This is a genomic window from Rhizobium sp. SYY.PMSO (assembly GCF_046840415.1).
Lineage (GTDB): Bacteria > Pseudomonadota > Alphaproteobacteria > Rhizobiales > Rhizobiaceae > Rhizobium.
In genome coordinates, this window is the sequence record NZ_CP177349.1 from 1,638,623 (window position 1) to 1,751,029 (window position 112,407).

The following is a 112,407-nucleotide window of genomic DNA, read 5'->3' on the forward strand; positions in this document are numbered from 1 at the left end:
CGCAAGGTTCGCTTTCCCCGGTACGCACTACCTGATCCAGGGAAGCAGCGGTATGTCCCCCGCCACGCGTCGATTGATAAACCGACATCGTTACCGGAGGGTTATTAAGTGCTTAAATTAGAGTGAATCCGAAAATTTTTTGAAAATTTTCCTCTTTGCGTTGAGAAATCGCAAACGACGCAAATGAAACAAAAAACGTCTTTCAGGGACGCGGGATTTCGGCCGCATGTGACTTCGCCGGTATCCAAAAGCTCGATCGAAGCCGCGGCTTGCCCATTTTGCAGCCGTGAATAGCAGAAAATAGGCTAATTCAGGCGCTTATATCGGCTTCTCCAAGAGGCACGATAACTCCAGCCGGCCGCCGGGCTGTTGATTTCTTCATTCAAATCCTTAGGCTGCCCGTCGTCGATGCAGAGAACATCCGGCCGGGACAAGATTCCGCGGTCGCAAAAAGACCAAGTGCACGACAGCAGCAAAGGGGACCGTACCGGCGTCGTCAGCGGCGTTAAACGGTTGTGGTTGGACCACGCTGACTGGGATCGGCAAACATCGAAAACATTGGGAGTCGATTTCCACAACGTAACGAAAAATTGGGAGACGATATCAAATGAAGAAGCTTCTCGCTTCAGCCATCTTCGCCTTCGGCGCCTATGCATTGGCTGGCTCGGCGCATGCTGCGGATTGCGGCAACGTATCGATTGCTGAAATGAACTGGGCATCCGCAGGCGTGGCCGCCCAGGTCGACAAGATCATTCTGCAGAATGGCTACGGCTGCAACGTTACCCTGGTGACGGGCGACACGCAGCCGACATTCACCTCCATGGACGAAAAGGGCGAGCCGGACGTCGCGCCGGAACTCTGGGTCAACGCCGTGCGCACCGCGCTCGACAAGGCCGTATCCGAAGGCCGTCTGATCGAGGCCGCGCCGCTTCTGAGCGACGGCGGCGTCGAAGGCTGGTGGATTCCGAAATACCTCGCCGACGCCCATCCCGACATCAAGACCGTTCAGGACGCGCTGAAGCATCCAGAGCTCTTCCCGGCCCCCGAGGATCCGTCCAAGGGCGCTGTCTATGACTGCCCGGCGGGCTGGAACTGCCAGATCTCCACGACCAACCTGTACAAGGCCCTCGGCGCAGACAAGCTCGGCTTCACGCTGGTCGATACCGGTTCCGCCGCCGGCCTCGACGGTTCCATCGCCAACGCCTTCGAAAAGAAGATCGGCTGGCTCGGCTACTACTGGGCGCCGACCGCCATCCTCGGCAAATACGACATGGTTCGCCTGAGCTTCGACGTGCCCCACGACAAGAAGGAATGGGACGCCTGCACCGCGATTCAGGATTGCGCCAACCCGAAGGTGAACTCCTATCCGGTTTCGGACGTCTATACCGTCGTGACCAAGGCCTTCGCCGACAAGGCCGGCATCGCCATGGACTATATGAAGACCCGCAAGTGGGATAACGCGACCGTCGGCAAGGTTCTCGCCTGGATGACCGACAATCAGGGCACCAACGAGGACGGCGCCAAGTACTTCCTCAAGACCTACCCCGACATGTGGACCAAGTGGGTTTCTCCGGACGTTGCCACCAAGGTCAAGGCTTCGCTCTAATCCATGCTGCGGAATCGGCGGCGGGCCTGTGCCCGCCGCCGATTTCACATTCGCAAGCCGCAAGGGAGATGACGCTCATACCGACAGGGCGACGCGGCGCAAGGTCGCAACGAGTGCAGATCGGCGAGCGCGGATGTAGTAAGAATTCAGGGGCAGCCTGAAGAACCGGTCGCAGTGCTGCTAGACCATCCGAGTGTGAAGGCCACACGCCCGGACCAGGACAGAACCGGACTAAGAAGGGGAAATACATGGCTATCCAGTGTACGATCCTGCCGAATGTGCTCTGCAACTTTCCGGCAATAGATGAATCGCTCATACGCCTTGCGCGCAAGAATATCGACGACGGCTTCAGGGCGTCGGTGCGCGCCTACGGCAACCTCATCGACGCCATCGTGCAGCCTCTGCAATGGTTTCTGAACTACCTGGAATGGATTTTCACCAATACGCCCTGGTTCATCATACTGATAGCCATGATGCTCGTCGTCTATGCCGCCAGCCGCAACCTGAAGATTGTCGCCGGCACCGCGATCTCCATGCTTCTCATCGGCGTCTTCGGCCTCTGGACCGACACGATGGTAACGCTCGCCATGGTGACGGTCTGTACGCTCATCGCCATTATCATCGGCCTGCCGATCGGCATATTCATGGCGCGCTCCGACCGTATGCAGTCGATCGTCAATCCGATTCTCGATGTGATGCAGACGATGCCGAGCTTCGTCTATCTTATTCCCGTCGTCGTGATTTTCGGCATCGGGAAGGTTCCCGGCCTGATCGCCGTCGTCATCTACGCCGTCCCTCCGATGATCCGCCTGACAAATCTCGGCATCCGCCTGGTGGACAAGGAAGTGCTCGAAGCCGCCGATGCCTTCGGGTCGTCGCATCGGCAGAAGCTGTTCAACGTGCAGATTCCCCTTGCTCTGCCCACCATCATGGCCGGCATCAACCAGACGATCATGATGTCGCTCGCCATGGTCGTCGTCGCCTCCATGGTCGGCGTCGGCGGACTGGGCAAGAACACCCTGCAGGCGATCAACAACCAGTTCTTTACCGTCGGTTTCCTCAACGGTTTCGCGCTGGTCGCCATCGCCATCATTTTCGACCGGACGAGCCAGGCCTATGGCAGACGGCTCCAGAAGCACTCGGAGGTCATTCATGGCTAGTCACGCGATCCAGATAAAGAACCTCTACAAGATTTTTGGCCGCCGCGGACGCGACTATGTCGAGCAGGTCAAAAACGGCATGGGTAAGGCCGAGCTCAATGAAACGCACGGGCATGTACTCGGTCTGCAGGACATCAGCATCGACATGCCGGCCGGTGCCATCACCGTCGTCATGGGCCTCTCCGGCTCCGGCAAGTCGACGCTCATCCGCCACATCAACCGGCTGATCGAACCGACCGTCGGCGAAGTCCTCTACGACGGTGTCGACGTCTGCAAGATGAGCGAAAACGACCTGCGCGAATTCCGCCGCCACAAGACGGCGATGGTGTTCCAGAAATTCGCCCTGCTGCCGCACCGCACGGTGATAGAGAACACGATTTACGGGCTGGATATCCAGGGCGTGCCCCGCGCCGAAAGCGAGAAGAAAGGTCAATACTGGATCGAGCGCGTCGGCCTCAAAGGCTTCGAAAGACACTATCCGAACCAGCTTTCGGGCGGCATGCAGCAGCGCGTCGGGCTTGCCCGCGCACTCACCAACGACGCCGACATCCTGTTGATGGACGAAGCCTATTCGGCACTCGATCCGCTGATCCGCGTGGATATGCAGACCGTATTGCTCGATCTGCAGAAGGAACTGAAGAAGACGGTCGTCTTCATCACCCACGATCTCGACGAGGCGCTGCGTCTCGGCGACAAGATCGCGATCCTGCGCGACGGCAAGGTCGTGCAGCAGGGAACCGGCCAGCAGATCGTGCTTCAGCCGGCCGACGATTATATCACCGCCTTCGTCAAGGAGGTGAATCGCGGCCGCGTCATCCAGGCACAGACGATCATGAAGCCGTTTGCAGGAGAGCCGGCCGGTGCGCGCGTGCCCGGCGACATGACCCTGGAAGCCGCCGCCAAGCAGATAACCGATGCGGGTCAGACCGGTGCCATCGTCACCGATGCGGCCGGCAAGCCGATCGGCATCATAGACCTGCAAAGCATCATTGCCGCCATGGTCACGCCGACGACGCACGAGACCGCACAGATGGCTGCCGCCTGAATGCGGCCTCTTCCAAAGAGAAAGCGCCCTTCACAAGGGCGCTTTTTTATATCAAGAATAAACCTCCACCTACGGTGGAGGACTGGACGAGTTTTACACGGTAGTTGAGAGACCTCCTGCTTGAACCTCTGGTGTGGCCCAGACTTCAAACAAGGAGGTTATATGGACGAGCAATCGCTCTCGCATGCGACGTGGGACTGCAAATATCACGTTGTTTTTGGCAGCAAATACCGAACGAAAAGACTCTACGGGGATGTGCGTCGAGAGTTGGGTGAACTCTTACGTCGTCTGGCTCAGCAAAAGGGCTGCCAGATCGAAGAGGGTCATTTGATGCCCGATCATGTCCACATGTTGATATCGATCCCGCCGAAATACTCGGTCGCGCATATAGTTGGATTTTTGAAGGGCAAGACGGCTCTTTACATTGCCAACAAGTACGCGCGTAAGCGCCGCTACAAAGGGTATCACTTTTGGGCACGTGGGTATTTCGTGTCGACGACGGGCTATAACGAGCAGGTCGTCAGACAATATATCCGGAACCAAGAAAAGGCCGACAAAGCTTCCGACTTTGCCGACCTCTTTAATCGTAGCTACTAAGCGCTAACAAAACCACTTCTAGTGGTTCAAGCGCAGCGTTTCAAACCTCCACCTTTGGTGGAGGTCATGACTTCGTGATCGCTGCGGCACTGCGGCATCTTAGGGAGAACGACGTCGCCATTGTGCGCACATAAGGAAATGTTTATATCTGCATTTGACATCCGATTATCCGAGGACACGCCATGACCGCAGCCGCCAATCCCTTGACCAAACTCCTTGCCGAAAAGGGCGTGTTGCTTGCCGACGGAGCAACGGGCACCAATCTCTTCGCCATGGGCCTGGAAGCCGGCGAAGCGCCCGAGCTATGGAACGAACAACATCCGGAGCGGATCACGAAGCTGCATCAGGATTTCGTCGATGCCGGCGCCGACATCATCCTTACCAACACCTTCGGCGGCACGCGTCACCGCCTGAAGCTGCATCACGCGCAGGATCGCGTGCACAGCCTCAACAAGACGGCGGCTGAGATTGCCCGTGCCGTGGCCGACAAGGCCGAACGCAAGGTCATCGTCGCCGGTTCCGTGGGACCGACGGGGGAACTTTTGATGCCGCTCGGCGCCTTGACCTATGAAGACGCCGTTGCAGCCTTCGTCGAGCAGATCGAGGGCCTGCAGGCCGGCGGCGCCGACGTCGCCTGGATCGAAACCATGTCGTCGCCGGAGGAAATCCGCGCCGCCGCCGAAGCCGCCGCCAAGGTTGGCCTGCCCTACACCTATACCGGTTCGTTCGATACGGCCGGCAAGACCATGATGGGCCTGCATCCGAAAGACATCCACGCCGTCGCCACGGATATCGGCGACGGTCCGCTCGCCGTCGGCGCCAACTGCGGCGTCGGCGCCTCCGATATCCTGTCGAGCTTGCTCGATATGACCGAGGCGGATTCAGCCGCGACCATCATCGTCAAGGGCAATTGCGGCATTCCCGAATATCGCGGCGCCGAAATCCATTACTCGGGTACGCCGCCGCTGATGGCCGACTATGCCCGCCTTGCCCGCGACGCGGGCGCCAGGATCATCGGCGGCTGCTGCGGCACCTCTTGCGGCCATCTCGCCGCCATGCGGCAGGCGCTCGATAGCTACACGCCCGGCCCTCGCCCGACATTGGAGACGATCATCGAAAGGATCGGCCCGCTGCGTAACAAGACCGCCAACGAAGGCCCTGCCGCGCCCGCGCGCGAACGCCGCAGACGGTCCTGAGGAAACAGAAAAAAGCCCGGTCATCCGGGCTTTTCTCCGTATGTCGAACGTCTTCGCGGGGACCCGTCCGGCATCGCCCTTCGGCCGATGCCGGAGCACCGCCTATTTTTCGCCGCCGATGGAGCGGCCTTCGGTGAAATGCGGAACGATACGGCTGTCGAATGCCTTCAAGGCTGCGCCGATGGCCTGATGCATGTCGAGATAGCGATAGGTGCCGAGCCGCCCGCCGAAATGGACATTGGTCTCCGCCTCCGCCCGCTCGCGATACCGCAGGAAGACATCCTTGTCCTGCCGCGTGTCGATCGGATAATAGGGCTCGTCAGCACGCTTGGCCGAGCGTGAATATTCCCGCACCACGACGGTCTTTTCATTCTGATAGCCGCGCTCGGGATTGAAGTGGCGAAATTCCAGAATGCGTGTGTAGGGGACCGTTTCGTCGGCGTAGTTCATGACCGCCGTGCCCTGGAAATCGCCGGTGTTCAAGGTCTCTTTTTCGAAGTCGATGGTGCGCCATCCGAGCTCGCCTTCGGAGTAATCGAAATAGCGATCGATCGGACCGGTATAGACGATCGGCAGACCGGCCGGCAGCGAGGATTTCAACGAGAAGAAATCGACGCCGAGCGCGATCTGTATCCTGGGATGCTTCAGCATCCTCTCGAAAATCGCCGTATAGCCGTCGACCGGCAGGCCTTCATACCTGTCGTTGAAGTAGCGATTGTCGAAGTTGTAGCGCACGGGCAGGCGCGTGATGATGTGCTCGGGCAGATCGCGCGGGTCCGTCTGCCACTGCTTGGCGGTATAGCCGCGGATGAAGGCCTCGTACAAAGGCCGGCCGATCAGGGAAATCGCCTTCTCTTCGAGATTTGCCGGAAGACGGCCCGCCATTTCCGCTGCCTGCTCCGCAATCAGCGCCTTCGCGTCAGCCGGAGAAAGGCGACGGTTGAAGAATTGCGAGATCGTGCCGAGATTGATCGGCATCGAATAAACCTGATCGCGGTAGGTCGAATAGACGCGGTGCCTGTAGTCGGTGAACGCCGTAAACCTGTTCAGATAGGCCCAGACCGCTTCATTCGGCGTGTGGAAAAGATGCGCGCCGTAGCGATGAACCTCGATGCCGGTCTCGCCGTCGAACTCGCTATAGGCATTGCCGCCGATATGGTTGCGCCGGTCGATCAGAAGCACATTCTTCTGCAACTCGTTCGCCACCCGCTCCGCAATCGTCGCGCCATAGAACCCCGCGCCGACGATCAACAGGTCTGCCTTCGAAAAGTCGATCATGCTTTCAAACTTTCAGTACCGGAAAATCTCGGCGATGGTTTCAGTCGAATGCGGAAATCAATATTGGCAATACGTTGAAAAAACCGAGTGCAGGCTGGACCACCCCCGGAGACATGGATGGCAAGATCGAGCCCCTGCGCCCGTGGGTTCACCAGACGCCGGCATATTTCAGCGGAGTGTATTGATACGCCCTGAATAGGGCCGCCTGCTCTTCGAGGGCGGCGTTGACGTTATAGGTCGCACCCAACGGACGCGTATGGGCGATAGAGACGGCGTCAATGATCCCCATGCGCCCGATGGGTCTTCCTAGGAAAGACGGCCACAGATGATCGAGGCCGTAACCGGATTCGACGTCCCGCATGGAGTCGATACAGATCTGCAGTCCGCGCCGCGAGAAAATCGGGCACATGATTTCGACGAAGCCCTCGAAGCGTACCACACTGTGCGGTCGCTGAACCGTCAGAGGATGGTTCGGATAACACCCGGGGCCCTTCTTCAGCGACGGCTGCGCCAGGTCGAGATCGTACTTGTGCGACAGATGGAACATCCGGTTGACATCCTCGCCGCTGCACAGGAGATCGTCGTCAGGCAACCAGATGCGCTCGTAGTTCCAGAGCGGGCTGTTCTGGTGGAAAAGATCATAGATGATCTTGAATTTCTTGCGCTTGGGCAGATGTGCCAAATATTCATACGGACTGCCGGAGACTTCGGGCTCCTCTACGCCGTAGTAACCGATGCAGAGGTCCCAATTGCGCATCCCGTCATCGATCCCATCGAACCAACGCGGATGTAGTGATTTTGCATTGGCGGGCACGACGACGAGGTTCGGGCGCTGAGACTCGCGGAAAGGCTCCACCAGAAACGATGCCTTCCGCTCGACACCAGCCGGCGTCGAAAACAGAGGGTGCGCCGGATGGTTGGTAGCCAGCAAAACATATGTGGAATCTACGCCACCGATGATTCCACGTCCGGCGAGTGTTGTCACCTTCCCCGCTTCGACACCGGCAAGATTGAAGACAACCGTCGGCAACCCATCGTGGTCGACAAAACACAGCCGCCCATCAATGATCTGCCAGAGATCGATCGACGGATCAAAATAATTGCCGATCAGACCGCCCGGAGCCAGCACCATGAAGCGGGAGAGAATACCCTGCTTGAAATCGCCAAAACTCCAAAACGTACCGGTCAGCGTGTCCCCCGTTAAAGGCGGTGCTTCGCTCAGCCCCTCCAAAAGGTCAACGGGCAGACCACGCCGTTCCACCGACATGATATTCATTCGTCAAGCTCCTGTTACCGACGATTTCATCCTGTGTCACAATCAATCCACCCGGCGGACCTGATGCTCCTCGCCGCGCAGATTGAGTATATTCAAGACCCTTCCGTCCTGGATGGGTTTGACGACATCGACCATGCCCGACTCAAGCCAGCCGACGGCAGCACTGTTATCCGGCATCGGGAACCAAGCCGCGACTGTTGCTCCGGCAACATTGACGGTGAAATCCCTGCGGAAATCCACCTTCTGTCCGTTATTCGTCTCCCACACGCCCACAACCGGTCCGAAAGACGGAAAATGATTCGAGGCGCGCGGCAGGTTTGTAATGACGCATACGATTTGATCCAGTTTGCCGCGGCGCGGAATGATCGCTGCAATCTCGTAGGACGGGTCCAGCGATCTGAAGAGGCCTAACCACTGGCCGGGATGCAGAACGGCGCAATGACTGTGGCCGTCGTCATAGCAGGCGATAACATGATAATTTATCGGCGCGCTCTCATGCAGCTTCTTCAAAAGGCCCGGCAGGGCATGCGGTTCGAAATGCTCGAGCACGTCGGCCGAGCAGCATATGTCGCCTCTCGGAATATCGTCCGCGAGGACATTCGTCCCCTGGAATGTCACATTTTCCGGCAGCTGGCCGAGCAGCGGCGAGCGGGCCCAATCCAAGCCTATGACATTCCTGACTTTACCGGCGATAGCGCGCAAGAACTGCCCGTTGCCGCAACCGACTTCGACAATCGTGCCGGGACGAGCCGTCTCGATAATGGCGGCATGATCGACCAGCCAGTTGTTGTTCTGATAGCCCGCGTCGCCATCATGGAGGCGCTGATAGTCGGCAGCGGTGACATTTCGTTTGGCAACGCTTTTATCGAGACCGGACGCATATTCGGATCGCAATAGCTGCGCATCGACGATTGGCGCGGCCGCCGGATTGGAGTTGAACGCAGACGCCAGCTCCGCGTATTTGCTGTAGGCGGCACGCGTCATGTCGGTCATGATAAGTTGACCAACGCTGGCCGTGACGCCGCCGGCATGAAGCAGCAGTGCCACCTGCGCCGCAGCATTCGAATAGAGCGAATTCGAATTCGCGGCTTCTGTGCTTGGGGCGGGCACCGCGACGGCAGGCGCCTCGCGTTGCAATTGCGCCGTACTCGCATAGGCACGCAGATCAGCATCGCGCTTTGTGGCAAAAATCTGCGGAGCAGCGATTTTCGCGTCCGACAGGGCGCGCGCAATACAGCGATCGACGGTCTCGCGATTGTAGATCGAGAAGCAGCACTGGCTGAGATAATAGAAGAGGAAGCGTGCGCCGCGTCCGTCGTCCTCCGGCAAATTCGGAGCAAAGGCGCGACCGATGTCCTCCAGGCTGCCGCAGGGATATGCCCCGAGTTCATATTCGCTCGTGGCAAAAGTGAATACGGGCTTGCCGTACATCATGGCTTCGAGGCCGACGCCGGAATTCGCGACGACCACCGCTCGGCATCTCGAGAGATGCTCGTGGATTGAGGCGTCCGATATCAACACATTCTTGTTGGCATGACGAAGGCGCTCCAGCTCCGCGCCGATGATGTCGCTTTTGCATAGCGGATGACGCTTGACAACGAGCAACTGGCCGGTGCGCTCTGCCAGCGCTGCGCAATAGCGCAGGACCTCGATCACATCGAACCGATAGAATTGCGAGACCGGGTCGTCCAAAAGCTGAAGCGGCAGATATACGAAGGGCCGACCTGCATCGAACGGCTGGTTCGATTGCGTGTATTTTGACGAGTTGCTCGCCCTCAGCATGTGACGGAGCTGCCCGACCTCCTTAAGTGCCAGGGCTGTTTCGACCGCGTCAATGGCGGCGGCATGCTGCTCGGGAAAGCGCCCGAGCGAGCTCCAGCCCGAGAAGCCATTTTGATCAAACGAATACCAACCAACGATTGGCGTCTCCTTGACACGCCAGATGTTGGGGCCATCCCCCACCGAATGATAGGAAATGCAAATGCCGTTGGCAGGCGCCTTGCGCGGCGCCTGATAAGAGCCGAACGGCACGATCGAAAGATTGGCTGTCAGGCTGCGCCGACCCAGTCCCGCACACAGTTCGGCAAACATGCGGGAATGTCGATCACCATCGGCAGCAACGGTAAACCAGAACTCCGGCACTTCGAGATCCACCACGACCTGACTATCGGCAACCGGAGATATGGCCGCCTCGGATTTCTGGGCAGCCCGCTTTTCCAGAACGTTGGCATACCACTTGGCTTCGGTCTGCATATGGGAATCTCCATCATCGTCGAATGACGGAGACAATTTCAGCAAGGCCTTGCGCCAAGCTGTCGTACCGATCGAGATTGGCCGGCGGGTCGAGAGCCCTTTGACAACTCAACTGTCCAGCCCCGCGAAAGCAATCCCGCTTATCCATCCATCAAAGCCAGCGCTCAGAATCGCGCCGATGCGATGTGGAGAAATCGATGTCTTCTGCTCAAGTCCCTGTCCTTTCGATCTGCGTTCCGACCTATAACCGTCAGTTCATGCTCGAGCGGAACGTCAACTTCCATCTGGAGGAATTTCGGCGGTTGAATCTCCCTTTCGAGATCGTCATCGTCGACGATTGTTCGACCGATGAAACGGCGGACTATATCCAGTCGATCTCGCATCATCCGGAAATCAGCGCCTATCGTAGGGCGCGCAACTCCGGTTTCATCAGCAATTACGCCTTTGCCATGCAGAGAGCCCGCGGCCAATATGCGGTCTTTCTAGGCGACGACGATCTTCTGATTCCGGAAAAGGTGGTGGAGTATCTCCGCATCATGATGGACGACAAGGGCATCGGCATGATCCAGGCGCCCTGGCTTCTGGTCGATGGCCGGCCGGGCGGCGGCGATATGCAGCCCTTCTATCACCTCTCCTATCCGACGCGGCACTCCAAGGGCGATTTCCGCTCGATGCTCGAATTCATTCTCGAGAAACACGTTTTCCCCGAATTCATGATCATCCGGCGCGACGTCCTGACGAAGTCGATATCCAGCCCCACACCCTTCATCTTCTGGGCATTCCTTTACACGACGCGCGCACTGGACAAGGCCGACGTGCTGTTCATGCCGGAGCCCTTCGCCCGCGTGACTGCCGTTTCCGACGATCCACGCCTGCAACAGGGCAACAAGGAATGCATGTTCCAATGGGACAGCTACCGGGGCGGCCTCGAATATCTCGCCTCGCAGGCGCTCCGCGACAACCGGTATCCTCCGGACTATCGCGGATCGCTGATGCCGCGTATCACCGAGTTCATGCTGCAGCGTCAGGCCGTGGCCATGCGCTTGCATGTCAATGCCCAGAACTGGGTCGAAGCCTATATCATGTATCATCGCATGGCGGCCTACCTGCCGACGCCGCTGCCTCCGGATTCCTACGATCAGATCCGCAAGCTGGCGGGTATCGCGACCGCCGCAACGGAAGCGATCGCCTTCAATGGCGAGCCCGTCATTCTCCAGCCGATCATCGACGACGACACGATCAATCTTCTCTCCCCGTCGATCCGGCAACATCTTTCGAGGGAAACGCCCGAGACCGGCGGCCATGGCAGCAAGCCGAGGGCATATCTCCGCTTCACCGAGGATTTTCCGCCCAATCCAGGCCCCAAAGACGGCCTGTTCAACATTTTCACCTATATTGACCAGTTCGTCTGAGATCTGAGGGAGAGCTGAAACGCCATAAATGGGCTTCGCCGCACAAAAGCACGGCGGAGCCTTTCCCGTTTCAGGCTGTTCAGCCGGGCAGCATTTCCGTCACAGCAATGATCGGACCGAGCGGAAACAGGCCATCTCGCCTTTGCCATTCGGGAATGTCGAGACTGGAGATGCTGCCGTCCAGAAACAGGGCGTTCGCACAGCCGAGATCGTCGCGGAAAAGCGTCGCGAAATCGTGGAAGCGCACGGCGCCATCGGAAATGGCAAAGACGACCTTGCCGTCGCGGGCAACGCCGACGCCGTTTCGTATCTTCAAGCTGGTGCTGTCCGCCAGAAACGACGGATGAAGCTTTCCGTTGACGACAAGCATGGGGCCGGACTGGGTTGCGTAGAAAGGCTTGATACCGGAAGCGGCGAATGCCCTGCTTTCCATGATCCCGGCCTTGCCCGATCCGAGATAGAACACCCCGTTCGGCAACAGGTGGAAATTACCCCAGCCCTTGTTGGTGTTGATCGTCTTCAACTCGCGTCCGTTTTCGATGAAGAGGCCGACGGGGGACAGGTCGTCGAGATACATGCCGCCGTTCATGGCAAAGCGGACATAGATGCGATCCCGGCGCAAATCGTTTTCCAGCGCCCGGAACGAGCCATAGGGCTTGCCGCTGCGGTCGTTCTGGAAAATCTGGATATCGTCGGCAGCGGGATCGAAGGTGCACACCGTATAGCCGTCGCCCATATGCCGGACCTTGCGGCAGGCTTCGCCGGCCGATGCGCTAGCGGCACAGGCAAGAACGGCAAGGATGACCATCAATCGAATCAAACGCATAGCTCCGCATGAATAGCACAGGCGTTCAGAACGCATCGCAATACGGCAAAACAAGGAGCGTCCGGGGACTAAAGCTGGAGTGCCGCCATATGGAATGCAAGTTGCGCGGCGGGATAGCGATATTCCGCCGCGACCGGACAGGCATTGCGCGCAAGACAACCGCGCGTCGTGCATCCCGCCCGCCCTTCCTCGGTGCGCAAATGCGAGCGACAGCCCTCAACATCGAAAGCCGCCGCCGTGACGGCATCGACGGGACACGCCACAAGACAGGGCTTCTCCACGCATCGATCGCATGGGTTCGCGGAAAACTCCGGCATCTCGGTTTTCTCCAGCGGCTCGGCGAAGCCCAATGCGCCGCGATAACCATGCCACAGGCCATATTCCGGATGGATCAATATGCCGAGCGGCGACGCCTTCAATCCCTCGGCCTGCATGGCCCAGCGCTGGAACGGCTGCCAGGGGGGATCGGAAGGGAAATAGGCCGTAGCCCCCAAATCCGCCGCGACAGGCCGGATGATCGCCTTCGACCAATCGTCGAGGGGATCTTGGCGCCGACTGTTGTCCGGCATATCTCGCCATCGCGAAAACGCCGGCCAGATCGAGCCGCCGATGTTGCCAAGCAGGACAACGCTTCGGGCGGTCGTGCCGTCCATGAGGCGAGGTCCCGCACCTTCGCTGAAGGACAGGCTGCCACGAACGAAAACTCCGTGGACGCCGAGCGCCGCACGGAGCTGTTCGAATATCGCAGCGCCGCGGTTCACCGTGGCCCCTTATATGGATAGTGCGGCCGCCAGACCTCCTTCTGGATCAGGTCGGCAACGCGCGTCGCACCGCCTTGCTCCCTGGCGGCCTCGGGCTCTCTTCAGGTAAAGGCGTCCGGCATGGAATCCTTGCGCTTCTGGATATAGGCAAGCAACGCCTCGTCGATCGCCGGATCGAGCGGCGGCGCTTCGTAGTGATCGAGCCAGGAGCGGCAAAGCGCGTTGGCGCGTTCCTCGACCCGTTTCTGGCCCTCGATCTCCCACTGCTCGAAGGAGTTGTTGTCGGCAAGCGCCGAGCGATAGAAGGCGGACTGGAAGTTGGCCTGCGTATGGCTGCAGCCGAGATAATGGCTTCCGGGTCCGACCTCGCGGATGGCATCCAGCGCCTGGCCGTTATCGGAGAGATCGATGCCCTCGGCCATCTTCTGCATCATGCCGAGCTGATCCTGGTCGATCATGAACTTCTCATAGGAGGAGACGAGACCGCCTTCCAGCCACCCGGCCGCATGAAGCACGAAGTTCGTGCCGGCCAGCAGCGTCATGTTCAAGGTGTTGGCGGATTCATGGGCAGCCTGCGCATCCGGCACCTTCGACGCGCAAAGCGACCCGCCGGTACGGAATGGCAGACCGAGACGGCGGGCAAGCTGTGCAGCACCATAGGAAACGAGCGACGGTTCGGGCGTGCCGAAGGTCGGCGCACCCGATTGCATCGAGATCGATGCGGCAAAGGTGCCGAACAGGACCGGCGAGCCCTTGCGAATCAACTGCGTGAAGGAAGCGCCGGCCAGCACCTCGGCCAGAATCTGCGTCAGCGTGCCGGCAACCGTCACCGGGCTCATCGCCCCGGAAAGGATGAAGGGAGAAACGACCGACGCCTGATTGTGCTTCGCATAGACCTTCAGCGCGCCGAGCATGGTCTCGTCGAACACCATCGGCGAATTGGCGTTGATGAGGTTCAGCGTCACGCAATTGTTCTCGACGAAATCGTCGCCGAACACGATTTTCGCCATCGCGATGGTGTCCTCGGCGCGCTCCGGTGCCGTGACCGACCCCATGAACGGCTTGTCGGAATATTTGATATGGCTGTAGATCATGTCGAGATGACGCTTGTTCACCGGAATGTCCACAGGCTCGCAAACCGTGCCGCCCGAAGAATGCATCGATGGCGCCATATAGGCGAGCTTCACGAAATTACGGAAATCCTCGATCGTCGCATAGCGGCGATTGCCCTCGAGGTCGCGCACGAAGGGCGGTCCGTAGACCGGCGCGAAGATCGTCGCCTTGCCGCCGACATGGGCGTTGCGGACGCTGTTGCGCGCGTGCCAGGTAAATTCCTTCGGCGCCGTCTTCAGAAGCTCGCGGCAAAGCCCCTTCGGGAAATGGACGCGCTGGCCGCGCACGTCGGCGCCGGCTTCCTTCCACAGGGCAAGCGCTTCCGCATCGTCGCGGAACTCGATACCGATTTCCTCGAGCACCGTGTCGGCATTGCGCTCGATGAGTTGCAGGCCTTCTTCGTCGAGCACTTCATAGACGCCGATCTTCCGCACGATATAGGGAAGCGAAGGGCCAGGGCCGCCGCCGCTGCGGGAAGCGCGCCGAGCGGCGGCGCCCCTGCCCTCGCTGCGCGAACGCCGTCCACCGCCCTCGTTGCCTGCAGCCGGTTGCTCAATCATATCGTCCATGATGTTTCCTCACTCCTGCGCATGGATGCGTCTTTCGTGACACTATGCTACCCGATTCCGCCGTGCGGACGTTCCTTAATGCGCCAGCAACTAGCATAGGACAGACATCGAACGACATTATCGGCTCCTCGTCGTCCGTCGCGATTGATCCGTGCGACGTCGCATTCGAAAAGAGTTTTAGCAAGCTTCAGGTCTATCGATAATAGCGACAGTGTTTTATACAAGCCCATGATGCATCGCACGAAAACGGGATGGAGCGGATGTCTGACGACGAAATCATTCTCTCGGAACTTTCTGATGAAGAACTCGTGCAACAGATGCACGACGATCTTTACGACGGCTTGAAGGAGGAGATCGAGGAAGCGACGCAGATCCTTCTCGATCGCGGCTGGACCCCTTATGACGTGCTGACGCAGGCGCTCGTCGAAGGCATGCGCATCGTCGGCATCGACTTCCGCGACGGCATTCTCTTCGTTCCGGAAGTTCTGCTCTCGGCCAATGCGATGAAGGCCGGCATGGCGATTCTGCGTCCGCTGCTGGCCCAGACCGGCGCCCCGAAGCTCGGCAAGATGGTGATCGGCACCGTCAAGGGCGACATTCACGACATCGGCAAGAATCTCGTCGGCATGATGATGGAAGGCGCCGGCTTCGACGTCATCGATCTCGGCATCAACAACCCGGTCGAAAACTACCTCGATGCCATCGAACGCGAGCAGCCTGATATTCTCGGCATGTCGGCCTTGCTGACCACGACGATGCCCTACATGAAGGTCGTCATCGATACGCTGAAGGAAAAGGGCCTGCGCGACGATTACGTCGTTCTGGTCGGCGGTGCGCCGCTGAACGAAGAGTTCGGCAAGGCCGTGGGTGCCGACGCCTATTGTCGCGATGCTGCCGTAGCGGTTGAAACCGCCAAGGAATTCATGAAGCGCAAGCACAATAGCCTGGCTGCGGGAGCCTGATTGCGGCAATCCCGGAACCGGAGGCAGTTCATGGGTTGCCTCCGGCCCGTTGGCATCCCAAATCAGTTGTTGGCCGCCCTCTTGACGGTGTGACCGGCATCCTCGGTCGCGTTGACCGCATTTGCAGTATCTCTGCCCATGCCGCGAATTGTATTGGCGCATGAAGCAAGGACCATGAGAACTGCGCAGGCGGCTGCAATTTTGGTGAGTGTCGGTGCGGTCATGGTTGGGAACCCCCTCCAGGTGAATATGGATCAACAAAAAGCGGAGACAAATTCTCCGCTGGATAAACGCGCGACAAAGCAAAAAGTTCATGTGATCGCGTGCGGCGCAATCGCGCGCGAGATACTGGCGATCACCAGAATAAATAGCCTCGACCACATCGATCTTCACTGTCTTCCGGCAATCTACCATTCCTACCCGCAAAAGATCGCTCCGGCTCTGGAGCAGGCGATTGCATCGGCACGTTCGCGCGGCTTCGAGAAGATCTTCATCGGCTATGCCGATTGCGGCACAGGGGGCGCTATCGACAAGATCTGCGAACGCGAGGGAATAGAGCGCCTTTCCGGCCCGCACTGTTATTCCTTCTTCACGGGCAACGAGGCCTTCGCGGCGCGCGACGATGACGTCACCTCGTTTTTCCTCACCGATTTTCTGGCCCGTCAGTTCGAATCCTTCGTCGTCGTCCCGCTCGGCCTGGACCGGCATCCGGAACTGCGCGACATGTATTTCGGCAACTATCGCAAGGTAGTCTACCTGTCGCAGGAGGAGGACCCGGTGCTGCAGGCCAAGGCAAGGGAAGCCGCCGAATATCTCGGCCTGGACTATGAATATCGCTTTACCGGTTATGGCGATCTGGCGCGTGAATTGCCGATCGCCTGATTGCGACAACCATGTCGCTTGCAAGCCAATTTTATCTTTACCGCGATCGGCATGCCGGACGCCTCACAGACATTCAGCTACAGTTCGGACCCGGCGGTTTCAAAGGAGAATGCCCGTCAGCGATACTTGTGGACGAGGTTTTCATGTGACGTCGCTTTTCGGCATATGGCGCGTCGTGGCGAGCGCAGTCCGATGATCGGCCGACGTGCATTCTTGTGTGAAGAGGAGATTTTGTGCATGGCGGATCGCATTGTCGTCTACTGGCGGGATATCCCGGCCCAGGTGATTATAAAAAAGGGCAGGCAGACGGCAAAACGCGAGCTTTCGCTGCGCTTTACCGAGGCAATCGACATGTGCGCCATGCGCACGGGCGCGGCCGAAACCGACGACTATCTTGCCGAATGGCGCAAGGCGAATCCTGTGCCGGTATCCGACGATCTTGAAACCGAAGCGGACAAGGCGGCGGCCGAACTCGAGGCTGCATACGATCGCGAACGGCTGGTGGCGCTCGTGAAGGCCGGAGGCCGCGACAATGGCTGACGCCGTTCAAAAGCCCGGCAACGCTGCCGCGGCGGCAAAGGCTGCCAGCGGCGCCTATACGCCGGCGGGCGTCTCGCCCAACCGCCGCGCCCGGCGCAAATATACGGTCCGCCTCTGGGCCGTCCGTCACTCCCGCTTCTTCGAATGGTTCTATCGTCGCTTCGCCGACGCCTTTCTTTTGCTTCATCCGCTCTGGAAGGCATTCGGCTATGATCGCGTGGAGCGCCCGATCACCTTCATCGAACGCAATGTGAAGGGCTTCCTGTTCGATTGCCGTATGTGCGGCCAGTGCGCGCTGTCGTCGACAGGCATGTCCTGCCCGATGAACTGTCCCAAGCAGTTGCGCAATGGCCCCTGCGGCGGCGTGCGAGCCAATGGCAATTGCGAGGTCGAGCCCGACATGCCTTGCGTCTGGGTACAGGCCTGGAACGGCTCGAGAAACATGACCCATGGCGATGCGATCCTGAAGGTGCAGAAACCGGTAAACCAGTCGTTGCGTGAAACCTCTTCCTGGCTTCGCGTCACGGCGGAGGCGGCAGCAGCCCGCGAAGCGGCGAAAAAGGAAGCCTGACGGATGGCGCAGATCGACGAAAACCCGCTCGGCGTGCACCTGCCGCTCGATCCCCTGCCTGGCCATTACTCGCTCGGACGGCTGGAGCGCGTGCTTCGTCGCGGCGAATTCGCCGTCACCGCCGAGCTCAACCCTCCCGACAGCGCCAATCCGGAAGACGTCTACGAACGCGCCGCCATCTTCGAAGGCTGGGTGGACGGGATCAATGCCGTCGATGCCTCCGGCGCCAATTGCCATATGTCTTCCGTCGGGATCTGCGCCCTGCTGACACGCATGGGCTATGCGCCCATCATGCAGATCGCCTGCCGCGACAAGAACCGCATCGCAATCCAGGGCGACGTGCTGGGCGCTGCCGCCATGGGCGTGTGCAACATCATGTGCCTGACCGGCGACGGCGTGCAGGCCGGCGACCAGCCCGGCGCCAAGCCGGTCTTCGATCTCGATTGCATGTCGTTGCTGGAAACCGTGCGCATCATGCGCGACAACGCCAAATTCCTCTCCGGCCGCAAGCTGACGTCGCCGCCGAAAGTCTTTCTCGGCGCGGCCATCAACCCCTTCGCGCCGCCTTACGACTTCCGCCCCTATCGGCTGGCGAAGAAGATCGAGGCCGGGGCGCAATTCGTCCAGAGCCAGTATTGCTACGACGTGCCGATGTTCCGCGAATACATGAAGAAGGTGCGCGACCTCGGGTTGAACGAGAAATGCTTCATCCTCGTCGGCGTCGGGCCCCTCGCCTCGGCAAAGACCGCCCGCTGGATGCGCTCCAACGTGCCCGGCGTCCACATTCCCGATGCCGTCATCAAGCGCATCGAGGGCGCGCAGGACCAGAAGAAGGAAGGCAAGCAGCTCTGCATCGACATCATCAACGAGGTGAAGGAGATCGAGGGCGTTTCCGGCGTTCACGTCATGGCCTATCGCCAGGAGGAATATGTCGCCGAAATGGTGCATGACTCCGGTGTGCTGAAGGGCCGTCGGCCCTGGAAGCGCGAGGCGGGCCACACCGACGCCCTCGTCGCCGAACGGCTGCACCAGATCAGCGAAGGCAAGGAAGAGAACCAGCAGGCGATGGCGGAGCTTGCTGCCCATCATACGCCGCAGCAGGCACATTGAATTCACAGACCGCCGCCGAACGGCGGAGGAACCGACCGGCTTGTAACCCAATTCATCGCACGATAGACCAGCTATCGCGCCAACTGACCAGAGGACCAGATATGACGCGTACCATCGTTGCCTCAGCCACTCGCGAGATCGTCATCGGTTTCGACCAGCCGTTTTGCGTGATCGGCGAACGCATCAACCCGACGGGACGCAAGAAGCTCGCCGCCGAGATGATCGAAGGCAATTTCGACACCGTCATCAAGGACGCGCTCGAACAGGTCGCGGCCGGCGCCACCATGCTGGACGTCAATGCGGGCGTGACCTCGGTCAACCCTAACGAGACGGAGCCGGGCCTGCTCGTGCAGACGCTGGAGATCGTGCAGGGTCTGGTCGACGTGCCGCTTTCGATCGACAGCTCGGTCACGGCGGCCATCGAAGCGGCGCTGAAAGTCGCCAAGGGCCGGCCGCTGGTCAATTCGGTCACGGGCGAAGAGGAAAAGCTCGAAGCGATCCTGCCGCTCGTCAAGAAATACGATGTGCCCGTCGTCGCGATCTCGAACGATGAAACCGGCATCTCCATGGATCCGGACGTCCGCTTCGCCGTCGCCAAGAAGATCGTCCAGCGCGCCATGGACCACGGCATCAAGCCCGAGGATATCGTCGTCGATCCGCTCGTCATGCCGATCGGCGCGCTGGGCGACGCCGGCCGTCAGGTCTTCGCGCTGCTGCATCGCCTGCGCAACGAACTGAAGGTCAACACCACCTGCGGCCTTTCCAATATTTCCTTCGGCCTGCCGCACCGTCACGGCATCAATGCCGGCTTCATTCCGATGGTCATCGGCGCCGGCATGACTTCCGCCATCATGAACCCCTGCCGCCCGCAGGAAATGGAAGCCGTGCGCGCGGCCAACGTGCTGAACGGCACGGATGCCAATTGCACCAACTGGATCATGACCTATCGTGACTTCAAGCCGGCGGAAGGCGGCGCCACGGCGCAGCCGACGCCTGCCCCCGTTGCAGGTGGCGGACGCCGCGGCGGTCGCGCGGCCCGCGCCGGCGCAGGCGCTACGAGGGAATAGCCATGGCATCCGGTCGCGGCCTTTCCAACGATCTTGCTACGCTGTGGCTGCAATCGCCCGTCGTGATCGCGATGCGAATGCAGCAAATGTGGATGGATGCGCTGGCCGGCAGCGTGAATGCGGCTGAAATGAACCGCATGGTCTCGGAAAAGATGATGGCTGCGGCCGAAAGCGCCGTCGCCGTCAACGCCGCCATGATGCAGCAGGGCATTGCGATGCTGACGGCCGGCGCCCCCACAAGCAAGGAGCAGCGCCGCATTGCCGATGCGGTCGCTCACGCCGCGATAAAACCTTATAGCAGGCGCGTTCGCTCGAACGCGCGCCGCCTTACCAAGTAGAAAGGCTGATCCGTGGCCCAAGCCGGCGACAGCGCGAATCCCCTCGTCCTCTTCATGCCCTCCGGCAAGCGCGGCCGTTTTCCGGTGGGAACGCCTGTGCTGGAAGCCGCCCGGCAGCTCGGCGTCTACGTCGAAAGCGTCTGCGGCGGCCGCGCGACCTGCGGACGCTGTCAGGTTTCCGTGCAGGAAGGTAATTTCGCCAAGCACAAGATCGTCTCGGCCAACGACCATCTTTCGCCGATCGGCCCGAAGGAGCGGCGCTATGCCGAGGTGCGCGACCTGCCCGAGGGCCGCCGCCTCTCCTGCTCCGCGCTGATCCAGGGCGATCTCGTCATCGACGTGCCGCAGGATACCGTCATCAATGCGCAAGTGGTGCGAAAGGCGGCCGACGAACGCGTCATCGCCCGCGATCCCGCCGTGCACATGTGTTATGTCGAGGTCGAAGAGCCGGATATGCACAAGCCGCTGGGGGATCTGGATCGCTTGAAGGCGGCAATCGCGGCGGATTGGAAATACGACAATCTCGAAGTGGATTTTCACCTCATTCCGCAGGTGCAGTCAATTCTGCGCAAGGGCGAATGGAAGGTGACGGCGGCGATCCATCGCGATCAGGACAACGAGCGCCCTCGCCTGATCGCGCTCTATCCCGGCCTGAAGAACGAAGCCTATGGCATTGCCTGCGATATCGGCTCGACAACCATCGCCATGCATCTTTCGTCGCTGCTGTCGGGCAGAACCGTCGCATCCGCCGGCGCCTCGAACCCGCAGATCCGCTTCGGCGAGGATCTGATGAGCCGCGTCTCCTATGTGATGATGAACCCCGATGGCCGCGAGGCCATGACCAATGCGGTTCGCGAAGCCTTGAACGGCTTGATCGACAAGGTCTGCGCCGATGGCGGCGTGTCGCGCGACGATATTCTGAACGCCGTCTTCGTCGGCAACCCGATCATGCACCACCTCTTTCTCGGCATCGACCCGACCGAGCTTGGCGGCGCGCCCTTCGCGCTCGCCGTCTCGGGTGCCGTGCATCTGAAATCGGCTGAGATCGGACTGCCGATGAATGCCGGGACACGCATCTACATGCTGCCATGCATCGCCGGCCACGTCGGCGCCGATGCCGCCGCCGCCACGCTCGCCGAGGGACCGCATCGCCAGGACGAGATGATGCTGCTGGTCGACATCGGCACCAATGCCGAGATCGTGCTCGGCAATCGCCATCGCGTTGTCGCCGCCTCCTCGCCGACCGGGCCTGCTTTCGAGGGCGCCGAGATTTCCAGCGGCCAGCGCGCGGCCCCGGGTGCGATCGAGCGGGTGCGGATCGATCCCATGACGCTGGAGCCGCGCTATCGCGTGATCGGCATCGAGCCATGGTCGGATGAGCCGGGCTTCGAGGACGCCGCAGCCAAGATCGGCGTGACCGGCATCTGCGGCTCCGCCATCATCGAGGTCGTGGCGGAAATGTTCCTGACCGGCATCATCTCCGAAGATGGCGTGGTCGACGGTGCAATGGCGGCGCGCTCGCCGCGCATCCTGCAGAATGGCCGCACCTATTCCTACCTGCTGCGCGATGGCGAGCCGCGCATCACGGTTACGCAAAACGATATCCGCGCCATCCAGCTGGCCAAGGCCGCACTCTACGCCGGCGTCAAGCTGCTGATGGACAAGCAGGGTATCGATCATGTCGACCGCATCGGCCTTGCCGGCGCCTTCGGTACTTTCATCGATCCGAAATACGCGATGGTGCTGGGGCTTATCCCCGACTGCTCGCTCGACAAGGTGAAGGCCGTCGGCAATGCTGCCGGAACCGGCGCGCGCATGGCGCTGCTCAATCGCGGCCATCGCCGCGAGATCGAGGAAACCGTCAGGAAAATCGAGAAGATAGAGACGGCGCTTGAATCAAAGTTTCAGGAGCATTTCGTCTACGCCATGGCCTTGCCCAACAAGGTGGACAGCTTCCCGGAACTCTCCAAGGTCGTGACTCTGCCGGAGCGCAAGCAGGTTTCCGATGATGGCGGAGAAGGCGGCGGCCGCAGGCGTCGCCGCAGCCGCGAGTGAGATGCAAACGGCCGCCGTTCACGCGGCCATCTTGCGTCCGATCTCGATGAAGGCCTGACGAATGCTGTCGGCCACCGCCTTCATCGGCCCCGTCATCTGCGATGCCGTCAGCAGGCGGATATCGAATGGCGTCAGTTCCGGCAGACCTTCATTCGGACCGAGGATTTCCATATCCTCTGTGACGTAGGACCGCGGAAACGGCGCAATGGCGAGATCCGAAACCACGGCGGCGCGCTGCGCCATCGTATGAGCGCTGAGATAAGAGACGCGGTAGGGGCGCTTATGCCGCTCCAGTTGCGCCATCGCCTCGGAACGCCAGATACAGCCCTCTTCCCAGATGGAAATAGGCAGGGGATCGCGGCGATAGGCCGTGCCGCACTTGGCGCCAGCCCAGACGAGACGCTCCGTATAGATGACCTCCCCTTCCGTCGGGAAGGGTCGCGTCGCACAGTTGATCAGCGCAAGATCAAGCCGCTGTTCCTCGATGCGCTTCTTGAGCTGGATGCTCATATCGACGACGACATCCACCATGATGCCCGGATAGCTCTCCGAAAAATTCTTCAGGATCGTCGGCAACAATCGCTCGCCGATATCATCGGGAGCGCCGAGCCGGACCACACCGCTCAGCTCGGGCATGATGAAGCGCGACACCGCCTCGTTGGAGAGCGCCAGAATGTTGCGGGCATAGGAAAGCAGCATCTCGCCGTGCTGTGTCAGGCTCACGGAGCGCGCATCGCGCAGAAACAGCATCACGCCGAGCTGCTCTTCCAGCTTCTTGATCTGCATCGAAACGGCCGATGGCGTGCGAAAGACGGCATCCGCGGCGGTGGAGAAATTTCCCGTCTCGGCAATCGCGACGAAGGTGCGCAGAACTTCATTGTCAAGCAACGGTATGGGCCGGCGAAACGGAGCGGTCATATCGGCTACCTTTCAATTTTTCTGATCTTAAGCACCATATCATTTCATTTGTCTGAATGTCAACGAAGCATCATATTAGCCGTAATGGAAACTCGTCCAGACAGCCGTAAGGAGTAAAAATCATGGCTGGCACCGCACTCAGGGAAGCCTCTCGTCTTTTCACCCTCTTGCACGTCCGGAAGATTCAACGAATGGCCCAGCATACGCTGGATGAGATCGCGGCGCATTTTCCCGCGCATCTGATCGATGACGTCAATGCGCGCGGCCTTCCGCCGGATCGCACTTTGACCACCGCCGAGCGAAAGCCGGGCAAGGTGCTTTCGTTCAAGAATACTAATGGCAGCTATAAGATCTATTCGTTTGATTGATGAGTGCGCCGGATCCATATCTGCGCTCGTAGACGTGACATTTTGAGCGGTTGACACAGAAAGGAACATGGAAATGACAACGATCAGTTATAGACATAGCGGCAGGTTGCCGAATGCGCTGCCGTCCGGCAATGCTTACGTGCCCTTCTTCTCGCGCATTGCCCGCCACTGGCATCAATGGCGTTCGCTTCGCGAACTTGAGTCGCTTTCCGACGACGTTCGCAAGGATCTGGGGTGGCCGGCCGCAAATGAAGGCAAAAATTCGCAGGCCATGCGATGATCGTGGCAGACCTTGAACGCGGAAGGCGACGCTCAACCCCAACGAGTGTCGCCTTTTGAACATTCTGCTTCCAGACGCGCATTTCGATTTAATCTTGAGAACTGCCCCCATATATATTTAGCTGCTCAAGCATATTGCCTGCCTCCCCTCTACCTCCCCTTCCAGAGCCGCATTTTTCAGAGCAGGCGCAAATATCTCTTTGCGGCCGCGATTATCCATGCCAATGTCGCTAATAGACCATCGAGCCGCCGTATTTGACGCAAGGAATACGCAACGGCCCCGGAGCATGGGATTTTCACATTATGAGCAAGACCCCGATCAAGACGCGTTCCCTGGTTTTCTTCCTTGTTCCGCATTTCACCATGCTGCCGTTTTCCGCCGCGATCGAGACGCTGCGGATAGCCAATCGCATGCTGGGCTATCCCGCCTATACATGGCGGCTCGCCTCCACGGACGGTCAGAAAGTCTATTCTTCCAGCGGCATCGGACTGGAGGTGAATTCCTCCCTCGCCGATGAGCGCCGCTATCTCGGCGGCGAGAACCGCCCGAACATGGTGCTGGTCTGTTCCGGCATCTATGTCGAGGAGTTCCACAACAAATCGGTCAATGCCTGGCTGCGCGAGACGTATAATCGCGGCGTCGCGGTCGGCAGCCTCTGTACGGGCGCCCATGTGCTTGCCCAGGCCGGCCTGTTGAACGGCAAGCGCTGCGCGATCCATTGGGAGAACCTGCCGGGTTTCTCGGAGACCTTCCCGCAGGCGGAGGTCTATGCCGATCTCTACGAGGTCGACAGCAATATCTACACCTGCGCCGGCGGAACGGCCTCGCTCGACATGATGCTGAACCTGATCGGCCAGGATTTTGGCGAAAACCTCGTCAATCGCGTCTGCGAGCAGCAGCTGACCGATCGTGTCCGCAGCCCGCATGATCGCCAGCGCCTGCCGCTGCGGGCCCGCCTGGGCGTGCAGAACGCCAAGGTCCTCTCGATCATCGAATTGATGGAAAGCAACCTTGCCGAACCGCTGTCGCTTCTGGAAATCGCCGACGACGCCGGTCTGTCGCGCCGTCAGATCGAACGACTTTTCCGGCAGGAGATGGGCCGCTCGCCGGCCCGCTACTACCTCGAAATCCGGCTGGATCGCGCCCGTCACCTGCTCGTGCAATCCTCCATGCCGGTCGTGGAAGTGGCGGTCGCCTGCGGCTTCGTATCCGCGTCGCATTTCTCCAAGTGTTATCGCGAATTGTACAACCGATCGCCACAGCAGGAGCGCGCCGAGCGCAAGCTCACGATGTCGACGAACCGAACCGGCATCGTCGTCTGAGACGGGAAACAAAGGCAATCAGATCGAGGAAGGCGGCCTATTCGGCCGCCTCTTCCGTCATCTTGACGTCGGAAAAGACCTGATTGCGGCCATTGTGCTTGGCCATGTAGAGGAACTGGTCGGCAGCGTTGAGATAATTGTCGAAGGATTCATATCCGCCGATTTCGGCCACGCCGATGGAAACCGTTACCGACAGCTCCTCGTCGTCGGCATGAACCTTCAGATCCGCCAGACTGAGGCGAACCTCGTCGCACAGCATGGTTGCGGCGCGCGAATCCATTTCCGTGAAAAGAATGGCGAACTCCTCGCCTCCGAGGCGGGAAAGCAGATTGTCGGTGCCATCCAGAAGCTCATGAAGCCTGCCGGCAACGGCTTTCAGCACCTGATCGCCGATCTCATGCCCATAAGTGTCGTTCAGATTCTTGAAATGGTCGATATCGAGAATCGCAACCGAGCTCGGACGCCGGCGGCGCAGACACTCGTTCACCAGCCGCGGGCCGTGATCGTAGAAATAGCGCCTGTTATAGAGACCCGTCAGATAGTCGCTCGCCGCCGCCGCACGCAACTGCTTCAGTTGCGACAATGTCTCGACATTCAATGCGATACGGCACTGCAGTTCTTCCGGAACGAAGGGGCGATAGATGAAGTCGCTGGCGCCCGCCTTCAGAAAGGTCGCAGACAGCAAACGATCGTTGGAAGATGAAATGCCGATGATCCGCATCCGGTCCGAGCCGAAGCGATGACGAATGCGGCGTGTCAGCTCATGGCCGTTCATGTCCGGCATGTTATAGTCGGTAACGACCACCTCGATATCGTCGAACGCTTCGAGCATCGCCAAAGCTTCGACACCCGTGCCGGCTTCTGCAACCTTGAACTGCTGGGCGTGAAGCAGATCCGTCAGCATCTGCCGGGCTGACGGCACATCATCCACAACCAGAACGCGCGTCGATCGGTTAGCGATGGCACGCCTAACGGACGAAACAAGATTGTCGAGCGCAAACTCGCCATCCTTGAGCACATAGTCGACGACGCTGCGCTCCATGATGCGGTTGCGCGTCGTCATATCGAACGATGCCGTAAAAACGATCGTCGGAATGCCGTGGGCGACGGCGACGTCGAGCGCCTCTCCATGAGCGGCGTCGGGGAGGTTGAGGTCGATCACCGCCATGGTGAAGCTGAGACTTGCATCGGCCAGCGCCATGTTCAGCATCTTCAGCGAGGAGCAGTGGATGACGGCAAGCCCGAGCTCGGTTTCGAACCGGTGCGACAGCACGGCCGAAAACATGCGTGAATCCTCGACCAGAAGTATCTTCTGGCTGCCGTTGCGATGGCCAACGCCACCGCTAAGGGATCCCGCATGCAGTACCATTTCCCTTCAATTCCTCCCGCATCCCCGGATGCATGAATATTCAGTCAATCGCAGGCCTGCCTAAACCGCCTTTCCCGCCATCCTGAACAGGATTCGTGAAAAAATTGGAACCATAGATTGCGGAGATTTACATAAAAATGATTTTTCCTCACATTTCCCGACATCGACCTTAGCCAACTGCGCAGGAACTAGGCGACGTCTCTGACCTGACGCGCCGCCCGGATCTGTAGCAGGGTATCGAGATTTTGATTCACGCGGCAGTAGAATTCCTCGTCGATGAACGGCCGCAGGATGAAATCGTTGCCGCCCGCCTTGAGAAAGCGGGCCGAGAGCAGCCGGTTGCTGGATGAGGATACGCCGATGATGCGCAGCTCGTGCGAGCCGGTTGTGGAGCGAATGCGCCGCGTCAGCTCGAAGCCGTCCATGTCGGGCATATTGTAATCCGTGACCATGAGGCCGATATCCGGATTGGCTTTCAGGATTTCGAGCGCCTTGGCGCCGCTCTCCGCGACGCTGACACGGAAATTATAACGCTTCAGCCGGCTCGACAGCAGGGCGCGCGCCGTCGCGCTGTCGTCGACGATCAGGACGTGATGACGGTGATTGGTCAGGAACCGGCAGATCGACTCCGCCAGCATGTCGACCGCAAACACGTTGTCCTTGAGAATATAATCCACCACGTCCTTGGCGATCAGTTCGTCGCGCATGCCTTCCAGAAAGGTGCCGGTAAAAGCGATCGTGGGGATGCTGAGGTCAAGCAGATAGGCCAGGGCCTCTCCTTTTTCAGCTCCGGGCAGATTCATGTTCGAGATCGCCAGCTTGATCGGCTCAGGCGACTTGTCGTATGCGAGTTGCAATTCCTCGAAAGTGCGGCAAATCTCGACATCGATGTCCAGAAGCTCCTTCAGCCTCGCGCCGATCATCGACGTAAAGAGATTGGAATCCTCGACGAGCAGAATGCGCGGCCCGGCGAGCGACGCACCGGAATATTGCATTCCGGAAACACCCAGAAATGGCATAATGAAAACCTGTTTTGAAAAATCATCCCCTCGATAATCTTTCTAGAACAAAGGCTTTGCGTATTTGTTAAGCCGACTGGTTTCCCGGAGATGAAGAGATGGCCGCGCGCTGGCAGGCGTGCTTTCGCGCCGCATGCCTCCCGTTCGCGATGGTCACACAAGCGCCTTCGCCGGCACCCGGATCATTGCGCCGTCGTCCTGCCGCGGCGTCGGCCAGTGGCTTTCGCCTCGGATGCATCTTCTGCGGTCGGCAAAGCAGGAGGTTCCTGCCTGTCGTCTTCCGCCGGCGCCTGCGGGCCGTCGGCGGAATCCGTCAACTCATCGGCCGCAAGATCCGCATGCCTGCCCGATCTGCCGTCGCGAACGATATGCAGTTCCTGATGCGGATAGGGAATAGAAATCCCCTCCTCCTTGAACCGCTTCAGAATTTCGATGCGCAGATTGTTGCGGATCTCCATGCCGTCGGAAAGATCGGACAGGTAGAAACGCATTTCGAAGTCGAGCGACGAGGGACCGAAGCGCAGGAATTCCACATGCGGCTCGGGATTCCTGAGAACCTTGGGAACCGCGCGCACAAGCTCCAGCAGGATGTCCATGACCTTGCGCGGATCGGCGTCATAGCTGACCGATACCGGGATTTCCGAGCGGGCGAGCCTGTTGCGATGCGTCCAGTTACCGACGGAAGCGTTGATGAGTTCCGAGTTCGGTACGATGATCGATTGCTTGCGGAAGGTCTCGATTTCGGTTGCGCGCACGGAAATGCGTTTGACGATCCCTTCCGACGTGCCCGACACGATCCAGTCGCCGACCTTGAACGGCCGCTCGACCAGAAGGATCAGGCCGGAGACGAAGTTCGACACGATGTTCTGCAGGCCGAAACCGATACCGACCGACAGGGCGCTGGCGACCAAAGCCAGGCTCGACAGGTCGATGCCGGCAGCCGAGATGGAGATGATCGCCGCGACCGCGATGCCGAGATAGCCGATACCCGTCTTCACCGAGTTGCGGACGCCCAGATCCACCTGCCCGCGCGCCATGACGTTGCTGTCGAGCCAGCGCTGGAACCAGCGCGTGACCAGATAGCCTCCGGCAAAGAGCAGAATGCCGACGCAGATGCCGAGCAGCGAGATCGAAATGTTGCCGATCTTGATTTCGGTGAACAGCCGGTAGGCGAAGACTTCCAGATCCTGGATATGGAAGCCCCAGGAAAGCAGGATCAGGGGAATACCCGTCAGCAGGGCGACCGCGTAGGTCGCAAGCCCGGCGATCAGGCCGGCCTGGTCGAGCGCCACTTCGCCGAACGCCAGGCGGCTTTCCAGAAAGCGGCCGATGATCGTTTCGGCAAAGACGCCCTGCTTGGAGACGGCCTTGCCGAGCTGGAAGCCGAGATACATGGTCGCGATGACGGCGCTGGTCACGATCATCTGCGTGGCCATGAAGCGGGCCAGCCCGACATAGCCGATGAACGAGATGAAGATCACCAATATGCCGAGAACGCGCAGGATGATGGCCATGCCATGAGGCCATCGCCGCCCGGGCGCGTCCGGATCGCCATTCTTGGCAAGCATCGGCGAGCCGAAGGAGGCCGCAATGAGAATGAGGCCGATCAGCAGTGCGGCAAGAAAGCTCTTCGCCACGGTGACGACGACGGGCGAACCCATGGATTCGCTGATGCGGTCGAAGACGTAGTCCAGCCCGTTGACCACCGCCATGGCCTGCAGGCACCAGGTCAGAGAATGCGCGCCCTTGTTCGACAACTTGACGAGGCGCCAATGCGGACGGAACGGCGCGAAGACGGCGTTGCTCAGGCGCCCGACGAAATAGACGAGGCCGATAAAGCCGAAGAGCGCCGCCAATATCGGCGCGATATCCGGCCTCAGCACATTGAAATTCGAAAGGAAGAAGAAGGAGGTGACGAGAAACGCCGCCAGCGACAGCGTGCGGATCAACGTCGACCAGAAGGCGACGGAGAGCCGGCTGATATAGGGCGGGTTCTCGATCGTTTCGTCCTGCACGTAATACCGGCGGAACAGCCGATACCCGCCGGCCAGGAACAGTAGCGCCGCGCCGATCGACAGGCAGACCGCCGCAAGGAACGACGCAAGCTTTGCCTTCAGCACGAAGCCGATCCAGCTCGTTACGGCACCGCTGAACTTGATGCCCTCCTCGACGAGAGCCGCCCCCGCATCGCCAAATGTCGTAGCGGAGATATCCGTCCGCTTGAATAGCGTCTCGGCAAACAGCTTCCGCCGCATCTCCATCAACTGCATCGACAGCCGATTGCTCTCGCCCGTCAGATTGTCGGCATCAAGGATTACGGCGCTGATCTGGGAGCGTTCGGCGTTGAGCCTGTCTCGTTCCTGCGTGACGATCGGAGCTTCGGGCGGCTGGCCCTCCTTGGGGGCAGCGCCGAGCTGTGCCAGTCGCGTGTCGATCTCGGCCGTGCGGGGCTGCAGGCGTGTCGAAATTGCCGTAACGGAGCGATTGAAATCATCGACCTTGCCGGACAGCGCCACCAGCGTTTCGTCATCCATTCCAGGCTGCTTTGCCTCGTCCTGGAGCGATGCGTAGGCTTTTTTCGCCTTGGCAAGATCGGCAACCGCGGCATCCAGAAGTCCGTTGGCAAGCGGCGCCGGCTGTTGTTGATCCGTTTGCTGCGATGGCTGTGCCGACTGCTGATCCTGCGCAACGGCATACCCTTCGGCCAGCGGAGCGGCGGCCATGATGGCGCTCAGTCCCAGCAGCAAAAGGGGCAGCAGAAAAAGACGGAATTTCAGCGGGCGCAAGCAGAGCTCCTCGTCGCACATAAGTCGCAGGCAGTGGATGACCGAAATCACCGCAGAGAATGGAGAACCGGATCGTCCTGTAATGTGATTGCGAATTTCATAGTCTTTACGCGTACGCCTTGTAAGACAAAGAAAGGCGACAGAAAGGCATTTTACGCCTTATCCGGTCCCTTAACCCCGCCGAAGCCGGATGACGCCCGCCTCCTCCTTAAGACGAGGTATCGGGCCGATCATCGCCTGCCCGGAAATAGGCCGGAGAAAGGTCTTGGCAATGGGTCAATCCACACCCCGCCCCTTTCGCAGGATCAGGATGAAGGCCACGCCTCCGACAAGCCCGGTGACGATACCGATCGGCATATCCTCCGGCGCCATGATCATCCGGGCGACGATATCGGCCCAGATCAAGGTCAGCGCGCCGAACGTCGCACTCAACGGCACGACGCGAACATTGTCGCCGCCGACGATCAGCCGCACGAAATGCGGCACCATGAGCCCGACGAAACCGATGGCACCCGAGAACGCGACCATCACGCCGGTCAGAAGCGCGGTGACGACGAAGAGCAGCAGGCGAAACTGCGTGACGGCTATGCCGAGCGTGACCGCCGTTTCATCGCCCATGGCGAGCGCATTCAGCTCCCGCGTCTTCGGAAGCAGCAAGGCAAGGCAAAACAGCAATATGCCGGCCGGATAGACGAGGTGCTGCCATTGCGCCAGCCCCAGCCCGCCAAGCATCCAGAAGACGACGGTATTGGCGGCCCTCGGGTCTCCCAGGAAGATCAGAAGGTTGCCGAGCGCCGTGAACACGAAGGCCACGGCCACTCCCGACAGGACCAGCCGATCGGCCGAGCGGGAGCGCGTCAGGCGCGTCGTCAGCCCCACGGCGGCGGTCGCGACCAGAGCGCCGGCAAAGGCAAACAGCGGCACCGTCAGCAGGCCCAGGATCAGGCCGGTATGCAGCAGCGCCAGAATGGCGCCGAACGCCGCCCCCGAGGAGACGCCGAGAAGATGCGGGTCAGCCAGCGGATTGCGCGTCAACGCCTGAAGCACGGCACCGGTCACCGCAAGCCCCGCCCCCACGAGCGCCGCCAGCACGACCCGCGGGAAACGCACATCCCAGACAATGCTTTCCTGACCGCCGGACCATGTGACCGGAAAAGTGCCGGCGTGCAGCTTGTTGCCGACGATCGACCAGACGGTGGAAAACGGAATGGATGCCGAGCCGAGCGACACCCCGGCGGTGATCGACAGGATGAAGCCTATGGCAAGCAAGGGAATGAGGATGGAGAGGTTGAGGCGCATGCTCGAATCTTGAGAAGGAGATCCGCCCAATGATGGATTGGACGGATCGGCATTATCGATAATCACATCGCGTTCGGGTGGAGAGCCTTCGCCAGGGCGGCGATGGCCTCGATGTTGCGCGGGCCCGGGGTCGCCTCCACATAGGGCAACACGACGAAACGATCGTTCTTCACGGCATCGATATTCTTGAAGGCCGGGTTGCCCTTAAGGAAAGCGATCTTCTGCGCGGCGGTCACCTGGCCATAATCGACGATGACGATGACTTCCGGGTTTTTCTCGATGACCGGCTCCCAGGAGACTTCCGTCCAGCTCTTCTCGACATCGTCCATGACGTTTACGCCGCCGGCGGCCTCGATCATGGCCGTCGGGATGCCATAGCGGCCCGATGTGAATGGCTTCTCCTCACCGGAATCATAGACGAAAACGCGCGTCGGCTTGTCGATGTGACCGATCTTCGCCTGAATCTCGCCGAGTTGCTTGCGGTAGCCGGCAACCAGCGCCTGCGCTCTGTCCTCGACGCGGAAGATCCTGCCGAGATTAAGGAGATCGACGAACATGTCGTCCATAGTCGGTTTGTTCTTCTGCATGACGAAGATGCAGGATTCCGTCAGCTCGTAAACCTTGATGCCGAGGGGCGCCAGGGTCTCCGGCGTCACCTCGCCCCCGACCTTCATGCCGTAATTCCAGCCGGCGAAATAGAAATCCGCATTGGCGCCGAGCAGCACCTCCTTGCTCGGATATTTCGGAGACAGTTCCGGCAGTTCCCTGACACCCTCGCGCAGCTTCTCGTCCAGCGTCTTCCAGCCGGAAACGCCGGTGTAGCCGACCATGCGATCCTGAAGTTTCAGCGCCAGCATCATTTCGGTCAGATTGACGTCGTTCGAGACGGCGCGCTCGGGCGCCTTGTCGAAAGTCACGTCGCGATTGCAGCTGCGAATGGTGACGGGCTCGGCAAGGGCCGCGCCCGCAAGCAGGCTTCCAGCGAGCAAGGCCACGGCAGAGAAGGATATGCGGGAAAACATGAAGGGCTCCAATGATCGGATTATCGAAGGGAAAAGGAAAAACGTTGCGGACCGCTGTCGGCCGGATGAAGGCGGGCGCCGACACGGAATGCGTTCGATACGTGCTCCACCGTCAGGACCTCGGCCGGCTCGCCATGCCCCGTGAGCCGGCCGCAATCGAGAACGGCGACATGGGTCGCAAAGTCTGCGGCAAGGTTGATGTCGTGCAGCGTCGTGATGATCGTCGGCCCCACCCCCTTCAGAAGCTCGAGAATCTCGAGCTGGTGCCGGATATCGAGGTGGTTTGTCGGCTCATCGAGAACGATGAGTTCGGGCTCCTGCGCCAATGCGCGGGCAATCAGCGCCCGCTGCTTTTCGCCGCCCGACAGCGACGCGAACTGACGAAGCGCCAGAGGCTCCAGCTCCAGGCGTGCGAGAGCCCTGGTCGTGACGTCGTGATCCCGGTCGCTCCAGCGCGCCATGCCTTTGCGATGCGGAATGCGCCCCATCAGCACGACATCGCGCACGCTGAAGGGAAAATCTCCCGGCGTCTCCTGCGGGACGACGGCAATCCGTTGCGCCGCTTCTTTCGGACCGATGGACCAGAGATCGACGCCATCGAGCCTCACCACGCCCCGCTGCGGCTTGACGCCGCGATAGAGGCAACGCAACAGCGTCGATTTGCCCGCCCCGTTCGGACCGATAATGGCCAGCCGGGCGCCGGCTTCGACGGACAGATTGATGCCGCTGATGATCGGCATGCCCTTCTGTGGGCCCCAGGTGACGCCGTCGGCGTCCAATCGCGCGCTTCGTTCGGACATGATCGGCTCCTATTGCAGCGCGACCGATCGGCGTTCCGCCGAAACAATGGCCGCCGGGATGCGCGCCAGGGTCTTGCCGCTGAGCGCTCGCGGCCGCTCGCTTTCGCGCGTCAGCCCATCGGGGCGATCCCGATACAGCCGCGCGAAGGAAACGAGCGCGCCGATATCGGCAGCGTCCTCTATGTCGCCGAAGAGGTACGTCGCCTTTGCCGTCGCCTGAAAAGCGACCGTGCAGGGCCGTTCGCAGCCTGCCATGCAGACACTGCCTTCAAGGCTGAAATCGTCGGAAAGCATCGCACCCGCCTGAGAAATGGCGGCTTGCAGATGCCTCAGGAGATCGAGACCGGGCCGGCACGGCTTGCCGACATGACGGCAGTTCGTGCACACGGTAATCCGGTGCGTCGCCTCTTTTTCCTTGTCCATGAAATGCCTCCCGGAGAATTCGCCGGAGGCAAAGTCAAGATAGGGCCAACGGACGCAACGGCGTCCCCGCCCAACCACTGATTTTCCATCGGATCACCCCGTCCGTTGCGGTTGATATCGTCGATGGCAGGTCTCCTGGCTCGCGGGTCACAACCCGTTCGCGCCTTCCCGGCATAAAGCCAGTGGCATGCTGCGAACGCGCTCTCCGCTTACAGTTGCGGGGGCAGCCACGGTTTTGGCCCCTGATGGGTAATCCGCACCGTGTTCCCTTTTCAGCCGCCAGCAGGATCGATCCGAAGGCGGCACCATCAAGGCTATTCATCTCATAGAAAGCGGAATCGGGCAACGGCGATGTCATGGGCGCTTTCGCTTGTCCTTGGGTTCGACATTGGGAGTGGCAATTTGTTACGTTATTACATAACTATTGGCAAGCCGCTATTTTCCCGCCGTTCGATAGCACCTCCAATGGAAACGATGAATGATCTCTGCCCTTATCACCTCAAGGAGAAAGGCGGAGCTGCTAGACTGCCTTGCATTGCGGATGGAAGCGCTCCGCGACGCTTTCCGCTGCCGCATAGGCCTGCGTCACGATTTCCGGCACCAGATCGATGTCGGGAAGACTGCCCAGCCCCAGGGGGCCGATGGCGAAGAGCCCTTCCGTCGTGCGCCCATTCACCTCGAGCGCGCCCGTCGCCTCGACGGCAAGACCGAGACCCAGTTCATCCGGCACAGCGAGACCGGTGTCGATCAGGCTCCGCAGCAATGGAGCATTCAGATCGGGCGCCTGGCATCGACAGTCGATGACATCGTCGGCATAGAGCTGTTCCGTCTCTTGCCGGCCTGCAGGCTTCAGGATCAGCCCGGTCGGCGTGCGCCGGATGAAATGACCGCGCCGCAGCAGGGTATTGCCCTCGGCCAGTTCCTGCTTCAGGCGAACATGCAGCGCCTCGGGCAGCCGGTTGCGGTGGCTGTCATAGAGCGCCCTGAGATGCCGGTTGAACTGCTGCTTCTGGCTGGCCGGCAAGGAACGCCACAGCGACCGCGCATGCTTGCGCAAGCCGTTCATGACGGATTGCCAGCTCTGGCCGTTTGTTTCCGCCTCGCCGCAAGCCTTGCGGACAAAGCGAACGATTTCGCTGAGCTTGCCGGGCATCTCATCGGCGGGGAAGACGGGATCGGCATTGTTCCGCGTGTGGCTCTGAGGCAGGAAGCCGCGCCGCGAGACTATGGTGATCTGCCCCGTATAGCCGCTTTCCCGCATCTGCAGCAGCCGATCGACGACGCGCAGTCCGCTGCCGAGCAGGATCGTATGCGGACGCGATACGAGACGGCGCGCGCGCACGGTGGTCGGGACATTCGCGAGATCGCCGGCCTGGGATTCCTGATCGGTGACGCCGTAGCCGGTCGCCAGCACCACCATGTCGAACGGCGCATTGGCGGCGCCATCGCTTTCCACCACGAAGCGACCGCCGCGCACACGGCGAATCCCGAAAACCATCTCGCTACTGACTTGCACCGCAACGTCGCGCCGCGACGAAAACGCTTCAGAAAAGCGCTGATAGACGTAGTCGCTGAAAATGCTCTTCGGCACGAAGATCTGCAGGAAGCCGGGGATGGCGGCGGGAACGGCGCTCCGGAAAGGAGCATTGCCGCAAAGCCATTGATTGAAATCGTCCGGATCGCCGGCCGAAACCGAAAGGTCGCGAACGCGGCTGTTGAGGATCTCGCTGCTATGCCCGGAAGCCAGCGCCTGACCGCCGCTGACGCTGGAATTGGGATCGAAAAGCTGCAGATGGAAGGGAAACCGCACTGCTTTCATTAGGGCGATCGCCATCATCATGCCGGAAAAGCCACGCCCGACCACGGCGATGCGCGGCATCGCGTAAGGCTGCGCCGCATTTGTCCTGGCGGAAAAGAATCCCTGAACCGTCATATCAACTCCTGGGGCGAGAGGTGGTCGATCATACCTTTCTTGGGGCTACACGTTTACAGGCCCAGAAACACGAACTCCGATTTCGGATGCCGGCAGCCGATACACGAGGGCTGACAGAACGCACGGAAACCGCTTCGGTTCTCAACTCGACGCATTCCTTCAATCGGGAATTCCCTCCGCTGAAAGAAAGATGCGATACGCAGATCCAACTCCGATCCAATGCCGGATGCCTGCAATCGGCCGCCACGGAACTGCTTCGCAAAAGCTATCGGGCGGCGGGATGTTGCCATTGTCTACTTATTTAGTCGTATATGAAAGCGCGAAAATGCGCCTCTAGCAAGTGCTTTCTTATCGGAGCGAAACAAGGTCGAAGATGCTGCGGCGAAGAGATGTCGCGGAGGCTCTGCTTTTCCGCGTGGCGCATCTTCGATCCGCGTCAGGGAAACAGAAGTTCAACGACCCCGAAAGGCGGCATCCCGAGCCGCTTTCGGCGGCGTTACAACCGGTAAACGACCAAAGGCAGGTCTTCTGCCCGGCCACGGCGTCTCGGCTGCGCGCTTACAATTTTTGCATTCTCCACCTATTATGCTGAAAGAAGCGCGGATCGAATAAGCAGGGACAATCGACCTGGAGCTGGCCGAGGAGTGGTGAATGGGAACTGTTTCACAGTTGCACGAACACGTCAGGCAGCCCGCGCATCCTATTCAAAGCGAAGAGGAAGCGCTCGATATCGCACGTTCGCTCGCAACCGGTTTCGCACAGCAGGCAAGCGATCGCGACATCAACCGCATCTTGCCCTACGATGAGGTCGAGGCCCTGTCCCAATCGGGCCTGCTCGGAATTTCCGTACCTTCGGAGCATGGCGGCATCGATATTTCAAACTGCGTTCTTGCCGAGGTCATTGCCATTCTGGCGGAGGCGGACCCTTCCCTCGCGCAGATACTGCAGACGCATTTTCATGTGCTGGAGGCGGTGCGGATCGGCGGAGGCGAGGATCAGCGAGCCTTCCTTTTTGACCGGGCCATCATAGGCGACCGATTCTGTGGCGTCTTTTCCGAACCCGGCATCGGCGGAACCGATCAAAATGCGCTGCATCTGACATCGAACGGGCGCGGCTTTCGCCTCAGCGGCCGAAGCTCGCCTTCCGCCAGCATTCTGTTTTCGGACTGGATTGCCCTGTTCGTTCCGGACGACCGCAAGAAACTCGTGGCAGCCGTCGTGCCCAGGAATACCGAAGGCATCCAGATCATCGACGATTGGGATGGCTTTGGCCAGAGAACGTCTGGAGACGGCACGACCATTCTGCACGATGTCTACCTCAATGCCGATGCCGTGCTCCTGCATCGCGACAAGCTGGCCCAGCCAACGGTGATCGATTGCGTGAACCAGCTTACCCATGCCGGCATCAGCCTCGGCATCGCCCGGTCCGCGCTGGCGGCGGCCATGGCGTTCGTAAAGTCGCAGCCATCGGCTGACGGTGGTTTCGAGCGGGCCGCGGACGACCCGCTGACCGTCACGAGGATCGGCGGGATTGCCATCCGGATCGAAGCGGCGACAGCCATCGTGGAGCGCGCCGGCAGCAGGATCGACGCCGCCCAGATCAATCTCACCGAGGATCACGTCGTCGATGCCGCACTGTCTGTCGCGGCAGCCGTGACGGTTACGGCCGATATCGCGATGGAAGCAGCCAATGCGCTGTTTGATCTTGCCGGCATGATGTCGGCCCGTATCGGGCTCAACCTCGATCGCCATTGGCGCAATGCCCGAATTCACACGCTGCGTGATTCCGCGCGGCGCACACACACCATCGTCGGCAATTACCATCTCAACGGCGTAAAGCCGCCGAAGAGCTCGCTGCTCTGACCGGCGGCTGAAGCGGGGAAGCGATCAGCCGATCTGCGAAGCGCGGCGGTCTTCCCGTTCCGGAAGACCGATGTCGGAACCGCCGGCAACGAACTGTTCCAACGACATGTTGTCGAGAATCTCGGCAATCGCGTCGCGCACCTCCGTCATGGAACGCCGTACCTGACAGCGCTCCGGATCGGAACAGTCGTCGCAGGCTTCGTAGGCCGTGCGGCTGGCACAGCGAATCGGCGCCAGCGGGCCGTCCAGGGTACGAATGACATGGCCGATGCGGATTTCCGATGCCGGACGCGAGAGCGAATAACCGCCACCCGGTCCCTTCTTCGAGCGCAGGACGCCAGCATTTCGCAATTCGAGCAGGATGGTATCGAGAAACTTCTTCGGAATATTGTTGCGCAACGCGATATCGTTGATGAACGCTGTCTCGCCAGGGCCGAGGCGGGCGAGATCCACCAGCGCCTTCAGTCCGTATTTTCCTTTTTTCGTAAGCATCGCCGTCCGCTTTACTGCAAAGTCGATTATTGAAAACCCGGCATGGCTCAAAGGAGAGCCAACCGGCCGGTCTCGCCAGCATGGATTGCCGAAGTAATCCCGCAACCCGTTGCGAACAAGACAGTAACTCACAAATTGTATAGTTTATATGAGTAAATTTAGGCAATTGTATCGTCTAAGCAACGAATTTGCGGCTTTTCTTGGATTCAGGCGGCGCTACTATCCAAACATGCTTTCCCTTCGTCCCCTTTGCGGTCGGCAATCGCGCCGGCCACCTGTTCGGCGACAAGCACCGCATGCTCGACCACCTCGGGCAACCCCATGAGTTCGCCAAAGGTGCCGCGGGCCAACGGCCCGGAAATGAACAGGGACGGCACAACCGTTCCATCGGCGGCAAGCGCACGCGATCGCATATCGCAGGCAAACCCCAGGCTCGCCGCGTCCATGGCGAGATATCCGGCCTTCGACAGCTCATCGATCCAGGCTTGAGACTGCAGAATGCCGCGATGCCCCGGACCGGTGGTAACGACGACCGCATCGAATTGCTTGCCGACACGCCGTTGCGACCGGCTGAGCCGCAATGTGCAATCAATGAAGCCACCTGCGGCGGTTACGGCCGCAACCGAAGCCGCCAGTACCTCAAGCCTGCCATTGGCGATCGCCCGCTCGCTGGACGCCTCCACCTGCGGCGCCACCCGAAAGCGATGCACATCCCAGAAGGGCCGCAAATGCCTGACGAGACGGCGCCGCTCGCCGATGGGCAATGCCTGCCACAAATGCAGCCCTTGCGCCCTCACCTGATCGATGACGGCATGCCAGCTGCGCCCCTCTTGCTCCCCTCTGCGGATCGCGGCCCGAACGCGACACAGCAGATCGAGCGCCGTCTTCGACGGCCGGCCGGCGAAATCGCCGAACGGTTCCTGCTTCACCGCCGCATGGCCGCGCGAACGCAAGCCGCGTCTGGATATTGCGGTAATCGGTCCCCGATGACCGCGCAGTTCGAGCGAGGCTATGACATCGGCTGAGGTCAAGCCGTTGCCGACGATCAAGACGCGATCGTTCGTGCGGATGGCGGTGAGCGCATCCGGCCGTGTCGGGTCCGGAACGAAGCGCGGATGATCGGCAAGCGCATCCTGCAGCGCTTGCGGCGGCAAGGGCGACGGATGGCTGGTGGCGATGACGAGAATGTCCGCATTCACACGCTGTCCCGCCGCATCCACGATCATCCAGCGGCGACCCGCCCTCAGGATGCGCTCGACGCGCTGCCTGACGTGAACCAGCCGTCCATCCTCAACGAACGGACGGATCATGCTGTTGACGTAGCTGCCGAAAACGGAGCGTCGCGGAAAAAGGCCGCCATTGCCGGCTACCGCCGCCTCGTCATCGGCGAGCGCATCCCTTTCCTGCAGCCAACGCTGAAAATGTTCGATATCATCCGGCAACAGGCTCATCTTCGCCGCCGGCACATTGATGCGATGAGCGGGATCTTGCGTATCGTAGGCAAGCCCCGCCCCCAGACGCTCCCGCGGTTCGAATATGAAGATCTGACCGGGCGATAACGGCAGCCGTTGCAGCAGATGGAAGGCGACCGCAGCTCCGGAAACGCCGCCGCCAACAATAGCGATCACCGGCAGATCGGCCGCCGGACGGTCAGAGCCAATGGTCAATAGCAACTCCCTCCAGATCGATCGCCGCGCCAATCCTGTGTCCGTCGAGCAATCATAATTCGCGCAAGAGAGATAACGATATACTCTATAAAATTTATTGACAACACGCTTGCCGGGCATACCGCTGCCCACGGCAGCGCCGGCGGTCAACACGATGCTGATATGCTTTTGCAAACAAGTGGTTATTGTGCCTTGCACAACATTGTTTTTGCACCGCAGGATGTAAAAAACTTGGCATATGCCGCAGGGAGGAACATACTAGCGGTTGTTCTGGTTCGTGTTCTCTGGGAGGAGAAACATCATGGAACTGCTTCATCTGCTTACCGCTTTCGACTATGCGCTGATGCTGCTTCTGGCTGCCATCTTCGTGTTCAGCGTCATGGAAGGCGGGCATAAGAGGCACTGAATTCGTGCCACCGAAGGTAGTCGTGATGTCCGTCAGGTGACTGCACGATCTGCCGATACACATGAGTCGTTGTCACGAGAGCTCTTGCCTGGCGATTATCGCCTTCTCCGGAGAGGAGATGCGTGGAAGCCCGAGCATTGTTCGCGCCACTCGTCCGGGCAAGCCCGAAAAACCGAGCGGACGCGATGGCTTGACGACGAACCTCGCGGTCACGGCAGTTCTCCACACGATACCGCTTCCTACATCGGCCCGCCTGCCCCTGTCATTAGAATAGAGTGGCAGAGAGGCCGCGTTACAGGCGTCCAAGAAGGACTGCCGAGCTTGGCTCTCGCGAGTAAAAATCGTCAGATATTGCAGATTATTCGATGCACTGCGAACAAGGCCCGCGTGCGCCGAGAATGACGTTGCGCCACGGCAGCCGCCAATACAAGAGCGGTCGCCTCGACAAGGAATTGCTGGAGTAAACCCCGGACATTCACTCCAATCATCCCGAATATTTCGGCAAGCCTCGCGCAAACAATCCATAGGATATTCCCCGGTATCGATGAAAAACATGCAACGCAGGGGGATATACTTTATGGGCTACGATTGGGATGGCATCAAAACGCGGCGGATGAGAAGACTGAAATACGGGATATCGCTCTTCCTCTTTACCATGTCCCTCACGGCGCCAACCATGTTCCTGCTGCATCTGCACTGAGTCCGGCACCTCTATCCGGCTATCCGGCCTTTTTCCTCGCGATCTTGCGCATTCGTCAGGAACCCGCGGCGCGACCGCTCGACAGCCTCGCGAAACCGCCGTGACTTTTGCTCACATGGCTGGGCCGTCACATAAAAGGAAGATCGAACCGAAGAGCATTGAGGCGGCCGGCCGCTCGCAAGAGAAAGGCCGGGGCGGTTGTAAGGAAGCACTACCTTGCCGCGCAGGAAGCAATCGGCGCCATCGGCCGGAACGAAGAAAGCGTAAAATGTGAAACGCCGCCATTTGTGTGAAATGACGGCCTAAAAATCAGCGCTAAATAGTTGAATTTGGTGGGTGATGTAGGGCTCGAACCTACGACCCGCTGATTAAGAGTCAGCTGCTCTACCAACTGAGCTAATCACCCGCACCGCTTGCTGGCGGCGTGATCGGGCATATAAATAGGATCGGTTTGATTGTCCAGCGGCCAGACGAATTTTCTTTGATTATTTGTCAAAAAAATTTCAGCTTCCGCCGAAAACTCAATAAAATCAAAGCTCAAGAATTCCGGACGCGATACGCACCGCTTGGCCGCCAATCCGTGCATTGGCGATCTGCCCGCCGTCGACGTCGACATGCAGGTGAATCAGCGAGGGCCGGCCCATCTCTATGCCCTGCTCGATGATGAAGGGATGATGTCCGTCCGGCAATGCATCGAACTGGTTGATGGCTCCTGACATTGCTGCAGCGGCGGAACCCGTCGCCGGGTCTTCGACGATTCCCATACCGACGGGAAAGACGCGCGCGTGAAACTTTGCGACATGATTGACGCCGCCACGACAATAGATGAAGGCCGAGGCTAGCGCGCCATCGACGAAAGGAACCGTCTTTTCCCAAAGCTGCGCATCGAATTCCATCCGTTCGGCCGCGCCGACATCATGCACCGGCACCAGAAGGAACGGCACTCCGGCGCTCCAGATGGACGGAACGTGATTCTCGAAGCCGATCTCGGTGATCTTCAGGCTGAGTGCATTGGCGATATCGGCCTTGTCGAGAGGCAGCAGGATCTGCTGCGATTTCCTGGGCAGGTCGAATTCGGCAAAGCTCGGCTTGTTCTGTCGCAGCCTGATGGCACAGCGCACCGGCCCCACACGCTCGTCCAGCACGGAAACAAGATCGATATCGCCACCGTGGCTGGCATGAGCCTTCTCGGCCAGCGCAATCGCCGTGCCGACGGTCGGATGACCGGCGAAAGGCAGTTCGCGGCCGGGCGTGAATATCCGCAAACTGGCCGTATGAGCCGGATTTTGCGGCGGCAGCACGAATACAGTCTCGGAGAGATTCATCTCCCTGGCGATCGCCTGCATGGCCTCATCGCTCAGATCCTCTGCATCGTATATGATCGCCAGGGGGTTGCCCCCAAGCCTGGTATCGGTGAACACATCATAGACACTGTAGCTGCGCGCCAATCCCGCCTCCATCATGCTTTCGGATTTAACCATACCGGCAAGCGCCCCTTGCGCAAGCCCAAGCTATGCCTGCCTGCCGAAGAACCATGCGAGAATGGGCAACATCGCGGCGCTGTAATGATGCGCCGAAGGATCGGCCGATCGGATGGCAACGGCGCCATCGATCTCGTCTTCCTCGGAAACCAGCATATGCGCTTCAATGCGGCGCAGCATGTCCTCTGCCGACCAGGGAAAGCGGAAAACGCGGAAAAGCGTGACCGAGCGCTTTATATGAGTGCCGTAATAGGCGGGCTCGGCGACCGCATCATTCAGATCGAGGCCGGTTTCCTCCCACACCTCGCGGCGCATGTTGCCCTCGACATCGCAATGGCCATCGACGATATCATTTTCATCCATCGATCCTGCGGCGCAATAGACCTGGCCGGGATTGGCCGTGTGCGGCGCCATGCGGATCGCGACGATCGCTCCATCGCACGAAACCGCGACGGCAAAGGCGAAAAGGTGAAAGCCACCCGGCTCCCTTTGCTTTCGCCACCACAGAAACGTCGAAAAGGGCGTCAGATAGGCTTCCCCCTCGACCACGCCGTCGGCAACCGAAAGCCGGTGCTGGAAGATCATGCGGCCATCGAAGAGCGCCGGATTGGCAGCGATCTCCCTGGCCCAGTTCGCGCGTGCCGCTTCCCGCTCGCGCAGATGGAACGGATGCTCGCCGGGCAGGATGGTAAGATCGATGCGGGAAACGGGAAACACGGCTCCCTCCGGCGGCCAGCCGGCCATGTCGTTCTGTTCTGAAACGCTCATATCAAATCCAGTGTCATGACAACGGGGCAATGGTCGGACGCTTTCGGCCTGTCCCAGCCGACGCGCGGATAGCGCTCCACATCCTGCCCCGGAGGAAATATGGTGCGGAAGGGCTGACCGGAGCGGATGATGTCGGGAGAGCGCGTCGCGTTGGCGCGCGCGAGAGCCGGAGACAACCAGATATAGTCGAGCTGGCACAGCCTCTGCTCCTGCGGCCCCCGCGCGTGATAGAGCGTCCAGCGGTCGAGCGCGTCCCGCCGCCGCATCACGTTCTCGACGAAGCCGTCGCGTGTGAAGATATCGAGCGCGCTGCCGCTCTCCTCGTTGCGCGGTTCGAAACGATAGCCGGTGCGGCGCGTGCCGATAACATCGACCCATTCCTGATAATCGTTCATGTCGCCGCAGATGGCGAAATTCTTCGTCGCCGTGTGACCGGCACCGAACCGGCTCTCGATGATGTGCCGAACCGCCATCGTCTCTGCCCGGCGGATCGGCATGGTCGTGTGGCGCCCATCCATGCCTTCGCGCGCCGGTCCCATCGATTTCAGATGCACGACATAGAGCGAAAACGGCACGCCGCCGATATGGAGATGCAGCTCCAGGCAATCGCGCTTGAAGATCTTGTCTTCCGAATGATGGCCGAGTTCCGCCAGTTCATCGTTGAAAAGGCCGAAATGATCGTAAGTCACCATGGCATGACTCTTGATGTCGTTGAGCACGATCGGCTGGCCGTCCCGCGTCTCCTCGCGCATCATCACGGCCACATCGATGCCGCGGCTGTCATTGCCCTCGATCAGGAATTTCTGCCGATAGCCATTGCCGACCATGCGGTAAAGATAGCCATATTCGAACGCCTGCAGCGCGGCCATGTTGTCGACTTCCTGCAGGCAGATGATGTCGGCATCGGCGTCCGCGATCGCAAGCGCCGTCATTTGCCTGGTATCGTCGGTCGCGGCGACCACGCGCGCCGCTTCCAGTTGCTGATAAACCTCCTCGCTGCGGACATCGAAGAGCTGCAGCACGCGATCCTGACGCAGCTGATTGCGAAAACCGGTGTAATCGAAACGGGTCAGAAGGTTCTCGACATTGAAGGTCGCAAGACGCAGGGACATGAAGCATTCCGATTTATGAAAAGAAACGTGAGCCGGCTCATGCAGCCGGCGTCACCCGGCCTTGGGCGTCACCGTCGATTTGAACTTGCCCATCAGATACGGCCCCGACAGAACGGGCGCATATTTCGGCTCCTCGCCCGCTTTCAGGCAGGAAGGCAGGCAGGCGATCTCGGCAAACCAGTTCGGTTGATGGAAGAAGGCCAGGGATTGGCGGCGCTGCATGCCGCCCTCCTCCGGCGGCGGATTGACGACGCGATGGACGGTGGAGACCCAGCGATCGTTGGTCCAGAGCGCCATCAGGTCGCCGATGTTGATGACGAAAGCCCCTTCGACAGGCGGCACCGGCGTCCAGTTGCCATCCGGAGCAATGATCTCGAGCCCTTTCGAGCCAGGTTGCGGCAGGAGGATCGTCAGGCTGCCGTAATCGGTATGCGCGCCAGCGCGAAGCTGGCCCGGCTCCGGCGGCACATGCTGCTCGGGATAGTTCAACGCCCTCAGCGCGCTGATCGGCGCATCCACATAGGCATCGAAGAAATGCTCGTCGAGGCCGAGCGCAGTTGCAAACACCCGCATGATGCGGGCCGCCAGATCCTCCATCGCCCTGTAATAAGCTTTCCAGGCCTCTGCGAACCCTTCAGGTCCCTCCGGCCAGATGGTGGCGGCATAGCAGAAGCCGAGCGCTTCCGGATCGCTCATGCCTGCCGGAACGGAAAGCGGTCCGCCGTTGAAGCTTTCCTTCAGGTCCGGCGGCGTATCGACATTGCGCGATTTCGCCAGGGCTTCCGTCCCCGGACCGAGATAACCGTAGGGATAGCCGGGATAGAGCGTCTTGGCGCGCTGCTTCACCTCGGCCGGCAGATCGAAGAAAGCTTGCGTCTTCTTCCAAACACCGGCAATCACGGCATCCGCGACGCCGTGATTGGCAATCGCCAGAAAGCCCGTCGAGCGGCATATCCGATCCACCTCCGCGCCGAGCCGCTTTTTCTCGTCGTGTCCGGCCACCTCGAAGGCACCGAGATCGAAAATCGGAAAGTTGTGATCGGACATGCGCGACTCCCATTCGTGACATCGGGCAAATCAAGCATAGGAGGCGACAGGGAACAACCATCTTGTCCCCCGCCTTTTCAAAGCCGCCAGGCCGAACGGATCGCAACGGGATAGGCATCGCCCGCTGCGACCGCCTGCCGACTATAGGCTCGCAGCATCTGCCCATCCGGCATTGAGAGCCGTATGGCATAGCGCTCGCCCTCATAGAGCACGGAAACGACCCGGCAGGCGATACCTTCCGCATCGCCAACCACATCTTCCGGCCGCACAAGAATATCCGCCTGCCCCGAGGCATCCGGCGGCCGGTCCCACATGCCTCTGAAGGCTGGCCAGTCGATGCGGCGCTGCCCGCCATCAGGAAAAGCGAGCGACAGTATGGCGCCCTGCCCGACGAGGCCGCCGACCATTCTGCCCTCGGGCCGTGCATAAATCTCCGCAGGCGGCGCCACCTGCAACAGTCGCCCCTCGGACATGACGGCGACGTCGGTCGCAAGCGCCATGGCCTCGCTCTGGTCGTGGGTGACATAGACCATGGTGGCGCCCGAGCGCTGGTGAAACTCGCGAAACGTCTCCTCCATCTCCTTCTTGAGATGGCGGTCGAGATTGGCGAGCGGCTCGTCCAGCAGCACGACATCGGGCGATGTCACCAGGCAGCGAGCGAGCGCCACCCGCTGCCGCTGGCCGCCAGAGAGATCGGCGGGCCTGCGCTCGGCATAGTCGCCGAGCCGCACGGTCGCAAGCGCCTCGCGCACCTTTTCCCGATAGCGCTCGCCCGAGATGCCGCGCACTTTCAGGGGATAGCCGACATTGTCGGCGACGTTCATGTGCGGCCAGAGCGCGTAGGACTGAAATACCATCGCCATATTGCGCCGCTCGGGCGGCAGCATGCTTGCGGCATCGGCCAGCAGCCGTTCGCCGAGATGGATGGAACCGTCCGTCGGCTGCTCGAAGCCGGCTATCATCCTAAGGACGGTCGTCTTGCCGCAGCCGGACGGCCCGAGCAGCGCCAGGAAACCGCCCTCGCGGACATCGAGCGACAAGGCATTGACGGCAGCGCGCCCGCCCGTGCCGAAATCCTTGCTGATATGGTTGAGGATCAGCTTCGCCAAGGCACCACTCCTTTCGGCAGGCGCTTGCCCATGATTTCCAGAAGCACCATCATGATGACGACCATGGCGATGACGATGACCGACATGGCCGAGGCAAGATCGGCGCTGCCGCCATCATCGAGATTGTAGATGACGACGCCCAGCGTCTGCGTGCCGGCCGACCAGAGCAGCGCCGAAACGGTCAGTTCGTTGCAGGCGATGAGGAAGACGAGGATCACCGACGCGCCCGCGGCCGGCGCAATCAGCGGCACGACGATATCCAGGAGGCGGCGGAAGAAACCTGCGCCCGAAAGGCGCGCCGCCTCCTCCAGCGCCGGATCGAGCTGCAGGAAGGCGCTCATGACCGGCTTCAGGCTGACGGCGAAGTACGCGGAGAAATAGGCGAGCAGGATGATCCAGATCGTGCCGTAAAGCGTGATGTTGAGGATCGGCAGCGGGGCCGCAAATACCAGAATGAAGCAGACGGCGACGATGATGCCCGGAAGCGAGTACGGAATCTCGATCATGCCGCCGACGATACGGCTCAGCATGTCTCTGCGCCGCGTCAGCGCATAGGCGGCCAGAACTGTCACCAGCAGCAGGCCGAGCGCCGTCATGCCGGCAAGGAATAACGAATTGGAAAAGGCCGTGCGCGTCACGGTCTGCCGAAACAAAATTTCCGTGAACGCGTTGAGCGATGCGGTCTTGAAGGTCAGCGGCACGCCATAGGCCGGCACGAGCGCGCCCGCGACCAGCGCCAGAAAAGGCGCGACGAGCATGAAGAACAGGATGATGCAAAGCACCGTCATCGCCAGATAGCGCCATCGGCCAAGCGAAAATGCAGCCGTCGCACCGGAAATGCCGATAACCCGATAGTCGCGCCCCTTCAAGGCCCTGCCCTGCACGGCAAGCCCGGCAACGGCAATGACGGCGATCATCGTCGACAGAACGGCGATATCGCCGAAGGTGCGCGGGCCGAAATTGGAGAATTTCGTGAAGATCAGCGTCGACAGCGTATAGATCGAGGCGGGTATGCCGAGGATCGCGGGAATGCCGAAATTGCCGATGGAGGAGACGAAAGCGATCGCTGCCCCGGCGATGACACCGGGCAGAGACAAGGGCAGGATGATATCGCGGAAGACGCGCAGGCCAGACGCGCCCGAGAGCCTCGCGGCCTCGACGCCATCGCGCGGCAACGCCATCAGCCCCGCCCTCAGCGCGAGATAGACGAGCGGCGCGTGCTGAACACCGTAAAGGAGCGCAATGCCGCCGACCGAATAGAGCGGCTGCGGCGAGCCGAGCGGCGGCGCGATATGCAGCGCCTTCAGCAAGGGGCTCGACGGCCCGGACATCTGCACCCAGGCGAGCGCCGTCACCTGCGGCGGGATCATCATCGGCAGCACGAAGAGAAAGCCAAGAAGTCCCCTGCCCGACAGATCCGTCAGCGTCAGCAAAAATGCAAAGAGGCAACCGAGCAAGACGGAAACGATGGTGCCGAGCACGGCCGTTTCGATCGTATACCACGCCGAGCGCCAAAGAGCCGGGTCGGCGATGAGATCGTAGGTGCCGCCCCTGAGCAGCGCCTCGATGCCGGCCAGCGCCAATCGCGCCAGCGGCAGGACGCTGAGCAGCAGCACGACAGCAACAACAAAAGGAAACAGCCAGGCCGGCTGGCTGTTTCCCCTACGCACATATCCGTACATTCCAAATCCGGGCGGATTACTTCGACGTGAAGTAGGTGGAGAACGTCTTCAGGTCCTGATTCGTGTTCTTGAGAGCATCGGCTGCATTCAACGGCAAAACCTTGATGCTGTCACGCGCCGGAAAACCTTCCGGCAGCGGCGTACCGTTGCGGGCCGGAATATAACCGAGCTTCAGGAAGCCTTCCTGGCCCTTTTCGGACAAGACGTAATCGACGAACTTCTTGGCAGCGTCGGCATGCTGGGTGTTGGCGAGGATACCGACCGGCTCGGTCACGGCCGAAACGCCTTCCGTCGGGAAAACGAATTCCAGCGGGGCGCCCTTGGCCTTTTCACGGATCGGCATGTAGTCGACGATCATGCCATAGGCCTTCTCGCCGGAGGCGACGGCCTTGAGCACCGCGCCGTTGCCGCCGGAAGCGATCGCGCCGTTGTCGGCAAGGTTCTTATAATAATCCCAGCCGAGACTGCTGACGCCGGCAAGCGTCTGCGCGTGGATGAGAGCGGCCCCCGAGGCAAGCGGGCTCGGCATGGAAACGAGGCCCTTCGCTTCCGGCTTCACCAGGTCCTGCCAGCTTGCCGGCTTCATCGCGGCGGCGGTGTTGTAGACGATGCCGGTCGTGATCAGCTTGGTGGAATAATAATAGCCGTCGGCATCATAGAGCGAGGCGTCGTAGTTCGCGGCTTCCGGCGACTTGTAGGCCAGAAGCTTGCCGGCTTCCTTCAGGCGCTCCAGCGTCACCGTATCGGCGATCAGCAGGACGTCGGCCACGGGAGCGCCGGCCTGCATTTCCGCCTGAAGCTTGGCGATGATCTGCGGCGTGCCGTCGCGAACCCAGTCGACCTTGATGCCGGGATTGGCGGCCATGAAGCCATCGACGGTGGCCTGCGCGTCGGCATTCGGCTGGCTGGTGTAGAGAACGAGATCGGCGGCGTTGGCGGCACCGGAGAAAAGAGCGACGGCCAACAGGCCGGCGAAGGCGGAAACAGGGGTCTTCATAAAACGTCCTCGGCTGAATTGTAAGAAGGTTCTCTAGACGTGCGGGTTAACATGATTGTGACAGTTGAATTTGAACAGATTGCCGTTCGTATGATGATTGAATCTTGACCATCGTCGTCCGGCGCTATCTTCTGAGGCACGTATTTCATAATGGGATCGAGGAGAATAGACCGATGGAATATCGCCTGCTTGGCCGTTCCGGCCTGAAAATTTCCACCATCACCATGGGCACCATGACCTTCGGCGGAGTCGGCTGGGCAAAAACCGTCGGCGATCTCGGCGTCAAGGAAGCCAAGAAGCTTGTGGATATGTGCATCGATGCCGGCGTCAACCTGCTCGACACGGCCGACGTCTACTCGCAAGGCGCATCGGAAGAGATCCTCGGCGAGATCATCGGCGGTCCGCGCAAGGATGGCGTGCTCATCGCCACCAAGGCCCGTTTCCCGATGGGTCCCGGCGTCAACGATGCCGGCTCTTCCCGCCAGCATCTCATTCAGGCCTGCGAAGCGAGCCTCAAGCGCATGAAGACCGATGTCATCGACCTCTACCAACTGCATGAATGGGATGGCCAGACGCCGCTGGAAGAGACGATGGAAGCGCTCGACACGCTGGTTCGCCAGGGCAAGGTCCGCTACATCGGCTGCTCCAACTTTTCCGGCTGGCACATCATGAAGGCGCTCGGCGTCAGCGAGCGCGACAGGCGCGAACGCTTCGTCAGCCAGCAGATTCACTACACGCTGGAAGCGCGCGACGCGGAAAACGAACTGGTGCCGATCAGCATCGACCAGGGTCTTGGCATCCTCGTCTGGAGCCCGATTGCCGGCGGCCTGCTTTCGGGCAAGCATCGCCGCAATCAGGCAACGCCGGAAGGCACGCGCCAGTTCGCCGGCTGGACGGAGCCGCCGATCCGCGACGAAAACCGCCTGTGGAACATCGTCGATTCGCTGGTGGAAATCGCCGACGGCCGCGGCGTCTCGGCGGCGCAGGTGGCGCTTGCCTGGCTCATCGGCCGCAAGGGCGTAACCTCGGTCATCATCGGCGGGCGTACCGAAGCACAATTCAAGGACAATCTCGCCAGCGCCGGGCTGAAGCTGACGGACGAGGAGCGCAAGCGGCTCGACGACGTCAGTCTGCCGCCGCTGATGTATCCATACTGGCATCAGCGCAACACAGCCAGCGACAGGCTGAGCGAGGCCGACCTCTCGCTGATCGGCCCGCACCTGACGAAATAAGGAGACCCCTTCTCCCCTCGGGGAGAAGGTAGCCCGAAGGGTCGGATGAGGGGCTAGCCGGCTTGAACTCATGGTTTCTCGTGCTCTTGGCGGGTCCCCCTCATCCGCCTGGCGGCACCTTCTCCCCGAGGGGAGAAGGAGTTGCGCAGCAACGATTTTATTTCGCATACCATTGCCCTTCTCCCCTCCGGGAGAAGGTTGAGACTAGGCGGCCATCGCCCCGATCTCGCTCGCGATCAACTTTCCGAGCCGCGATATGCCCTCCTCGATCAACTCGTCATTGGCGCAGGAGAAGCTGACGCGGAAAGTATTCGCGCCGGAGCCGTCGGCAAAAAAAGCCTGACCCGGCACGAAGGCGACCTTCGCCGTTTCAAGCGACCTTGCCAGCAGCTTGGCCCCATCCATGCCCTTCGGCAGCGTGACCCAGATGAACATGCCGCCTTCCGGCTTCGTCCAGCTTGTTCCTTGAGGCATGTATTTCGCGAGCGCTGCCAGCATGCAATCGCGACGATGGCTATAGGTCTTGCGGACCTTGGCGACCTGCGCGTCGAAACCGCGTTCGGCGACCTGATGGATTGCGATCTGGTTGATGGTCGAGGAATGCAGATCGGCCGCCTGCTTCATCAGCACAAGCTTGCGGATGACGGGTGCATTGGCGACGACGAAACCGACGCGCAGGCCGGGCGCCAGCGTCTTGGAGAAGCTGCCGCAATAGATCGTCCGCGTGTCGTTGATGCTGCCCTTGCGCGCGATTTCCAGCGCCAGGATCGGCGCGATCGCTTCGCCATTGTAACGCAGCGATTGATAGGCGGCATCCTCGATGACGGCGATATCGAGCTCTTCGGCAAGATCGAGCAGCTTCTCGCGGCCGGCAAGATCGACCGTCTCGCCGGTCGGGTTGGCGAAATCGGCCGACAGATAGGCGAACTTCACCCTGCCGCCGGCCTTCGTGGCGGCTGCGGTGTAGGAATCCGGCGTGCGGTTGCCGTTCGGCGTCAATTGGTCGTAGGTCGGCTCGTAGGCATTGAAGGCCTGTAGCGCGCCGAGATAGGTCGGCGCCGTGACCAATGCCGTGTCCCTCGGCGACAGGAAGAGCTTGCCGAGATAATCGAGGCCCTGCTGCGAACCGGAAACGATGAAGACGTTTTCAAGTTCGCAGGGAATGCCGAGAGCGCCCATCTGACCGACGAGCCATTCGCGCAGCGGCTTGTAACCTTCGCTGACCGAATATTGCAGCGCCGCGTTCACCGTGGGACCTGAAAAAATGTCGGCATAAGCCTGCTTGAACTCGGCATCCGGAAACAATGCGGGATCGGGAATGCCACCTGCGAAAGAGATGATATCCGGCCGCTCCAGCAGTTTCAGCAGCTCGCGGATTTCGGAGGCGCGCATACGGCTGGAGCGCGTCGCAAAGATATTTTCCCAATTCAACATGGGGTTTCCTCGTAATTTTTGGTCTTTGCGGCACAAGATCACGCAACAAAAGATAAGTCAACAATGCTGACCTAATTTGTTTGTGATGGCGATAAACAATTCATGGGAATGGTCGCCATGCGGTTGGTCGCCGGCGCGCCGATCCTCTCAGACAGACCTACACATTTACCGCTTCAAGTGTTATTCTTACATCGTGACTATCGATAGGAAAAACGTAAGAATGGCCACTGCGACCCTTTCATCGAAATTTCAGATATCGATCCCAAAGGAGGTTCGCGACCAGCAGCATTGGAGCGCGGGCCAGGAATTCGTCTTCATTCCGAAGGGAAAAGGTGTGCTGCTCATTCCCGTACCCGAGCTCGCCGACCTCAAGGGCATGGCGAAGGGTGCCAGCCCCGGCAATTACCGTGATCGGAAAGACCGGCTCTGATGCGCGTCGTTGACAGTTCAACGTGGATCGAGTGGCTGACCCAAGGCCCTGCCGCGGATCGCCTCCAAGGCGAAATGCCTGCGCGAACCGAATGTATCGTTCCCACCATCGTCCAGCTCGAACTTGCCAAATGGCTGGAGCGCGAGCGTGATGAGGACGCGGTCGATTCATTCTTCGCCTACACCGCCACCTGCGTCATCGCTCCCCTCGATACCGCCCTTGCCCGCCGCGCCGCCGAAGTCTCGGCAAAACGCAAACTCGCACTTGCCGACGCGATCATCTACGCCACCGCCGAATTGCACGACGCCGACGTTCTGACCCTGGACGCTCATTTCAAGGATTTAGACCGCGTAGTCTATCTCAGTAAGGAATAACAGCGTTTCGTTCCAAATGCGGATCTAATTTGTTTCCGGAGCGGCAGGTGTGCGCCATTTTTGCTTGGCACCATGCATCTCGAATTAAGAAAAATGAGCGACAGCCAGCATGAGCACCGACCCGACATCATCCTTCTACACAGACAACGCAGCCCTTTACGCCGCGCGCGACCGCAAGCTGCCGAGACAGAGGCTGGACGCTTTCCTCAACGCACTGCCGGCTGGGGCAGCCATCCTCGAGCTGGGTTGCGGCGGTGGTCAGGACGCCGCCTACATGCTGTCCCACGGCTTCGACGTCACGCCGACGGATGGTTCCGCCGAACTCGCCAAAGAAGCTGAAAACCGCATCGGCAGACCCGTTCGAATCATGCGCTTCGAAACCCTGGATGCCACAGAAGCTTTTGATGGCGTATGGGCGGAAGCCAGCCTCTTGCATGTTCCGAGATCCGTCCTGCCGGATGTCTTCGATCGCATTCTGCGTGCCTTGAAACCGACCGGCGTTTTCCACGCCAGCTTCAAGGCGGGGGAAGCAGAAGGACATGACAAGTTCGGGCGCTATTACAACTACCCTTCCGCCGCGTGGCTTGAGGCCATGCTGAGCGCCGGGGGATGGAGAAATATCACCATGACCGAAGCCGATGGTGGCGGCTTCGATGGCGAGCCGACACGATGGCTCCATGTAAAGGCGCCAAAATAGAAAGGCCGGAGCTTTCGCCCCGGCCCTCCATTCCAGCTCTCGCCGAAAGCTTAGTTGACGGCCTTGTCGACCAGCTTGTTCTTGCCGATCCAGGGCATCATGCCGCGCAGCTTGGCGCCGACTTCTTCGATCTGGTGGCTGTCGTTCAGGCGGCGGATACCCTTGAAGCGGGCAGCGCCCGAGCGGTATTCCTGCATCCAGTCCGAGGTGAACTTGCCGGTCTGGATGTCCTTGAGGACGCGCTTCATCTCAGCCTTTGTTTCGGCCGTGATGATGCGCGGGCCGGAGACGTATTCGCCCCACTCTGCCGTGTTCGAGATAGAGTAGTTCATGTTGGCGATACCGCCTTCATAGATCAGGTCGACGATCAGCTTCACTTCGTGCAGGCACTCGAAGTAGGCCATTTCCGGAGCGTAGCCAGCTTCGACCAGCGTTTCGAAACCAGCACGGATGAGCTCGACGAGACCGCCGCAGAGAACGACCTGTTCGCCGAAGAGGTCGGTTTCGCACTCTTCGCGGAAGTTGGTTTCGATGATGCCCGAACGGCCGCCGCCGACGCCGCAAGCGTAGGAGAGAGCGAGTTCAAGCGCATTGCCGGAGGCGTTCTGGTGAACGGCAACGAGGCAGGGAACGCCGCCGCCCTTCTGGTATTCGCCGCGAACCGTGTGGCCCGGGCCCTTCGGAGCGATCATGACGACATCGACCGAAGCCTTCGGCTCGATGAGGCCGAAGTGAACGTTGAGGCCGTGTGCGAAAGCGATCGCAGCGCCGTCGCGGATGTGCGGAGCGATTTCGGACTTGTAGATGTCGGCCTGCAGTTCGTCCGGGGTCGCCATCATCATCAGGTCGGCCCAGGCGGCGGCTTCGGCAACGGTCATGACCTTGAAGCCGTCGGCTTCAGCCTTCTTGGCGGTAGCCGAGCCGGCCTTGAGCGCGATCGCAACGTTCTGCGCGCCGCTGTCCTTCAGGTTCAGCGCATGGGCGCGGCCCTGGGAACCGTAGCCGATGACGGCGACCTTCTTCGACTTGATGAGGTTGAGATCGGCATCACGATCGTAATAGACGCGCATTGTTTGTCCTTCCCTTTGCTTGTCTGGGTGCAGATTTTAAATTGTCAGACGGTCGCTGCCGCTTCCGCCAAAACCTTTTCAGTGCCGTAAAGCCGGAGGAAGGCGCTGACCGCCTTTTCCGCCTGACGGCTGGTATCCTTCAAACCGGGCTCGCCGAGCAGCATGCGGACATGCAGGTCGGAAACGATGAGCCCGTAAAGCGTATGATATGCCTCGTCGGCATCTGTAAAGCGCAGCAGCCCCGCCCGCTTGCCGGCGTCGATCAGACCGCTGGCGCGGCGGTCGATCTGCCGGCGGCCGCGCTCCAGCAGAAGCTTGCCGAGCTTGGAGCCATCACGATTGGACTGGCCGATCGCCAGACGGTTCAAGGCGAGCGAAACGTCGCCGGCCAGCACTTCCAGCAGATCGCGGGCGAAAATGACGAGGTGGTCATGCAGGCTCGTCGCGTTCAACCGTTCGCCATTGCGCTCGAAGGTGCGCACCTTGCTGGCCTGATAGGTGATCATGGCCGAAAGCAGTCCATCCCGATCACCGAACCACTTGTAAAGGCTTTCCTTGGAACAATTGGCAGCACGCGCGACACCGGAGGTCGTCAGCGCCTTTTCGCCGCCGTCGACGAGCAGACGCAACGCCTGTTCCAGAACGGCGTTCTGGCGCGGCGAAAACTCGCTCGACTGTCCTACTTCGCTCAGCACGATGGCCACTCCCAAATGCGTACCGTACGGTACGGTTCGTGGCGCTTTATGCAGGACGCCAAAGCGCCCGTCAAGCGGAATTCGTTGCTGCACTGCGCCAAAAAGAGAGCGCTTGTCAGCGCGGCTTCACGGCGGCTAGAGCTGGCCGCATCTTATCTTTTGCGTTGGAATGTCCGGATGAAAATCAAGCAACCGCGCTCCGCCGCAGCTTCGGTCGGCTCCGTGGCCAACGGCAGACGGCGCATGCTGTTGGGTCTCGCGGGAGTTTGCCTTGTGGCCGGCATCTCTCCCCTGACCGCCTCGGCGCGCTCAACGGCGATGCCGGCCACCAGTCCAACCGGACACTATTGCGGCAAGCTTCTTTCGAGCGGCAGGCTGGTGGATGTCGAGACCTCTCTGCAGGTCGACAGGCAAGGTCGCATCTCAGGGACTTATCGCTTCGATGACGACGAAACGACGACGACGGGCTCCCTGTCCGAAATCCAGGCAGGTGGCGGGTGGCAGCATACGCTGCTTTGGACCGACAGGTATGGAACGGGCTCGCTGACGATCCGCTTCACATCGGATTATAGTCATTTCGAAGGCCTGTGGGGACCGCTAGACGCCGCTCCCAGCTATACTTGGAACGGCGGCGAGTGCAACGCGCCCGTCAGTTGATCGAAAGCCGAAATAGAGACGAAGCCTATTCCGCTGCCGCCGCGCTGCGCATGGCCTCGACATCCTTCAAGGGCGGCAGACCATAGAGACGGCTGTATTCGCGGCTGAACTGCGAAGGGCTCTGATAGCCGACGCGGTGGCCGGCCGATCCGACATCCAGTTGCTCGACGATCATCAGCCGCCGCGCCTCATGAAGCCGAAGCTGCTTCTGATATTGCATCGGCGACATCGCGGTCACCGCCTTGAAATGATGATGCAGCGAGGAAACACTCATGCCGACGCGCTCGGCCAGTTCCTCGATACGCAACGGCTGGGCGAAGTTGCCGCGCAGCCAGCTTACGGCGCGCGCCACCCTGTTGCCCTGCCCTTCCGCCGTGGCGATCTGCAACAGCCGCGGCCCATCGGGGCCGGTCAGGAGACGATAGAGAATCTCCTGTTCGATCAGGGGCGCCATGGCCGGTATGTCGTCCGGCGTGTCCAGCAGCCTGATCAGCCGCAGCGTGGCATCGAGAAGCTCCGGCGAGGCATGGCTGACGGCAAGGCCGCGCATCGCGTCCGCCGTCAGCGCCTGGCGCGGAACGCTCACCCGCGACAGCAGCTCATTCAAGCGTTCGCTTTCCAGCGACATGCCGAAACAGAGATAGGGCGTGGCATTGGCAACGCCGGTTATCTGCGTCGATACCGGCAGATCGAGTGCGGTCAGGACATATTGCCCGGCGCCGTAGTGAAACGTGTCGGTCCCGAGCGTCAGGGACTTGCGGCCCTGGACGACCACAGCGAAGGCCGGCCGGTAAGCCCTGTGCTGCAACGGCGTGTCCGCCGATTGCCGATGCAGCGTGACGCTGGGGATCGGCGTCGCGAACTCCCCGTCCTCCGTGGCGAAACGTGCAACGATGGACGCGAGTTCCTGATTGGGATTGAAGGGCAGTGTCATACGCAACCGATTGTTTTCGAGAGTCTGTCGAGGCTTATCTAGGTGGCTTCTGCCGCCAGCAAAAGAGCAGCCGCGCATTTAGATTCGCAGGATCGTACATAAAGCTTGCAGGATCGCTCTAACGCGGTGGCCCCGTCCCGATGCATAGTCGGCCATCCCAATTCCACTCCCACCCGTCCGACAAGATAAGGAAGTTTCCCATGCCTATCGCAAAGGGCTATGCAGCAACCGACGCGTCCAAACCGCTCGTTCCCTTCACCTTCGAGCGTCGCGAGCCGAATGACGACGATGTCGTCATTTCAGTCCAATATTGCGGCGTCTGCCATTCCGATATCCACCAGGCCCGCAACGAATGGGGCGGCTCCAAATATCCGATGGTGCCGGGCCATGAAGTCGCAGGCATCGTGACGGCTGTCGGCTCCAAGGTATCGAAATTCAAGGTCGGCGACCGCGTCGGCGTCGGCTGCTTCGTCGATTCCTGCACGACCTGCGCCACGCGCGACCTGGATTACGAACACTACATGCCGGGCCTCGTACAGACCTACAACGACGTCGAAGCCGACGGCAAGACGCCGACTTTCGGCGGCTATTCCGACTCGATCGTCGTCAAGGAAGGCTATGTCCTCTCCTTCCCCGACAATATCCCGCTCGATGCGGGCGCGCCGCTGCTTTGCGCCGGCATCACGCTCTACTCGCCGCTGCGTCACTGGAAGGCCGGTCCGGGCAAGAAGGTCGCGATCGTCGGAATGGGCGGGCTCGGCCACATGGGCGTCAAGCTGGCGCACGCCATGGGCGCCGACGTGACAGTTCTCAGCCAGACGCTGTCGAAGAAGGAAGACGGCTTCAAGCTCGGCGCCAAGGATTACTACGCCACCAGCGATGCCGAGACCTTCACCAAGCTCGCCGGCAGCTTCGATCTGATCATCAACACGGTCGGCACCGCCATCGACTGGAACGCCTATCTCAACCTGCTGAAATATGATGGCAGCATGGTGCTGGTCGGCGTTCCCGAGCATGCGGTTCCGGTTCACGCCTTCTCGCTCATTCCCGGCCGCCGCAGCCTCTCCGGCTCCATGATCGGCTCGATCAAGGAGACCCAGGAGATGCTCGATTTCTGCGGCGAGCACAACATCGTCGCCGAGATCGAGAAGATCAACATTCAGCAGATCAACGAAGCCTATGAGCGGGTGCTGAAGAGCGACGTCCGCTACCGCTTCGTCATCGATATCGCCTCGCTGGCCTAACCGGACAAAGGGCGACGTCCTGCCTGACGCCGCCCTTCTTCATTCCTCGCGTATGCTTTCTCTCTGCGTGATCAGCCGGGCGCTGTGCTGCCGGCTGATGTAGATCCACAGCCAGCTCCAGGCGACGGCGATGCGCCAGCGCACGCCGATCAGGAAGTAGATGTGGGCAAGTCCCCAGACCCACCAGGCAAGCCATCCCTTGAGCTTCAGCCAGCCGAAATCGATGATCGCGGCGCTTTTGCCGATCGTCGCGAGACTGCCCTGATGGCGATAATGGAACGGGCCGGGCGCTGGTTTGCCGGCAAGCTTGGCCTTGATCACCTTCGCGACATAGGCGCCCTGCTGCTTGGCGGCCGGAGCGATCCCCGGCACCGGGCTGCCGTCGTCGCGCATCACGGCTGCCGTATCGCCGATCACGAAAATATCCGGCTTGCCGGGCGCCCGCAGATCCTTGTCCACGATAGCGCGGCCGGCCCGGTCCGCGGGAATATCCAACCATTTCGCCGCCGGCGACGCCTGGACGCCGGCCGCCCAGACGATGGTGCGGCACGGCACGAAAACATCGCCGATCGTCACCCCTTCCGCCGTGCAGGAGGTGACGGGTTTGCCAAAGCGGAGTTCGACCCCATGCGATTCCAGCTCCCTGCGCGCATAATCGGACAGGTCTTCGGCGAAGGCCGCCAGTACGCGCGGGCCGGCTTCCACGAGGATGATCCTCGCCTTGCGAGTATCGATATTGCGGAATTCCTTCGGCAAGGTCGTCCGAGCCAGTTCCGAGATGATTCCGGCAAGCTCGACGCCGGTCGGACCTGCGCCGACGATGACGAAGGTCAGGAGCGCGTCCCGGACAGCCGGGTCCGTTTCCAGCTCCGCCTGCTCGAAAGCAAGCAGCACGCGCCGGCGGATGGTCGTGGCATCCTCCAGCGTCTTCAATCCCGGCGCCACAGGCTCCCATTCGTCGTGGCCGAAATAGGCATGGGTGGCCCCTGTCGCCAGCACCAGCGTATCGTAAGAAATCCTTTGCCCGTTCTTCAGAAGGACCTGATGCGCCTCGCTGTCGACACCGACGACTTCGGCAAGCAACGTCGTCACCTCCGGCCTGTCCCTGAAGAAATTGCGGATCGGCCAGGCGATCTCGGACGTCGCGAGCAAAGTCGTTGCGACCTGATAGAGAAGCGGCTGAAACAGGTGATGATTGCGCCGGTCGATCATCGTGACGCGGACAGGAGCGCCTTTCAGATCGTTGACGAGCTGTACCCCGCCGAAACCGCCCCCGACAACGACAACGTGATGATCCTGCATGGCAACACCTCATGGATACGTTTCGTGGAAAACGTAGGGTTGAGAAGAACAGGCAGCAACTCTCTTTTATGCATGGCACCCCTGCGCGGCCATGATATTGCGAAACGCTTATTGTGCGTAACCGACAGGAATGGACGAGCCGCTTTTCAGCTCCTCCATGGAGATCGATGCCGAAACGTCGAAGAGCTCGATCTTTCGCACGAGCATCTTGTAGATGACATCGTAATGCTCCACGCGCGGCAGCACGATCTTCAGTATATAGTCGTAATTGCCTGTGAGACGATGCGCCTCGACGATCTCGGGAATGCCGCCGATCGCCTTGCGGAAGGATTCGATCCACTCGTCGGCATGATGCGCCGTCTTGATGAGGGCATAGACCGTGGTCGGGACGCCCATCTTCTCGCGATCGAGCACGACGATGCGCCGGGCGATATGCCCGCTTTCCTCAAGCCGCTGAATGCGGCGCGAGCAGGCCGAAACCGACAGGGCGACGCGATCGGCCAGATCGGTGACGGATATGCCGGCATCGGTCTGCAAAAATTCGAGAATCTTTCTATCTCGCTCGTCAAGCATTCGCGGCAATCCTGTTTCATACGCCTCCATTTTGCACGTATGGCGGAAAATGCGCAAACTATTGCAGGTAAACTCTGATAAGTTTCCAAAAATGCAAACACGCGGCGGCTGAATCGCAGCACTATTCCTCCATTCACATCTAAAGAGCGGAGAACAGAATTATGCGCACCATTGGCCTGATCGGCGGCATGAGTTTCGAGAGTTCGGTAGTCTATTATCGCCTGATCAATGAAATGGTCCGGGAACGTCTGGGCGGCCTGTCCTCGGCCGAGATGGTCATGTACTCCGTCAATTTCGAGGAAATCGTCGCGCTGCAGAAGGCCGGACGCTGGGCCGATGCCGCCGACCGTCTTGCCGACGCGGCGCAGCGCCTTGAGACCGCGGGCGCCGAATGCGTGCTCATCTGCACCAACACCATGCACCTGATCGCCCCCCAGGTTGCCGAACGCGTTTCCGCTCCGCTCATCCACATCATCGATGAAACCGCTGCCGCGCTGAAGGCCGCAGGCCGGGTAAAGCCGCTTCTGCTGGCGACGCGCTACACCATGGAACACGGCTTCTATGCCGAGCGCATGGCCAAAAACGGCGTCTCGATCATGGTGCCCGGCGCGGAAGATCGCACCGTGACGCATGACATCATCTTCAACGAGCTCTGCGCCGGCATCATCAAGGACGATTCGCGCCGCAAGCTGAACGCCATCATCGAGCGCGCCAAGGCCGAAGGCGCCGATAGCGTCATCCTCGGCTGCACCGAAATCTGCCTCATCCTCGATCCCAAAGCGCTGATCCTGCCCGGCTTCGACACCACGACGATTCATGCGGAAGCTGCCGTCGACTTCGCGCTGGCGAATGAAAAGGCAAGCAACAGCTGCGCGGCCTGATCTCAATCAATTTGCTTGACTCAGTCCAATAAATAATGGACATCGTCTCCTATAACTGAGGAGACGATGTCATGACCCCTGCTGCCGAATTTGCGACCATCGATGCCGTCCGCGATTTCAATCGCTTCTACACCGGCTTTCTCGGTGTTCTGAACAAGGCCTATCTCGACAGCCCCTACACGCTGACGGACGTCCGCGTGCTGTTCGAAGTCGGTTTTCGCGGCGGCGTCGCCGCCTCGGCACTGACCCGCGACCTTCATCTCGATCCCGCCTATCTCAGCCGCATCGTCAAGCGCTTTCGCGAGGACGGTCTGATCGAAACGACACCGGACCCGAGCGATGCGCGCAGCCAGGTCATAAAAGTCACCGAAAAGGGACAGCGCCAGTTCGAGGAATTCGTCCGCCGTTCCCGCGCACAGATCGCCGGATATTTCGAACGGCTCGCAATCGGCGCTCCCGAACAGGTTGTCGCCGCCATGCGGACGATCCAGGATACGCTCGGTGCCGACGAAACCACAGCCTCCCCGGCCATCATCCGCAACCACCGCATCGGCGATATCGGCTGGATCGTGCAGAGCCAGGGCCGCTTCTACAGCGAGGAATATGGCTGGGATCAGCGCTTCGAGGGGCTGGTGGCCGAAGTCGCCGGAAAATTCCTCTCCAACTTCAATCCGCAGAAGGACCGGTGCTGGATCGCCGAGCGAGGCGGCCTCAACGTCGGCTCCGCCATGATCGCCGACGGCGGCAACGGCATCGCCAAGCTCCGGCTGCTCTATGTCGACAAGGCCGCGCGCGGCCTCGGCCTCGGCAAACTGCTGGTCGACGAATGCATCCGCTTTTCGCGCGATGCCAGCTATGAAAAGCTCTCGCTCTGGACCAACGACATCCTCGATACCGCGCGAGCCATTTATATCAAGGCGGGCTTCAGGCTCGTCGCGGAGGAAAAGCATCGCATGTTCGGCCCCGAGTTGAACGGCCAGACCTGGGAACTCGATCTCTGAATCTGGTAAGCGAATGGACAAGCTCAAGGGTGAACCATATCTTTCGATGCACTCCCGTTTTGCATCGAGATATCGCCCATGACGACGAATGCCGAAATCCGGATAGTGCCGATTGCCGCCGAATATATCGATGGCTTTCACAAGGCGCTCGATACGGTCGCACGCGAGCGGGAGTACCTGACCTTACTCGAAGCGTTTCCGCTGGAGGAAACGCGCGCCTTCGTGCTCGGCATGATCGAGAGCGGCAACCCGCAATTCGTCGCGCTTGCTGATAAGGAGGTAGTCGGCTGGTGCGACATCAGCCGCCATGCGTTTGCCTCTCATGCACACGCCGGCAAGCTCGGAATGGGCATCATTCCGGCCTATCGCGGGAAGGGATTGGGCCGCCGATTGTTGGAAGCGGCGCTGCGCGCCGCGCGCGAGACCGGAATCGAACGCGTCGAACTCAGCGTTCATGCCGACAACCACCGGGCCATCGCACTTTATGAGAAAGTCGGCTTTGTCCGCGAGGGGCTGGCTCGCAAGTCCGTTCGAATAGATGGACGCCACAAGGACGCAATCCACATGGCATTGCTACACGAGCAGCCCAACCAACCATGACCATTTCGCCGACAGTCTTGCTGCAATGCAAAAAATCGCTTGATTTGGAAACGATCATTTCCTAAAAGAGCTGCATGACGACAGGCACTCTCGACATCGCACCGAAGCTTCGCGGACGCCCGCGTGAATTCAATATGGATTCCGCGCTCGACGAAGCACTGAATGTCTTTTCGGAGCGCGGCTATCATGCCGCCTCGATCAGCGAATTGACCGAGGCCATGGGCCTGACCGCCGGCAGCGTCTACAAGGCGTTCGGCGACAAGCGCGGCGTCTTTCTCGCCGCTTTCGGCCGATATCGCCAGGTCCGTCAGCAATTGATCGACGAGACCCTCGCCGAGGCTCCGAACGGATACGAGAAGCTGCGCGCCTTGGTGACATTCTTCGCCGAAGCCTCCTGTGGCGAGATCGGCCGCCGAGGCTGTCTCGTCGTCGGCAGCGCGACCGAGCTTGTGCTTTTCGACGACGAAGTCGCCAGCCGCGTCGGCGTGGCGTTCGATTTCGACGAGCGGCGCATTCTGGATCTTATCCGCCTGGGCCAGGCCGATGGCTCCATTGCCGGAGATATCGACTCGGAAATCACCGCCCGCGCCTTGCTTGCCCTCACGAAGGGCATGCGCGTGATCGGAAAGACCGGCCGCAAAACCGAACATATGCTCGCCGTCGCGGAGACGGCCATGAAACTGTTGACCTGATTTTCATAGAATTCTTGGGGACCCGATCCCCTGCCCGTATCGAGGACGAGTCATGCCAGCAACTGCCGCCGCCAGACGGGAGAGCACGCCGCTCCCTGAAAAGACCATTTCACCGCTGCTGACATTCATGTTCGCCGCCGCCTGCGGGCTGGTCGCCGCCAATCTCTATTACGGGCAGCCGCTCGCCGGCCCTATCAGCCAGTCGCTCGGTTTCACGCCGGCCGCCACCGGCCTCATCGTCACACTGACGCAGATCGGCTACGGCCTGGGCCTGTTGCTGATCGTCCCGCTGGGAGACCTTCTGGAAAACCGCAAGCTGGTGTTGACGCTGGTGGCGCTTTCCGCCGCGGCTCTGGTCGGGGCAGCCTTTGCGTGGTCGCCGTCCCTGTTCCTGCTCGCTTCGCTCTGTATCGGCCTCGCCTCCGTCGCGGTTCAGGTTCTGGTGCCTTTCGCTGCCCATATGGCGCCTGACGCCAGCCGAGGCGCCGTCGTCGGCAATGTCATGAGCGGCCTGCTCTGCGGGATCATGCTGGCCCGCCCGGCGGCAAGCTTCCTCTCCGAGCTTCTGTCCTGGCACGCGGTCTATATCATCTCGGCCGGTATCATGGTCGGGCTGATCGTCATACTGCGCGTGGTTTTGCCGACCCGCGTGCCGCATACCAGGCTGCATTATGGGCAGTTGCTCTCCTCCATGGGCCATCTGGCCCTGCATACGCCCGTCCTGCAACGGCGAGCGCTCTATCAGGCCTGCATGTTCGGCGCGTTCAGTCTTTTCTGGACGACGACGCCGCTGCTGCTGGCAAGCCCGGCCTTCGGGCTGACGCAGAACGGCATTGCACTCTTTGCCCTCGCCGGTGCGGCCGGCGCAGTCGCCTCGCCGATCGCCGGGCGGGTTGCCGATCGCGGCTGGACGAAGCTTGCCACCGCCTTCGCCCTGGTGCTTGCGATCGTCGCCTTCGTGATCGGTCATTTTTCCGGTAGCGGTTCCTTGCCGGCGCTGGTCACGCTGACGCTCTCCGGCATCATGCTCGACTTCGGCGTCCAGACCAATCTCGTGCTCGGCCAGCGCGCCATCTTCGCGCTCAGCGCCGAACATCGCAGCCGCCTCAACGGCCTCTACATGGCGACCTTCTTTGCCGGCGGCGCCCTCGGTTCCGCGCTTGGTGGCTGGGCCTATGCGGCCGGCGGCTGGAACATGGCCTCGTGGATCGGCGTCGCTTTCCCCGTCGTCGCGCTGCTTGCCTTCCTGACCGAGCGCAAGGGCTGAATCACGACGGCTGCGGCATAGCCTGCCGCAGCCAGTCGCATTCCCGCAGGCCGGCCGCGTTGAACGGATCGACCAGCGTGCCGGAAACGATGCCCGCCAGAATTTGCGGAGCCGGCGGAATCTTGGCAAGGGTGGCGACCAGCCGGTCGCGAATCCACGCCAACCCGGAGGAGTCCGACTGGTAGAACGGGGTGAACGACAACGACAGCAACTGGAACAGCCGCACATGCATCCGCCGCGCTTTGGCATAGGCCGAAAGTGCGGCCTCGATGGTCTCGTGTCCGGCAAGGGCGTGCGCCAGAGCCGCCACATCGAGCAGGGCCATGTTGGCGCCCTGCCCCAGCTGCGGGCTAGTGGAATGCGCTGCGTCACCGACGAAAACCGTCCGCCCGCTATAGGGGGTCTTCATGGTGCGGTGGGCGTACCGGGCCAGCGTCAGCTGGTCCCAGTCGGTGATCTGCTCCAGCAGGGGTTCGCATTCCGGCCAGTAACCACGGATCGTCTGCTTCCAGGCATCGAGCCCGCGCTTGCGCACCTCATCCGCATCCGCGACCTTCAGGCTCCAGAACAACGCCGCCTGCCTGGGCATATCGCGCCTTCTTCTGCCGATCGGCAGCACGCCGATCATCACGCTCGCTTTGTCGTAGCGTTGCGTCAGCGCCGCCTGATCCACCAGTCCATCCGGGCAATCGAGCGTTGCCCAGAAGGCGCCATAGACGAGATTTCGAACACGCGGCGCGACGGGTGAAACCGCCGCCAGCTCCGATCGCGCACCGCTGGCATCGATGACGAGATCGTAAGGTCCGAGACGCTCGCCTCCCTCGACGGAAAGATAGCTGCTGCTTCCCTCCTCCACCACGCCGACAACCCGCAGGCCCGTATAGACCGGATGCCGTCGCGCGGAGACCTCGTCATGAAGCGTGTCGAACAGGGCGGCGCGATGAACGCCGAGCCCATAGCGGCCGCCCGGCAGCGCATTGTAGCGCACATCGAGGACGATGCGGCCATGGGTCTCCGTGCCGAACAACCGGTCGATGCGGTTGCCGGCTGCGTGGATTGCCGGGCCAAGGCCAAGCGATTCAAGAACGGTCAATCCGGTCGGCTGCAGCATCAGCGCCGAGCCGACCGGTGCCGGCTTGTCGAAACGCTCGATAATATCAGTCGCATGACCCGCACGGGTAAGAAGGAGAGAGGCGGCAAGACCGGCAGGCCCGGCGCCGACGATGGCAATCTTGAGAGGTTTCACTCTGCGAGGCTCAGTCCGGCAATTGATCGAAACGGATTCTTGCGGCCCTGACCGCCTCATGGTTGGCTTCGGCCCAGTTCAGAAGCTGCGCCAGCGGGACATAGAGCGAGCGCCCGAGCTCCGTCATCCGATATTCGACGCTCGGCGGCTTGGTGGGAAACACCTCGCGGTCGACATAACCGTCGCGCTGGAGATCGCGCAGCGTCTGCGTCAGCATGCGCTGGGAAATGTCTGGCACCAGCCGACGCAATTCGCCGAAGCGATACGAGCGTTTCGCCAACGTCTCCAACAGCAGCACCGACCATTTTCCGCCGATTTGCGAAATCAGATCGCGCACCGGACAGTTGCCGAAATCGAGATTGCTGAGGTCGACGTCGCGCAATGGCGGATCCATGCTGCGCAGATTGACAACGGTGCTGGTGCCCATGCCGGTTCCCTTTTAGTAACTTGCAGCCAAAAAACTGCCCCCTTTACACCATGAAGTCAATTCCTATTCTAGCGCTAGTCTCTTTTTGAGAGCAACAAGGCCCTTGCAAATTCGCAGCGGTCAAACAAGGAAAAACATATGAGCAGCACTCTTCTCGTCACCGGCGCTGCCGGTCAGCTTGGTCAGCGCGTCATTCATCACCTGCTGGAGACATACAAGGTCGCGCCCGGCCGCATCATTGCCGCCACGCGCAGCCCGGAGAAGCTTGCCGACCTCGCCGCAAAGGGTGTCGTTACCCGAAAGGTAGATTTCGACGATGCCGCCACCCTGCCCGCCGCCTTTGCCGGCGTCGATCGCCTGCTGATCATCAGCACCGACGCGCTCGCGGTCCCCGGCCAGCGCCTGAAGCAGCAAACGGCCGCGGTAGAAGCCGCAAAGCAGGCAGGCGTGAAGCACATTCTCTACACCTCCATGCCCGCGCCGGAAAGCTCGCTCGTCAGCTTCGCGCCCGACCATCTCGGCACGGAAAACGCCATCAAGGCAAGCGGCATCGGCTATACGATCCTGCGCGACGCCTGGTACTTCGACAACTATCTGATGGGCCTGCCGCACAGCCTTGAAACCGGCAAGTGGTACACCGCGACCGGCGGCGGCCGCGTCAGCAACATCAGCCGCGAAGATTGCGCGCTCGCCATCGCAGCCGCCCTCGCGTCCGACACGACCGACGACGCCACCTATACGCTGACGGGCTCGACCGCCGTCACAGTCGAGGATATCGCCAGCGTCGTCAGCAGGATCGCCGGCCGTCCGCTCGAAGTCGTACAGGTCAACGACGAACAGCTCGCCGCCGGCCTCACCGGCGCCGGCCTGCCGAAATTCGTCGTCGACATGCTCGTCTCTGCCGATGCCAACACCCGCGCCGGCAAATTCGACATCCTCACCAACGACTTCAACAAGCTGACCGGCAAGGAACCGCAGACGCTGCGCAGCTTCTTCGAGGAACACAAGGCCGCATTGGCTGGCTGAGTTTTGGTGAAGGTCAGGCGAGGCTTGCTTTACCGCACCTTCAAGCATGGCCCCTCACCCCGCAAGCGGGGCGAGGGAGTTTTTGCTTAAAGCAGAACTCTGACCGGGCGATGCAATCATGGGATTGCTCTGTCGTCCCTTCTCCCCGCAGTGCGGGGAGAAGGCTAGGATGAAGGGCCGGGTAGAAAGGCACGACAAAGCCAAACGCGCCTGACCAGCCGCAAATCAGGCTATCAAACCACCTGACCACAAGCCCGGCGGAAGCGGCGAACCGTTTCGGCCATGCCATATTCCAGCGCATCGGCAGTCAGTCCGTGGCCGATCGACGTCTCCGCGAGCTTCGGAATGCGCTTCAAGAGCGCAGGCAGGTTAGCGACGGTCAAATCATGACCGGCGTTGACATCGAGGCCGTTGGCAAAGGCCGCATCGGCCGTCTTGCCGAGCGCCTCGAGAATGACGGCGGCCTTCTCCGGGTCGTCGTAGCAGCCGCCGTAAGGACCGGTGTAGAGTTCGATACGGTCGGCACCCACTTCCCTGGCAATCTTCACCGCGTCGGCATCGCCGTCGCCATCGGCAAACAGCGAGACGCGGCAACCGATAGTCTTGTATTTGGCAACGACATCGACCAGCAATTCGCGGTTCTTGCGAAAATCCCAGCCGTGATCCGACGTTGCCTGCGCCGGATCGTCGGGTACGAGCGTTACCTGTTCTGGCTCGGCGGCCGCGCAGAGATCGAAGAACTCGTCGCTCGGATAGCCCTCGATATTGAACTCCGCCTCCGGAAACTCGTCATCGATCAGCGCGCGGATATCGGGTAGATCGGAAAAGCGGACATGCCGCTGATCGGGACGCGGATGAACGGTCAGACCGCTGGCGCCGGCGGCAAGCGCGATCCGACCAAGCCCGATGACGCTCGGCCAGGGAAGATCGCGCCGGTTGCGCAGCATCGCGATGGCGTTGAGGTTCACGGAAAGCTTGGCGGGCATGATCGAAATCCCTGATTTTCAAAGCGGACGGTAGCAGCCGTTCTATGCCATTATGCCCAGCAAAACCAACGAGATTCCGACATCGACCCATGCAAAACTTTGATGGGCACCTTCGATCCGCGCCACCATGCAGTGACGCGGCGATGCATTGGCCTTTTCCGGCCATCCCATGCCTCCGGAGCCGCCCTAGCGGACGATCGTCAGCGTCTCGGCGGCGCGGGTAATCGCCGTATAGAGCCACCGCTCGCGCGTATCGCGAAACGCCCAGCTCTCGTCGAACAGCACCACATTGTTCCACTGCGAGCCCTGAGCCTTGTGCACCGTCAGCGCATAGCCGTAATCGAACTCGTCGTAGCGCTTGCGCGTCGACCAGGGGATTTCGCCTTCGACATCCTCGAAGGCCTGCTTCAGCAGCTTGATCTTGGCCGCACCCCGATCCATGTCGTCGTCTTCCGGGCGTATCAAAAGATTGATGCCCGGCTTCGTCGTTTCCCGGGAAGAGGTCATGACCTGCCAGAGCGAGCCGTTGAGCAGCCCCTTGGCGGGATCGTTGCGCAGGCAGACCAGCTTGTCGCCGGACTGCGGATAGTCGGCGGTAAAACCCTTGAGTTCACGCAGGCGCTGATTGTAGCGCCGCCGCGTCCTGTTCGTCCCGACCAGCACCTGATCCGCCTCCAGCACCAGAGGCTGCGTGACCTCGCTCTTCGAGATCACCTGCGCGGCGCCATAGTCGCCGTGCATGATTTCCTTGCCCTCACGCACCTGCATGGCGAGCTGGATGATCGGATTATCGCGGGCCTGGCGATGAATATCCGTCAGCAGATAATCCGGCTCCTCGTTCGTGAAGAAACCGCCGCCGGAAACGGGCGGCAGCTGCCCGGGGTCGCCGAGCACCAGAATCGGTGTCCCGAAGCTCATCAGATCCTTGCCGAGCGCTTCGTCCACCATCGAGCATTCGTCGACGATGATGAGCGCCGCCTTGGCGACGGGGCTCTGGCGATTGATGGTGAACATCGGGGCAATGGAGGTCTTGCCCGTCTCTTCGTCCTCGACGGCCTCCTCGCCGCGCGGACGATAGATCAGCGAATGGATGGTCTTTGCATTCGATGCACCACGAGAGCGCAGCACCTGCGCCGCCTTGCCGGTAAAGGCCGCGAACAGTACCTCGCCATCGACATTCTCGGCAAAATGCCGCGCAAGCGTCGTCTTGCCCGTGCCGGCATAGCCGAACAGGCGGAACAGCGGTGCGCGCCCCTCCTTCAGCCATTTGGCGACGGCCTTGAGCGCTTCATCTTGTTGTGGCGCGAATTGCATCGGCCGAATTGGCAGGATTCGGCTGCAGGAAGCAAGCAGTAAAAAATACCCGGCGCGCCCGGGAATAAAATCGCGATCCCTCGTGTCTCATGTCCGGCAACGCAGAAGGCGAAGCCTGGCTATCATTGTCCAATACCCGAGGAGAGATATCATGCAGACCGTGAGATTCCTGGCCGCGCTCGCAGCAGCGTCGGCCTTTGCCACCGCCGCTTTTGCCGCAGCACCGGTCAAGACGGTCGAGACCGCCAAGGGCAAGGTGCTTGCCGGCGAAAACGGCAAGACGCTCTATACCTTCAAGAACGACAAGGCCGGAGAATCCAATTGCAACGGCGATTGCGCGAAGGCCTGGCCGCCGCTCATGGCCGATGACAAGGCCAAGGCGGAGGGTGCATATTCGATCATTACCCGCAAGGACGGGATGAAACAGTGGGCAAAGGACGGCATGCCGCTCTATTTCTTCGTCAAGGACGCAAAGTCGGGTGATGTCGCCGGCGACGGCTTCAAGGGCGTATGGGATGCCGCACAGCCCTGATCGTTCGGAACACGGCGCGGCAGGAGCCTTCCCCGCGCCTGACAGTTTCGAGGCCGAGGTGTTGGCGCTCCTCCCCTCGCTGCGGCATTATTCACGCAGCCTCACCCGCTCGGATGCCGATGGCGAGGACCTGCTTCAGGATTGCGTCGAGAAGGTTTTGACCCGGCGCAGCCAATGGCGGGGCCTGAACCTGCGCGGCTGGGTTCTCACCATCATGACCAATCTCTATCGCAACGGCCTGCGCCAGCAGCGCGGCCGCAATTACGTCGATATCGATGACGACGACCATCTGCCCGCAGCCGAAAGCGACAACGATCCACTGGAGCGATCGCGCCTGGAAATCGCCTTGAACAGCCTTGGCGAAGAGTATCGCGCTGTGCTGATGCTCGTCGTCGTCGAGGGCTACAGCTATCGGGATGTCGCCGACATGCTCGACATCCCGATCGGCACCGTGATGTCGCGCCTTTCGCGCGCGCGCCGGAAGATGACCAGCCTGTTGAATGCAGACAATGTCGTCACGCTTCGGAGACCAAGATGAACGACCGCAAACCGACCGTGACCGAAGCGGATCTTCACGCCTTTGCCGATGGCCTCCTGCCGCCGGAAGAGCGGACTGAACTGGAAGCATGGCTCATCGAGAATCCGGAAGACGCCGCTGCCGTTGCGGCATGGCAGGCCCAGAACGATGATATTCGGGCGATGTTCGCGCCCTATGCCGTGTCGAAGGATACCGACGCCGACATTATGTTCCACAGCGGAACCACGCCTTTTGCACAGGCGAAACCATCGCAACGAAACCGCCGGCTGATGATGCTTGCCGCTTCGCTCGCATTGTTCGTCGCCGGTGCAGCCGCCGGCCGCTTCGTCCCCGATCTTTTCGCCCGGCCCGAATTGCAGCTGACCGCCGTCGAGGCATTGCCGCAGCAGGCGCATTCGGCCTTCGTCGTCTATGCCAGCGATGTCCGTCATCCCGTCGAAGTCGGCGCGGATCAGGAAGCGCATCTCGCCACCTGGCTCGGCAAGCGCATGAATGTCGCCGGCCTCAAGGTGCCGAGCTTGCAGGCGCTTGGCTTTCAGCTGGTCGGCGGGCGGCTGTTGCCGATCAACGGCACGCCCGGAGCGCTGTTCATGTATGAAAATGCCAACGGGCAGCGCCTGACCGTGCTGGTGGGACGCAATAACGGCAACAGCACGACCAGCTTCCGCTTCGCCAGCAGCGGCGACGTCGAGACCTTCTACTGGATCGACGGCGACCTTGGCTATGCCGTGACGGGCGAGATTTCGCGCGACATGCTGCGTCAGGTGGCGGACGAGTGCTACAAACAGTTCTCGTCGTAGCCTTCCTTTAGAAACACTTGCATACGACATGAAGATTTGGGGAGCAGCCACCCGCCCTCATGGTGAGATGGCCCGTTGGGCTTCCTCACCATGAGGACTGGTCTTTCGCGCATCTCGGTAAGATGACGCTCACCGAATATGGCACCCGATCCATCCTTATCCTGAGGCGCGGAGGTCGCAGACCGAAGCCTCGAAGGACGAGGATGGCCCGGAGGGGCCTGTTCCTCTAACGCCGGGGATCGTTCTCCAGCGCGATCGGCTTGCCGTGCGGCGTAGCCTCCGCCGCACGTTGCCAACTTTGTTGCAACGCCAGGATCGCATCGGCATCCGCTATGCCTTTCGCGACCAGCAGACCGGAAAGCGCCGCTACCCAGCAATCGAAATAGTCGCTGCCATCGACCGCACGGCCGGGTTTATGCAACTCGCCAGACAGCCGTTCCGCCCATTCGCTCCAGGCAAACAGGCCTTTCTCGTGCAGATGCACGGTCATCGCGAAGGCATCCGCTGCCCAGGGCTCGGGAAAGACTGGCTCGCCATCGACCGACTTCGGCAATCCGGGCGATTGCGCGAGAGGCGACGGGACCTCACACGCGGTCAAGATAGCTCTCCCAGGCGTCGATCGAGACACTCAGCGAGGGGTCGGCACCCTCACCCCATATCTCGGCGCCGTCAAAGACCACCGTGTACACCCATTGCGGGTTCTCGCCCCGGCCGTGCGCATTGTCGTCGGGGAAGACGAAGGAACCCTGTACGGCCTCGACCACTCCTGTCCTGGCGCGGGCATAGCGCGGCAATCTGGTGTGACCGGTCGGGTTGAAATTCTTCGTGCGCACACGATCGCCGACGGCAAAGAGCGGATCGCTATCGACCGGCCGGTCGCAGGGGCCGCCCTTGGCCAGCACGCCATCGACCATTTCGGCCTTCAGAATCCTTTTCGGCACTCTGCCTTGTTCGAGCGCGTGGCCGGTTTGCAACTCCTCGGCGGTCGCAAAGCCGTGCCGCTCCAGCAGCACATAGACGGCGCGGGTCCAGATCTCGTAGTAGCTGGCGGCAAGATAGCTGGCCGGCGGAATATTTTCGCGCGCGTGCCGGCTTTCATCGATATTCCAGGCACCGAAGGCGCCGCAGGAGAGCGTGATGCCGAGCGCGCGCTTTTCCCATTCGGCATGAAAATAGGGCTCGTTCGCTTCCGGCGCGACCGGGCCGAATCCCATCTGGCCGCCGAGATCGTGCGGCCCGTTCATAGCGCTGCCTCCGGTGCCTTGGCGACTGCCGTTCCGATCATGGCATCGCGGCTGACGAGATCCGCCAGCGCCGCCTCGTCCATGCCCTCGGAACCGGCGGGCCGCTGCGGAATCACCAGATAGCGAAGTTCGGCCGTCGAATCCCAGACGCGGATCTTCGTCTCCTGCGGCAGCGTCAGTCCGAATTCGGCCAGCACGCCGCGCGGGTCGATCACCGCACGAGACCGGTAGGCGGGCGCCTTGTACCAGACCGGCGGCAACCCGAGCACGGCCCAGGGATAGCAGGAGCAAAGCGTGCAGACGATCAGATTGTGCGTTTCCGGCGTATTGAACACCGCGCGCATATGCTCTCCCTGTCGGCCGGTAAAGCCGAGGCTTGCAATTGCCCCTGTCGCGTCGCGCCGCAGCCAGTCGGCGAAGGCGGGATCGCTCCAGGCCTTCGCCACCACCTGAGCCCCGTTGCGCGGCCCGACCTTCGTCTCGTAGGTCTCGACGATCCGGTCGATCGCGGCCGGATCGATCAGCCCCTTTTCCGTCAACAGCGTCTCGAGCGCCTTCACGCGCGCCTGCATGTCCGAATAGTGATTGTCGTGGTGGTGATGATCGTCGTCATCATGCGAATGTCCGTGGGACATGGCAGTCTCCTGTCTCTTCCGGATTACTTTAGCATCGGCCAGAGGCTGAGCACCAGCAGGGCGGCCATGGTTATGTTGAACCATTTGAGCCGAACCGGATCGGCCAGCCAGTCGCGCAGCACCGAGCCGAAACCGGCCCAGGTCGAAACGCTCGGCAGGTTCACGGCGGCGAATGCCAGCCCGACGAGAAGGACCGTGAGGAGATAAAGCTGTTCGTTGGTGTAGGTCGCCATCGCGGTCACGGCCATCACCCAAGCCTTGGGATTGATCCACTGGAACGCGGCGGCACTCATGAAGCTCATCGGCTGCGCCGAGCCTTCGCTTTCCGTCAGGCTACGGGATGTGCCGATCTTCCAGGCGATCCAGACGAGATAGGCGCCGCCTGCAAATTTCAGCGCGGTATAGAGCAGTGGCACCGTATGCAGCAGCGCGCCAAGGCCAAGACCGACGCCAAGCAGCAGCGACAGGAAGCCGACGCCGATGCCGAGCATGTGGGGGATCGTGCGACGGAAACCGAAATTCACGCCCGACGCAAACAGCATCATGTTGTTCGGTCCCGGCGTGATCGAGGTCGTGAATGCGAAAAGTAGAAGAGCCAGAAATGTTCCCAGCGCCATAATGCCTCCTGGGATACCGCGTCATGACAAGGCGGCATCCAAATTCTTGTTCATGCGCGCGAAACAGGCCGGCGCACGGCGGTGCGACATTAGTTCGCCAGCCATCCGAAAGCCACAGGATGTTTGTCACCGTGACATGACGGATGTCGATTGAAATCCGGTCGAATACCCCTATCCTTCGATTATCCCCAGCGAGGAAAGACCATGCGCGAGCCCATCCCTACCGTCACTCTTCCCTCCGGCATCCTGGTTCCCGCACTTGGCCAGGGGACATGGAACATGGGAGAGAATGCCGCGACCGCCAGAGACGAGATCGCCAGCCTGAAAACCGGCCTCGATCTCGGCATGACGCTGATCGACACGGCCGAAATGTACGCCGATGGCGGCTCGGAGGTGATCGTCGGCAAGGCGATCGAAGGGCGCCGCGACGAGGTTTTCCTGGTCAGCAAGGTCTATCCCGCCAATGCCAGCCGCAAGGGCGCGGTCGAGGCCTGCGAGCGCAGCCTGAAGCGCCTGAACACCGATCGCATCGATCTCTATCTGCTGCATTGGCGCGGCAATCATCCGCTTGAGGAGACGGTGGCAGCCTTCGAAGGTCTGAAAGCGGCCGGCAAGATCGAGGCGTGGGGCGTGTCGAATTTCGACGTAGCCGATATGGACGAGCTGCTTTCCGTGCCGAACGGCGGCAATGTCGCCGCCAATCAGGTACTCTACAACCTTGCCCGGCGCGGCATCGAATACGACCTGCTGCCATGGTGCCAGGAACGCGGCATTCCCATCATGGCCTATTCCCCCATCGAGCAGGGGCGCCTGCTCCATCACCCCGAACTGATCCGCATCGCCAAGACCTATCAGGCCACGCCCGCCCAGATCGCGCTCGCCTTCCTTTTGGAGCGTGACGGCGTGATATCGATCCCGAAATCCTCGAACCCGCAGCGCGTCGAGGAAAATCGCGATTCGGTGGATATCGACATGACAGATGAGGATTGGGGCGTCCTCGACGCCACCTTCCCACCGCCTTCGCGGAAGAAATCGCTCGAGATGCTGTAAGTCTACGCCGCCGCTTTCTGCTGCGCGACGATGAGTTCCATCGCTTGGAAAACGTCGATCTCGTGCCAGTCGGCCGGATCGCGATAGGTTGGATAGAACGAGAACGCGGCGGCGGCGATCTGGTCGATCGTCCGCCGTTTCGTTCGGCGTCCGACAAGCAGCGCTTTGGTGTAGACGCCGAAGTAGTCCTCGGTCACGCCCCAGCCCGAGTAGAAGGGCGCGGCATAGCAGCGAACCGGAAGGCCGCGCAACAACGCATCGAAGCCGAACTGGCTCGATACGGTCCAGACCTCGTCGACGACTTTAAGGATCGATGCCACGGACACAGCATCGTCAAGCAGCACGGCATCGCCCTTCGAGGCAACATCTGTAAGATAACCCTTACGAAGCCCCGCCATGACATCCGGATGGGTTCGAATGAGGCATTGCGCATCGCTGGCGAGCGCATCGGCAAGCATCTTCTCGAAAGAGGCTTTTGAGCCGAGTGCCCTTTCGACGGAGACATCGCCGACTACCTGATCGACCAGCAGAATGCGCCGCTTCGTCGTCCGCGCGATGCCGGGCGGGCGATGGGGAAGATGATTGTATTTGGAAAGCTTGTTGAGAACGATCTGCTCGCGAATGGCGCGGCCAAGTTCGCCCGCATCTCCCGCTCCCTCGATCAGCCGCTCAAGCCGCGACGGCCGGCCGGCATCGACAGGCAGGCCGAGATCGTCGACGACGATGGACAGTGGAATGGCGCCGGCCTTGCCAAGGCCCATGGAGCGCAGGAAGCCGTCCTCCAGATGCCAATGCGGCAATCGGCGAAACCGCGCGATCCGCGCAGCCATCTTCGCCGGGGCACGGCCGCCCCACGAGACGATTCCGCCTATTCCGGGAGAAAGGATCGACGCCAGCGTCTGCGAGCCGAAATAATGACCGAGCCAGGGGAAATCGCCGCGAACGAAGAACGCGGCGCCGAGACGCATATCCGCTGGCGGATGCCACGGTTTTCCGCCGATCTCAGGCATTGTTGCCGTGTTTCCCCTTCTCCCCTCCGGGAGAAGGTGCCGTCAGGCGGATGAGGGGGTGTCTGTCAGGAGTACGAAATTTCGTGAACTCAAATCGGAAAATCCCCCTCATCCGACCCTTCGGGCCACCTTCCGCCCAAGGGGAAAAGGAATTTGGAGCGCCGATTTGCCTCATATACGATCACCCCTCAACGCCGCCGGCTTTTACATCCCCTGCGAACCGCGATTCATCGCAGCGATGCCGGTACGGCAGACCTCGATGAGGCCGAGCGGCTTGATGATGGCGATGAACTGGTCGATCTTCGAGGATTTGCCGGTGATCTCCAGAATGAAATGCTCGACGGTCGCGTCCACCACCTTGGCTTGGAAGGCATCGGCCAGCCGCAGCGTTTCGGCACGGGTTTCGCCGCTTCCGGTCACTTTCAGCAGTGCCACTTCGCGCTCGATCGGCCGTTCCTGGCCGAGTTCGCGGGCACGCACCGTCAGGTCCACGACGCGGTGGACGGGAACGATGCGCTCAAGCTGCGCCTTGATCTGCTCCAGCACCTGCGGCGTGCCGCGCGTGACGATGGTGATGCGCGAAAGATGCGCCTGATGCTCCGTCTCCGAGACGGTAAGGCTTTCGATGTTGTAGCCCCGGCCGGAGAAGAGGCCGATGACGCGAGCGAGAACGCCGGGCTCGTTGTCGACGAGCACGGAAAGCGTATGGCTTTCCGCCATCGCGGTTTCCGGCGAAATGAAATAGGCGGAGCCGGTGGGTTGAAGGTGTGCGTTCATGATCCTTGTTCCGTTTCCTCGGTTCTTGTTCGGTATGCCAGCGCGATGGGCGGCCGGGGCGCTGCTTCCGCCGCCCCCGGCCATCCGATCAGACCAGCTGGCGACCCTTGGCGTCGATCGCGTTGGCGACGGCCTCATCGGTCGCTTCGTCCGGCAGCAGCATTTCGTTGTGCGCCTTGCCCGAGGGGATCATCGGGAAGCAGTTGGCAAGATTGGCGACGCGGCAATCGAAAATGACCGGCTTGTTGACATCGATCATTTCCTGGATGGCGGCATCGAGATCGCCCGGCTTTTCGCAGCGCAGGCCGACGGCGCCATAGGCTTCGGCGAGCTTTACGAAGTCAGGCATCGCTTCCGTATAGGAGTTGGACAGGCGATTGCCGTGCAGCAGCTGCTGCCACTGGCGAACCATGCCCATGTACTGGTTGTTGAGGATGAAGATCTTGATCGGCGCATTGTGCTGGATCGCCGCCGACATTTCCTGAATGCACATCTGGATCGAGGCATCGCCGGCGATATCGATGACCAGGCTTTCCGGATGCGCGATCTGAACGCCGAGGGCGGCCGGCAGGCCGTAGCCCATGGTGCCGAGACCACCCGAGGTCATCCAGCGGTTCGGCTGTTCGAAGCCGTAGAACTGCGCCGCCCACATCTGATGCTGGCCGACTTCGGTCGTGATGTAGGTATCGCGATGCTTCGTCAGCTCGTAGAGGCGCTGGATCGCATATTGCGGCATGATGACGTCGTCGCTCGGCTTATAGGCGAAGGAGTTGCGCGCGCGCCAGCGGGCAATATCGCTCCACCAGTCGCCGAGCCGCTCCGCAGCAGGCTTTTGCGGCAGCGCCCGCCACAGGCGAACCATGTCTTCCAGAACATTGCCGACGTCGCCGAGAATGCCGACGTCGACACGGACGTTCTTGTTGATGGAGGACGGGTCGATATCGATGTGGATCTTCTTCGAATTCGGCGAGAAGGCGTTCAGGCGGCCGGTAATACGGTCGTCGAAACGCGCGCCGATACAGACCATGACATCGCAATCATGCATCGCCATGTTGGCTTCGTAGGAACCATGCATGCCGAGCATGCCGAGCCAGCTCTTGCCGGAGGCGGGATAAGCGCCGAGTCCCATCAGGGTCGACGTGATCGGGAAATTGGTCAATTCGACCAGTTCGCGCAGCAGCTTGCATGCTTCCGGTCCAGAATTGACGACACCACCGCCGGAGTAGATGACCGGACGGCGCGCATTCTTCATCAGCTCGATCGCCTGATTGATCTTGTTGAGATCGCCCTGGATCTTCGGCTGGTAGCTCTTCTGGACGTGGTGGGCTTCGGGAGGCGTATAGGTGCCGGTCGCGAACTGAATGTCTTTCGGAATGTCGACGACGACCGGACCCGGGCGGCCCGTCTGCGCGATGCGGAAGGCTTCGTGGATGACGGCGGCGAGCTCGTTGACATCCTTGACCAGCCAGTTGTGCTTCGTGCAGGGCCGCGTGATACCGACGGTATCGCATTCCTGGAAAGCGTCCGAGCCGATCAGCGTCGTCGGAACCTGACCGCTCAGGCAGACGAGCGGGACCGAATCCATCAAGGCATCCTGGAGGGGCGTGACGGCATTGGTCGCGCCGGGGCCGGACGTAACCAGCATGACGCCGACCTTGCCGGTGGAGCGGGCATAGCCTTCGGCCGCATGGCCGGCGCCCTGCTCGTGACGAACGAGAATGTGCTTGATGTCGTCCTGCTGGAAGATCTCGTCGTAGATCGGAAGCACAGCGCCGCCCGGATAACCGAAGATGTGTTCGACGCCGTTGTCCTTGAGCGCCTGCAACACGATCTCCGCGCCTGTCATTCGATTGTCGCTCGCCTGATTATCTGTGCCGGTCATACGTTTGTTCCGCTGTCTGCTGGAGGTTTGGAAAGATGAAATCTCGATTTCGGGCATAAAAAAAGGCCCCTCGGGGAGCCTGTCATCTAGCGCATGGGTGGCTATCGCCGGATGGTTACACCATCCTGCCCATGCGCCTTCCCACCACGATAAGAACGATCGAGTTTTTCATGGAGCGAAGTGATAGACAGAAAATTTCGAAGCGTCAACGCGTCAAGCAATAAAAAATCGTGCGCATAGCATAACCCCGTAAAAAGCATGGGTAGCCGACAGGGTTTTGTTAAGCCGCCGTCTCTATGCTTCGGCCCCTAAACGCTTGGGGTAGCCGTTTGCTCAATAACGATCTGCAGACGTCCGGCAATGCTGGAGATTTTGACCGCCGCGACAGATTGAAGCCGGGGAATCGCTTTCTCGGCCGCGTCGTCGCGTGCAGCGGCTCGCGCGCGACGATTGCCGCCGTCGCCGAGGCAGGCGGCACCGATCTGACGGAACTCTGGTCGGTCGGCAGGCTGATTTCCATCAGCGTCGGGAAGAACCGCGTTGCCGCCCTCGTCTACTCCATGAATACCGACCATACGGGCTGGGGCGAAGGACAGGACAACCTCTTCCGCATCGAAGTCGAGCTGTTGGGCGAGGTCCGCATCGGACCCGATGGGCGGGAAGAGTTTTCGAGCGGCATCTCCGCCTATCCCTATCTCGGAGCCGTCGCGCACCGCATCCGCGCGGCCGACCTCATGCGTATCTTCGATGCCGGAAAAGGCAACAGCTGCGTCATCGGCAAACTGACCCAGGACGAAAGCATCGACGCCGCCATCCATATTCCTTCGATGCTGTCGAAGCATTTCGCCGTCGTCGGCTCGACCGGCGTCGGCAAATCCACGGCCGTCTCGCTGCTGCTGAACAAGGCGATCGGCGCCGATCCGAAACTGCGCGTGCTGATCCTCGACCCGCACAACGAGTTTGCCGCCGCCTTTCCCCGCCACGCCGTCGTCATCGACACCGACACGCTCGACCTGCCTTTCTGGCTGATGCGGCTGGAAGAGCTCAGCGAAGTCGTCTTCCGCGGCCGCCCGGCGGTGCCCGAAGAGCTCGATGCGCTGCGCGATCTCATTCCGGATGCCAGACGCGCCTTCCGCGGCAGCGATTCGACGCTGATGCGCCGACAGACCGAAAAGTCGTCCGTGACGGCAGATACGCCGATCCCCTACCGCATGGCCGATCTCCTGGCACTCATCGACGAGCGCATCGGGCGGCTCGAAGGCCGTCAGGAAAAGCCGCACCTGCGCTCGTTGAAGATGCGCATCATCTCGGCGATCAACGATCCGCGCTATCACTTCATGTTCTCCAACAATACGATCACCGATACGATCATGGAGACGATCGCCAAGATCTTCCGCATTCCGGGCGATGGCAAGCCGATCTGCACCTTCCAGCTTGCCGGCATTCCCTCCGAAGTCATCAATTCCGTCGCCTCGGTCCTGTGCCGCATGGCGTTCGAGCTGGCGCTCTGGAGCGACGGCGCGATCCATATGCTTGTCGTCTGCGAGGAAGCGCACCGCTATATTCCCGCCGATCCGACGCTCGGCTTCTTCCCGACGCGCCAGGCCATCGCCCGCATCGCCAAGGAAGGCCGCAAATACGGCGTATCGCTCGGTATCATCACCCAGCGCCCGGGCGAACTCGACCAGACGATCCTGTCGCAGTGCTCGACGCTCTTCGCCATGCGCCTCGCCAACGACCGCGACCAGGAAATCATCCGCTCGGCCATACCGAATTCCTCCATCTCGACGACCAGCTTCCTGTCGTCGATAGGCAATGGCGAAGCCATCGCCTTCGGCGAGGCCATTACCGTTCCGATGCGCATGCGCTTCTCCCGCGTCGATGAGTACTTAATCCCGAAAGCCAGCGGCAGCACGGCCAAAGCCAGCGAGGATTCGCCCGATACGGTCGATCTGCGGACCATCGTCGGACGCATGCGCTCGATTTCAGCACCCGATGTCGGCGCTTTGCAACAAAACCATATTGCCCCTGCGGAGACTGCGGCCGAGATCAGGAACGAATTCGGCGACCCGCCGCCCGCACAGGCGGCCCAATATCAAGCCGGGCCGGGTTCGGCATCGATCGAGCCCTATCGCGCCGACATGCTGCCGCGCACGACCGCGCAACACACAACCGCCCCGATGCCGACATCGATAGACAGCAGGCTTGCGGAGCTGCGCCGCGAATTCCGCAGCGACGAGACGCCGAGCCCACGGCCGATGCCGACAAGGGAGCCTTTGCCGTCGCTGCGGCGGGAACCTGGACTGTCGCTGCGCGACAGCATCTTGAAGAAGCCGCTGAGCAGCCTCTACGACAAGGATTGACGGACGATCGCGCTTACGGGCTCAGACGCTCCCAGCTCTCGTCCATCTGATTGCGGAACCAGGTCATCTGCCGCTTGGCATATTGCCGCGTCGCCGCAGCTCCGGTCTCGATCACTTCTTCTCGCGTCATCGCACCCTTCAGCATCGCGGCGATCTGCGATACGCCGATCGCCTTCATGATCGGCATCTCCGGTGGCAGATTCAGCGCCAGCAGGCCCCTCACCTCGTCTTCGGCACCCGTCGCCAGCATCTTTTCGAAACGGCTGTTGATACGCTCATGCAGCAGGGCCCGCTCCGGCAGCACCACGATCTTCCGTGCGCGATCCGCATCGACGACCATCGGTCCGGTCTTGCCCTGAAAGGCCGCGATCGACCGGCCCGTCGCCTCGACCACTTCCAGCGCGCGGACGATGCGTTGCCCGTCCTGCGGGTTCAGGGTTTCGGCAACGGCACCGTCTCGCTCCGCAAGCTCGCGGTATAAGGCTTCCGCCCCTTCCGCCAGCAAACGGCCGCGAAGACGATTGCGAACCTCCGGCGGGATCTCGGGCATGTCGGAAAGCCCGCCCGTCAGCGCCTTGAAATAGAGGCCGGTGCCTCCGACGAACACAGGCATTCGCCCCTCATCGCGGAGCTGCTTGACCAGTGCCCTGGCCTCGCGCAGCCAGACGCCGGTGGAATAGGCTTGCCCCGCGGGAACGTGCCCATAGAGATGATGCGGAATACCCTGCATGTCGACCTCGGAGGGACGTGCGGTCAGCACGCGCAGTGTGTCGTAGACCTGCATGCTGTCGGCATTGATGACGACGCCATCATGCGAACGGGCCAATTCAACCGCCAGCGCGGACTTGCCGCTCGCGGTCGGCCCGGTTATCAGGATCGCGTCGATATTGCTCATAAGGTTTCTGCTCATGGCCTTCGTTGCCACGCTTATTGCCAATCCGTCAAACCCCGTTCTTGTTCCGGCCATCGCCGAGCAGGCGGCCGAAGCCGTCAAGGCGTCCGGACTCTACTGGCTGGCCGACGGCATCGCCTGCGATATCGCGCTCCGCGACGATACAGATTTGCAGGCGGCGGAGGCCAATATTCTGGCGGTCATCGGCAGCGAACGGATCGATCTCGTGATCCAGGAAACGGAAACCCGCCGCAAGAAACTGCTGATTGCCGACATGGACTCCACCATGATCGGCCAGGAATGCATCGACGAACTGGCCGCCGAAGTCGGCCTCAAGGACAAGGTTGCCGAAATAACCGCGCGCGCCATGAACGGCGAGATCGCCTTCGAGCCGGCCCTGCGGGAGCGTGTGGCCTTGTTGAAGGGATTGCCGCTTTCCGTCGTCGACGATGTCATCGCCAGGCGCATCACGTTGACACCGGGCGGGCCCGAACTGATCGCCACGATGAAGGCGAAGGGGTACTATACCGCTCTCGTTTCCGGCGGCTTCACCGTCTTCACCAGCCGGATCGGCGCCACCCTCGGCTTCGACGAAAACCGCGCCAATATCCTGCTGGAAGAAAACGGCTCGCTCACCGGCTTCGTCGCGGAACCGATCCTCGGCAAGCAGGCCAAGGTGGACGCGCTCAACGATATCGCCGACAAACTCGGCATTTCCGCCGACGATGCCCTGGCCGTCGGCGATGGCGCCAACGATCTGGGCATGCTTCAGCTTGCCGGCTCCGGCGTCGCGCTCCACGCCAAGCCGACAGTCTCGGCGCAGGCCAGGATGCGTATCGACCATGGCGACCTGACCGCCCTGCTCTACATCCAGGGCTATCGCAAGACGGATTTCATCAAACCATAGACCGGCGTGGATCGCTGAAACCGGAGGCCGCAGATGATCATCGCCGAAACCGACCGCCTCATCATCCGCAACTGGCGCGAAACGGATCGCGAACTTGTCTACGAGATCAACTCCGACGAGGCCGTCATGGAATTTTTCCCGTTTCGCCGCGATCGCGACGAAGCGAACGTCTTTTTCGATCGCGTTCATGCAATGATCGCCGGCACCGGGCTCGGTTTCTTTGCTCTGGAAGAAAAGGCGAGCGGCGAAACGATCGGCTTTTGCGGGCTGGCGCGCGTCGATCATCTCGAACCCCATATCCCGAAAGGCACGCTGGAGATCGGCTGGCGGCTGGCCGCGCGCTTCTGGGGCAAAGGCTTCGTAACAGAGGCGGCTCGCGCGCTTCTCGCCCATGCGTTCGAGCGGCTCGGCGCCGGCGAGATCGTTTCCTTCGCCGTGCATGACAATGCCAGATCGACGGCGGTAATGGAGCGGATCGGCATGCGTCGGGTCGAGGGCGGGGATTTCGATCACCCCGGCGTCCCCGCTACGCATCCTCATCTGAAGCGGCATGTGCTCTATCGCCTGACGACCGCCGAATGGCGCTCCGGGCGATGATCTTCATCGAAACGCCTCGGCTGATTCTCCGGCCATGCGCGCAAGAAGATCGCGAACTGTTTCATGAACTCAGCACGGATCCGGCCGTCCTTGAATTCTTTCCGTTCCGCCGCAGCCGCGAGGATGCCGATTCCATCTTCGGATTGATCCGGAACCTGACGCCCGAACCCGGCTTCGAGCTTCTGGTCATGGTATTGAGGGATAGCGGCGAGGCAATCGGCTTCTGCGGACTGTCCAGATTGCAGCTTGAGCCTCATTTACCGAAAGATGCCGTCGAAATCGGCTGGCGGCTCTCGACACGCCATTGGGGCAACGGTTATGCGACCGAGGCCGGCGTGGCGCTGGCGCGCTACGCTTTCAACGTCCTGAAGCTTGAGGAAATCCTGTCGATCTCCGTCCATGACAACAGGCGCGTGCTGGCGGTGATGCGCAAGATCGGCATGCAGCGCGATCCCGCCTGCGATTTCGACCATCCGCAAATTCCGGATACGCATCCGCATCTGAAGCGGCACATCGTCCATCGCCTGAGCGCCACCGAATGGCGCTTGCGGCAGATCAGGCACATCGAAGGCTGAATTCTACTCCAGCGCGACGGCGATGAAGCGCAAGTCACCATTCGGAGACGCGATCATCATCTGCGCATTGCGGCGGCCTTCACGCTTCAGCGAGGCCACCTTTTCCGAAGCGGCATTCGGGGTCTGGACGAATTCCTGGGCGACTTCCACGACGACGTCGCCCGGCTTCAACCCTTTTTCCGCTGCCGCCGAACCCGCCGCGACTTCCGTGATGACGACACCGTCGACGCTATCGGCAATTCCGAAACTCTTGCGGTTCTCGGCGCTCAGCGTCGCCAGCTTCATGCCCAGCACGGTCGCACTTGTCTGCGCCTGCGGTTGAGCCTGCGGAGACTGCTGCGGGTCCTCTCCCTGGTCTTGCCCATCCATGCCGTCATCGCTGCCCTCGTCGCCGTCGTCGGGATTGATGACGCCGCCGTTGCCGTTATCGTCCGGCGCGAGTTGCGGCTTCTTGTTCTTGTCGGTGCTTGCCGCGGCGGCCTGATCGCTGTCTTCCAGCCGGCCCAGCGTGACCTTCACGGTCTGTTCCTTGCCATCGCGATAGATGACGACATCGACTTCCTTGCCGACGGGGCTTTCGGCAACGACGCGCGGCAGGTCGCGCATCTCGTCCACGTCCTTGCCGTCGAATTTCAGGATCACATCGCCCGCCTTGATCGAGCCGTTGTCGACGGGGCCGCCCTTGATGACCCCCGCCACGAGCGCGCCCTTGGCGTCGGCCAGGCCAAGACTGCTGGCGACATCGTCCGTCACCGGCTGGATACGCACGCCGAGCCAGCCGCGGCGAGTCTCGCCGAAATCCCGGAGCTGATTGACGACGCCTTCCGCCAGCTCGGAAGGCACGGCAAAACCGATGCCGATCGAGCCGCCGCTTGGGGAAATGATGGCGGTGTTGATGCCGATCACCTCGCCCTTCATGTTGAAGAGCGGACCGCCGGAATTGCCCTTGTTGATCGCCGCATCCGTCTGGATGAAGTTGTCATAGGGGCCGGCATTGATGTTGCGGCCCCGCGCCGAGACGATACCGATGGTCACGGACCCGCCGAGACCGAAGGGATTGCCGATCGCCATCACCCAGTCGCCGATCCGCATCTTGGAGGAATCGCCGAATTTCACTGCGGTCAGCGGATGCTTCGGCTCGACCTTCAGGACCGAAAGATCGGTCTTCGTATCGGTGCCGATCAGCTTCGCTTTCAGCTTGGTGCCGTTCGGAAAAATCACCTCTATGTCGTCGGCGCCTTCGATGACGTGATTGTTCGTGACGATGTAGCCGGCGGGATCGATGACGAAGCCGGAGCCGAGCGAGCTCACCTTGCGGTTGCTGTTGTCGTCTTTCTTGTTGTTGAAGAAATCGTTGAAATAGTCCTGATAGGGCGAGTTGTCCGGCACCTTCGGCGTCGCCGGCCCGTCGCCCTCGTCCTTCACCTTCTGCGACGTGGAAATGTTGACGACGGCGTCGAGCAGTCCGGAGGCGAGATCGGCAACCGATTCCGGCCCGGCGTTCATTGCCGGGTTCCCCGTTATCTTGGGCGATGCTGCCGGCGGCGTCTGGTTATCGGTGGTGGCCGGCGCCTGGGCACCCGCGGCCGCACCGCTGTTCTGCGTCTGCGCATAAGCCTGTTCGCTAACGCCAGCAACAGGACCGGCAATCAGCGCCATGCTCGCGAGCAAGGCAAACGAACGGCTGAAAGGCAGGCGGTTGGTCGAAGCCATCAGGCATCCTCATCGAGAAAGGGAAATCTTGTATAAGCATCAACATAAGGCGGAATGATGAAGCGTGAAATCACCTTTTTGCGAAATCCCCGAACCTCAATGCCGCCGCTGCCGACATGGTAAAGGTGATGCAATCCGCCATAAAGAAAAGGGCCGCCCTGAGGCAGCCCTTCCATTCCTTGAATCGGCACTTAGTTCGCAGGCACCGTCGGATTTGCCAACGCCGGCGTCGTGGAATTGGGCGCGGAACCCGCAGGGCTGTCGAAGAACTTGAAGAAGTCCGACTTGTCGGGAGGCAGAACCAGCGTCTTGCCGCCCGAGCCAAGCGCCTTGTTGTAGGCGGCCATCGAGCGATAGAACTCGTAGAAGTTCGGATCGCGCTGCGATGCATCGGCAAAGATGCCGTTGCGCTCGGCTTCGCCCTGACCGCGAAGGATTTCCGAATCCTTCTGCGCATCCGCGACGATCTCGACGACCTGGCGATCCGCGATCGCGCGGCGGCGCTGGCCTTCTTCGTTACCGCGGGCGCGGATCAATTCGGCTTCCGCCAATCGCTCGGCCTTCATGCGGTCATAGGTCTGCTGCGACACTTCCTGCGTCAGGTCGGTGCGGCGGATACGGACGTCCTCGATATTGAGGCCGAGCGTTTCCGCATCGCGATGCAGGTCGTCGCGAACTTCCGTCATCATGGACGCACGCTCGCTGGAGAGTGCCGCATCGAAGCTGCGCAGACCGTAGACACGGCGCAGCGAAGCATCGAGGCGGGTTCTCAGGCGGGATTCCGCCGCATCGCGATCACCCGACACCGTCTCCCGGAACTTCCGGGCATCGGCGATCTTGTAGACGACGAAAGCATCGACCTCATAGAACTTGCCGCCCGAAACCTGAACGCGAATGTTGTCCAGATCGAAACGCAGCTCCTGCTGCTGGATGTATTGAACGCGGTCGGCATCCATGAAGGCGAAGGGTAGCTTGAAATACAGGCCCGGTTCCGTCTTGACCTCGCGGATCTGGCCGAAGCGCAGGACGATGGCCTGCTCGCGGGCATTGACCACGAACACCGACGAATAGATGAGCAGCAGGATCACCGCGAGCGCGATGAGAATGGCTGGCAAACGGCTGGACGTCATTATTTGGCCTCCGGCTGAGTTGCAGCGGCGGGCTTGCCTGCCTGCGTCGTGGACTGCTTGCCGATTTCACTCAGCGGCAGGTAAGGCACGACACCCTGCTTGTCGTCGATGATGATGCTGTTGGAATTGCCGATGACGGACTCCATGGTTTCAAGGAACAGCCGCTTGCGGGTCACTTCCGGCGCCTTGACGTATTCGTCGTAGATGGAGATGAAGCGTTGCGCCTCACCCTGCGCCTCCTTCACGATACGATCCTTGTAGGCGGCAGCTTCTTCGCGAATCTGCGCCGCGCGACCGCGCGCCTGACCGAGCTTCTGGTTGGCGTACTGATTGGCCTCTTCCACCTGCTGGTCTTCGTTCTGCTCGGCACGCTGGACTTCGTCGAACGCATCCGCAACCTCGCGCGGCGGCGACACGTCCTCGATCGGCACGGCAGTAATGGAAATGCCGGCGCCGTAGCGGTCCATCGTATCCTGGATAATGTTCCGCACCTGGACCGCGATTTCCTGACGGTTGTCGCGATAGATGTCCTGTGCGGGACGACGGCCGACGATCTCGCGCATGGCGCTTTCGGCTACCTGCTGCAGTGTTTCGTCGGGGCTTTCGACATTGAAGAGATAGGATTGCGGGTTGGTCACGGAATAGAGGACCGAGAACTGCACGTTGACGATGTTCTGATCGCCCGTCAGCATCAGACCGGCAGTCGAACCGGCGCTGGAGCGTCCGCCGATATTTCGCTGCTGTTCCGTGATTTTCACGAATTCAACGCGGTCGATCGGCCAGAAATGGAAATGCAGGCCGGGCATCGAGACTTCCTCGCGCGGCTTGCCGAAACGCAACTCCACGCCGCGCTCGTCGGGCTGCACCGTGTAGATGCACTGGATCAGCCAGAAAACGGCAATCACCGCAATGATGATGAGGACGACGCCCGCATTGAAGCCACCGGGCACGAAACCCTTCAACCGGTCCTGGCCGCGACGAATAATATCCTCGAGATCCGGAGGCCCTCCGTTGCCGCTTCCGCGCGGCCGGTTCGGTCCTTGCCCCCAAGGTCCCTGATTATTTCCGCCGCCACCGCCGCCCCACGGGCCGCCGCCGCCGCCATTCTGATTGCTCCAAGGCATCAAAACCTCTTTGTTTGTTGACTCCCAGCATCGCGCCGAATCCGCGAAATTCATGGCTCGAAATCCACAGGCGGCAGCGATTGTTTCCCGTTATAGGTATCGAAGCACCTGCTTTCAACGCGACTTCAGGAAGTTCGTCGGATTCATTGGAAAATATTTGATTTTCGGGGGCAGCTTTTACGCTTTTCGCCTGAAATAGCTAACGAAACGCGTCGGATAAGTATCCTTTTCGCCAGCCGGCACGGCAAGCTCGCTATCGGCCTGCCAGATGGCGGGATCGATCCTTGGAAAGGCCGTATCGCCCTCCACATCCGCCTCGACATGGGTAATCAGCAACCGATCGGCGAGACCGATCGCCTGCCGATAGATTTCCCCGCCGCCCAGGATACAGATCTCGTCGGAATTGCTTTCTTCGGCGAGACGGGACGCGGCCGCGATCGCTTCATCGAGCGAATGGGCCACCACGATCCCGTCGGCCGAAAAGCCGGCGTCGCGCGTGATGACGACATTCGGCCGGCCGGGCAAGGGCTTGCCTATCGACTGGAACGTCTTGCGCCCCATGATGACCGGCTTGCCCAAGGTCATCGCCTTGAAGCGCTTGAGATCGGATGACAACCGCCAGGGCATATCGCCTTCGCGCCCGATGATACCGTTGCGCGATACGGCAACGACGATGGTCTTGCTCGGTTGGGTCATGCATCTCCCTCAGTCCACATCAGCGACGCCGGTGCGAGTCGGCCCGACGACTTTACATCATGATGGGCGTGGCGGGAGATGGAAGGCTCCTCACGCCTGCTTCAAACGTCGTTATTGAGCCTGTCGAGCTGAGCCGCCAGCACACCTCCGCCTTCTCGATCCTCTGCCATCTTTCGATAGAGCCCGGCCATGCCCCTGAATATCAGCGCGGCGGGATCGTCCTCGCCGAGGAAATCCGAAATCTCCTCCATCTCCGCAACCCAGCGATAGGCTTTGGGATACATGTCCGGAATGCCGTGAGCCAGCTTCGCATAGAGATCGGGCAGGCTCTCCTGCAGCTCTCGCTTCAGGGCGGCATCCGAGCCAGAACGGATCGCCGCGAGCAGCATGGCCGTGCCCAGACCGGTCACACCCTTGTTGATGCCGGCATAACACATCTTCAACGCCGAGGCCGCGCCGATGGCGCCATCGATGCGGCGAACCTGAAGCCCATGATGAGCAAGCACACCGCTGTCGTTGGCCGCATCGCCGCTGACGTAGAGCTTCGGCCCCTTCTGACCGGACTTCGGCGGGCCGCCGATAATGGAGCCGTCGAGAACCGCGCCGCAGTCGCTGCCGAAGATCGCCGCGACCTCGGCCATGGTCTGCGGCGAAATCGCGTTGCAGTCCATGAATGTCGTCCTGACACCTTCGCGGCGCATCCCGGCGGCGACCTGCCCGGCGACGACGACGGCCTGGGCGGGCGGCACGATGGACAGAATGAGGCGCGAAGCGACAACGGCGTCCAACCCGACAGGCTCCATGCCCGAAGCCCTCGCCCGCTCGACGGTCGCCGGCGAACGCCCCTCCAGACAGGTGACGACCCTCACCCCGTTTTCAACCAAACGCCTGGCGATGGCGCTGCCCATCGCACCGGCCCCGATAACTGCGATCTCCACCGGCGACCTCCTTTTCGCATAAGGGAGATGGCAACATACCGCCTAACGCCGAGCCGGACGAGTGGCATGCCGTGCAGCCACGCTAAGTTTAGCGTCCTTCCTCATGCGTTGCGAAGAACGAGCACGGCATAGGTGCAAGGCCCTCCGCTTTCATTCCTGAAGACGCAATCGGTCGGCGGGCCGAGCTCAAGGCAATCGCCCGCAGCCATGAAATGCCTGGCATCGCCTTCGTGAAACGTCAGCCGTCCCTCCAATATCCAGATGAGCTGCCGCATGAAGGCATAAGCCGATGCGGGCATCGGAACTTCCGCGCCCGCTGGCAGCTCGATGCGCACGAGGTCCAGCGGCAGATCCGACTTCGGGGAGACATGCCGCCGTTCGTAACCCGTCTGCGGATCGACCCACACAGGTTGTTCTTCCTTGCTGAGAAATCGCCCCTGCTGCATCTCGGCGCGCGCCATCAACGTCGACATGCTGAGGCTGAAGGCGCCGGAAAGCTTGCCGAGCAGCATCGCCGTCGGGCTGCTCTCCCCGCGTTCGATCTTGTGGATCATGGCACGGGAAACGGCTGAGCGCTCCGCCAGCTCCGTCAACGACCAGCCGCGGCTTTCCCGTTCGATGCGGATGCGCGCGCCAATGCGCCTGTCGATATCGTCAAGGTGAGACATGCGTTTTATTATAGTGGACGCCCGCAGGAATGACAATCGACCCCATGCCGCCAAACATGAGCATCAGCGAAGCCGAGCGACACAAAAATCAAACTCGCCATTCTTTGATAAATTCGTCTATCATTGAAATATAATGATATTTTACCAGGTCGATAACGGCCTTTACCGTCGACACCGATTATGGCCCGCCAGAATTCCTGTAACAATATAGTGGACAGCTATCCAAATCGGTGTATGACAGGCGATATCAGCAAACGACAAATCCAGCCGACCTGGTGGATACCAACGGAGCCGCCGATGCAAATTCGCGATGCGAGAGAGGAAGACCTCGCCGGAATAACCGCGATCTACAACGACGCCGTCGCCAATACCGCCGCGATCTGGAACGAGACGCAGGTCGACATCGACAATCGCAGGCAATGGCTGCAGGATCGGCACAAATTGGGCTATCCGGTGCTGGTGGCTGCCGACGATCGCGGCGATGTGGTCGGCTACGCCTCGTTCGGCGACTGGCGCGCCTTCGACGGCTATCGCCATACGGTCGAGCATTCCGTCTATGTCCGCAATGACCAACATCGAGGCGGCATCGGCAAGGCGCTGATGATCGAGCTGATCGAGCGCGCCCGGAACATCGGAAAGCATGCGATGGTCGCTGGCATAGAGGCCGGCAACGTGGCGTCGATCAGGCTCCACGAAAAGCTCGGCTTCCAGCAGGTCGGCCTTCTTCCCGAGGTCGGCACCAAATTCGGACGCTGGCTCGATCTGGCATTCCTGCAACTGCTTCTCGACCGGCGGGAAGACCCGGATTCCGGCCCGGCCGCCTAACCGCTTCCGCTTATTTTCGAATCGGACGGAAAACCGCCGCGCACTTTGCTGGAATTGCTCTACACCGCGACCTCGGCCGCGATCGCGGCATGCGGCTCGTAGCCGGCAACCTCGAAATCCTCGATGCGATATTCGTCGATGCTGCCGGGCCGGCGCAGCAGGCGCAAGGTCGGGAACGGCCGCGGCTCGCGGCTGAGCTGTTCCCGGATCGCATCCAGGTGGTTGAGATAAAGGTGCACGTCGCCGCCCGACCAGACCAGTTCGCCCATATCCATATCGACCTGCTGCGCCACCATGGCCAGCAATGCCGCCTGCTGGCAGATGTTGAAGGGGTTGCCCAGGAACAGATCGCATGAGCGCTGAAAGACCATCAGGCTGAGGCGCGGCCGCCTGCCGCCCTCGGCCGATATGTTCGATACGTGAAACTGATAGACCATATGGCAGGGATGCAGCGCCATATCGGCCAGCTCGCCGACGTTCCAGGCATGGAAAATCATGCGGCGGCTGCTGGGATTGGATTTGAGATCGTTGATCACCGCAGCGAGCTGATCGTGCACCCGGCCCTCGGCATCGCGCCATTGCCGCCATTGCTTGCCGTAGACCGGGCCGAGATCGCCCCATTGGAGAGCGAAAGCCTCATCCTCCAGAACCCGCTTCTCGAAGGCCGGCTGATCGATATCCTCTCCCGTGACCTTACGATATTTCGCCAAAGGCCAATCGGTCCAGATCCGCACATTCTCCTTCAGGAGATTGCGGATGTTGGTATCGCCGGTCAGGAACCAGAGCATTTCCTTGACCGCGAGCTTCCAGTAGACGCGCTTCGTCGTGAAGATCGGAATCTGCCCCGTCGAAAGGTCGAAGCGCATCATCGCGCCGAGGCCGCTCAGAGTGCCGACGCCGGTCCGGTCGATGCGGCGATCCCCGTGCTCGAGCAGGTGCGCCATCAGGTCGAGATATTGATACTCCGGGTGACGAGCCATCTTCCGCTCCGAAATCGCTTGAGGTTTCCGGATAGCACGGATGCCGTCAGCAGCTGCCTGCCGCCGCGTGCCCGGCCGATTCCTTTTTCGCGATTTTAGTGACAAGCCGGTGCAAAACCAACCATGCCGCAAAGTAATTCAGGCAATTCTCGCATCACGCGACGCAAACCGATGTTTGCGCGAAGCATTTATGACAATTCCCCTTCCCATCGCCTGCGGAAAACACTATATCAGCCATGCCGGTCTTCGGACCGGCTATGGCGATAAACAAGCGGTGTAATAAACCTATTGGACCCGGGGGCGGTACCCGGCGCCTCCACCAAAAACCGGTCGGCAGACTTGCGTCGGACCGGCTTTTGATGGGGGCGAAACAGGATCGACAAGGGTGTAAAGATCGACTTTTTGCTCGGCATTGTACCACCGTTATCGGGCTAAAATTGTAGTTGCAAACGACAACTATGCGGAAGCTCGTCTCGCTGCTTAATCGCGGTGTGACACTTCAAATAAAGTCCTAAGGGGTCGCACTCTTAGGCGGGGTCCGAAGGCACCTGGCAACAGAAGCCTTCACCTTCTTCTCCAGTGCTATATTATAGACGACCAAGCGATGACTCGCGCATAGGGCTTTTCCGGTGGCGTTCAGCGTGGCATAAGCCTTACAAAAACATGGCCAACGAAAGACAGGAAAGCATGGGGCAGGATCATATCCGCTACGACATTTTGGCACAGGACGCCCTGCGTGGAGTGATCCGCAAGGTGTTGACCGAAGTCGGCGCCACGGGCCGCCTGCCCGGCGATCACCATTTCTTCATTACCTTTCTGACCGGCGCTCCCGGCGTGCGCATTTCGCAGCACCTGAAGGCGAAGTATCCGGAGCAGATGACCATCGTCATCCAGCATCAGTTCTGGGATCTTAAAATTACCGAAAGCCAGTTCGAAATCGGCCTCTCCTTCTCCGACGTTCCGGAAAAGCTGGTCGTGCCCTTTAACGCCATTCGCGGCTTCTACGACCCTTCCGTCAACTTCGAGCTGGAGTTCGACGTGCCGCTCGCCGACGAGGAGGAAATCCCTTCGAGCGAAATCACCGCCTACCCGGTGCCGGCCGAGGGCGAGGAAGCACCTGCGGCTACGGCCAAGGAAGGCGAGGAAAAGAAGCCGGGATCGGTCGTCTCTCTCGACGCATTCCGCAAGAAGCAGTAGGCATGGCGGGGGAAGCGTTCGCTTCCCCTTTTCCGTATTCAACGGGGAGATCGATGAGCGCCGAAATCGTCAATCTGCGTCAGTTTCGCAAGAAGCAGGCCCGCTCGGACAAGGAAAAACAAGCCGAGCAGAACCGCATCGCCTTCGGCCGCACCAAAGCCGAAAAGACGCTGACGAAGGCGCTCAACGAGAAGACCGCGAAAACGCACGAAGCGGGCCGAATCGAGACTCCGAAGACCGAAGACTAATTTTTATTCCGGCATAAAAACTTCCGAAATCAGTTGCTTACGCCTGCATTTTGAATCACTTTCAGAAACATCCCTCCATTTCCGATTTTTGATCGATCCGCCGATGATCCGTAAACATTCCGCGACGCTGCATGGCCATCGCACGAGCTTTTCCCTTGAGGATGCCTTCTGGACAGAACTGAAGGCTATCGCCAGCGCGCGCGGCACGTCGCTCGCAGCGCTGATCTCGGAGATAGACGACGGTCGCGAGGCCGGCAGCAACCTCTCGTCGGCGCTTCGCCTTTATGTCCTCAAATGGCTGAAGGATCGCAACTAGAGCAATTCCAGGAAAAGTGCGGAGCGATTTTCCGTTCGGAATTGCGTCAAAAAACGAAGAGATGGAACGGCTTGGAGATTCAGTGAAGGGCGGGGCCGGCGTCGATGCTCGTTGCATGGGCACCAGTGCCCTTGTGAGTGCGTTCGGGCCGCCAGATACGAATCCGTCAGCCGGCGCCGTCTCTACTGCGCCCCTCCGGGCAAGCCGTTGAAATTCAGCGGCGCCGTCGTTTGCGGGGCAGGACTGCTCTGGGCCGGCGCATGTTGAGCATCGGCTTTGGCCCGCGCCTCTGCAGCTGCCTTGGCCTCTGCGGCTGCCTTGGCTTCTGCTGCGGCCTTGGCCTTTGCTGCCTCTTCCGCCGCCTGCTTGGCCCGCGCCTCCTCCTCCGCCTGTTTTTGCGCAGCCGATTGCCTGGCCAGATCGCGCAGCCGGATCTCTTCGGCGCGGCGCTGCTGCTCGATGGCGGCATCGCGCTGGCGCTGGGCCTCCCGAATGCCTGCCGTATATTTGTAGAGTGCCACCTCGCGCCGCAGCCGTTGCTTTTCAAGCACATTGGCCTGCAGACGCTCGACGCGGCGGCGCTCGCGCTCGAATGCGCGTACCGACAGGAAGCCTGTCACGTCGGTCACATCGAGTGTTCGGCCCGGCGTTGCCAGCGGCCCGGCGAAATCGAGGCGCAGAGCCGGTTCTGCGCCGCTCTGCGCTTCGGCTCCCGCATTGAAATCGATGCCCAGAGACCCGCGCAGACGCTCGTCCGGCAAGCTGATTTCGGCATTGCCGGAGAGCTTCGCCAGATCGTTGCCGGCCGCGATGTTCGTTGCGCGCGCCACTCCGGCGGAAATATTGAAGGGTATGTTCGTCGCCGGCAGAACCGCCTCGCCGTTGTTGAGCAAGGTCTGGACGATCGGCAACACCTTGGCGCCGGTGATATCGCCCTGGATCTGATCCGTCGCCGATAGCAGCGGCGGCAGGACGGAGAGATTGAGGCCGCGCACATGCGTTTCGCCAAGCTGAAGCTCGCCCGAGCCACTGGCGTTTGCCGCAAGGTCGGCGATGCTCTTGCCGCTTGCTTCGGCATTCATCGCAAGGCCGAAGCGGCCACTCGCAAGCGGTGCTCCATCACGCTGCCAGGCAACGGCTGCAAGGTCGCCATTGGCGAGATTGAGCTTCGCCTGAAGCAACCCCGTGCCGTCAGAATTGGCGAGCATCACATTGCCTCCCAACGTGCCGCCGTTCCAGCCCCCCGTCAGATCGTTCAGCCGCAACTCTTCGCCCTTGTAGGCCGCATTGGCGGTGAAATTCGAGATGGGGCCGAATATGCCGGGCCATACCTGTTTTGCAGACAGCTTGACGCCGATGTCCATGCCGCTGAAGGCAGGCAAGCCGAGCTTGTCCTTGTTTAGGGCGCCCGTCTTCGGGTCGCTTATGGGCCCATAGATAGCCTCCGCCAGCCAGTTGAGATCGGCCTTGTCGAGCACGAGTTCGCCCGTCGCCTTGAGGTTCGGCGCTTTTCGGTCGAAGGTCAGCGTGCCGGACATGTTATTGTCGGCAAACAATCCCTTCATGTCCGAAAACACGATCTTGTCCGGGCTCAGCGCGGCATTGGCCTGGAATTTCACCGGCAAGCCAGCGCCCATCTGCGGGATGCCGATGCCGTTCATCACGAAATAGGGATCGATATCGGCGCTTTCGAGCGACAGCGCCATGGTGCCGTTGAGGAAAGTATCGGGACGCACGTCAACCTTGCCGTTCGCGGTAAACGACGTCTTGTCGGTCGCAAAGGTCAATGCCGCATCGGCGGGGTCGGTGCCGCTGGCGGACACCTTCAGCGTCAGGCGGCCATTGGCGTCGGCCTCGACCGGCAAGGGATCGAGCCCCGCCTGGCCGAACAGGATCGACGTGACCGAGTTTTCCAGCGTTCCTTCCAGCGTGGTCGTGCCCTTGCCCGCGAAGGCCGAGAGATCGGACATGCGGTAGTCGAAATTGACGCGGCTGCCGTTGGAAACGCCGGCCAGCGTGACCGTCAGCGCATTGTCCTGATCGCCGCCAAGCGTAACGGCGCCGCGCAGGGCGGTATTCCCATACCAGGCCGCATTGCGCACCAGCCTGTCCATGACGGGATGATGCGGCAGATGCTGGCGCAGCATTTCGAAGAACGGCGCGGGATCGGCGGCCTTGAAGGTGATCTCCCCCGAACCCTTATAGTCGGAAGGAGAACCATCGGCGCGGCCCGTTGCGGTGATTTCGGCGCCAGCGACGTTGCGGACCGAAAGCTTGTCGAGCGTAAGAGCGCCGTCCGCGATGGAGAATGACGTATCGACATCTTCGGCCGGCACGCCGAAGGCCATGAACTTCCCGGCCTGCAGATGCGCGGTGATCCGGTGATCGAACAGGGTTTCGCCGCTATCCTGGCCTGTAAAGAGCCCCGTCAGCGCCCGCAGCGCGTCAAGATCGAGCGCATCGCCGATGAGGTCGACGGCGAGCTGCGGCGGGTTCTTGTCCGTCCCTCCCTTACGGTCGAGCCGGCCCTTGAGCGTGGCCGAACCAATTGCGATCTCCAGGTTCTCGAAGCGTTGCTCTTCATGCCGCAGGCTGACATCGGCGGAAAAACCGGCCTGGCGCAGCTGGCGAATCGCCGGATCCACGGAGCCCACCAGCCAGGACGACAGCCCCGAGGGCTGGTTGGATGCGACCACCAGATTGCCGATGAAGTTCGGCTCGCCCTGCAGCATCAGATTGCCGCGCGCCTCGACCTGCGTGCGTCCCGGCAGCGTGCCGACGGCGTGATCGATCTTCCACCCCGTCCCCGCCGGCTCGAGATCGAGCTGCACGTCGCGGATGGTCGTGTCCCCCGCGACGATCGCCGGCAGCCGGAAAGTCGCCTTGCCGGGGACCTGAGGCACCGGGATTTCGGCGGCGATGGCAATCAGGTTGTTCAGGCGCTGCCGCGCCGAGATCGCGGGGTTGCGATTGGTCTTGCCGTTGGAGCCTTTGTTGTTGCCGAGGCGGTTGACGTCGATCTGCTGCCCATCGGCCGTCAGAAGAAACTCCGGCTTGGAGCCGGTATCCAGCGTCGCTTCGCCGGTAACCACATAAGGGTCGTCGTCGGCGCCGACTTCGAGGCGGTATTCCGGCACGCGAATGCGATCGTTCGTCAGCTCGAAACGGCCCTTGAAACGCGGCTGGGCCTTCTGATCGGCAACATCGTGGACTTGCTTGTCGTTCACGCCGGCGGTGAAGGAACCGATGTAATCGGGCTTGCTGTCGACCAGCTTCAACTCGCCGTCGAGATCGACATTGAGAGGATGGCGATCCGGCATCAGCCGGGTGCGGACGCGCAAAACACCGTTGTCGTCGGGCTGGCTGCTGGAAACCGTGAAATTGCCATGTTCGTTGTCGAGCGCCCCGTCGCCTTCGATGCGCCAGGGCCCGGCAAGCGACCGCGCCGACATCTGGGCGTTCAAGCCCGTGACATGCCGGGTGCGACCCGTCTGCTCGTCGATGAAGAGAATATCGCCATCTTCGACGTGAACACTCTCGAGCACGACGGACTTGGCGGGAATCTCGGGCTGGCTGCCGCGCATCCAGTCCAGTGTGCCGTCTTTCAGCAGACGCAGCCGCACCTTGGGCTTCGACACGCGCATGTCGAAAATCAGCGCTTCGCCGGAAAGGAAAGGCGCAAGTTCGGCATCCATGGAGAATTCGGCAATCTGCACCAGCGGCGTGCCGTCCGCCTCCTGGCCGACACGGACGTCATGCAGCGTCACGGAAGGGAACGGCAGCAGGCGGGCATCGACGGTGCCGTGAACGGTCACTTTCTTGCCGATGATCCGGCTCGCCTGATCCTCGAAATTCTTGCGAAAATCGGTCCAGTCTATGAAGAGCGGAGCGAGCAGCGCCACGAACAGCACCACCACCAGCAACCCACCCAGAAAAACCAGGACCTTACCTAACAATGCGCACCGTCTCCAATCTTCATTCCCAACACATGCCAAGCCGTCGTTCGTCAGAGCGCATGTACGGCTTAACCCGGAATATGCGCAGTTCTACCCGATCCCTGCCCGCGACAGCAGCTCTTTTTCAGAGACCTGCACCCCATCTAGCGCTTAGATGCAGCTTTTCATGACAAAAACCGGAAAAGAACGGTTGCAGCCTAGCGCCATTCGCGCCGGTAGCAAGCCAAGATCATGAAAATATTCCATCTTTCAGTCCCTTCGGAAGATCTTCCCAGGATTGAAGATAGCATCCGGATCGAGCGCATCCTTGATCTGGCGCATCAGATCGACGGCATCGCCGAGCTCCTGCTCGAGAAACGCCATCTTGCCCTGCCCTATCCCGTGCTCGCCCGTGCATGTGCCGTCCATCGCCAGCGCACGCGCATTGAGACGCGCAACGAAATCCTCGACGACAGCGATCCCTTCCGGGGTCTTGTCGTCGAACAGGACAAGCACATGAAAATTGCCGTCGCCCGCATGACCGACGATCGGCGCCAGCAGACCATGCGCCTCGATATCTGCCTGGGTCTCCGCCACGCATTCGGCCAGCCGCGAGATCGGCACGCAGACGTCCGTCGATAGCGCGGCCAGTTCCGGCGCCAGCGCACGGCAGGCCCAATAGGCGTCATGGCGGGCCTTCCAGAGCTTGGTGCGCTCCTCCGCATTGCTCGTCCAGAGAAATTCGCCGCCACCGCATTCGGCGGCGATTTCGGCAAATTGCGCCGATTGCAGCACGACGGTCTCGTCCGTACCGTGAAATTCGAGGAAAAGCGTTGGTTTCTCGTCGTATGTGAGGCCGGAATAGCGATTGCAGGCCCGCATCTGCATCGCGTCCAGCAATTCGATGCGCGCGACGGGAATGCCCATCTGGATCGTCATGATGACGGCGTCGCACGCCGCCTTGATGTCCGGAAAGGCGCAGGCGCCGCCGGCGATCTTCTGCGGAATGCCCTGCAGGCGCAGGGTGATCGAGGTCAGCACGCCGAGCGTGCCTTCGGCACCGACGAACAAGCGCGTCAGATCGTATCCGGCGGACGATTTCCTGGCGCGGCGGGCGGTGCGGATTTCCTCGCCATTGGCGGTAACGGCGGTCACGGACAGCACATTGTCCTTCATGGTGCCGTAGCGCACGGCGTTCGTTCCCGAGGCGCGTGTCGATGCCATGCCGCCGATCGAGGCATTGGCGCCGGGATCGATCGGGAAAAACAGGCCGGTGTCGCGCAGATAGGTATTGAGCTCCTCGCGGGTGACGCCGGGCTCGACCGTGCAATCCAGATCCTCGGCGTTGACTTCAAGAATACGGTTCATACGGCTGAAATCGATGGAAATTCCGCCCTGCGGCGCATTCACCTGACCTTCCAGCGACGAACCCGTTCCGAAAGGAATGACCGGAACCTTGTGTTCGGCGCACGCCTTGACGACCGCCTGCACATCCTCGCTGGTTTCAGCGAAAACAACACCGTCCGGCAGCTGCGACGGAATATAGGTCGTCGTGTGGGCATGCTGGGCGCGAAAACTTTCGCCGGTCTGGAAACGTTCTCCGAAAGCCTGTTTCAGCACGCCGAGAACGGCTGATATCCCAGCCTCGTTGCGTGTTCCCGCCTTCGCATCAGCCAGAACCATAGTCCGAATCTCCCATCGCGATCATCAGGGGGGCGTTAACCCTTTTATCGGTTCTATGGGCCATCGGCGCGGCGCTGTCCAGTCATGAAAAGATCGAACTTGAACCTGCCTCGGCCAGGGCGCGGGCGGCAAGTTCGAGCGGCTGCCGGACCTGCCGGAAAGCAGTCAGCGGCGCGCTCCTGCGCCGCGCACCATACTGCTCCACGCGCCTGGCGCAATGCCGAACGCTTTCTTGAAATGCCGGGTCAGATGGCTCTGATCGGCAAACCCGGTGGCGGCGGCAACTTCGGCAATCGGCTCGCCTCCGCCGATCAGCGCCTTGGCCTGCTGCAGCCTGCGCATCAGCAGAAACCGGTGCGGGCTCGTGGCAAAGGCGGCGCGGAAATGCCGCGCAAGCGCGAAACGATCGAGGCCGGTAACGCGCTCCAGCTCCTGAGAGCGGACGCCGCGCACGACATGCGCCTCGAGATAGTCGCGCGCCGCCTTCACCTGGCTCCAGGCGATGCTGCCCAAAAGTCGCTGAGGCAGCCGGGCATGCTGCGCGAGGCCATCGGCAAGACGAGAAACGAAATCGTCGACGAAGAGCTCATCCAGTTCGCGATCGAGTTCGCCAAGCGCCGCCAGCAGCAGACCTGCAAGCCGATCGTCCTCCACGACCGGGTCGTCGACGAAGGGCAGGCCGATGCGCGCGGCCTCCAGGCATTGAAACAGTACCGACGGTTCGAGATACAGCATGCGATAGACAAGCCCGTCCTCGGTCGCAGCTCCGCCGTCATGCAGCTCGTCGGGATGCAGAACGATCACCCTCCCCGGCAAGCTGTAGCGCCGCTCGCCACGGTAGCGGAATGTCTGCACGCCCCGCATGGTCACGCCCAGCGCATAGGTGTCGTGCCGATGCAGATCGAATGCGTCACCGCGAAACTGCGCCTGGATGCGCTCTATTCCCGGATAGGCCGGCGCGGACAGGATGCGGTTGGTCTCCGGCGTCACGCACAAACGTTCAAGACCTTCGAAGATCTGTCCGGCTACGTTCTCGCGCAACGTCCCTTTTTCAGACTGCATGAAAGTGACCACCGATGTTCGATACCAAAATCGCGATCGTTTTGCGAAGCGACCTGCAATCCTGGCAAAAGCTGAATGTGACTGCCTTCCTGTCGACAGGCATTGCCGGACAATATCCGGATATCATCGGCGAACCCTATCGCGATCGGGCCGGCAACGTCTACAATGCGCTGTCGATCCAGCCCGTCATCGTTCTATCCGCCGATGAGGACAACATCGCCGCCATCCACCGCCGCTCGCTGGAGCGGGGCGTCACCTCTTCCATCTTCATAGAGGAAATGTTCTCGACCGGCCATGACGCGGCCAATCGCGCCGTCTTTGCCGAATTCGCGCCCGAAGACGCCCGGGTCGTCGGCATCGCCTTGCGTGCCGACAAGAAAACCGTCGACAAGATCACCAAGGGCGCGAGCATGCATAGATGATCCGACGAAGGCGGCCGGATCACGAGACCCGGTCGCCTTCATCGAACGGGCTTAGCCGTTCTGCGTGATCGGCGCGATCTGGATCTCGACACGGCGGTTCTGGGCGCGGCCAGCTTCGCTCGCATTGGACGCGACCGGCTGCGACGGGCCGAAGCCAATCGCCGACATGCGGCGCTGATCGATGCCCTGGCTGCCGAGATAGGAGGCGACCGAGCCGGCGCGGCGTTCGGACAGATCCTGGTTATGCTGCAGGCTGCCGGTCGAATCCGTATGGCCGTTCACGTCGATCAGCGTGCGGTTGAACTTGCGCAGAACGATCGCGACGGAATTCAGCGTCGGGAAGAATTCCGGCTTGATCGCATCCTGATCGACGTCGAAGGTGATCGCCGACGGCATGTTCAGGATGATGCGGTCGCCAACGCGCGTCACCGAAACGCCCGTGCCCTGCAGCTGTGCACGCAGTTCGGATTCCTGTTGGTCCATGTAATTGCCGATGCCCGCACCCGCGAGTGCGCCCACGCCGGCGCCGATCAGCGCGGCATTGCGGCGCGAGGCCGGCGAGTGACCGATGAGGAGACCGGCAACAGCACCCACGCCGGCGCCGATCGCCGCACCGCCGGCCGTATTGGAAACTTTCTGCTCCCCCGTGTAGGGATCGGTGGTCGTGCACGCGTTCAAAAAGGCTGCCGCCAGGGCAAGCATGGCAATTTTCTTGATCATGGAATCGTCGCTCTCCGGTTCAATGGCCGCAGCAGATATGAAGCATTGCGGCAATATCATGAAGAGAAAACATCTCCATGCCTCTATCCCCTGCGCAGTGCAGCTTTTCTGAAGCGGATCGGCTCCTTCGGCCCGAAAACCGGCCGAAGGAGTCGCAAGTCGACTAACTCTCGACCCGACGGCCCGATCAGAAATTCTGGAAGAGCTGCGTTAGCGTCTTGTAACTGGCATTGGCGATAGACAGAGATTGCAATCCGAGCTGCTGTTGGGTTTGCAACGCCAGGACCTTGCTGGACTGCTGCTCCATATCGGCATCCACGAGCTTGCCGACACCGCTGGTCAGCGAATCGCTGAGATCCTTGGCGAACTCCGTCTGAAGGTTGATGCGCGATTCCAGGGAGCCGAAGGCGGACCCGATCGTCTTGAGCTGGCTCAGCATCGCCGTTACGGTGTTGACCATGTCGACGACGGCGCCCTGCGTCGTATTCGCTTCGAGCGCGATTTCGACCTGACCGCTCGTATCGCCGTTCCTGCTGTTAAGCAGCACGTAATTTTTCGCGGCACCGGCCTCCACCGCGAAAGCGGTTGAGGTCAGCACGCCATATCCTCCGGTGCCGCCTGACTGATCGTCGATCAGATAACGCGCGTCGAGCGAGCTGATGGGGCCGGTCGTCGAAGTCACGCCCGCATAGTTGAGCATGCCGATCCGGATGGTGCCATTGGAGCCGCGGATCAGCGAACCCGGAACCTCATGCGGAGCAGCCGGGTCCGCGCCGTCCTGCAACACGATCCAGTTGACGCCGTTGAAGGTTGCCGATTCTCCGATACTGCGCAGCTGCTGCTTGAGCTGGCTGATCTCATCGTTGAGCTTGGTCTTGTCGACGCTGCTCTCATAGGCGCCGACAAGCTTCGTCCTGATTTCCGTCACCACGTCGATTGCACTGCCGACGCCCGTGGAGGCGGTGCTGACCGTGGAGGCAGCAAGACCGAGCGCATTCTGCACCGACGAGATAGCGCCGATGTCGGTATGCGTCAAAGTCGAGATTCGCCAATATGTGGCATTGTCCTTGACCGTCTGCACCCGCAGGCCCGACGACATCTGCCGCTCCGCGTTGGTGAGTTTGGTCTGGGTGTCCTTCAGCACTTCCAGTGCTGTATTCACAGAGGGACTGACCCTGATGAAGGTCGAAAAAATACTCACGGCACATGAACTCCGAACGCAACGATACGCAACAAATACAAGGAGACATTGAAACCTTGCCGCGGGCGCTCATGCGCGCGGGCCGACGTCGGCGAACAGGGAGGCAGGCCAAAACAACGCCTGCGCTCCAGCGGTTACATACAACCATGATTAGCAAACATGCTTAAGAAAGCACTAAGCGATACGCATGCTTCACCATAAACAGGCGTATTGACCGCAATCGGCCGCAACTCACCCGTGCTGCCCTATTCCGCGGCGCGCAGGTTGGCCAGCTTGGAGCGCAGCGCCGCATCCGACATTTCGTCGTGCAACCGCTGCTCTTCATGCGTCTGTGGCTTTGCAAAGCGAGCTATCAGCAGATAGGCGACCGGCGTGATGTACAGCGTGACCAGGGTCGCGAAACCGAGGCCGCCGACGATCACCCAGCCGAGCGCGATACGCGCTTCCGCGCCTGCACCTTCTGCAAAAACCAGCGGCACGCCACCAAGGATTGTCGCGATCATTGTCATCATGACCGGGCGCAAGCGCAAGGCGCACGCCTTCTCGATCGCCTCGCGCACGCTTTCGCCCTTGTCACGGAGCTGGTTGGCGAACTCTACGATCAGAATACCGTTCTTCGCCATAACCCCGACAAGCAGCACGAGGCCGATCTGGCTGTAGATGTTAAGGCTCGAACCGGTGATGACGAGTGCGAAGACGGCGCATGCCAGGCCGAGCGGCACGGTGGACATGATGATGAGCGACGACAGAATGCTTTCGAACTGTGCCGCAAGCACCAGGAAGATGATGACGATGGCAAAGCCGAAGGTGAGCGCCATGCCGCTGGAATTCTCCTCCAGCGTCGCCGCTTCGGCAAGCGGCATCAGCCGCGACCCCGGCGGCAAGAGTGGCGTCGCGATCCGCGTTACGTCCTCGACGGCCTGTCCGAGGGACATACCGTTCTTGAGCCCGGCCGTAATTGCAACCGAGGCAAGCTGCTGTTCGCGGGTCAGCTGCGGCGCGACGGCATTCTCCTTCAGCGACGCGATCACCGACATCGGCACGATCTTGCTGTCACCCGTCTTCAGAAACACGTTTTCCAGATCGGTCGGATCGTCTATCGGCCGCATCGTCGAGGTCAGCAGCACCGGATAGGATTCGCCTGCCACGAAAACATCGACAACGGAACGCCCCTCCAGCAACGACTGAAGCGCAACGGAAAGGCCCGTAATGTCGACCCCGAGATCGGATGCGCGCTCACGGTCGATGCTGACGGAGACCTGGGCCTGCGTCGGCTCGTTGTTGAGCCTCGGCGTGTCGAATTGCCCGGTCGCGTCGAGCGCCTGAACCAGTTTCAACGCGGCCTCGGTGAGCGCCTCGTGATCGTTGCCGATAAGGGCCATCTGCACGCCGCTGCCAGCGCCGCGAATGCGCAGGCTGTTGGCCTGAACGACGTTGCCGCGAAGGGCCGGCACATTGGCCATGGCACGGTTGATATCGGTGACGATTTCCTGCTGGGTGCGATGGCGCTCGCTCCAGGGCGCCAGGGTCAATACCATGAAGCCGCTGTTCTTTTGGCTGCTCATCCCCGAAATCGCATAGATGTTGCGGATATCGCCGCTGTCGCGCAGCGGCTGCAACCGTTCCTCGACGCGCTGCAACTGATCCTTCGTATAGTCAAGCCCGGCGCCCTGCGGCGTCGTCAGGCGCAGCATGACCATCGCTCGGTCCTCGCTCGGCGTCAGCTCGCTTTTGACATTGACGAAGGACAGGACGGCAGCGGCCGAAAACAGGGCGCAGAAGACGATGACGACAAATGGCGCGTTGAGACAGGCCCGGAGCGTGCGGCGATAGACGCTGGCGAAAAGTTCGCCGAAGCGGCCGAGCGCCCCGTGTTCCTCGCGCATCTCCTTGGTCAGCAGCCGCGAGGCGAGCATCGGGCAAAGCGTCAGCGCGACGATGGAGGACAGCCCGACGGAGAAGGCCAGCACGAATCCGAACTCGCGGAACAGGCCGCCGACCTGCCCCGGCAGGAAGGACAGCGGAATGAACACGGCGGCAAGCGTCGCCGTCGTGGCGATGACGGCGAAGAAGACCTCGCGGGTGCCAAGCACGGCAGCGGCGCGCGGTCCGATCTTCTCGGCCCGGCGCCGCACGATGTTCTCGAGCACGACGATGGCGTCATCGACCACGAGGCCGGTCGCCAGCACGATCGCCAGCAGCGTCAGGATATTGACCGAAAAGCCGACCATATAAAGCGCGGCGAGCGTGCCGATGAGCGCCACCGGCATGGTGACGACGGGAATCAGCGTCGCCCGCCAGTCACGCAGGAAGAGATAGATGACGGCCGTGACGATCAGCGCCGACAGGACGAGCGCCAGCACGACTTCGTGGATCGCACCCTGAATGAACAGGGCATCGTCGCTGGTGATGACGATGCGCGTTCCCTCGGGTAGCGATTTCGACAGCTGCGCGACGACGGCCTTCACGCCCTCGGAAATATTCAGCGTGTTCGACTGCGCCTGGCGGATAATGCCGAGGCCTACGCCCTGCACGCCGTTCGAGCGGAGCGCGGTCGTGCCGTCCCTCGGCCCGAGCGTGACGGTCGCGACATCGGAGAGCCGCACGCGATCCTTGACGATCAGCCGGGAGAAATCCTCCGGCGTCTGCAACGCCGCCGTGGCGCGTACGACGATATCCTGCCGCGCGCTCTTCAACGATCCGGCCGGCACGTCGAGCGCGGCGGTCGCAAGCGCCGTCGTCAGGTCGCCGATCGTCAATCCGCGCCCTGCGAGCGCCGCCTGATCGACATCGATGCGGAAAACCTTCTCCTGATCGCCGTAAAGCTCGACATCGGCAACGCCCTCGACAGAGGCCAGCCGGTCGGTGATCTCCTTGTCCACGAGTTGCGTCAGGTCGTCCATCGTCATGGTGCTCGACGTGACTGCAAGGCGCATGATCGGCTGCGAATCCGAATCCGCCTTGACGATCTGCGGCGCGTCCGCCTGATCCGGCAATTGTTCGGTAATGCGGCCGATGGCATCGCGGACATCGTTGGCGGCGACCGAAAGGTCGGTCGCGTCGGAAAATTCGAGCGTCACGCGGCTCTGGCCGAAAGACGAGCTGGAGGAGACGGATTTCAGGCCGCTGACGCGGGCAACGGCGCCTTCGATGATTTTCGTCAGCTCCTGGTCGACGGTCTGCGGCGACGCGCCGTCGAACACGGTTCTGACCGTTACGACGGGCCGGTCGACGTCAGGCAATTCGCGCACTTCGACGCCGAAATAGGCCGCAAGGCCGGCGACGACCAGCAGCGTATTGAAGACCAGCGCCAGGATCGGCCGCCGCACGAAGAGTGCCGTGAAGGATTGCTTGCCCGCAGTCGCGCCGGCATCCGTCGTCTCATCATCGCCATGGGACATCATTGGGTGATGACCTCTCTGGTCTCGGCCACATCGCGGGCAAACCGCACCTCGCCGCCTTCGGTCACGCGCTGCAATCCCTCGACGACGATGAGATCGCCATTGCGGAGATCGCCACGAACCAGCACCGCGTCCGGATTGCGCTGCACGATGCTGACGCGCACTTTCGACGATTTGCCGCCGACAACGCGCCAGACATGCGCTCCGGCACCGTCCCACTGGACCGCAAGCGGATCGACCGAAGGATAGGATTCGCCGGCAAAGCGCATGCCAACGTTAAAGGACATGCCTGCCCGCAATTCGTCGGAGGGATTGTCGATGCGCCCGCGCACGCGCAGCGTCCGGCTCGCGCCATCGACGCGATTGTCGACGGCTTCCACCACGCCCGAGAAAACGCGGCCGGGCAACGCGACCGACGTCGCCTCCAGAGGCTGAGCGACCTTGACGGTATTGGCAAAGCGCTCCGGCACCCAGTAGTCCACCAGGATCTCGGACCGATCGTCCAGGGTTACGATATTGCTCGTCGTCGTGACATTGTCGCCGATGACGACAGGCACGATGCCGACGATCCCGTCGATCGGCGCGACGATGTTGCGGCGCGAGAGCGCCAGTTCCGCCGATTGCAGCGCCAGCTTCGCTCCCTGCTCGGCAATCTCCGCATCGAAGACATCCATGCGTGACACGCTGGACTTGATGTTGTGGTAGAGCTGCGCCTTCTCGGCAGCGCTTTTCAGCGCAACTTCCGCCTGCCCGCGGGCGATGACCTGCTCGTCGTCGTCAAGACGCGCCAGCACCTGCCCTTGTCTGACCCTGTCGCCGGACTTGATGAGAATTTCCCGGATCGTTCCCGTCGCCTGCGGCATGACGGCAACCGAGCGGATGGCATCACCCGTGCCGATGGCGCTGAGGCGATCGTTGACGATGCCGCTCGCAACGGGCTCCGTCACCACAAGCGGAATGTTCTGGCCGCGCCGCGCACCGTCACCGGCCGCATCGCCGCCCTTCCCCGCGCCGGCATCCTCATCGCGCGTGATGGCCGCCAGGAGCTTCTCGGGAACACCTGCTTTCTGCAGCAGGCCCGTCACGCCGGGCACGAAAGCCACGACAGCGGCAATGCCTGCCACCAGCAAGAAAAAAGACAAGGAAAGCTGCTTCCAGGCGGTCATGCACGTCTCCGGCTCGTTATGTCAGAGGCGATGAAATCGCGTCGTTGATTTGGTACGGTTCCCGTCACACCCAGCGCACTTAAAGGGAACCAAATTTCATGTCGGACGGCTCTATACTGCAAGATTGTGCCCGATTTGCTGCAATATCGTGTTTTTGAGCATATGCGGCAAGCTTTGAGGCGGATTATGACAAAGTTGTAATCCTGGCGCGAACAACGAGGCGTTTCATTTGCCCATCGGCAGGTGCGTTCCACCCTGGAAACGGCTTTCCCGCGAACGACAGCAGCCTGTGAATGTGCACTTTTTGTTCTAGTTTGGGCCCGTTTCTTTTGCCTTTCGGGGCAGAATCATTACATTGGGCCGCATGACCATTGGACATGACGATATTCCCTTCTTCGACGAGGAGCCGGAGCACATGGCGCCGCGCCGTTCTGCGCCGGCTGCCGGCGGCATTGCGGCCCGCGCCATGGCGGCACGCGACAGCGGTCGCCGGCCGGACTATCTCTCGGGCCTCAATCCCGAGCAGGCCGAAGCGGTCGAGACGCTCGACGGCGCCGTCCTGGTGCTTGCGGGTGCCGGCACCGGCAAGACGCGGGTGCTGACGACCCGCATCGCCCATATCCTGTCCACCAACCGCGCCTTTCCCAGCCAGATCCTCGCCGTCACCTTCACCAACAAGGCCGCGCGGGAAATGAAGGAACGTATCGCGCTGCTCGTCGGCGGCGCGGTCGAAGGCATGCCCTGGCTCGGCACTTTCCACTCGATCGGCGTCAAGCTGCTGCGCCGCCATGCCGAGCTTGTCGGTCTCACCTCCAGTTTCACCATTCTCGATACCGACGACGTCATCCGTCTGATCAAGCAGTTGATCCAGGCGGAGGGACTGGACGACAAGCGCTGGCCGGCCAAGCAATTCGCCGGCATGATCGACACCTGGAAGAACAAGGGCCTCGGTCCGGCCGACATTCCGGAAGGCGATGCCCGCGCCTTCGCCAATGGCAAGGGCCGTGAGCTTTATGCCGCCTACCAGAACCGCCTGAAGACGCTGAACGCCTGCGACTTCGGCGATCTTTTGCTGCATCCGATCAATATGTTCCGGCGGAATCCGGATATCCTGAAGGATTACCACCAGCGCTTCCGCTACATCCTCGTCGACGAATATCAGGACACCAACACGGCGCAGTACATGTGGCTGCGCCTGCTGGCCCAGCGCCCGAAGGGCGAGCCGCAGAATGTCTGCTGCGTCGGCGACGACGACCAGTCGATCTACGGCTGGCGCGGCGCGGAGGTGGACAACATCCTTCGCTTCGAAAAGGATTTTCCCGGCGCCAAGGTCATCAAGCTCGAGCGCAACTACCGCTCCACCGAGCATATCCTCGGTGCTGCCGCCCATCTGATCGCCCACAACGAGGGCCGGCTCGGCAAGACGCTGTTCACGGATCGCTCGGACCCCGACGATATCAAGGTGCAGGTGCATGCCTCCTGGGATTCCGAGGAGGAGGCGCGCGCGATCGGCGAAGAGATCGAACAGTTGCAGCGCAGCAATCACAATCTCAACGACATCGCCATCCTCGTGCGCGCCTCCTTCCAGATGCGCGAATTCGAAGACCGCTTCGTCACGCTCGGGCTGAACTACCGCGTCGTCGGCGGTCCCCGCTTCTACGAGCGCCTCGAAATCCGCGACGCCATGGCCTATTTCCGCCTCGTCTGCCAGCCGGCCGACGATCTCGCCTTCGAGCGTATCATCAACACGCCGAAGCGCGGCCTCGGCGATACCACCGTGCGAACCCTGCACGATTACGCCCGCGTCCGGGATATTCCGATGCTGGCGGCAGCGGCGGATATCATCGAAACGGACGAGATGAAGCCGAAGGCGCGCAAGGCGCTGTTCGACGTCGTGCAGTCCTTCCGCCGCTGGCAGGGCCTGCTCGAAAACACGCCGCATACCGATCTCGCCGAGCAGATTCTCGAAGAGTCCGGTTACACGGACATGTGGAAAAACGATAAATCGGCGGAAGCGCCGGGACGCCTGGAAAACCTGAAAGAGCTTATCCGCTCCATGGATAGCTTCGAATCCATGCGCGGTTTTCTCGAACATGTCGCCCTTGTCATGGATGCCGAGCAGAACGAAAATCTCGATGCCGTCTCCATCATGACGCTGCACTCCGCCAAGGGGCTGGAATTCGAAACCGTGTTCCTGCCCGGCTGGGAAGAGGGTCTGTTTCCACACCAGCGCTCGCTTGACGAAAGCGGCCGCGCCGGCTTGGAGGAAGAGCGACGCCTCGCCTATGTCGGCATCACCCGCGCCAAGCGCCGCTGCCATATCTGGTTCGTCTCCAACCGCCGCATCCACGGCCTCTGGCAATCGACCATCCCTTCCCGCTTCCTCGACGAATTGCCGGAAACGCATGTTCAGGTTGCCGAAGTCGAGCAGTCCTATGGCGGTTACGGCCGCGGCGGCTACGGCCAATCCCGCTTCGACAAAGCCGATCCCTTCGCCAACACCTATTCCACCCCCGGCTGGAAACGCGCGCAGGCGAACCGCAACGACGCGACGCGCGACAACTGGGGCACTCGCTCCGGCCATGCCGTCGAACGCATCGGCTATGGCGAAAGCGGCCCGAAGGTGCGCACCATCGACGGCGAGCTGGTGGCCAAATCCACCTCCTCCGAACCCTCCAAATTCGCCATCGGCGATCGCGTCTTCCACATCAAGTTCGGCAACGGCAACGTCTCGGAGATCGAGGGCAACAAGCTGACGATCGAATTCGACCGCGCCGGGCAGAAACGCGTGCTGGACGGGTTTGTGGAGCGGGTTTGATCAGCAGACCGGCTTCTGGTTTGGAACCAGAAGCCGGTCCAAGCATACGGGGTTACGGTCCCAGAGTCGCCAGTGGAAGATCGAACCGAACAGAAGGGCTCCCACGAGACACCGTCGACCACGCGCGCCCGCTACTCGATTTCAATTGCGCCCGCCGTTCGCCCGGATGATCTGGCCGTTGATCCAGCCGCTCTCAGCGCTGGCGAGAAACGATACGATCCGGGCGATGTCTTCCGGCAGCCCGAGACGGCCGAGCGGGATGTCGCTTACCAGGCGCTGGATCAGGTCTTCGGACCGCCCCTTGAACAGCAACTCCGTGGCGATCGGCCCAGGCGCCACCGCATTGACGGTGATGCCGCGTGTGCCGAGCTCCTTGGCGAGAATATGCGTCATCGCCTCCACCGCCGCCTTCGTCGCCGCATAGACGCCGTTGCCGGGGGAGTAATGTCCGATGATGCTCGTCGACAGGTTGATGATGCGGCCGCCATCGCGCATCCGCTTTGCCCCTTCGCGCATTCCGTTGAAGGTGCCCGTCAGGTTGACGGCGATCTGCCGCTGAAAATCCTCATCCGAAACCTCGGCCAATGGCGAGAATTTGCTGATCCCGGCATTGTTGACGAGCACATCGACGCGCCCGAACTCGGCTTCGGCACGATCGAACAATGCTGTCAGCGCCTGGGCGTCGGCAATATCCGCGCGGACCGCAAGCGCGCGGCCACCGGCCTGCTCGATGCCGGCAACGATTTCCGCCGCCTCGCCGGAACTCGATGCGTAGTTCACGATGGTCTGAAAGCCATCGGCGGCAAGCTGTCTTGCAATGGCGGCCCCGATGCCCTTCGATGCGCCGGTTACGATTGCGGTTTTGATTTCGCTGGTCATGCATGAATCTCCTTGTCATCCCGGCCCAAACGACTGGCGTGCCACTTGCGCATGCGCTAAGCCGCGCACCGGAGAACTCAATCTCCCGAAGTCGCTGAAACGCTTGTTTCGTTGGGCCTTGACCTGTAATATGAGCGATAATTCGCTTTTTGCTACTCGCATTTCAGGAACATGTCCGAAAGCCCTCTGAAGAGCCGCCCCGCGCCGAGAAAAGCGCCGAAACAAGCCCGCTCGCTCGCGACCGTCGAGGCGATCGTGGAGGCTGCGGCTCGCATTCTGGAAGAACGCGGCCATGAAGCCTTCTCCACCAACGCCGTCGCGGAAAGGGCCGGCGTCAGCGTCGGCTCGCTCTATCAATATTTTCCGCGCAAGGACGCGTTGATCGGAGCGTTGATCTTTCGGGAGACCTCCCGCCTCGTCGAAGACGCGGAACGCGCAACCACCAGTCTCACCGGCAACGAGGCGCTGTCGGCGCTCATTCTTCCCTGCGTCGAGCAGCAGCTTCGCCGCCCCGCCCTCGCCCGCCTGCTCGACTTCGAAGAAGCGCGCCTGCCGCTCGACGCTGCCACCCAAAAGGTCAAGATGAGATTTTTCGAGCTCACGCGCGCAACCCTGTTGCGATCGGACCTGCCGCCACAGGCCGATCTCGATGTCGCAAGCCGCGACGTGGTGGCAATCATCAAGGGGATGGTCGACGCCGCCGGCGAACATGGCGACCGGGACAGAAACCAATTGGCGCTCCGCGTAAAGCGGGCTGTGCTCGGCTATTTGAACAACGACGGCTGATACCGGCAGCCGGCGGCAAATCGAGTGCATCGCCACAAGGCGGGCAAGCTTTGCCTGGCATCGTCCGGTGGCGAATGATTGCATTGCTGCATTGCAAAATCCGTATCCCTAGCAAGCTACCAATAATGATCCAATCGATTATATCGATTTGAGCGGCTTCGGGGTCCCGCATTTCCCGCGGCGTTCCGGCAAGCCGCCGCCAGCCTATCTCATCGGCCCGTTCGGGCCTCCTGCCCGAGAAACATCGAAGCCTGGCGACAACAACAATCGAGGATAAACAAGTGGCTGGCTCAGCAACAAGCTCTGCGCCCACCAGCGCCCGTGCATCCGCACACCATGGCCAGGGCAATTACCAATTCGCGCTTATCGCACTCACCTCACTCTTTTTCATGTGGGGCTTCATCACCTGCCTGAACGACATTCTGGTCCCGCACCTGAAGAGCGTCTTTCAGCTCAACTATACTCAAGCGATGCTCATTCAGCTCTGCTTTTTCGGGGCATATTTCATCGTGTCGCTG

Annotated in this window: 105 protein-coding genes, 1 tRNA gene, 1 other RNA gene and 1 riboswitch (1 of these 108 running past the window's edge); of the genes, 47 read left to right on the forward strand and 60 right to left on the reverse strand. The window is 61.0% G+C overall.

Translation table 11 applies throughout. From position 1 onward, the window contains the following. Positions 1-607: 607 nt before the first annotated feature. The 5 genes from ACJJVH_RS07935 (at position 608) to bmt (ending at position 5,604) form a co-directional block, all read left to right on the forward strand. Complete coding sequence (locus ACJJVH_RS07935) at positions 608-1,606, forward strand: ABC transporter substrate-binding protein (RefSeq protein WP_113356727.1); 999 nt, start codon at positions 608-610, stop codon at positions 1,604-1,606. Positions 1,607-1,854: 248 nt separating this feature from the next. Further along, positions 1,855-2,766, forward strand: coding sequence for an ABC transporter permease (locus tag ACJJVH_RS07940; protein ID WP_112797780.1), 912 nt, complete (start codon positions 1,855-1,857; stop codon positions 2,764-2,766). Further along, on the forward strand, positions 2,759-3,811 hold the full coding sequence (locus ACJJVH_RS07945; protein ID WP_112797782.1) for a quaternary amine ABC transporter ATP-binding protein: 1,053 nt from the start codon (positions 2,759-2,761) through the stop codon (positions 3,809-3,811). The genes ACJJVH_RS07940 and ACJJVH_RS07945 overlap by 8 nt, the downstream gene beginning before the upstream one ends. 162 nt (positions 3,812-3,973) lie before the next feature. Next, positions 3,974-4,408: an IS200/IS605 family transposase gene (tnpA, locus tag ACJJVH_RS07950; protein ID WP_113356627.1), complete on the forward strand. Its 435-nt coding sequence runs from the start codon at positions 3,974-3,976 to the stop codon at positions 4,406-4,408. A gap of 182 nt (positions 4,409-4,590) precedes the next feature. Beyond that, positions 4,591-5,604 (forward strand): betaine--homocysteine S-methyltransferase, encoded by a 1,014-nt coding sequence (bmt, locus tag ACJJVH_RS07955; RefSeq protein WP_113393900.1) that lies wholly within the window; start codon positions 4,591-4,593, stop codon positions 5,602-5,604. A 102-nt stretch (positions 5,605-5,706) separates the two neighbouring features. On the opposite strand, the gene glf is transcribed toward bmt, so the two are convergent. The 3 genes from glf to ACJJVH_RS07970 all read right to left on the reverse strand — a co-directional run bounded on the left by glf (position 5,707) and on the right by ACJJVH_RS07970 (position 10,411). Continuing rightward, positions 5,707-6,882 (reverse strand): UDP-galactopyranose mutase, encoded by a 1,176-nt coding sequence (glf, locus tag ACJJVH_RS07960; protein ID WP_412065041.1) that lies wholly within the window; start codon positions 6,880-6,882, stop codon positions 5,707-5,709. Between the two features lie 148 nt (positions 6,883-7,030). Then, positions 7,031-8,158, reverse strand: a complete 1,128-nt coding sequence (locus ACJJVH_RS07965; RefSeq protein WP_412065042.1) for a hypothetical protein — start codon at positions 8,156-8,158, stop codon at positions 7,031-7,033. Between the two features lie 42 nt (positions 8,159-8,200). Further along, a complete protein-coding gene (locus tag ACJJVH_RS07970) occupies positions 8,201-10,411 on the reverse strand; it encodes a hypothetical protein (RefSeq protein WP_113385557.1) in 2,211 nt (736 codons plus the stop codon). 197 nt (positions 10,412-10,608) lie between these two features. Between ACJJVH_RS07970 and ACJJVH_RS07975 the strand changes: the two genes are divergently transcribed. Further along, positions 10,609-11,823, forward strand: a complete 1,215-nt coding sequence (locus tag ACJJVH_RS07975; RefSeq protein ID WP_113404757.1) for a glycosyltransferase family 2 protein — start codon at positions 10,609-10,611, stop codon at positions 11,821-11,823. Between the two features lie 79 nt (positions 11,824-11,902). Here ACJJVH_RS07975 and ACJJVH_RS07980 read toward each other — a convergent pair whose 3' ends face one another. The 3 genes from ACJJVH_RS07980 to ACJJVH_RS07990 all read right to left on the reverse strand — a co-directional run bounded on the left by ACJJVH_RS07980 (position 11,903) and on the right by ACJJVH_RS07990 (position 15,092). After that, positions 11,903-12,649: a phosphodiester glycosidase family protein gene (locus ACJJVH_RS07980; RefSeq protein ID WP_412065043.1), complete on the reverse strand. Its 747-nt coding sequence runs from the start codon at positions 12,647-12,649 to the stop codon at positions 11,903-11,905. 68 nt (positions 12,650-12,717) lie between these two features. Next, entirely contained in the window at positions 12,718-13,410 is a 693-nt protein-coding gene (locus tag ACJJVH_RS07985; RefSeq protein WP_113404758.1) for a 4Fe-4S dicluster domain-containing protein, read from the reverse strand. A 101-nt stretch (positions 13,411-13,511) separates the two neighbouring features. Then, positions 13,512-15,092 (reverse strand): trimethylamine methyltransferase family protein, encoded by a 1,581-nt coding sequence (locus tag ACJJVH_RS07990; RefSeq protein ID WP_112797798.1) that lies wholly within the window; start codon positions 15,090-15,092, stop codon positions 13,512-13,514. A gap of 260 nt (positions 15,093-15,352) precedes the next feature. Between ACJJVH_RS07990 and ACJJVH_RS07995 the strand changes: the two genes are divergently transcribed. Continuing rightward, positions 15,353-16,054 carry a B12-binding domain-containing protein gene (locus tag ACJJVH_RS07995; RefSeq protein ID WP_112798160.1) on the forward strand — a complete coding sequence of 234 codons (702 nt, stop codon included), beginning with the start codon at positions 15,353-15,355 and terminating at the stop codon, positions 16,052-16,054. Positions 16,055-16,116: 62 nt separating this feature from the next. Here ACJJVH_RS07995 and ACJJVH_RS08000 read toward each other — a convergent pair whose 3' ends face one another. Then, a complete protein-coding gene (locus tag ACJJVH_RS08000) occupies positions 16,117-16,278 on the reverse strand; it encodes an entericidin A/B family lipoprotein (protein ID WP_112798162.1) in 162 nt (53 codons plus the stop codon). 25 nt (positions 16,279-16,303) lie between these two features. Between ACJJVH_RS08000 and ACJJVH_RS08005 the strand changes: the two genes are divergently transcribed. The 7 genes from ACJJVH_RS08005 to ACJJVH_RS08035 all read left to right on the forward strand — a co-directional run bounded on the left by ACJJVH_RS08005 (position 16,304) and on the right by ACJJVH_RS08035 (position 22,617). Beyond that, positions 16,304-16,936 carry a DUF1638 domain-containing protein gene (locus ACJJVH_RS08005; protein ID WP_162703971.1) on the forward strand — a complete coding sequence of 211 codons (633 nt, stop codon included), beginning with the start codon at positions 16,304-16,306 and terminating at the stop codon, positions 16,934-16,936. A 237-nt stretch (positions 16,937-17,173) separates the two neighbouring features. Then, on the forward strand, positions 17,174-17,476 hold the full coding sequence (locus ACJJVH_RS08010; protein ID WP_412065044.1) for a virulence factor: 303 nt from the start codon (positions 17,174-17,176) through the stop codon (positions 17,474-17,476). Further along, entirely contained in the window at positions 17,469-18,047 is a 579-nt protein-coding gene (locus tag ACJJVH_RS08015; protein WP_113356718.1) for a methylenetetrahydrofolate reductase C-terminal domain-containing protein, read from the forward strand. Before ACJJVH_RS08010 ends, ACJJVH_RS08015 begins: the two co-directional genes overlap by 8 nt. A 3-nt stretch (positions 18,048-18,050) precedes the next feature. Continuing rightward, complete coding sequence (locus tag ACJJVH_RS08020) at positions 18,051-19,157, forward strand: methylenetetrahydrofolate reductase (RefSeq protein ID WP_412065045.1); 1,107 nt, start codon at positions 18,051-18,053, stop codon at positions 19,155-19,157. A 101-nt stretch (positions 19,158-19,258) separates the two neighbouring features. Next, positions 19,259-20,224 carry a methyltetrahydrofolate cobalamin methyltransferase gene (locus tag ACJJVH_RS08025; protein ID WP_113356717.1) on the forward strand — a complete coding sequence of 322 codons (966 nt, stop codon included), beginning with the start codon at positions 19,259-19,261 and terminating at the stop codon, positions 20,222-20,224. A 2-nt stretch (positions 20,225-20,226) separates the two neighbouring features. Continuing rightward, on the forward strand, positions 20,227-20,562 hold the full coding sequence (locus ACJJVH_RS08030; protein WP_112797808.1) for a hypothetical protein: 336 nt from the start codon (positions 20,227-20,229) through the stop codon (positions 20,560-20,562). A 54-nt stretch (positions 20,563-20,616) separates the two neighbouring features. Next, positions 20,617-22,617, forward strand: a complete 2,001-nt coding sequence (locus tag ACJJVH_RS08035; protein WP_412065148.1) for an ASKHA domain-containing protein — start codon at positions 20,617-20,619, stop codon at positions 22,615-22,617. Positions 22,618-22,635: 18 nt separating this feature from the next. Here ACJJVH_RS08035 and ACJJVH_RS08040 read toward each other — a convergent pair whose 3' ends face one another. Continuing rightward, entirely contained in the window at positions 22,636-23,535 is a 900-nt protein-coding gene (locus tag ACJJVH_RS08040) for a LysR family transcriptional regulator (RefSeq protein WP_112797810.1), read from the reverse strand. Positions 23,536-23,726: 191 nt separating this feature from the next. Between ACJJVH_RS08040 and ACJJVH_RS08045 the strand changes: the two genes are divergently transcribed. The 3 genes from ACJJVH_RS08045 to ACJJVH_RS08055 all read left to right on the forward strand — a co-directional run bounded on the left by ACJJVH_RS08045 (position 23,727) and on the right by ACJJVH_RS08055 (position 25,505). Further along, entirely contained in the window at positions 23,727-23,903 is a 177-nt protein-coding gene (locus ACJJVH_RS08045) for a hypothetical protein (RefSeq protein ID WP_412065046.1), read from the forward strand. 73 nt (positions 23,904-23,976) lie between these two features. Further along, positions 23,977-24,183, forward strand: a complete 207-nt coding sequence (locus tag ACJJVH_RS08050) for a DUF1127 domain-containing protein (protein WP_113356715.1) — start codon at positions 23,977-23,979, stop codon at positions 24,181-24,183. Between the two features lie 302 nt (positions 24,184-24,485). Beyond that, entirely contained in the window at positions 24,486-25,505 is a 1,020-nt protein-coding gene (locus tag ACJJVH_RS08055) for a GlxA family transcriptional regulator (RefSeq protein WP_112797814.1), read from the forward strand. A gap of 37 nt (positions 25,506-25,542) precedes the next feature. Here the strand turns inward: ACJJVH_RS08055 and ACJJVH_RS08060 are convergent, their stop codons facing one another. The 8 genes from ACJJVH_RS08060 to ACJJVH_RS08095 form a co-directional block, all read right to left on the reverse strand. Next, positions 25,543-26,874: a diguanylate cyclase gene (locus ACJJVH_RS08060; RefSeq protein ID WP_113434824.1), complete on the reverse strand. Its 1,332-nt coding sequence runs from the start codon at positions 26,872-26,874 to the stop codon at positions 25,543-25,545. Positions 26,875-27,062: 188 nt separating this feature from the next. After that, the gene (locus tag ACJJVH_RS08065; protein WP_113371305.1) at positions 27,063-27,893 is read right to left on the reverse strand and encodes a response regulator; all 831 of its coding nucleotides are present in this window, start codon (positions 27,891-27,893) and stop codon (positions 27,063-27,065) included. A 182-nt stretch (positions 27,894-28,075) separates the two neighbouring features. Next, entirely contained in the window at positions 28,076-30,670 is a 2,595-nt protein-coding gene (locus tag ACJJVH_RS08070; RefSeq protein ID WP_412065149.1) for a mechanosensitive ion channel family protein, read from the reverse strand. A gap of 285 nt (positions 30,671-30,955) precedes the next feature. Further along, entirely contained in the window at positions 30,956-31,978 is a 1,023-nt protein-coding gene (locus ACJJVH_RS08075; RefSeq protein WP_112797820.1) for an iron ABC transporter permease, read from the reverse strand. Positions 31,979-32,040: 62 nt separating this feature from the next. Next, positions 32,041-33,000 (reverse strand): ABC transporter substrate-binding protein, encoded by a 960-nt coding sequence (locus ACJJVH_RS08080; protein ID WP_412065047.1) that lies wholly within the window; start codon positions 32,998-33,000, stop codon positions 32,041-32,043. A 20-nt stretch (positions 33,001-33,020) separates the two neighbouring features. Then, on the reverse strand, positions 33,021-33,800 hold the full coding sequence (locus ACJJVH_RS08085) for an ABC transporter ATP-binding protein (RefSeq protein ID WP_113356713.1): 780 nt from the start codon (positions 33,798-33,800) through the stop codon (positions 33,021-33,023). A 9-nt stretch (positions 33,801-33,809) separates the two neighbouring features. After that, entirely contained in the window at positions 33,810-34,223 is a 414-nt protein-coding gene (locus ACJJVH_RS08090) for a DUF1636 family protein (RefSeq protein WP_412065048.1), read from the reverse strand. A gap of 107 nt (positions 34,224-34,330) precedes the next feature. Then, a riboswitch (cobalamin riboswitch) is annotated at positions 34,331-34,548 on the reverse strand. A 195-nt stretch (positions 34,549-34,743) separates the two neighbouring features. Further along, the gene (locus tag ACJJVH_RS08095) at positions 34,744-36,156 is read right to left on the reverse strand and encodes an FAD/NAD(P)-binding protein (RefSeq protein ID WP_113371308.1); all 1,413 of its coding nucleotides are present in this window, start codon (positions 36,154-36,156) and stop codon (positions 34,744-34,746) included. A gap of 651 nt (positions 36,157-36,807) precedes the next feature. Here ACJJVH_RS08095 and ACJJVH_RS08100 point away from each other — a divergent pair. Then, positions 36,808-38,019, forward strand: a complete 1,212-nt coding sequence (locus ACJJVH_RS08100; protein WP_412065049.1) for an SfnB family sulfur acquisition oxidoreductase — start codon at positions 36,808-36,810, stop codon at positions 38,017-38,019. 24 nt (positions 38,020-38,043) lie between these two features. Here ACJJVH_RS08100 and ACJJVH_RS08105 read toward each other — a convergent pair whose 3' ends face one another. From ACJJVH_RS08105 to ACJJVH_RS08150, 10 genes are all read right to left on the reverse strand, one after another. Next, positions 38,044-38,511: an RrF2 family transcriptional regulator gene (locus ACJJVH_RS08105; protein WP_112797831.1), complete on the reverse strand. Its 468-nt coding sequence runs from the start codon at positions 38,509-38,511 to the stop codon at positions 38,044-38,046. A gap of 206 nt (positions 38,512-38,717) precedes the next feature. Beyond that, positions 38,718-40,178: an FAD/NAD(P)-binding protein gene (locus tag ACJJVH_RS08110; RefSeq protein ID WP_412065050.1), complete on the reverse strand. Its 1,461-nt coding sequence runs from the start codon at positions 40,176-40,178 to the stop codon at positions 38,718-38,720. Positions 40,179-41,614: 1,436 nt separating this feature from the next. Next, positions 41,615-41,690: transfer RNA gene (locus ACJJVH_RS08115), tRNA-Lys, on the reverse strand. Positions 41,691-41,814: 124 nt separating this feature from the next. Beyond that, on the reverse strand, positions 41,815-42,732 hold the full coding sequence (locus ACJJVH_RS08120) for a PhzF family phenazine biosynthesis protein (protein WP_112798172.1): 918 nt from the start codon (positions 42,730-42,732) through the stop codon (positions 41,815-41,817). Between the two features lie 63 nt (positions 42,733-42,795). After that, positions 42,796-43,533, reverse strand: a complete 738-nt coding sequence (locus ACJJVH_RS08125; RefSeq protein WP_412065051.1) for an NUDIX hydrolase — start codon at positions 43,531-43,533, stop codon at positions 42,796-42,798. Then, the gene (locus ACJJVH_RS08130; RefSeq protein ID WP_112797834.1) at positions 43,530-44,645 is read right to left on the reverse strand and encodes an endonuclease/exonuclease/phosphatase family protein; all 1,116 of its coding nucleotides are present in this window, start codon (positions 44,643-44,645) and stop codon (positions 43,530-43,532) included. The genes ACJJVH_RS08125 and ACJJVH_RS08130 overlap by 4 nt, the downstream gene beginning before the upstream one ends. A 51-nt stretch (positions 44,646-44,696) precedes the next feature. Further along, on the reverse strand, positions 44,697-45,692 hold the full coding sequence (locus ACJJVH_RS08135) for an isopenicillin N synthase family dioxygenase (protein WP_112797836.1): 996 nt from the start codon (positions 45,690-45,692) through the stop codon (positions 44,697-44,699). Between the two features lie 77 nt (positions 45,693-45,769). After that, entirely contained in the window at positions 45,770-46,801 is a 1,032-nt protein-coding gene (locus tag ACJJVH_RS08140; protein ID WP_112797838.1) for an ABC transporter ATP-binding protein, read from the reverse strand. Then, on the reverse strand, positions 46,789-48,483 hold the full coding sequence (locus tag ACJJVH_RS08145; RefSeq protein ID WP_412065052.1) for an ABC transporter permease: 1,695 nt from the start codon (positions 48,481-48,483) through the stop codon (positions 46,789-46,791). The genes ACJJVH_RS08140 and ACJJVH_RS08145 overlap by 13 nt, the downstream gene beginning before the upstream one ends. A 16-nt stretch (positions 48,484-48,499) precedes the next feature. Then, positions 48,500-49,480 carry an ABC transporter substrate-binding protein gene (locus tag ACJJVH_RS08150; RefSeq protein WP_113385543.1) on the reverse strand — a complete coding sequence of 327 codons (981 nt, stop codon included), beginning with the start codon at positions 49,478-49,480 and terminating at the stop codon, positions 48,500-48,502. A 173-nt stretch (positions 49,481-49,653) separates the two neighbouring features. On the opposite strand from ACJJVH_RS08150, the gene ACJJVH_RS08155 reads away from it, so the two are divergent. Continuing rightward, the gene (locus ACJJVH_RS08155; RefSeq protein WP_412065053.1) at positions 49,654-50,712 is read left to right on the forward strand and encodes an aldo/keto reductase; all 1,059 of its coding nucleotides are present in this window, start codon (positions 49,654-49,656) and stop codon (positions 50,710-50,712) included. A gap of 204 nt (positions 50,713-50,916) precedes the next feature. Here ACJJVH_RS08155 and ACJJVH_RS08160 read toward each other — a convergent pair whose 3' ends face one another. Further along, positions 50,917-52,146: a PLP-dependent aminotransferase family protein gene (locus tag ACJJVH_RS08160; protein ID WP_412065054.1), complete on the reverse strand. Its 1,230-nt coding sequence runs from the start codon at positions 52,144-52,146 to the stop codon at positions 50,917-50,919. Positions 52,147-52,366: 220 nt separating this feature from the next. On the opposite strand from ACJJVH_RS08160, the gene ACJJVH_RS08165 reads away from it, so the two are divergent. From ACJJVH_RS08165 to ACJJVH_RS08175, 3 genes are all read left to right on the forward strand, one after another. Further along, entirely contained in the window at positions 52,367-52,576 is a 210-nt protein-coding gene (locus ACJJVH_RS08165) for an AbrB/MazE/SpoVT family DNA-binding domain-containing protein (protein ID WP_112797848.1), read from the forward strand. Further along, complete coding sequence (locus ACJJVH_RS08170) at positions 52,576-52,950, forward strand: type II toxin-antitoxin system VapC family toxin (RefSeq protein WP_412065055.1); 375 nt, start codon at positions 52,576-52,578, stop codon at positions 52,948-52,950. The genes ACJJVH_RS08165 and ACJJVH_RS08170 overlap by 1 nt, the downstream gene beginning before the upstream one ends. A 109-nt stretch (positions 52,951-53,059) precedes the next feature. Then, positions 53,060-53,647: a class I SAM-dependent methyltransferase gene (locus tag ACJJVH_RS08175; protein WP_113404768.1), complete on the forward strand. Its 588-nt coding sequence runs from the start codon at positions 53,060-53,062 to the stop codon at positions 53,645-53,647. Between the two features lie 50 nt (positions 53,648-53,697). On the opposite strand, the gene ilvC is transcribed toward ACJJVH_RS08175, so the two are convergent. After that, on the reverse strand, positions 53,698-54,717 hold the full coding sequence (gene ilvC / locus ACJJVH_RS08180) for a ketol-acid reductoisomerase (RefSeq protein ID WP_112797854.1): 1,020 nt from the start codon (positions 54,715-54,717) through the stop codon (positions 53,698-53,700). Positions 54,718-54,761: 44 nt separating this feature from the next. Beyond that, on the reverse strand, positions 54,762-55,412 hold the full coding sequence (locus tag ACJJVH_RS08185) for a TetR/AcrR family transcriptional regulator C-terminal domain-containing protein (protein WP_412065056.1): 651 nt from the start codon (positions 55,410-55,412) through the stop codon (positions 54,762-54,764). Between the two features lie 177 nt (positions 55,413-55,589). Here ACJJVH_RS08185 and ACJJVH_RS08190 point away from each other — a divergent pair, with 177 nt between their 5' ends. Then, complete coding sequence (locus ACJJVH_RS08190; RefSeq protein ID WP_412065057.1) at positions 55,590-56,069, forward strand: hypothetical protein; 480 nt, start codon at positions 55,590-55,592, stop codon at positions 56,067-56,069. Positions 56,070-56,094: 25 nt separating this feature from the next. Here ACJJVH_RS08190 and ACJJVH_RS08195 read toward each other — a convergent pair whose 3' ends face one another. Further along, positions 56,095-57,003: an AraC family transcriptional regulator gene (locus ACJJVH_RS08195; RefSeq protein ID WP_113393883.1), complete on the reverse strand. Its 909-nt coding sequence runs from the start codon at positions 57,001-57,003 to the stop codon at positions 56,095-56,097. Positions 57,004-57,203: 200 nt separating this feature from the next. On the opposite strand from ACJJVH_RS08195, the gene ACJJVH_RS08200 reads away from it, so the two are divergent. Further along, positions 57,204-58,247 (forward strand): NAD(P)-dependent alcohol dehydrogenase, encoded by a 1,044-nt coding sequence (locus ACJJVH_RS08200; RefSeq protein ID WP_112797858.1) that lies wholly within the window; start codon positions 57,204-57,206, stop codon positions 58,245-58,247. Positions 58,248-58,286: 39 nt separating this feature from the next. On the opposite strand, the gene ACJJVH_RS08205 is transcribed toward ACJJVH_RS08200, so the two are convergent. Together ACJJVH_RS08205 and ACJJVH_RS08210 are read right to left on the reverse strand one after the other, a co-directional pair. Continuing rightward, positions 58,287-59,549 (reverse strand): NAD(P)/FAD-dependent oxidoreductase, encoded by a 1,263-nt coding sequence (locus ACJJVH_RS08205; RefSeq protein ID WP_412065058.1) that lies wholly within the window; start codon positions 59,547-59,549, stop codon positions 58,287-58,289. 108 nt (positions 59,550-59,657) lie between these two features. After that, positions 59,658-60,122, reverse strand: coding sequence for an Lrp/AsnC family transcriptional regulator (locus ACJJVH_RS08210; protein WP_112797862.1), 465 nt, complete (start codon positions 60,120-60,122; stop codon positions 59,658-59,660). Positions 60,123-60,283: 161 nt separating this feature from the next. Here ACJJVH_RS08210 and ACJJVH_RS08215 point away from each other — a divergent pair, with 161 nt between their 5' ends. From ACJJVH_RS08215 to ACJJVH_RS08235, 5 genes are all read left to right on the forward strand, one after another. After that, the gene (locus ACJJVH_RS08215) at positions 60,284-61,003 is read left to right on the forward strand and encodes an aspartate/glutamate racemase family protein (protein ID WP_113356699.1); all 720 of its coding nucleotides are present in this window, start codon (positions 60,284-60,286) and stop codon (positions 61,001-61,003) included. Positions 61,004-61,074: 71 nt separating this feature from the next. Beyond that, the gene (locus ACJJVH_RS08220; protein WP_412065059.1) at positions 61,075-62,004 is read left to right on the forward strand and encodes a GNAT family N-acetyltransferase; all 930 of its coding nucleotides are present in this window, start codon (positions 61,075-61,077) and stop codon (positions 62,002-62,004) included. A 78-nt stretch (positions 62,005-62,082) separates the two neighbouring features. Continuing rightward, positions 62,083-62,604 carry a GNAT family N-acetyltransferase gene (locus ACJJVH_RS08225; protein WP_412065060.1) on the forward strand — a complete coding sequence of 174 codons (522 nt, stop codon included), beginning with the start codon at positions 62,083-62,085 and terminating at the stop codon, positions 62,602-62,604. Positions 62,605-62,678: 74 nt separating this feature from the next. After that, complete coding sequence (locus ACJJVH_RS08230; RefSeq protein ID WP_412065061.1) at positions 62,679-63,296, forward strand: TetR/AcrR family transcriptional regulator; 618 nt, start codon at positions 62,679-62,681, stop codon at positions 63,294-63,296. Positions 63,297-63,348: 52 nt separating this feature from the next. Continuing rightward, complete coding sequence (locus tag ACJJVH_RS08235; RefSeq protein WP_113371325.1) at positions 63,349-64,563, forward strand: MFS transporter; 1,215 nt, start codon at positions 63,349-63,351, stop codon at positions 64,561-64,563. Position 64,564: 1 nt separating this feature from the next. Here ACJJVH_RS08235 and ACJJVH_RS08240 read toward each other — a convergent pair whose 3' ends face one another. Then, positions 64,565-65,809 carry an FAD-dependent oxidoreductase gene (locus ACJJVH_RS08240; RefSeq protein ID WP_412065062.1) on the reverse strand — a complete coding sequence of 415 codons (1,245 nt, stop codon included), beginning with the start codon at positions 65,807-65,809 and terminating at the stop codon, positions 64,565-64,567. 10 nt (positions 65,810-65,819) lie between these two features. Further along, a complete protein-coding gene (locus ACJJVH_RS08245; RefSeq protein WP_112797876.1) occupies positions 65,820-66,236 on the reverse strand; it encodes a winged helix-turn-helix transcriptional regulator in 417 nt (138 codons plus the stop codon). Positions 66,237-66,374: 138 nt separating this feature from the next. Between ACJJVH_RS08245 and ACJJVH_RS08250 the strand changes: the two genes are divergently transcribed. Continuing rightward, on the forward strand, positions 66,375-67,262 hold the full coding sequence (locus tag ACJJVH_RS08250) for an SDR family oxidoreductase (RefSeq protein ID WP_412065063.1): 888 nt from the start codon (positions 66,375-66,377) through the stop codon (positions 67,260-67,262). A gap of 233 nt (positions 67,263-67,495) precedes the next feature. Here ACJJVH_RS08250 and ACJJVH_RS08255 read toward each other — a convergent pair whose 3' ends face one another. Together ACJJVH_RS08255 and ACJJVH_RS08260 are read right to left on the reverse strand one after the other, a co-directional pair. Then, positions 67,496-68,248 carry a pyridoxine 5'-phosphate synthase gene (locus ACJJVH_RS08255; RefSeq protein WP_113503548.1) on the reverse strand — a complete coding sequence of 251 codons (753 nt, stop codon included), beginning with the start codon at positions 68,246-68,248 and terminating at the stop codon, positions 67,496-67,498. Between the two features lie 186 nt (positions 68,249-68,434). After that, a complete protein-coding gene (locus ACJJVH_RS08260; protein ID WP_412065064.1) occupies positions 68,435-69,562 on the reverse strand; it encodes an ATP-dependent DNA helicase in 1,128 nt (375 codons plus the stop codon). Positions 69,563-69,713: 151 nt separating this feature from the next. Between ACJJVH_RS08260 and ACJJVH_RS08265 the strand changes: the two genes are divergently transcribed. Genes ACJJVH_RS08265 through ACJJVH_RS08275 form a run of 3 tightly spaced genes read left to right on the forward strand, consistent with a single transcriptional unit; the run spans position 69,714 to position 71,432 of the window. Beyond that, on the forward strand, positions 69,714-70,094 hold the full coding sequence (locus tag ACJJVH_RS08265) for a hypothetical protein (RefSeq protein ID WP_412065065.1): 381 nt from the start codon (positions 69,714-69,716) through the stop codon (positions 70,092-70,094). Further along, positions 70,078-70,632 (forward strand): RNA polymerase sigma factor, encoded by a 555-nt coding sequence (locus tag ACJJVH_RS08270; protein ID WP_412065066.1) that lies wholly within the window; start codon positions 70,078-70,080, stop codon positions 70,630-70,632. The genes ACJJVH_RS08265 and ACJJVH_RS08270 overlap by 17 nt, the downstream gene beginning before the upstream one ends. Next, complete coding sequence (locus ACJJVH_RS08275) at positions 70,629-71,432, forward strand: anti-sigma factor family protein (protein ID WP_412065067.1); 804 nt, start codon at positions 70,629-70,631, stop codon at positions 71,430-71,432. The genes ACJJVH_RS08270 and ACJJVH_RS08275 overlap by 4 nt, the downstream gene beginning before the upstream one ends. Before the next feature lie 226 nt (positions 71,433-71,658). On the opposite strand, the gene ACJJVH_RS08280 is transcribed toward ACJJVH_RS08275, so the two are convergent. The 4 genes from ACJJVH_RS08280 to ACJJVH_RS08295 are packed head-to-tail and all read right to left on the reverse strand — an operon-like array spanning position 71,659 to position 73,928. Further along, positions 71,659-72,030 (reverse strand): nitrile hydratase accessory protein, encoded by a 372-nt coding sequence (locus ACJJVH_RS08280; RefSeq protein WP_113356689.1) that lies wholly within the window; start codon positions 72,028-72,030, stop codon positions 71,659-71,661. Then, positions 72,017-72,676 carry a nitrile hydratase subunit beta gene (nthB, locus tag ACJJVH_RS08285; protein ID WP_412065068.1) on the reverse strand — a complete coding sequence of 220 codons (660 nt, stop codon included), beginning with the start codon at positions 72,674-72,676 and terminating at the stop codon, positions 72,017-72,019. Before nthB ends, ACJJVH_RS08280 begins: the two co-directional genes overlap by 14 nt. Then, positions 72,673-73,311 (reverse strand): nitrile hydratase subunit alpha, encoded by a 639-nt coding sequence (gene nthA, locus ACJJVH_RS08290; protein ID WP_113503552.1) that lies wholly within the window; start codon positions 73,309-73,311, stop codon positions 72,673-72,675. The genes nthB and nthA overlap by 4 nt, the downstream gene beginning before the upstream one ends. A 23-nt stretch (positions 73,312-73,334) precedes the next feature. After that, the gene (locus ACJJVH_RS08295; RefSeq protein WP_112797894.1) at positions 73,335-73,928 is read right to left on the reverse strand and encodes a LysE family translocator; all 594 of its coding nucleotides are present in this window, start codon (positions 73,926-73,928) and stop codon (positions 73,335-73,337) included. A 204-nt stretch (positions 73,929-74,132) separates the two neighbouring features. On the opposite strand from ACJJVH_RS08295, the gene ACJJVH_RS08300 reads away from it, so the two are divergent. Continuing rightward, positions 74,133-74,978, forward strand: coding sequence for an aldo/keto reductase (locus tag ACJJVH_RS08300; protein WP_112797895.1), 846 nt, complete (start codon positions 74,133-74,135; stop codon positions 74,976-74,978). Between the two features lie 2 nt (positions 74,979-74,980). Here the strand turns inward: ACJJVH_RS08300 and ACJJVH_RS08305 are convergent, their stop codons facing one another. The 3 genes from ACJJVH_RS08305 to ACJJVH_RS08315 form a co-directional block, all read right to left on the reverse strand. Then, positions 74,981-75,988, reverse strand: a complete 1,008-nt coding sequence (locus tag ACJJVH_RS08305) for a capsular biosynthesis protein (protein ID WP_412065069.1) — start codon at positions 75,986-75,988, stop codon at positions 74,981-74,983. A 204-nt stretch (positions 75,989-76,192) separates the two neighbouring features. Then, on the reverse strand, positions 76,193-76,765 hold the full coding sequence (gene ilvN / locus ACJJVH_RS08310; protein WP_112798178.1) for an acetolactate synthase small subunit: 573 nt from the start codon (positions 76,763-76,765) through the stop codon (positions 76,193-76,195). A gap of 88 nt (positions 76,766-76,853) precedes the next feature. Next, entirely contained in the window at positions 76,854-78,647 is a 1,794-nt protein-coding gene (locus ACJJVH_RS08315; RefSeq protein WP_112797897.1) for an acetolactate synthase 3 large subunit, read from the reverse strand. A gap of 329 nt (positions 78,648-78,976) precedes the next feature. Between ACJJVH_RS08315 and ACJJVH_RS08320 the strand changes: the two genes are divergently transcribed. Next, positions 78,977-81,010: an ATP-binding protein gene (locus ACJJVH_RS08320; RefSeq protein ID WP_412065070.1), complete on the forward strand. Its 2,034-nt coding sequence runs from the start codon at positions 78,977-78,979 to the stop codon at positions 81,008-81,010. A 13-nt stretch (positions 81,011-81,023) separates the two neighbouring features. On the opposite strand, the gene miaA is transcribed toward ACJJVH_RS08320, so the two are convergent. Continuing rightward, a complete protein-coding gene (miaA, locus tag ACJJVH_RS08325) occupies positions 81,024-81,905 on the reverse strand; it encodes a tRNA (adenosine(37)-N6)-dimethylallyltransferase MiaA (RefSeq protein ID WP_412065071.1) in 882 nt (293 codons plus the stop codon). Positions 81,906-81,918: 13 nt separating this feature from the next. Here miaA and serB point away from each other — a divergent pair, with 13 nt between their 5' ends. Genes serB through ACJJVH_RS08340 form a run of 3 tightly spaced genes read left to right on the forward strand, consistent with a single transcriptional unit; the run spans position 81,919 to position 83,981 of the window. After that, positions 81,919-82,809: a phosphoserine phosphatase SerB gene (serB, locus tag ACJJVH_RS08330; protein WP_113385524.1), complete on the forward strand. Its 891-nt coding sequence runs from the start codon at positions 81,919-81,921 to the stop codon at positions 82,807-82,809. Between the two features lie 33 nt (positions 82,810-82,842). Continuing rightward, positions 82,843-83,406 (forward strand): GNAT family N-acetyltransferase, encoded by a 564-nt coding sequence (locus ACJJVH_RS08335; RefSeq protein WP_113434806.1) that lies wholly within the window; start codon positions 82,843-82,845, stop codon positions 83,404-83,406. Continuing rightward, on the forward strand, positions 83,403-83,981 hold the full coding sequence (locus ACJJVH_RS08340; RefSeq protein WP_412065072.1) for a GNAT family N-acetyltransferase: 579 nt from the start codon (positions 83,403-83,405) through the stop codon (positions 83,979-83,981). Before ACJJVH_RS08335 ends, ACJJVH_RS08340 begins: the two co-directional genes overlap by 4 nt. A gap of 3 nt (positions 83,982-83,984) precedes the next feature. Here the strand turns inward: ACJJVH_RS08340 and ACJJVH_RS08345 are convergent, their stop codons facing one another. The 7 genes from ACJJVH_RS08345 to ACJJVH_RS08375 form a co-directional block, all read right to left on the reverse strand. After that, positions 83,985-85,694 carry a DegQ family serine endoprotease gene (locus ACJJVH_RS08345; RefSeq protein WP_113356679.1) on the reverse strand — a complete coding sequence of 570 codons (1,710 nt, stop codon included), beginning with the start codon at positions 85,692-85,694 and terminating at the stop codon, positions 83,985-83,987. Continuing rightward, a complete protein-coding gene (locus ACJJVH_RS08350; RefSeq protein WP_162751753.1) occupies positions 85,694-85,870 on the reverse strand; it encodes a hypothetical protein in 177 nt (58 codons plus the stop codon). The genes ACJJVH_RS08345 and ACJJVH_RS08350 overlap by 1 nt, the downstream gene beginning before the upstream one ends. A gap of 15 nt (positions 85,871-85,885) precedes the next feature. Beyond that, the gene (gene hflC, locus ACJJVH_RS08355) at positions 85,886-86,824 is read right to left on the reverse strand and encodes a protease modulator HflC (RefSeq protein WP_112797904.1); all 939 of its coding nucleotides are present in this window, start codon (positions 86,822-86,824) and stop codon (positions 85,886-85,888) included. Beyond that, the gene (gene hflK, locus ACJJVH_RS08360; RefSeq protein WP_113356885.1) at positions 86,824-87,948 is read right to left on the reverse strand and encodes an FtsH protease activity modulator HflK; all 1,125 of its coding nucleotides are present in this window, start codon (positions 87,946-87,948) and stop codon (positions 86,824-86,826) included. The genes hflC and hflK overlap by 1 nt, the downstream gene beginning before the upstream one ends. Before the next feature lie 177 nt (positions 87,949-88,125). Next, a complete protein-coding gene (locus tag ACJJVH_RS08365) occupies positions 88,126-88,644 on the reverse strand; it encodes a dihydrofolate reductase (protein WP_112797906.1) in 519 nt (172 codons plus the stop codon). A gap of 101 nt (positions 88,645-88,745) precedes the next feature. Next, a complete protein-coding gene (locus tag ACJJVH_RS08370) occupies positions 88,746-89,582 on the reverse strand; it encodes an NAD(P)-dependent oxidoreductase (RefSeq protein WP_113422973.1) in 837 nt (278 codons plus the stop codon). A 101-nt stretch (positions 89,583-89,683) separates the two neighbouring features. Then, on the reverse strand, positions 89,684-90,250 hold the full coding sequence (locus tag ACJJVH_RS08375; protein WP_113404786.1) for an XRE family transcriptional regulator: 567 nt from the start codon (positions 90,248-90,250) through the stop codon (positions 89,684-89,686). A 297-nt stretch (positions 90,251-90,547) separates the two neighbouring features. Here ACJJVH_RS08375 and ACJJVH_RS08380 point away from each other — a divergent pair, with 297 nt between their 5' ends. Beyond that, entirely contained in the window at positions 90,548-91,075 is a 528-nt protein-coding gene (locus ACJJVH_RS08380) for a GNAT family N-acetyltransferase (RefSeq protein ID WP_112798186.1), read from the forward strand. A gap of 59 nt (positions 91,076-91,134) precedes the next feature. Here the strand turns inward: ACJJVH_RS08380 and ACJJVH_RS08385 are convergent, their stop codons facing one another. Continuing rightward, positions 91,135-92,055: a thymidylate synthase gene (locus tag ACJJVH_RS08385; protein WP_113356676.1), complete on the reverse strand. Its 921-nt coding sequence runs from the start codon at positions 92,053-92,055 to the stop codon at positions 91,135-91,137. A gap of 199 nt (positions 92,056-92,254) precedes the next feature. On the opposite strand from ACJJVH_RS08385, the gene ssrA reads away from it, so the two are divergent. The 4 genes from ssrA (at position 92,255) to ACJJVH_RS08405 (ending at position 93,816) form a co-directional block, all read left to right on the forward strand. Then, positions 92,255-92,624, forward strand: a transfer-messenger RNA (tmRNA) gene (gene ssrA, locus ACJJVH_RS08390). Between the two features lie 118 nt (positions 92,625-92,742). Further along, positions 92,743-93,252, forward strand: a complete 510-nt coding sequence (locus ACJJVH_RS08395) for an SspB family protein (RefSeq protein ID WP_112798188.1) — start codon at positions 92,743-92,745, stop codon at positions 93,250-93,252. A gap of 53 nt (positions 93,253-93,305) precedes the next feature. Beyond that, complete coding sequence (locus tag ACJJVH_RS08400) at positions 93,306-93,500, forward strand: DUF4169 family protein (protein WP_112797914.1); 195 nt, start codon at positions 93,306-93,308, stop codon at positions 93,498-93,500. A gap of 103 nt (positions 93,501-93,603) precedes the next feature. Then, positions 93,604-93,816, forward strand: a complete 213-nt coding sequence (locus ACJJVH_RS08405; protein ID WP_113356883.1) for a ribbon-helix-helix domain-containing protein — start codon at positions 93,604-93,606, stop codon at positions 93,814-93,816. A gap of 182 nt (positions 93,817-93,998) precedes the next feature. On the opposite strand, the gene ACJJVH_RS08410 is transcribed toward ACJJVH_RS08405, so the two are convergent. The 3 genes from ACJJVH_RS08410 to ACJJVH_RS08420 all read right to left on the reverse strand — a co-directional run bounded on the left by ACJJVH_RS08410 (position 93,999) and on the right by ACJJVH_RS08420 (position 100,496). Continuing rightward, the gene (locus ACJJVH_RS08410; protein WP_412065073.1) at positions 93,999-97,772 is read right to left on the reverse strand and encodes an AsmA family protein; all 3,774 of its coding nucleotides are present in this window, start codon (positions 97,770-97,772) and stop codon (positions 93,999-94,001) included. Between the two features lie 249 nt (positions 97,773-98,021). Continuing rightward, on the reverse strand, positions 98,022-99,434 hold the full coding sequence (locus ACJJVH_RS08415) for an FAD-linked oxidase C-terminal domain-containing protein (RefSeq protein ID WP_113385517.1): 1,413 nt from the start codon (positions 99,432-99,434) through the stop codon (positions 98,022-98,024). A 165-nt stretch (positions 99,435-99,599) separates the two neighbouring features. Continuing rightward, positions 99,600-100,496: an AraC family transcriptional regulator gene (locus tag ACJJVH_RS08420; protein ID WP_412065074.1), complete on the reverse strand. Its 897-nt coding sequence runs from the start codon at positions 100,494-100,496 to the stop codon at positions 99,600-99,602. Between the two features lie 14 nt (positions 100,497-100,510). On the opposite strand from ACJJVH_RS08420, the gene ACJJVH_RS08425 reads away from it, so the two are divergent. After that, entirely contained in the window at positions 100,511-100,918 is a 408-nt protein-coding gene (locus ACJJVH_RS08425; protein ID WP_113356672.1) for a DUF2000 family protein, read from the forward strand. Positions 100,919-100,969: 51 nt separating this feature from the next. Here ACJJVH_RS08425 and ACJJVH_RS08430 read toward each other — a convergent pair whose 3' ends face one another. From ACJJVH_RS08430 to ACJJVH_RS08445, 4 genes are all read right to left on the reverse strand, one after another. Beyond that, entirely contained in the window at positions 100,970-101,638 is a 669-nt protein-coding gene (locus ACJJVH_RS08430; RefSeq protein ID WP_113385653.1) for an OmpA family protein, read from the reverse strand. A gap of 187 nt (positions 101,639-101,825) precedes the next feature. Next, a complete protein-coding gene (locus tag ACJJVH_RS08435) occupies positions 101,826-102,839 on the reverse strand; it encodes a flagellin (protein WP_412065075.1) in 1,014 nt (337 codons plus the stop codon). A gap of 245 nt (positions 102,840-103,084) precedes the next feature. Further along, positions 103,085-106,243: an efflux RND transporter permease subunit gene (locus ACJJVH_RS08440; protein WP_412065076.1), complete on the reverse strand. Its 3,159-nt coding sequence runs from the start codon at positions 106,241-106,243 to the stop codon at positions 103,085-103,087. After that, the gene (locus ACJJVH_RS08445; protein WP_412065077.1) at positions 106,240-107,406 is read right to left on the reverse strand and encodes an efflux RND transporter periplasmic adaptor subunit; all 1,167 of its coding nucleotides are present in this window, start codon (positions 107,404-107,406) and stop codon (positions 106,240-106,242) included. Before ACJJVH_RS08445 ends, ACJJVH_RS08440 begins: the two co-directional genes overlap by 4 nt. A 364-nt stretch (positions 107,407-107,770) precedes the next feature. On the opposite strand from ACJJVH_RS08445, the gene ACJJVH_RS08450 reads away from it, so the two are divergent. Next, on the forward strand, positions 107,771-110,224 hold the full coding sequence (locus tag ACJJVH_RS08450; protein ID WP_412065078.1) for an ATP-dependent helicase: 2,454 nt from the start codon (positions 107,771-107,773) through the stop codon (positions 110,222-110,224). A gap of 141 nt (positions 110,225-110,365) precedes the next feature. On the opposite strand, the gene ACJJVH_RS08455 is transcribed toward ACJJVH_RS08450, so the two are convergent. After that, complete coding sequence (locus tag ACJJVH_RS08455; RefSeq protein WP_412065079.1) at positions 110,366-111,103, reverse strand: SDR family oxidoreductase; 738 nt, start codon at positions 111,101-111,103, stop codon at positions 110,366-110,368. A 171-nt stretch (positions 111,104-111,274) separates the two neighbouring features. Between ACJJVH_RS08455 and ACJJVH_RS08460 the strand changes: the two genes are divergently transcribed. Together ACJJVH_RS08460 and fucP are read left to right on the forward strand one after the other, a co-directional pair. After that, a complete protein-coding gene (locus tag ACJJVH_RS08460; protein ID WP_112797932.1) occupies positions 111,275-111,889 on the forward strand; it encodes a TetR/AcrR family transcriptional regulator in 615 nt (204 codons plus the stop codon). A gap of 281 nt (positions 111,890-112,170) precedes the next feature. After that, positions 112,171-112,407 carry the start of an L-fucose:H+ symporter permease gene (gene fucP / locus ACJJVH_RS08465; protein WP_113356666.1) on the forward strand. 1,047 nt of this gene lie beyond the right edge of the window, so the window shows 237 of its 1,284 coding nt (coding positions 1-237); the start codon lies at positions 112,171-112,173; the stop codon falls past the right edge of the window.

What these genes read in the sequence shown, in the direction of transcription:
- ACJJVH_RS08195 (WP_113393883.1), bottom strand. Translation starts at nt 57,003, where the DNA reads ATGACACTGCCCTTCAATCCCAATCAGGAACTCGCGTCCATCGTTGCA.
- ACJJVH_RS08065 (WP_113371305.1), bottom strand. Translation starts at nt 27,893, where the DNA reads ATGCCATTTCTGGGTGTTTCCGGAATGCAATATTCCGGTGCGTCGCTC.
- ACJJVH_RS08230 (WP_412065061.1), top strand. Translation starts at nt 62,679, where the DNA reads ATGACGACAGGCACTCTCGACATCGCACCGAAGCTTCGCGGACGCCCG.
- ACJJVH_RS08060 (WP_113434824.1), bottom strand. Translation starts at nt 26,874, where the DNA reads ATGGTACTGCATGCGGGATCCCTTAGCGGTGGCGTTGGCCATCGCAAC.
- ACJJVH_RS08150 (WP_113385543.1), bottom strand. Translation starts at nt 49,480, where the DNA reads ATGAAGACCCCTGTTTCCGCCTTCGCCGGCCTGTTGGCCGTCGCTCTT.
- ACJJVH_RS08415 (WP_113385517.1), bottom strand. Translation starts at nt 99,434, where the DNA reads ATGGTTCTGGCTGATGCGAAGGCGGGAACACGCAACGAGGCTGGGATA.
- ilvC (WP_112797854.1), bottom strand. Translation starts at nt 54,717, where the DNA reads ATGCGCGTCTATTACGATCGTGATGCCGATCTCAACCTCATCAAGTCG.
- ACJJVH_RS08270 (WP_412065066.1), top strand. Translation starts at nt 70,078, where the DNA reads ATGCCGCACAGCCCTGATCGTTCGGAACACGGCGCGGCAGGAGCCTTC.
- nthA (WP_113503552.1), bottom strand. Translation starts at nt 73,311, where the DNA reads ATGTCCCACGGACATTCGCATGATGACGACGATCATCACCACCACGAC.
- ACJJVH_RS08190 (WP_412065057.1), top strand. Translation starts at nt 55,590, where the DNA reads ATGAAAATCAAGCAACCGCGCTCCGCCGCAGCTTCGGTCGGCTCCGTG.
- ACJJVH_RS08255 (WP_113503548.1), bottom strand. Translation starts at nt 68,248, where the DNA reads ATGCCCGCCAAGCTTTCCGTGAACCTCAACGCCATCGCGATGCTGCGC.
- ACJJVH_RS08000 (WP_112798162.1), bottom strand. Translation starts at nt 16,278, where the DNA reads ATGACCGCACCGACACTCACCAAAATTGCAGCCGCCTGCGCAGTTCTC.
- ACJJVH_RS08340 (WP_412065072.1), top strand. Translation starts at nt 83,403, where the DNA reads ATGATCTTCATCGAAACGCCTCGGCTGATTCTCCGGCCATGCGCGCAA.
- ACJJVH_RS08005 (WP_162703971.1), top strand. Translation starts at nt 16,304, where the DNA reads ATGGATCAACAAAAAGCGGAGACAAATTCTCCGCTGGATAAACGCGCG.
- ACJJVH_RS08460 (WP_112797932.1), top strand. Translation starts at nt 111,275, where the DNA reads ATGTCCGAAAGCCCTCTGAAGAGCCGCCCCGCGCCGAGAAAAGCGCCG.
- ACJJVH_RS08130 (WP_112797834.1), bottom strand. Translation starts at nt 44,645, where the DNA reads ATGTCCCTGCGTCTTGCGACCTTCAATGTCGAGAACCTTCTGACCCGT.
- ACJJVH_RS08010 (WP_412065044.1), top strand. Translation starts at nt 17,174, where the DNA reads ATGGCGGATCGCATTGTCGTCTACTGGCGGGATATCCCGGCCCAGGTG.
- ACJJVH_RS07995 (WP_112798160.1), top strand. Translation starts at nt 15,353, where the DNA reads ATGTCTGACGACGAAATCATTCTCTCGGAACTTTCTGATGAAGAACTC.
- ACJJVH_RS08245 (WP_112797876.1), bottom strand. Translation starts at nt 66,236, where the DNA reads ATGGGCACCAGCACCGTTGTCAATCTGCGCAGCATGGATCCGCCATTG.
- ACJJVH_RS07990 (WP_112797798.1), bottom strand. Translation starts at nt 15,092, where the DNA reads ATGGACGATATGATTGAGCAACCGGCTGCAGGCAACGAGGGCGGTGGA.
- ACJJVH_RS08315 (WP_112797897.1), bottom strand. Translation starts at nt 78,647, where the DNA reads ATGACCGGCACAGATAATCAGGCGAGCGACAATCGAATGACAGGCGCG.
- ACJJVH_RS08135 (WP_112797836.1), bottom strand. Translation starts at nt 45,692, where the DNA reads ATGTCCGATCACAACTTTCCGATTTTCGATCTCGGTGCCTTCGAGGTG.
- ACJJVH_RS08365 (WP_112797906.1), bottom strand. Translation starts at nt 88,644, where the DNA reads ATGACCCAACCGAGCAAGACCATCGTCGTTGCCGTATCGCGCAACGGT.
- ACJJVH_RS08210 (WP_112797862.1), bottom strand. Translation starts at nt 60,122, where the DNA reads ATGCTTGACGAGCGAGATAGAAAGATTCTCGAATTTTTGCAGACCGAT.
- ACJJVH_RS08260 (WP_412065064.1), bottom strand. Translation starts at nt 69,562, where the DNA reads ATGCAATTCGCGCCACAACAAGATGAAGCGCTCAAGGCCGTCGCCAAA.
- ACJJVH_RS08025 (WP_113356717.1), top strand. Translation starts at nt 19,259, where the DNA reads ATGACGCGTACCATCGTTGCCTCAGCCACTCGCGAGATCGTCATCGGT.
- ACJJVH_RS07970 (WP_113385557.1), bottom strand. Translation starts at nt 10,411, where the DNA reads ATGCAGACCGAAGCCAAGTGGTATGCCAACGTTCTGGAAAAGCGGGCT.
- ACJJVH_RS08200 (WP_112797858.1), top strand. Translation starts at nt 57,204, where the DNA reads ATGCCTATCGCAAAGGGCTATGCAGCAACCGACGCGTCCAAACCGCTC.
- hflK (WP_113356885.1), bottom strand. Translation starts at nt 87,948, where the DNA reads ATGCCTTGGAGCAATCAGAATGGCGGCGGCGGCGGCCCGTGGGGCGGC.
- ACJJVH_RS08055 (WP_112797814.1), top strand. Translation starts at nt 24,486, where the DNA reads ATGAGCAAGACCCCGATCAAGACGCGTTCCCTGGTTTTCTTCCTTGTT.
- nthB (WP_412065068.1), bottom strand. Translation starts at nt 72,676, where the DNA reads ATGAACGGGCCGCACGATCTCGGCGGCCAGATGGGATTCGGCCCGGTC.
- ACJJVH_RS08170 (WP_412065055.1), top strand. Translation starts at nt 52,576, where the DNA reads ATGCGCGTCGTTGACAGTTCAACGTGGATCGAGTGGCTGACCCAAGGC.
- ACJJVH_RS08020 (WP_412065045.1), top strand. Translation starts at nt 18,051, where the DNA reads ATGGCGCAGATCGACGAAAACCCGCTCGGCGTGCACCTGCCGCTCGAT.
- ACJJVH_RS08335 (WP_113434806.1), top strand. Translation starts at nt 82,843, where the DNA reads ATGATCATCGCCGAAACCGACCGCCTCATCATCCGCAACTGGCGCGAA.
- ACJJVH_RS08030 (WP_112797808.1), top strand. Translation starts at nt 20,227, where the DNA reads ATGGCATCCGGTCGCGGCCTTTCCAACGATCTTGCTACGCTGTGGCTG.
- ACJJVH_RS08225 (WP_412065060.1), top strand. Translation starts at nt 62,083, where the DNA reads ATGACGACGAATGCCGAAATCCGGATAGTGCCGATTGCCGCCGAATAT.
- ACJJVH_RS08155 (WP_412065053.1), top strand. Translation starts at nt 49,654, where the DNA reads ATGGAATATCGCCTGCTTGGCCGTTCCGGCCTGAAAATTTCCACCATC.
- ACJJVH_RS08175 (WP_113404768.1), top strand. Translation starts at nt 53,060, where the DNA reads ATGAGCACCGACCCGACATCATCCTTCTACACAGACAACGCAGCCCTT.
- ACJJVH_RS07945 (WP_112797782.1), top strand. Translation starts at nt 2,759, where the DNA reads ATGGCTAGTCACGCGATCCAGATAAAGAACCTCTACAAGATTTTTGGC.
- ACJJVH_RS08405 (WP_113356883.1), top strand. Translation starts at nt 93,604, where the DNA reads ATGATCCGTAAACATTCCGCGACGCTGCATGGCCATCGCACGAGCTTT.
- ACJJVH_RS08380 (WP_112798186.1), top strand. Translation starts at nt 90,548, where the DNA reads ATGCAAATTCGCGATGCGAGAGAGGAAGACCTCGCCGGAATAACCGCG.
- ACJJVH_RS08400 (WP_112797914.1), top strand. Translation starts at nt 93,306, where the DNA reads ATGAGCGCCGAAATCGTCAATCTGCGTCAGTTTCGCAAGAAGCAGGCC.
- ACJJVH_RS08085 (WP_113356713.1), bottom strand. Translation starts at nt 33,800, where the DNA reads ATGTCCGAACGAAGCGCGCGATTGGACGCCGACGGCGTCACCTGGGGC.
- ACJJVH_RS08300 (WP_112797895.1), top strand. Translation starts at nt 74,133, where the DNA reads ATGCGCGAGCCCATCCCTACCGTCACTCTTCCCTCCGGCATCCTGGTT.
- miaA (WP_412065071.1), bottom strand. Translation starts at nt 81,905, where the DNA reads ATGAGCAATATCGACGCGATCCTGATAACCGGGCCGACCGCGAGCGGC.
- serB (WP_113385524.1), top strand. Translation starts at nt 81,919, where the DNA reads ATGGCCTTCGTTGCCACGCTTATTGCCAATCCGTCAAACCCCGTTCTT.
- ACJJVH_RS08455 (WP_412065079.1), bottom strand. Translation starts at nt 111,103, where the DNA reads ATGACCAGCGAAATCAAAACCGCAATCGTAACCGGCGCATCGAAGGGC.
- ACJJVH_RS07965 (WP_412065042.1), bottom strand. Translation starts at nt 8,158, where the DNA reads ATGAATATCATGTCGGTGGAACGGCGTGGTCTGCCCGTTGACCTTTTG.
- ACJJVH_RS08395 (WP_112798188.1), top strand. Translation starts at nt 92,743, where the DNA reads ATGGGGCAGGATCATATCCGCTACGACATTTTGGCACAGGACGCCCTG.
- ACJJVH_RS08430 (WP_113385653.1), bottom strand. Translation starts at nt 101,638, where the DNA reads ATGATCAAGAAAATTGCCATGCTTGCCCTGGCGGCAGCCTTTTTGAAC.
- ACJJVH_RS08425 (WP_113356672.1), top strand. Translation starts at nt 100,511, where the DNA reads ATGTTCGATACCAAAATCGCGATCGTTTTGCGAAGCGACCTGCAATCC.
- ACJJVH_RS08035 (WP_412065148.1), top strand. Translation starts at nt 20,617, where the DNA reads ATGCCCTCCGGCAAGCGCGGCCGTTTTCCGGTGGGAACGCCTGTGCTG.
- glf (WP_412065041.1), bottom strand. Translation starts at nt 6,882, where the DNA reads ATGATCGACTTTTCGAAGGCAGACCTGTTGATCGTCGGCGCGGGGTTC.
- ACJJVH_RS08125 (WP_412065051.1), bottom strand. Translation starts at nt 43,533, where the DNA reads ATGAGCGTTTCAGAACAGAACGACATGGCCGGCTGGCCGCCGGAGGGA.
- ACJJVH_RS08235 (WP_113371325.1), top strand. Translation starts at nt 63,349, where the DNA reads ATGCCAGCAACTGCCGCCGCCAGACGGGAGAGCACGCCGCTCCCTGAA.
- ACJJVH_RS08350 (WP_162751753.1), bottom strand. Translation starts at nt 85,870, where the DNA reads ATGGAAGGGCTGCCTCAGGGCGGCCCTTTTCTTTATGGCGGATTGCAT.
- ilvN (WP_112798178.1), bottom strand. Translation starts at nt 76,765, where the DNA reads ATGAACGCACACCTTCAACCCACCGGCTCCGCCTATTTCATTTCGCCG.
- ACJJVH_RS08375 (WP_113404786.1), bottom strand. Translation starts at nt 90,250, where the DNA reads ATGTCTCACCTTGACGATATCGACAGGCGCATTGGCGCGCGCATCCGC.
- ACJJVH_RS08205 (WP_412065058.1), bottom strand. Translation starts at nt 59,549, where the DNA reads ATGCAGGATCATCACGTTGTCGTTGTCGGGGGCGGTTTCGGCGGGGTA.
- ACJJVH_RS08090 (WP_412065048.1), bottom strand. Translation starts at nt 34,223, where the DNA reads ATGGACAAGGAAAAAGAGGCGACGCACCGGATTACCGTGTGCACGAAC.
- ACJJVH_RS08040 (WP_112797810.1), bottom strand. Translation starts at nt 23,535, where the DNA reads ATGACCGCTCCGTTTCGCCGGCCCATACCGTTGCTTGACAATGAAGTT.
- ACJJVH_RS08450 (WP_412065078.1), top strand. Translation starts at nt 107,771, where the DNA reads ATGACCATTGGACATGACGATATTCCCTTCTTCGACGAGGAGCCGGAG.
- ACJJVH_RS08295 (WP_112797894.1), bottom strand. Translation starts at nt 73,928, where the DNA reads ATGGCGCTGGGAACATTTCTGGCTCTTCTACTTTTCGCATTCACGACC.
- ACJJVH_RS08265 (WP_412065065.1), top strand. Translation starts at nt 69,714, where the DNA reads ATGCAGACCGTGAGATTCCTGGCCGCGCTCGCAGCAGCGTCGGCCTTT.
- ACJJVH_RS07980 (WP_412065043.1), bottom strand. Translation starts at nt 12,649, where the DNA reads ATGCGTTTGATTCGATTGATGGTCATCCTTGCCGTTCTTGCCTGTGCC.
- tnpA (WP_113356627.1), top strand. Translation starts at nt 3,974, where the DNA reads ATGGACGAGCAATCGCTCTCGCATGCGACGTGGGACTGCAAATATCAC.
- ACJJVH_RS08045 (WP_412065046.1), top strand. Translation starts at nt 23,727, where the DNA reads ATGGCCCAGCATACGCTGGATGAGATCGCGGCGCATTTTCCCGCGCAT.
- ACJJVH_RS08105 (WP_112797831.1), bottom strand. Translation starts at nt 38,511, where the DNA reads ATGCTTACGAAAAAAGGAAAATACGGACTGAAGGCGCTGGTGGATCTC.
- ACJJVH_RS08015 (WP_113356718.1), top strand. Translation starts at nt 17,469, where the DNA reads ATGGCTGACGCCGTTCAAAAGCCCGGCAACGCTGCCGCGGCGGCAAAG.
- hflC (WP_112797904.1), bottom strand. Translation starts at nt 86,824, where the DNA reads ATGACGTCCAGCCGTTTGCCAGCCATTCTCATCGCGCTCGCGGTGATC.
- ACJJVH_RS08440 (WP_412065076.1), bottom strand. Translation starts at nt 106,243, where the DNA reads ATGATGTCCCATGGCGATGATGAGACGACGGATGCCGGCGCGACTGCG.
- ACJJVH_RS07940 (WP_112797780.1), top strand. Translation starts at nt 1,855, where the DNA reads ATGGCTATCCAGTGTACGATCCTGCCGAATGTGCTCTGCAACTTTCCG.
- bmt (WP_113393900.1), top strand. Translation starts at nt 4,591, where the DNA reads ATGACCGCAGCCGCCAATCCCTTGACCAAACTCCTTGCCGAAAAGGGC.
- ACJJVH_RS08050 (WP_113356715.1), top strand. Translation starts at nt 23,977, where the DNA reads ATGACAACGATCAGTTATAGACATAGCGGCAGGTTGCCGAATGCGCTG.
- ACJJVH_RS08100 (WP_412065049.1), top strand. Translation starts at nt 36,808, where the DNA reads ATGGGAACTGTTTCACAGTTGCACGAACACGTCAGGCAGCCCGCGCAT.
- ACJJVH_RS07935 (WP_113356727.1), top strand. Translation starts at nt 608, where the DNA reads ATGAAGAAGCTTCTCGCTTCAGCCATCTTCGCCTTCGGCGCCTATGCA.
- ACJJVH_RS08385 (WP_113356676.1), bottom strand. Translation starts at nt 92,055, where the DNA reads ATGGCTCGTCACCCGGAGTATCAATATCTCGACCTGATGGCGCACCTG.
- ACJJVH_RS08160 (WP_412065054.1), bottom strand. Translation starts at nt 52,146, where the DNA reads ATGTTGAATTGGGAAAATATCTTTGCGACGCGCTCCAGCCGTATGCGC.
- ACJJVH_RS08250 (WP_412065063.1), top strand. Translation starts at nt 66,375, where the DNA reads ATGAGCAGCACTCTTCTCGTCACCGGCGCTGCCGGTCAGCTTGGTCAG.
- ACJJVH_RS08080 (WP_412065047.1), bottom strand. Translation starts at nt 33,000, where the DNA reads ATGTTTTCCCGCATATCCTTCTCTGCCGTGGCCTTGCTCGCTGGAAGC.
- ACJJVH_RS08075 (WP_112797820.1), bottom strand. Translation starts at nt 31,978, where the DNA reads ATGCGCCTCAACCTCTCCATCCTCATTCCCTTGCTTGCCATAGGCTTC.
- ACJJVH_RS08095 (WP_113371308.1), bottom strand. Translation starts at nt 36,156, where the DNA reads ATGACGGTTCAGGGATTCTTTTCCGCCAGGACAAATGCGGCGCAGCCT.
- ACJJVH_RS07975 (WP_113404757.1), top strand. Translation starts at nt 10,609, where the DNA reads ATGTCTTCTGCTCAAGTCCCTGTCCTTTCGATCTGCGTTCCGACCTAT.
- ACJJVH_RS08345 (WP_113356679.1), bottom strand. Translation starts at nt 85,694, where the DNA reads ATGGCTTCGACCAACCGCCTGCCTTTCAGCCGTTCGTTTGCCTTGCTC.
- ACJJVH_RS08145 (WP_412065052.1), bottom strand. Translation starts at nt 48,483, where the DNA reads ATGTACGGATATGTGCGTAGGGGAAACAGCCAGCCGGCCTGGCTGTTT.
- ACJJVH_RS08275 (WP_412065067.1), top strand. Translation starts at nt 70,629, where the DNA reads ATGAACGACCGCAAACCGACCGTGACCGAAGCGGATCTTCACGCCTTT.
- ACJJVH_RS08220 (WP_412065059.1), top strand. Translation starts at nt 61,075, where the DNA reads ATGACCCCTGCTGCCGAATTTGCGACCATCGATGCCGTCCGCGATTTC.
- ACJJVH_RS08445 (WP_412065077.1), bottom strand. Translation starts at nt 107,406, where the DNA reads ATGACCGCCTGGAAGCAGCTTTCCTTGTCTTTTTTCTTGCTGGTGGCA.
- ACJJVH_RS08165 (WP_112797848.1), top strand. Translation starts at nt 52,367, where the DNA reads ATGGCCACTGCGACCCTTTCATCGAAATTTCAGATATCGATCCCAAAG.
- ACJJVH_RS08215 (WP_113356699.1), top strand. Translation starts at nt 60,284, where the DNA reads ATGCGCACCATTGGCCTGATCGGCGGCATGAGTTTCGAGAGTTCGGTA.
- ACJJVH_RS08420 (WP_412065074.1), bottom strand. Translation starts at nt 100,496, where the DNA reads ATGCAGTCTGAAAAAGGGACGTTGCGCGAGAACGTAGCCGGACAGATC.
- ACJJVH_RS08305 (WP_412065069.1), bottom strand. Translation starts at nt 75,988, where the DNA reads ATGCCTGAGATCGGCGGAAAACCGTGGCATCCGCCAGCGGATATGCGT.